Genomic DNA, 115,343 nt, shown 5'->3' with positions numbered 1-115,343 from the left:
TATATTAAAAAAAAAATGTTATCTGACGGTTCATTAAAAATGAAAGACCTGACAGGTCTAAAAAAAGAAATAATAAATATAATTTTAAGAAATTGGATTGCTTTACAAAATTTTAAAATACCTACTTATAAAGGACTAAATGAAATTTACAAAAATATTATAAAAAGCGAAAAAGATGCATCACCTAAAATAGGTTTTAAAGAATACGAAATTAGAAAATATAAAAAAAAAATTTACTTAATAAAACCAATTTCTCCTTCCATAAAAAATATGATTATTTCCTGGCATACACCATCAATACCGTTAGTCCTACCTAATCAATTAGGTGTTATTACGAAAAATAACATAGGAATAAAAATACCCAGTCCTGGAAAAAAAGAACTAATTAATATTCGTTTTCAAGTAAATGGTTATTTTTATATTCAAGGCTATCCTCATAAAAAAAAAATAAAAAAAATATGGCAAAATTTAAATATTCCAATATGGAATAGAAATAATATTCCTCTTTTATTTTATAACAATCGTTTTATTAGTGCCCTTGGAGTCTTTATAATAGTAGAGAAAAATTTTATAGTTAAAAACTATTGGCATTTATCTTGGCATAATAATATTATTAAAAATAATTAATACTATTATAGAAAATATATATTTTAAACATATAGCAGTTGTATTAAAAATTAATCAGCTTATTTTTACAGTTATAATTTTATTTTATTAATATCAATTCTTTTATATAAAATCGTGAAGTTATTAATTTTATGTTGCAATAAAGGATTTTTGATCCCATCCCATGTCAATATTGTTTTTAAAAAAAATTCTGATCTTTCTGCCAAAGATGGTACGACTGGCTTTAACCAAGTCATAATCACTCTAAATAAATTGATACCCATGGATGAAATCATATGTAATTGATCATATTTTTCTTTACCTAATATCCATGGTTTTTGATCATTAATGTATTTATTAGCTATATCAGAAAATTTCATTATTTTTTTTATAGCTAAAGAAAATTGACGATTAATAAAATATTTCTCTATATCTTTAGATGCCGAAACAAATTCCATATAAAACTTCATATCAATCAGTTTTCCAGCTAGTTTTCCGTAAAATATTTTATTAATAAAACTAGCACTACGTGAAGCTAAATTAACAACTTTATTTACAATATCTGTATTAACTTTCTTAACTAATTTCTGAATATCAAATTCAATATCCTGAATTTTATCTGATAACTTACATGCATAATAATATCGCAAACTATCTGAATCAAAATTTTTCAACCAATCTGATGCTAACATAAAGCTATTTTTAGATTTTGATAATTTATTACCATGCATAGTAACATATCCATGTACAAAAATTTTTGTAGGTTTTCGAAATCCAATTGCTTCTAATATTGCTGGCCAAAATAAGGTATGAAAATAAATAATATCTTTTCCTATAAAATGATATAATTCACAAGTTGAATCTTTATTCCAAAATTCATGAAAATCTAAATCTATTCTTTTTTTACAAAGATTTTTAAATGTACTAATATAACCCATAGGAGCATCCAACCAAACATAAAAATATTTATTCAAATAATTTGGAATCTGAAATCCAAAATAAGGTTTATCTCTAGATATATCCCATTTTTTTAAACCAACTCGAAACCATTCTTTTGTTTTATTTAAAACAGAATCTTGTAAAATTCCAGAAAATATCCATTTTTTTAGCATATTACTAAAAAAAGGTAAGTCAAAAAACAAATGAATAGAAGTTCGTAAAATAGGTATAGACTTAGATAAAACTGATATAGGTTTAATTAAATCCTTGGCAGCATAAATAGCTCCACATGTCTCGCAATGATCACCGTATTGATCACCAGATTTACAAATGGGACAAAACCCTTTTACAAAACGATCGGGTAAAAAAATATTTTCTTCAGTATCATATAATTGATGAATAACATCTTCCTTAATATGATTCTTTCTACTTAATATAGAAAATATTTTCTTTACTAAATCATAATTTTCTTTGCTATGAGTAGAATAATAATTATCATAAGATATATTAAAATTTAAAAAATCATATTTATGTTTTTGATAAATATTAGAAATTAATTCTTCAGGAGAAATATTTTGTTTTTTTGATTTTAACATTACCGCTGTTCCATGTGCATCATCGGCACAAATAAAGTATACCTGATGACCTCTCATCCTATTATAACGTACCCAAATATCAGCTTGAATATGTTCAAGTAAATGACCAAGATGAATAGATCCATTAGCATAAGGAAATGCACATGTTACTAATATTTTTTTTGATAAAATACTCATTTTTCAAAAATCTCTCAGTAAAAATATTAAAATAAAGAAAATTACATATACATATAATTTTTATTATTAACCTAATCTTAATGTATTGCACTAAACTCTGTTCCTGACTAATTTAAATATTTAACTTTTTTAAAATAGTGATACAGATGTCATATCAGATCTGTAAGAAATTGAAAATTAAGTAAAACTATAAATATACCTAAATTTAATTTTCTAAAATTTAAAAATTATAAAAAATTCACCTATCACTCCGAGCTTTATAGAAGAAAAATTATATAAATTATAATCCAAAAAAATAAGCTAAAAAATCGGTATCCCAACTAACTAATGTAATCTTTCAGAATCCAAATTACTTCTAAAATAATTCTCAATATTAAATTACAGATTTAAGAAAAAGATCTGTAAATACACACATCTCATTACTTATAGATTTCCTCACAATAACACTAACTTCTATTTTAGATTAACTGAAATCTATATATCTTTTCTAATTTTTAAAAAAAGATGAAATGTTAACCTAAAGAAACATCAATAGTTTTTTGTTAATAGAATTACTATTAGGATAAATAGTAATAATTAAATCCTTATTATTTAATTTATTTGAATAAACTATTACATAATCAAACTAACATTATCTCCTATAAAAATATAAATAATTATATATAAAAATATTATTGTTAATTAAATATTGTCAATACCAATGTATTAAATACACATAATTTTATTTATAAATAAATGAAAACAATATTTCAATTAAATATAAAATATGTGGTACTGACAGTAATATAATATATAGAAATAAAGCAAGATCATTAAGTGATTTATCGTTAAAAAATAATTTAATCTATATAAAAATTTTTAGTACCAGAGACTTGTACCCTCAGGTACTAAAAATAAAAATATTAATTTTTTATTATATACCATAACTACAGCATCTAAAATATAATTAAATATTTTCATTATAATAATTTTATTTTAACCAATTAGTATGAAAAATACCATCTTTATCAGTACGTCTGTATTTATGTGCTCCGAAATAATCTCTTTGCGCTTGGAGTAGATTAGCCGGCAAAAAAGCAGAACGATAACTATCGTAGTAAGCAATAGCAGAAGAGAATGTTGGAATAGGGATTCCATAATTTATAGCATAAGCAACAATACTACGAAGTGCACTTTGATACTCGTTAGCTATATCTTTAAAATATGGAGTTAATAATAAATTTATTATATTAGGATTTTCTGTGTATACATTGATAATTTTTTGCAAGAATTTAGCTCGAATAATACATCCTGCTCGAAAAATTTTAGCTATATTTTTATACTTTAAATTCCATTTATATTTTTCAGAAGCTGATTTAAGTTGAGCAAAACCTTGCGCATATGATATAATTTTTCCTAAATATAATGCTTTTCTTATCTTTTCAATAAAATCTCTTTTATTAAACGATATTGTTTTTATTTCAGGTCCATATAACACTGTAGCAGCATATACACGTTGTTCCTTCAGAGCTGATAAATAACGAAAAAAAACCGATTCTGTAATTAAAGAAAGTGGTTCTTCTAAATCTAAAGCATTTTTACTGGTCCACTTACCCGTACCTTTATTATCTGCACAATCTAAAATTAAATCTATTAAATATTTACCTAAACTGTTCTTTTTTTTAAAAATTTCCTTGGTAATATTGATTAAATAACTATTTAACTCACCTTTATTCCAATCATCAAACGTATTTGCTAACTCTTCATTGTTCATTAATACTATTTTTTTTAATAAAAAATATGCCTCAGATATTAACTGCATATCACTATATTCTATTCCATTATGAACCATTTTTACATAATGACCCGATCCATTGACACCAATGTAATCAATACAAGATTCTTGTGTATCAGTTTTTGCTGCTATTTTTTTAAAGATAGGAGATACGATATTATAAGCATTTCTTTGACCACCAATCATAATAGAAGGACCATTTAAAGCTCCATCTTCTCCACCGGAAATTCCTGCTCCAATAAAATTCAAACCAATTTTAGATAATTCATCATAACGACGCATAGTATCTCGATAAAATGAATTTCCTCCATCTATAAGAATATCACCTTCTTTAAGGTAAGGAATAATAGATGTTATCGTATCATCTGTTGGTTTTCCTGATTTTACCATGAGTAAAATACAACGGGGTTCTTTTAAAGAAAAAACAAATTCTTTTATAGAAAAGAACGGAAATATATTTTTTCCTAAGCTTTTTTTAAATAATAAATTAGTTTTTTCAGAAGAACGATTAAATACAGAAACTGTATAATTATTTCTTGCTATATTTAATGCTAGATTGCTTCCCATTACAGCTAGACCTACAACACCAATATTATTTTTTAACATATTTACTCCTATAACCTAATATACATATATAAATAACATTATTATATAATGTTCAAATCAGATAAGAAATACAAATTAACAACTAAATATAATATAGATTATAATCTCAAAAAATAAAAATATTGATATATAAAAATAATGAAAATTTACGATAATAAAATTTAATCACCATATTGAATATGGTAAATAACATTACTACTACGTAAAATATAATACACTCATTTTTGATATAAATATTACTATAAAAATAAAATTTATTTATTTCTTTTACGAAGGTTAGAAAGAACTAAATTAAAATCTAATGATTGGTTTTGTAATAATACTAATAAATGAAAAATTAAATCCGAAGCTTCATCTATCAATTCTTTTTTATTTTTTGTTACAGCAGCAATAGCTGTTTCTATACCTTCTTCAGCAACTTTCTGTGCTATTCTTTTAGTTCCTGAAAGATATAAATCGGTTGTATAAGAACTACCAGAATTAGATATCTTTTTTCCTTTCAAAAGATTTTCTAAATAATACAAAAAAGAATAATCTGAAATGGAATTTGATTCAAAACAACTAATACGATTTAAATGACATGTTTTACCTTTTGGTAACACTAACATTAAAATAGAATCATAATCACAATCTATACTAATATTAACCACTTTTAAGTAATTACCAGAAGTTTCTCCTTTAGTCCATAAACGTTTTTTAGTACGTGAATATAAAGTAACTATTTCCTCTTTCTCTGTTTTCTCTAAAGCCTCTTTATTCATATATCCGTGCATTAACACTTCACCAGATATATTATGTTGAATAATTACAGGCAACATACCTTGTACTTTATCCCAATTTAATTTTAAATATTCTTTTTTATTTAACATTCTCGAATTTCAATACCTTTATTTAATAAAAATTTTTTTAATGCTCTTATTTTAATACTTTTATTATGAAAAACAGACGCTGCTAAAGCACCATCAACATCCGTATGATTAAACACATCATAAAAATGTTCTAACTTTCCAGCTCCTCCCGACGCAATTAAAGGTACTTTACATATTTTTCGTGCTTTTTTTAATAAAAATAAATCATAACCACAAAGCATTCCATCTTGATTCATCATATTTAAAACAATTTCTCCAGCTCCTAATGTTTGAACTCTTTTTATCCAATTGATAGTTTCTAAATTAGTACTTATTGTTTTATGGCTATCTCCTGTATACTGATATACCTGATAATTATTTTTAACGCTATCAAACCAAGAATCAATACCTATTACCACACATTGTACTCCAAAACGATCTGCTATTCTCGTTATTAAACTAGGATCTTTTATTGCAGGTGAATTAATGGATACTTTATCTGCTCCAAACTTAAGAATATCCACCGCGTCACTTACACTATTAATTCCCCCTGCTACACAAAAGGGAATATCTATTACCTCAGCAATTTTTTCTATCCACCGTTTATCCACTAATCTATTTTTAGGTGAAGCTGTAATATCATAAAAAACAAGTTCATCAGCACCTTCTTTTACATAATATTTAGCTAATGAAATTATATTACCTATCGTTTTATGATTTCGAAATTGTATACCTTTAACTACTAAACCATCTTTAACATCTAAGCAAGGAATTATGCGTTTTGCCAGCATTGAACCGCCTCCAATATAGAGAATTTTTTCTCTAATAAACTTCTTCCAATAATTACATCATGTATACCGCAAGATTTAAGACGAGAAATATCATTTAATGAACCTACTCCACCCGAAGACTGAAATTTAATATGCGGAAATAATTTCGATATTTCTTTATATAAGATAAAATTAGGACCTAATAAAGTACCATCTTTAGATATATCAGTACACAATACATGTTTTAATCCCACCTCGGAAAACTCATTAATAATATATTCTAAAATAAATTTGGAATGATCTTTCCATCCATTAATTAAAATCTCTTTTTCTTTTTTTTTGTTAATTAAAACATCTAATGCGAGAACTATCGCATTACCACCATAAATATTAAACCATCTTTTTACTTCTTTTTGATTAATAATTGCAGATGAACTGATTACAACTCTTTTAGTACCTGCTTGAAACAATGTTTCTATATCTTTTTCTTTCCTAATTCCACCACCAATTTGTAACGGTATATCAACTTTAGATAATATTTCTTTAAATAACTGGATTTGCCTATTATTAGGATTTTTTGCTCCATCAAGATCGACTATATGAATCATTTTTACTGCATGAATATTATAATTACATAACCTAGTATAAATATCATCATTATAATATTTTTTTTTAGAGTAATCACCTTGGTATAAGCGGACTACTTTACCATCCATTAAATCTATAGCTGGAATTATCATAATATTATATCTCTAAGAAATTTTTCAATAATTGCGCACCAGATATACCAGATTTTTCTGGATGAAATTGCACTCCAAAAAAATTATTTTTTTTAATAACAGCACTAAAATGTACTCCATAGTATGATGTTGCTAATGTGTACTTATTTATTTCTACCGCATAACTATGTACAAAATAAAATTTAGATCTATTGCTTATATTATTAAATAACGGTTGGTTATCATTATCTATGATAATGTTGTTCCATCCAGTGTGCGGTATAGACAGATGATTTACTTTAAATTTAGACACCAAAGAATGAATAATATCTAACATTTTAATATTCCGACATTCTTGACTATAAGAACATAACAATTGCATACCGAGACATATTCCTAATATTGGATTTTTAAAAGATTTAATAATTTTAATTAAATTTGATAAATATAATTGCTCCATAGCTGTTTTAGGTGTTCCAACTCCAGGAAGAAATAGTTTATCTGCATTCAATATCAGATTAATTTCTCTAGTGATGATAGGCTGATAACCCAATCTTTGTACTGCATATTTTAAAGAATATAAATTTGCACAACCAGTATCTATAATTACTATATTCATTATAGTATTCCTTTAGAACTAAGCAATTGATCACCATCTATGCGTATTGCTTCCTTTAATACTCTACCAAAAACTTTAAATATACTTTCAATTTGATGATGATCATTTTTTCCTAATGAAATTATATGAATTGTACTTTTCATTGCATAAGACAAAGAATAAAAAAAATGCTCAACCATTTCTGTATTCATATCCCCTACTAATTTATTTTTAAATTGAGCTTTAAATTTTAAATAAGGACGTCCTGAAATATCTAACAAACATGTAGCTGAACTTTCATCCATAGGTAAAGAAAACCCATATCTATTAATTCCAATTTTATTACCCAATGCTTCTAGTAAAGATCGACCTAAACATATTCCTGTATCTTCTATAGTATGATGGTCATCTATAGAAATATCTCCTTTTGCAGTTATATTCATAGTAATACCACTGTGAATAGCGATTTGTTCCAACATATGATTAAAAAACATTAATCCAGTGTTAATAACACTGATCTTTTTTTTATCTAACCATACTTCAACATTAATTTCAGTTTCTTTAGTTTTACGAGAAACTTTAGCAAATCTGTTATTTTCAATTATTTTTTTTACTATTTTAGACCAATTTAAATATTTCCTATTATATAAAATTCCATTAATTCCCATATTATTAGCTAATTCTATATCTGTTTTTCTATCACCTATGACATAACTCATCTCTTTATTTAAAGAATTATTATTTATCCAAGGTTGAACCATTTTTATTTTTGGTTTTCTACAACTACAATTATCTTTTAAATTGTGAGGACATATTAAAACACTATCAAATATAATACCTTGAGATTTTAAAACTTTTAACATAAAAGTATGAGGAGTTTTAAAAGAATTATATGGAAAACTACTGGTACCTAAACCATCTTGATTAGTAATCATAATTAATCTATAACCATATTTACTTAATTTAATTAAGGAATATATTACTTGTGGTTCAAATTCAATTTTTTCTATACTATCTATTTGATAATTAGTTTTCGGTTCAGCAATTAAAGTTCCATCTCGATCAATAAATAAAAACTTTTCTAGCATAAAGTTATCCTTAATGATTTTAAGTAAATAATTTTAATATATTAATTAATTCAACACATTCGTTAAAAGCGCCTATGGATATACGTATACATTCATTTAAATATATTTTATGATTTTGATTCCTTACAATAATTCCCTTCTTCCATAGTAAACGAAAAACTTTTTCAGAGTTGAGAAAACGAACTAAAATATAATTGCTATCACTTTTAAATACTTTTAAAACACATTTTAATGCTTTTAATTTATTGATTAACCAAATTTTATTAGAATTTAATTCTAAAACTCTATTTTCCATTATATTAATATTTTTTTTAGATAATGCTTGATAAGCAATGTCTGATACTGGCGTAGGTAGTGGATAAGGAGCAATAACAGTAGATAAAATACGAATAATCTCTGCATCAGCAAGTAAAAAACCACATCTTAATCCTGCCAAAGCAAATGCTTTTGATAATGTTCTTAAAATTACCAAATTAGGATAACTTTGCAACCATGAAACAAGACTATTATTTATACAAAATTCAATATAAGCTTCATCTACCACTACTAATGAGGAATTAGAAAAAATATTTAATATAAGATGAATGTCTTTATTATTAATAATATTTCCAGTAGGATTATTAGGACTACAAATATATATTAATTTTACCCCTAAAGATTTTTTTTTAATAGATTGAACATCTAATTGCCAATTCTTTAACATTGGAATATTGCAAACATTAATACCCAATATATTTGCATTAACAGCGTACATATCATAAGTAGGTGGACAATAAATAATTGAATCTACTCTTGGTTCACAAAAAGCACGCATTAACAATTCAATACCTTCATCGGCTCCACGCGTTACCAATATTCTATCTGGTGATATTTTGACATGATTAGCATATCTCAAAATTAAAGATTTTGGTTGACATTCAGGATAACGATGAAAATAATTTTCTTGTAATATAAATTGATTTGAAATAGGAGACTCATTGGCGTTTAACCAGATATTTCCTTGCCCACCAATTTTACGAGCTGACTGATACGGAACTAATTCTTTTACATTTTTACGTGCCAAATTTGTAATATTAAACTTCATATTATTCCTTTTATAAAATTAAGTCGCAATTTTATCGAATTATTATGAGCTTCCATTTTTTCTATTTTAGATAATGTTAAAACAGTTGGAGCAAGATTAACGAATCCTTCTTTAGTTAAAGTTTGTACATTAATTCTTTTTTGAAAATCTATCAAATTTAAACCTGAATATACGGTAGCACATCCGTAAGTAGGTAAAACATGATTAAGTCCTGAAGCATAATCTCCTATTGTTTCTGGAGACCATTGACCTAAAAATATGGAACCAGCATTAATGATATTATGCAATAAATCTTGTGAATTAATAGTATGCATTATTAAATGTTCTGGTGCATATAAATTGGAAATATTTATACATTCCAATAAATTATTCGCAATAATAATATAACTCTTGGAAAATGATTGTTTGATCGTTTCCAATCTAGGTAATTTAATTATCTGTTTTTTTAATTCCTTTAGTACCTGATTAACTAATTTAACACTGGGAGTTAATAAAATAACTTGAGAATTAGGTCCATGTTCTGCTTGAGCCAACAAGTCTGAAGCAATAAATGTTGCGTCAGCTTCAAAATCAGCAATAATTAAAACTTCAGAAGGACCTGCCAACATATCAATGGCTAAATTATCTAATAATTGACTCACTTGTCTTTTAGCTTCAGTAACATATTCATTACCAGGTCCAAATATTTTATTTACTTTAGGAATCGAATGCGTACCAAAAGCTAAAGCAGCAATGGCCTGCGCTCCACCAATTTCAAATATTCGATTGACGCCACATATTTCTGCTGCATATAAAATTTCATCAGTAATCGGAGGTGGAGAGCAAAGAATAATATTAGGACATCCAGCAATATTAGCAGGTATTGCTAACATTAATACTGTTGACACTAAAGGAGCAGAACCACCAGGAACATATAGTCCTACCGATTCTATGGGCTTAATTAATTGTTGACAATGAACACCGGGTAGTACGTTAATGGCTATTTCTTTTACCTGTTGTGCTGAATGAAAACGTTTAATATTTTTTATTGCAACTAAAATAGCATTTTTTGTTTTTTCATTTATATTAAGTTGAGATTTGCATATTCTATCTCGACTAATTTCAAAATCATCTATCCTAATATGATCAAATGTTTGCGAATATTTTTTTAATGCTTTTTCTCCAGATTTTCTGACATCTGCTATTATTGTTTTTACTGATTCTATAATTTCATCTGATCGTAAGGCTGCTGGTCTAATCAATATTCTATTCTGTTCAATAAAACTTAATTTATCCCAATTAATCACTTTTAAAATATTATTCACTAATTTTACTCCATCATTTTTTCAATAGGCAATACTAGTATTGAACTAGCTCCTAAAGCTTTCAGCTTCTCCATAGTTTCCCAAAAAAGTGTTTCACTGCTTACCATATGCATTGCAACTTTAGTTTTATCGCCTGCTAATTTCAATACTGTAGGTTTTTCTGCTCCATGTAATAAAGAAACTACTTCTTCCAATTGGTCAGTTGGAGCATGTAACATAATATATTTAGACCCTCTAGCTTTTATCACTCCTTGAATACGAGTCATAAGTTTATTAATAATCTCTTTTTTAAATTTTGGCATTATTCCTGGACGGCATACCAAACATGCATTAGATTTGTATACTACTTCCACTTCTTTTAATCCATTGGCTTCTAATGTAGCCCCTGTAGAAACTAAATCACACACAACGTCGGCTAAACCTGCTCGGGGGGCAACTTCTACGGAACCATTTAACATACAAACTTTAAAAATAATATTTTTTTTATCAAGATATTTTTTTAATAAATGAGGATATGAAGTTGCTATTCTCATCATGTTTAAATTATTAATACTCATATATCTTTCGTTTACTGGTATAGCTAAAGAAAGTCTACAAACACCGAAATCAAGACGTTTTAAAATAGTATAAAACCCATTGACTGATTGGGCCTGCCGACTTAATAACTCTTCTTCTAAAACATTTTCTCCTACAATCCCTAAATCTACTACTTCATCCATAATTAAACCAGGTATATCATCATCACGAACTCTCATTACATCAATAGGCATATTTTCAGCAAAAGCAATTAAACGTTGTTGATTTAAATTTATCTTTAAACCACATCTAGTTAACAACTTTCTAGAATCATCACTTAGTCTACCACTTTTTTGCATAGCTATTCGCAAACGATTATTACTTAACATTAATTAATCCTAATTTTATAAATTATTGATAAATAAGAGCATTTAGTTCAAAGAAAACCCCCAAATTTTTGGGGGTTTTCTTTGAACTAAATGCTCTTATTTATCAATAATTTATAAGAAATAATACTATCTCTTTTATATTTTAAATATTATTAATAAATAATTATTATATAAAAATAAATAATATTTTATTAAAAATAAATAATATTTTATTAAAAATAAATAATATTTTATTAAAAAAAATTAATTAAATATTAAAAATATTATATCTATAAAATATATAAAAAATTATCCCTTGCAGGAATTGAACCTGCAACTAACTCTTAGGAGGAGTTTATTATATCCATTTAACTAAAGGGATATAATCCTATTCACTATTAAAATATTTTTATATAAAAGTAATATTAAAATTATTTTAAAAAATATTTTTTTACAAAAATATTTTAAAAAACTATTATGCACAAAATATTAGAAATTTAATCTTATTATTTTCCGTTAACATTTCATTAAATGAATGACTTTAAAATTTAAATATGTATATAAAATAAAATAATAATCAATAAAATCTACCATTATTTTTATAAAAACAAAATCAAAAATTCTAAAAATATAATATATTATCATACATAATATTAATTATGTAATAATTAATATTATGTATTCCATATTTCAAACCATTTATTATAATCATAATATATTACATTCAAAAATTTTATATATAATATATCATTATATATAAACTTATTTAAACTAAAAACAATCAAATATATCATTTAAATATAAAATATAAATCCATAAAAAATAAATATTTTAATATTTACATAACTAATTATTAATAAAAATTATTGTATTCAATACCATAAGCATATTTTAAATACATTTAATCCTTTTAAGAAATTTTAAATATATATTTAAAAAAATAAACCAATATCTTCTACTACAAATAAATATAAATTTAATTATTATCTAATTCAATTAAAAATATAATGGCAGTATTATTTCCAAACACTTTTGATGACCGGTAAAACGCTATTATATCAGGATGATTAGATAACCATAAAGGAGTTTGTTGTTTTAAAATATGTTTACCATGTCCATGGATAATTCCAGCACAAAAAAAATGCTTTTCTCTACACATAAACATTAGTTTTCCAAGTTCTTTTTTTGCTTCATATTGCGTTAACCCATGTAAATCTAGCATAATATCTGGCTTGTATTTTCCTTTCCTTAGATTATATAATTCTTTTTTATTAGTATAATTACGCACATAAAATACTTCATTATCACCTATGCTAGTCTCTAATTTATCTGATGAAAAATAATGAGCATGTGCTTCTTCTTCGTAACGTTTTCTTCTTAAAAAGTTACAATTACCTCTTTTATTTTTACGAGAATGATAAATAGTATCCTGTACTATTTTTTTTGTTCCATTTAAAAACTGATTAAAAATTAAATAATCTGAAGAAATAATAGGACTGCTTTTACTCATAATCTTAAATTGCTAAAATAATAATTACTATGAAATCTATATTCTTATTAAAGAAAACGAACTATAATTTTAGCAATACCTCCTTATTTAAAAAATTAAGATTTCTAAGATAGTTTGTAATAAGTCAAAAAGTCAATATAATATTTAAAGAATATATTTTATATCTTTTAGAACTAAAATTTATAGAAAAATAATTTCCTAAAAAATATAATATTATATTGATAATATAAAATTTTTTTAAAAACTGCTATGTTCTAATTATAATAATATTTATAATATTAACGCCTTCAATAGAATTATCATTCTATTTATATTTTAAAATAGCGATACTGATCACAAAATAAGCATATAAGGAACATTCATGGCCGGAAATAAAATTGGAAAAATTTTTAGTGTTACTACATTTGGAGAATCTCACGGTATGGCATTAGGTTGCATAATAGATGGAATACCTCCTGGTTTTCCACTATCTATTAACGATTTACAAAAAGAACTAAACCGTAGAAAACCAGGAAATTCTAAATATACAACACAACGTCGTGAATTAGATCAAGTTTCTATTTTATCAGGTTTATTTAATGGCATCACCACTGGAACCAGTATGGGGTTAATTATTCATAATACTGATCAACGTTCACAAGATTATGAAAAAATTAAAAATATATTTAGGCCTGGACATGCAGATTATACCTATGAAAAAAAATACGGACTAAGAGATTACCGTGGAGGTGGAAGATCTTCCGCTCGAGAAACAACCATGAGAGTGGCAGCAGGAGCAATAGCAAAAAAATATCTTAATATAAAACATAATATTAAAATAAAAGGATACTTATCTCAATTAGGTAATATTTCATGTGAATTTAAATCTTGGAATGAAGTCAAAAAAAATGATTTTTCCTGTCCGAATACACATCAAGTACCTATAATTAAAGATTATATGAAAACATTAAAAAAGGAACACGATTCTATTGGAGCTAAAATAATCATCATAGCTAAAAATATTCCTGTTGGATTAGGAGAACCAGTATTCGATAAACTAGATGCTGACCTTGCTCATGCCCTTATGAGTATAAATGCAGTCAAAGGTGTAGAAATTGGTGATGGATTCTCAGTAATTAATCAAAAAGGTAGTCAAAATCGGGATGAAATAAATAAAGAAGGGTTTAAAACCAATCATGCAGGTGGAATTTTAGGCGGAATTAGCAACGGAGAAAATATTATAGCCGCCATAGCATTAAAACCAACATCTAGCATAGGAATTCCTGGACAAACTATTAATAATATGTCTGAAGAAAAAACTATTGTGGTAAAAGGACGCCATGATCCTTGTGTAGGATTAAGAGCTGTGCCGATAGCAGAAGCAATGATGGCCATAGTAATAATGGATCATTTACTAAGATATCGCGGTCAATGTAGCGATAATGTTAACTTATTTAGTAAAAAAAATACTTAATTTTTATAAAAATATGCTACTAAATTAAAATTTTTAGTAGCATTCAATCGAAATATTGACATTCTCACTGAATATAATTCAATAAAATTGAATGATGAAAATCCACTTTAAAATGATTAAAAATTCTTTCTATCTTACCTAATTCATTAATTAAAAATGTAGTACGATGTATTCCATAATATTTTTTCCCCATAAATTTTTTTTCCCCCCATACACCAAAACTATTACTAACTATATGATCTTTATCCGATAATAAAGTAAAATTTAACATTTCTTTTTCTGAAAAACGTAATAATTTATCAGTTGTATCAATGCTAATCCCTAAAATTTCAATATTAGCTTTTTTAAAGCTATCCATATGATCTCTCAAATTACAAGCTTGTATTGTGCAACTAGGAGTCATGGCTTTAGGATAAAAATACATTAGCACTTTTTTTCCAAGATAATCTATTAAATTTACTAATTGATTATCTTGATCAGGTAAAATACATTTGGGAGCAATATCTCCAGGTTTTAATCTCGTCATTAAAAAATCCTATTTTTTTACTTTCATTAAAATTATTTAATAATATAGACATTAGAATATATATCATTTTTACATTACACATATTTATCAGAAAATACTAATATATTTTAAAAAATATTTATATATTATATAAAGTTTAATACAACATATTTATATCTAAAGTATAATTATTCAATTATTATTAAAAATAAGAAATGATCTTATGTTATATTGTAAAGTACATATTATTCTTATAAAAAATAATATCAATATAAATGTTTATACTCTATAAAATACAGTATAAATATAAATTATTTATGTTATTTTAATAAAAATACTCTATAAAAATTAAATAAAAATAAAATATATTAATTAATCCCATAATGTTATAACTTAACCTGTTTATACTCATTAACTATTATAATTTTTAAGAGAGAAAATAAAAATGTTTAAAGGCAGTATCGTTGCACTGATTACACCAATGGATGAAAAAGGGAAAATTTGTCGACAAAGCCTAAAAAAATTAATCAATTATCATATTAAACATGGCACTTCAGCTATTGTTACAGTAGGAACCACTGGAGAATCTGCTACACTAAATCAAGAAGAACACAATGATGTAGTCATGTTAACAGTAGATTTAGCTGATGGGAACATTCCTATTATTGCCGGTACTGGAGCCAATGCAACCTCAGAAGGAATTTTACTAACTAAAAAATTTGAAAAATCTGGTATTATTGCTTGTTTGACAGTAACTCCTTACTATAATAGACCAACTCAAAAAGGTCTTTATCAACATTTTAAAGCAATTTCTGAAAGTAGTCATTTACCTCAAATTCTTTATAATGTTCCTGCACGTACAGGATGTGACTTACTACCTGAAACAATAATTAAATTAGCAAAACTAAAAAATATTATAGGAATTAAAGACGCTACTGGTGATTTATCAAGAATTCATTTAATTAAACAATTTGTCAAAAATGATTTCATAATTTTTAGTGGAGATGATGAAACAGCTTTAGATTTTATGCAATTAGGTGGAAATGGAGTGATATCTGTAACTGCTAATATTGCAGCAAAAGAAATGCAAGAAATATGTTCATTAGCATTAAAAAAAGATTTTCATACTGCTCGCCTCATTAATAAACGTTTAATGCCCATACATAAAATACTGTTTAATGAACCCAATCCAATTCCAGTTAAATGGGCAGCAAAAAAATTAGGATTAATAAAAACTGATACTCTTCGTTTACCTATGACACAAATTTCACATGATACAAAAATAATTTTAAATCAAGCACTTAAACATGCAGGATTAAATACATAAAAAGTAATAAATGCATTCTCATAAATTATTTTTGAAATTTAAAATTATTTATTTTTTTATGTATAAAAAAATAAAAAAATTAAATCTAATGTAAAGATAAATAGTTAAAATAACTATTATCTAAATATTTCCAAAAGATCTAAATAAAGAATATATTAATTTAAAAATTATTTATTTTTTATTAAATAACAGAGTATCATTTTGATACTCTGACATATTTTATATATAAAATAGTATATTTAAATAAAAATATTTAAAAAATTAAATCTTTTATAATATGTTCATACATTGTAGTTAATAACTGCAAATCTCTAACTTTTATATGTTCATTAACTTGATGAATAGTTTTATTTATAAGACCTAATTCTACTACTTCCGACCCCATGATAGAAAAAAAACGACCATCAGAAGTCCCACCTGTCGTTAATATCTTTGGAATAATATTACCGATATGTTCCACTACCTTTATAACTGTATTCAATAATTTTCCTGATTTAGTTAGAAAAGGAAAAGCGGAAATATTCCAGTTAATGGAATATTCAAGTAAATGATCAGATAACAATTTATGAACAACATCTTTAATATTATCAGTAGTAATATCATCTCCAAATCGAAAATTAAATTGTATAAAAATTTCTCCTGGAATAACATTATTACTACCATACCCAGATTTAATATTAGTCAACTGCATACTAGTAGGTGGAAAATACATATTACCAGAACTCCACTTAATAGATATTAATGATGAAAGAAAAGGTACAATTAAAAAAATTGGATTCTTAGCTAAATTAGGATATGCAACATGTCCTTGTTTTCCATAAATAATAAGATCTGCTGTCATTGATCCTCGGCGACCATTTTTGACAACATCCCCCAATATATTGGAACTAGATGGTTCACCTACTAAACAATAATCAATTCTTTCATTTCTTAATTTTAATTTTTCTAATACTTTTTTCGTACCATTAATTGCACTTGATTCCTCATCAGAAGTAATTAAAAAAGATAATCTACCATTATGTTTCGGAAAAGATTTTACGCATCTCCCTACAGCTATCACCATGGCTGCTAAAGCACCTTTCATATCGGCAGATCCTCTTCCAAATAATATACCTTTTTTTACAACAGATTCAAATGGCAAAGTATTCCAATTACGCGTTTCACCTGGATCCACAACATCAGTATGTCCTAGTAACGTTAATGTTTTTCCTGTACCTCTAGTGGCCCATAAATTACAAGTATCTTTAAAATTCATTATCTCTACTACAAAACCAATATCAGATAAATGTTTGGCAATAATATTTTGACAACCTAAATCAAAAGGGCTAATAGATGGGATATTAATAAGTTCCTTTGCTAAATTAACAACTGGACATAACATGTGATATCCTTTAAAATTAAATTAAAATATATAAAATATATTAATTTTTAATAAAAATTATTTATTTACTTTAAACATCATATATAAAATATTAATACAATTAATTTTAAAATAAAAAATAATTATATTAAATATAAACTAATTAATTTCATCAAAAATAATATTTAGTTCAATGTATTTGGATAATTATTATCCAAATACATTGAAAATATTATTAAAATAATAATATAGATAATATTTAAAAAAATAATTTTATTTTTTGCACTATTTTTGATATACTAAAACCAAATTTATCAAATAACTTTTCAGACGGAGCTGATTCTCCAAACGTTTTCATACCAATAATTAATCCATTTAAGCCAACATATTTATACCAAAAATCTCGCATGCTAGCTTCAATAGCAACACGTTGAAGTATGGTAGAAGGTAGAACAAATTCTCGATAAGATGAATCTTGTTGATCAAATACATCTGTTGAAGGCATGGAAACAACTCTAATAGCATAACCAATAGAACGAAGTACTAAAGCAACATCTAACGCAATTTTTAATTCAGAACCAGTGGATATAATAATTATGTTAGGAACACTAGAATCTTCATACAATATATAACCACCTCGTTCTATATTTTTTATTTGTTCTTTTGTTCTAAAAAATTGAGATAAATTTTGACGTGATAAAATTAATGCTGTTGGTCCATTTTTCCTTTCTACAGCATATTTCCATGCAATAGCTGTTTCCACTTGATCACTAGGTCTCCAAACACTCATGTTGGGTGTTAAACGTAAGCTCGATAACTGCTCTATAGGCTGATGTGTCGGCCCATCCTCTCCTAGACCTATGGAATCATGCGTATATACAAGGATTTGTTGTGTTTTCATTAACGCTGCCATACGAACCGCATTCCGTGCATACTCAACAAATACTAAAAAAGTAGCACTATATGGTATAAACCCTCCATGGTGTGAAATCCCGTTAGAAATAGCTGTCATTCCAAATTCTCTTACACCATAATGAATATAATTACCAAATAAAGTACTTTTAATTGATTTAGAACCCGACCACATTGTTAAATTACTCGGAGCAAGATCAGCTGAACCACCTATTAACTCAGGTAATAAACTTCCCAATACTTCTAATGTATTTTGAGAAGCTTTTCTAGTAGCTATCGTTTCAGGAAATTTATTTAATTTTTCTATAAATTTATAAATTTTTTCTTCCCAATTCTTTGGTAAATCTCCTTTCATTCGACGTATGTATTCTTTTGACAATTCCGGATATCTTGTCTTATATTCATCAAATTTTATATTCCAGATCTCTTCTTTAAGTTTACCAATCTTTCTGGCATCCCATTCTTTATAAATTTCTTCAGGAATATAAAAAGGTTTATGAAACCACTGTAACGCTTTTTTTGTTAAAATAATTTCCTTATCTCCCAATGGGGAACCATGTGATTCTTCTGTCCCTGCTTTATTAGGAGAACCAAAACCAATTACTGTATTACAAATAATAATAGACGGACGATCTATAATACTTTTAGATTCTATAATAGCATTTCTAACTGCTTCTGAATCATGTCCATCTATATTATTAACCACATGCCAGTGATACGATTGAAAACGTAGAGCTGTGTCGTCATTAAACCAATCGTTGGTATTTCCATCTATAGATATTCCATTTTTATCATAAAAAACAATTAATTTTCCTAATCCTAATGTTCCTGCTAAAGAACACACTTCATGCGAGATACCTTCCATTACGCATCCGTCTCCCATAAATACCCATGTATAATGATCAACAATATTATAGCAAGAACGATTAAAATAAGATCCTAAAGTACGTTCAGCTATTGCCATACCTACTGCAGTGGCTAAACCTTGTCCCAATGGACCCGTAGTAATTTCTACTCCAGGAGTAGAACCTATTTCAGGATGTCCAGGTGTTTTAGAACTAAGTTGTCTGAAATTTTTTAAATCTTCCATAGATACATCATAACCTGTAAGATGCAAAAGACTATACAACAACATAGAACCATGACCATTAGAAAGAACAAAACGATCTCGATCGTACCATAAAGGATTTCCAGGATTATGTTTTAAAAAATTTCTCCATAATACTTCAGCAATATCAGCCATACCCATCGGAGTTCCAGGGTGGCCTGAATTTGCTTTCTGAATTGCATCTATACTTAAAACCCTAATTGCATTCGCTAACTTTTTTTTTAGAAACATAAAATATCCTTATGATGATATCAATAAATAATAATATTTTTTATAAAATAGTTATTTATTTAATTAAATTAATATTTATACATATTAACTAAAATCTATCTTCTACCACTTGTTCTAATTTTATCTGATCATCTCCAAACTTACGAATTCCATCAGATAATTTTTCAACCCCCATAACATCTTGATTATGAATCCAACGAAAATCTGATTCTGTTATCTTTCTACTTAAATGAATAACATTTTTAGCACCAAATAATTTACGTTCTATAACGTCAGTACTAGATTGCAATTCTGCTAATAAAGAAGGTGATATAGTCAATCTATCACATCCAGCTAAACCTAAAATTTGCTCTTTTTTTCGAAAACTTGCTCCCATGATAATAGTAGAATAACCATGACTCTTGTAATAATTATATATTTTATGAACAGACATAACACCTGGATCTCTTTTATATTGATAAGGTATTATTGGAGTACGCTCATGATACCAATCATAAATTCTACCTACAAAAGGAGAAATGAGATAAACCCCAGCTTCTGCGCACGCTTGTGCTTGAATAAAAGAGAATAAAAGAGTTAAATTACAATTAATATTATTTTTTTTTAATTCCTCTGCAGCCTTAATGCCTTCCCAAGTAGCCGCTAATTTGATTAAAATTCTAGAACGATCGATACCTTCTTCTTCAAACATATTAATTAATTTATTAGCTTTTTTAATACATAATTCTTGATTAAATGACAAACGAGCATCTACTTCAATGGATACTTTTCCTGATATAAGATTTAAAACTTTTATACCGAGAGAAACTGCAATCTTATCGGTAGCGTGAACTATTTTAGTTTTATAATCACCTTTTCTTTTTTTCGCATAATTAATCGATTCATCAATCAAATCCTGATAATAACTTAATGACATTGCCTGAAGTATTAAAGTGGGATTAGTAGTAGCATCTTGGGGAGTATATCTAGTAATAGATCCTATATCACCACTATCTACAACAACTATTGTCATTTTTTTTAATGCTTCTAACTGATTCATATATACTCCAGATAAATAATTTTTTTAATCTTGATTAAAAATATTTAATTTAATTTTTATATGCTATATCTATTAAGTATAATATAAGTTGATATTAATCATTAAATATATATTTAATATATAGAAATAAAATGATTTTGTTAAAAAACATTGTCTTTTATATAAATAAGAGAAATTTATATATCTTATTTATATAAATATTTATATATATAACATATTACTAATCTTCATAAATATCACATTACATAAATCTTATTAGATAAAAATAGTAACTATATCCCTAATAAAAATTAAAAATTCATTTTTTTCATGATTAATGAAACATTAGTCCCACCAAATCCAAAATTGTTAGACATTACTGTAGTCATTTCTTTTAAAATAGTATCAGTTACGATAGGCATACTCTTTATAACAGGATCCAAATCAAATATATTAATACTGGGTGCTATAAAATTATATTTTAACATTAATAAACTATAAATAACTTCTTGTACCCCCGAAGCCCCCAATGAATGTCCCGTCATAGATTTAGTAGCGGAAATATAAGGAGTATTTTGAGCACCAAATACTGTGCAAATCGCTTTTAATTCATTGATATCACCCACTTTTGTAGAAGTCGCATGAACATTGATGTAATCGATTGGTAAAGCAACTTCTTTTAACGCAAGCTTCATACAACGCACAGCCCCTTCCCCAGAGGGGGCAACTATATTATGACCATCGGATGAAGCCCCATACCCTATTACTTCTCCATATATATTAGCTTTTCTTGATAGTGCATGATGCAATTCTTCAATAACCAATATTCCAGCCCCTCCTGAAATCACAAAACCATCTCTATTTATATCAAAAACACGAGATGCCGTCATAGGATGAGAATTGTATTTCGTTGATAATACACCCATAGCATCAAACTGAAATGCTAATTCCCAAGTTAATTCTTCTGCTCCTCCTGCAAAAATAATATCTTGCTTACCTAATTGAATCAATTCAACAGCATTACCAATACAATTAGACGAAGAAGAACATGCTGAATTAATCGCATAACTAATTCCATAAATTTTGAATATTGTAGATAAACAAGCTGCAATACTCGACGTCATAGTTTTAATAATAATGTATGGACTAACCGATCTTAATCCACGCATACTACGTAAAGAATCTATTCCAAACACTTGATTTTTAGGAGAACCTCCAGCTGATCCTACAACTAAACCAATTCTCATATTTTTTTCATAGATCTTAGGACTAAGATTAGCATCTCGTAACGCTTCTTTCATAGCTAAATAAGCATAAATTGAAGCATCATTCATAAAACGAAAAATTCTGTGATAAATTAAATATTTTTTATCTAGTTTAATACTACCCCATACGTTACTACGCATGCCAACACGTTGCATTTCTTTAGAAAAAACAATACCTGATTTACCTGTTTTTAAAGAAAAAAGTACTTCTTTTTTATTATTCCCGATACTAGAAATAATACCTATACCAGTAACTACTGCTCTTTTCAATTTTTATCACCATATTAATCAAATTAATTTTTATTAATTATCTACTATAAAGATATTTATAAATAAACATAAAATACCACAACTAATTTTTTATTTTTTATTCAATTATTCATTAAAAATTTTGTTTATTTATAATAAAAATTATATCATTAATATTTTATTATATCTGATAAATAAAATATTTAAAAAATGTAATATTTTATTGTTTTATAACCAATACATATAAAATACCACTTCAGGATTAAAAGAAAAAATCAGATATTTAAAATATATAAACCACATATGATATTAATTTATTTAAAAAAATATTTTTTAGGAAAAAATATGCCATCAATTAATCATATTTCCACCAATATAGTACATGGAGTCCTATATATTGTTCCTACTCCAATAGGTAATTTTTCCGACATCACTCAACGAGCATTGATAATACTGAAAGATGTAGATCTTATTGCAGTCGAAAATATTTATCATACACATATATTATTAAAAAATTTTAATATTAATAATCACTTGATATTAATAAATCAAAAAAACGAAAACAAACAAACCGACAAAATAATCAAAAAACTAAAATTAGGAAAAAAAATAGCATTAGTTTCTAATGCAGGAACTCCGGTAATCAACGATCCAGGTTTTATCTTAATAAAAAGTTGTCATAAAAACAAAATCAGAGTTATTCCTTTACCAGGAGCATGCGCTGCAATTACGGCATTAAGTGCATCTGGTATATCATCTAATCGTTTTTGTTATGAAGGGTTCTTACCTACTAAAAAAATAGCACGTTGTAATTTATTGAGATCATTAAGAAAAGAAATCAGGACAATAATATTCTATGAAACTCCTCATCGTATATTAAAAAGTGTCACTGACATAATAAAGGAAATTGGAACAGAACGTAATCTAGTTTTAGTAAAAGAAATTAGTAAATACTGGGAATATATCTTTAGTGGAACATCCTATGAATTATTATCCTGGCTGCAACAAGATATAAATCATTGTAAAGGGGAAATGGTATTAATCATAGAAGGATTTCAAAATTTATCAAATAATGTATTAACTCAAGAAGTTTATGATACTCTATATTTAATACAAAAAGAAATTTCATTAAAAAAAGCCGTAACATTAACATCTAAAATATATAAAATTAAAAAAAATATATTATATAACTATGCTATAAATCATTTTAAATAATGACGTTATGATTAAAATCATGTAATATAAGCTAAAGAAGCTGACCAGACAATCGCTGCTGATATCTTATAAATATATAGGAGAGGAAAGTCCGGGCTCCATTGGGCAAAGATGCCAGATAACATCTGGGAAGCGAAATCTTACGACCAGTGCAACAGAAAATAACCGCCAAAATAAAAGGTAAGGGTGAAAAGGTGCGGTAAGAGCGCACCGCAAAACTGGTAACAGTTTTCGGCTATGTAAACTCCATCTGGAGCAAAGCCAAATATAGGTTTCTATAGTACAGCCCATACTAAAACCTGGGTAGGCTGCTTGAGCAAATAAGTGATTATTAGCCTAGATGAATGATTGTCTAATACAGAACCCGGCTTATAGGTCAGCTTCATATAATATATTTATAAAATTAGCATAAAAAATAATGTTCTAAATATTTATTTATAATTATAAACCAGAAATTTGCATTTCAGATACCAATACTGAACCGCACTGTATAATACTATTTTTATTAATATCATTTCCAATTTTAATAATATTTCTAAAAATTTCTTTTAAATTTCCAGAAATAGTAATTTCACTAACCGGATATTTTATCATTCCGTTTTCAATCCAAAAACCAAATACGCCACGAGAATAATTTCCAGTAATGATATTTACACCTGATCCCATTAATTCGGTTACTAATAATCCTTTTCCCATATATTTTAATAAATTTACTAAATCAAGTTCACCACTACCTTCAATCAATAAATTATGCACCCCACCAGCATGACCTGTACTATCAAATCCTAACTTGCATGATGCATAGGAATCTAGCAACCAACTAATAAGCCTACCTTTATCAACAATAAGATTATCTTTAGTACGAACACCTTCATTATCAAAAGGTTTAGATCCCAAACCCTGAGATATATGAGGATAATCTTTAATATTTAAAAAATTTGGAAAAATATTTTTTCCAAGTTTATTTAATAAAAAAGTAGATTTTTTATAAACATTATCTCCATTAATCGCACTAATAAAATTATAAAATAAACTAGGAGCCACTTCTGAAGAAAAAATAATTGGCGATTTTGTTGTTTTAATTTTTCTTGGAAATAAACGATCTATGCTACGACGAGCACTTTCCTTTCCTATATGTTCAGAAGAATCCAAATGAGTAATTTTTCTAGAAATAGAAAATGCATAGTCTCTCTGCATACATGTCTTTTCTTTCGCTACACTACAACATGATAAGGAATGCAAACTAGAACTGTATCCGTTTAATAATCCAATACTATTTCCACATACGATACTAGAGAAATGACTGTCAAAGGCTACACCTTCGGTGTTTATAATACGTTTGTCAAAATTATACGCTGCTATTTCAGCAGAAATTGCCAAATCAGCAGCTATATTTATATCAAATATAATAGGATGTAATAAATCTAAATTCAGCGTACTATCTATAGCTAAAGTGTCATAATTAGGTAATCCAGAATAACGATCCGAAGAGGTAAAATGAGTAATCATAATTGCTGATTGTAAAGTTCTTCTTATTGAAGATATACTAAAATTTGTCGATACAGCACAGCCTTTACGATTATTATTATAAACCGTAATGAACAATTTTCCATCATTATTAAATTCTATATATTCTGATACACCTTTTCTAACGGAAACGCTAATTCCTCTTGTCTTTTTAACCACAACTTCGATAGCATCTACACTTTTTTTTGCTAATTCTAAACATTCACTTACTATATCTTTTAATACCACCTCTTGTGAAACAATATCTTGTAATTCATGCATTATGAATCCTTATTAAAATATTAAAAATTATATTTAAGAAAAATGATCAAAGAGAATTTAATGATATCATCATACAATATAATAAATATTTTTGAAAAAATAAATAAACTTATCTAAATATAATTATGTATCCTCCAATAAAAATATTATTACTGTACTAGAAAAAATATATAGTTTATTATTTTCAATAATAGTAGTACATACTTTACTAAAATATTATTTAACATTATAATCCATAAAAATAAAAATTAAGGATGGTTAAAAACCCATAAAAAATACATCAATATCAATGATAACATTAAAATATAAAGTTAAAAATAATAAACTATTGGAAATAATTATATGTCTTTAAATGAGATCAAATCAGGAAAAAAACCACCATATGATATTAACGTAATAATAGAGATTTCATCTCATGCTCATCCGGTCAAATATGAAATAGAAAAAAAATTAGGCGTATTATTCGTTGATCGGTTCATATTAACTCCAATGTTCTATCCATGTAATTATGGTTATATTAATAATACATTATCCAATGATGGAGATCCTTTAGATGTATTGGTATACACACCATATCCATTACAACCTGGTTCAGTAATACGATCTAGACCACTTGGTTTATTAAAAATGAATGACGAATCTGGAGAAGATGCAAAAATTATAGCTGTACCTCATTCTAAAATTTACCCAGAATATGATTGTTTCAAAGATATTATTGATTTACCACAATTACTACGTAATCAAATTGTTCATTTCTTTAAAAATTATAAAAAAATAGAAAAAGTAAAATGGGTGAAGGTCATTGGTTGGCAAGATATTGAATCTGCTGCAAAAGAAATTATTATTAGTATAGAGAAATATAAAACATCTTCAGTTTAAAAAATATTTTTTAAAATAAAAATTAAAATGTAATATCATAACTTATTTATTAGAAATAACTTTCTATCTAATATAAAAATATACTTTTAAAGTATAAATATATATTTTTTATTAAAAAACTAAATTCTCATCACTGATGCCATATCCTGGTATCTATTAATTTTATTTAAAAATAAAAATTTTGGAGATTTATATGTCACGTATTTGTCAAGTTACAGGAAAAAAAACAATGGTAGGTAATAATAGATCACATGCAATGAATGCTACCAAAAGAAAATTTCTACCTAATCTCCATGTTCATCGATTTTGGATACCAGAAGAAAATAGATTTATAATCTTACGCGTATCTGCAAAAGGAATGCGCTTAATTGATAAAAAAGGTATTCACACAATTTTAAAAAAAATGTACAAAAAAAAAATATAGAGTAAATATATGGCTAAAAAAACTAGAGAAAAAATAAAATTAGTATCTTCTTCAGGATCAGGTCATTTTTATACAACTACAAAAAATAAAAGAACCAACAAAGAAAAATTAAAACTAAAAAAATATGATCCTAAAATAAGAAAAAGAGTACTATATACAGAACATAAAATTAAATAATTCATGATAGTATTGATAAAATATTTAATCTATAAAAAAAGAACTAGACTCTAATTATATTTTTAATTAAGGTCTGTTCTTTAGTTAAAAACTATGTTAAAAGTAGAAAAATTAAAAATATATATTTTCAATAAACCTTAAATTTTATGAAGAAGAAAATTCTTTCAAAAATACAATAAAAGATAACATTAAAAATTGAGATATATCTTTAATATGAGGAGATATAATAAATATCAATAAGTTTAAAATAAATAATCCAGTTAACAAAGTTACAGGAAAACCTACCGAAAAAATAGATAATTGAGATAATATACGATTCAGTACACCCATAATAATATTTAATGTTAGTATAAAAATTATTATAGGAATACTCAGCATCATACCATTCATAAAAACAATACCATAAAATTTTACTATATCTAAAAAAACTCCAGAAGTTAAAACTATTTTTTCAATTGGGATTGTATAAAAAGTGTTTACTAAAATTAATATTATCCAAATATGACTATTCCAAGATATCAACAATAATATAATTAATACATAAAAAAAACGAGATATTATAGATCTATTAATATGACTACTGGAATCAAAAATAGTAGAAAAAGATAATCCTATTTGCAAACCAATAATGTCTCCTGTAATAGATCCTATAGTTAGTATAAATTGCACCATCATTCCTAATACCATACCGATTAATATCTGTTCTGATAAAATCAATAAATTTATAAAAGATAATGATACAATCTCTAATTTTGGTAAAAATGGAATTAATAGAATAGTAATTATCACTGATAATAAAATTTTTATTCTATAACTAATAAAATTATTATCAAAGATAGGCAACATAGATATTAATGCTAAAACACGAACAAATGGAAAAAGAAAATTAATAAAAAACAAAAAAATGTTAGTATTATTTAAAATAATCATTAGCGAATAATCAAAGGTAAATTATTAAATATAGATTTAATATAATCTAACATAATACCCAACATCCATGGTCCCAATATTATCATCGTAATTAAAATAGAAATTACTTTTGGAATAAAAGATAATGTTTGCTCATTTACCTGAGTGGCTGCTTGCAATACACTAATAATTAATCCTGTAAGTAAAACTGACAATAATAAAGGAGCAGAAATCATTAAACCTATTTTCGTTGCTTCATAGAATAATGTCATTACATATTCAATAGTCATAAAATCGCCATTATTAATATCAATAATATTATTAATCAATTAAAAATCAAATTTTAAACTATACTTTAATTAATAAAAAAACTCTGTGCTAAAGAACCAATTAGTAATGGCCAACCGTCTACTAAAACAAATAACATCAATTTAAAAGGTAAAGCAATTGTGGAAGGAGGTACCATCATCATACCTAGTGACATTAAAACACTAGCAACAACTAAATCAATAATTAAAAATGGAATAAAAATAGTAAAACCAATCTGAAATGCTGTTTTTAATTCACTGGTAATAAATGATGGCAATACAACACACATTGGTATTTCATCTTTATTAATAAAACTTGAAATATTAGCTAATTTTGCAAATAATTTAAGATCCGTTTCACGAGTTTGATTAATCATAAATTCTTTTAAAGGTGGTATACCTTTTTCAATAGCTACTTCCATAGTAATCTTATTTTGACTAAATGGTAAATAAGCTTCATAATATATTTTATTATATACAGGAGACATAATAAAAAATGTTAAAAATAATGCTAATCCTATTAAAATTTGATTAGAAGGAGCATAAGGTGTACCTAATGCATTTCTTAATAACCCAAATACAATAATAATCCTAGTAAAACTAGTCATCATTAAAAGTATGGCAGGAATGAATGTTAATGAAGTAAGTAATACTAATACTTGTATTGCAAAAGACCAATTTCCACCTTCATTATACAAGTTATCATTAATGATATCTGATATATTTGCATAAGCCATAGGAGAGAAAAAAATTAAAAATAAAGTAAAAACTATACGATAAACATATAAATTTTTAAATAATAATGTGAAAAAATTCTTTGAGTTTAAAGGAAATAACATATATTTCGATTTTTTTTTTTCTATAATTTTTGGCTTTAAAGAAGTTAAATCATGTAAATAAGTGATATTATTTCTAGTTAAACCTAATACTAATCTAACATCTTGAACATCTATGACTAATATACTTTCATTCGATCCAATAGACATCTTAGATATTATTCTAATAAGTGAATTGTTTTCATAAGATTTTATTAAAAACATTTTTTTAAAAACCCAACTTAATAGTATAATCAGTGCTATTATTTGTAATAATGTAAAACTAACTTGAGATAGAGTTTTTTCAATTATCAAATTAGGTAAAATCGGAGATACTTGCTGCATAATATTATTTTTCATTAATTATTAACTCTAAATATTTACATTTTTTGAAGAATCTATGATACTAGTAATACGTATTCCATACTTGTCTTCTACCACTACAATCTCTCCTCGCGCTATTAAAGATTCATTTACAAATATATCCAAAGGTTCACCTATTTTCTTATCTAAAATGAGTACTGATCCCATTGATATGTTAAGTAAATCTTCTATTTTTATTTTAGCTCGACCTAATTTTACTGTAATATTAACTGATACGTTAATAATATGCTGTATATCTTTCAATAATATTGAATCATCTTTATGATTTAATACTTGTAATTCATCTTTTTCCTCCTTCTTATCATTTAAATTAGCATTCTTAACATCTTTACCATCTGTATTATCTCTATTGTGATTATTAAGAATTTCATTCTCTGATGATTGATTTATCTTATCCATTAAATTATACCTTATTATAATTATTATTTAAAATCTGATTTAATTAAATTTTTAATACATAAGGCATGTTTTTTATTTACAATCTTATATTGACCTAATAAAATAGGGAACGTGTCTACATATACTATGCCATCTTCCGGTTTTTGAATAGGTATTATATCTCCTATTTTCAATTTTAAAATATTTGGTAAAGAAATTACATTTGCTCTTAATTGAACTGTTAACGTTAAATTTAAGTTATTAACATGATGTAATATTTTCTCTTTTATTCCATTGTTATTTTTTTTTAATTTTTCTGTATTTTCTGTATGCAAAAAATATTTTTCTATTATTACTAAAGGAATCATTATGCTAAAAATACTTTTTAAAGTACCAATATATAAATGAAAAGTAGTAATTGCAAAAATACTATTTTTTAAAAAAAAAGCAGATTTATCATCAGAAAAAAATTTAGATTTAATATGATTGACTTTAATTGAAAAAAAAATTTTCATGGATTTTTCGTATGCTTGTATCACTATTTTTGTAATACGCTTAATTATTTTACTTTCAGCTGTTGTTATTTTTTTATTATAATTATTTTTGTTTACTCCTAATATATTCCCCCCAAACAAATTTTCTATTATCATTGATAGAAAATCAAAAGAAAAAACTAAAAAAAAACAATCCTTAGATGCTTCAATTTGAATTGTATTTAAAATTATTGGTTTTTTAATATTTTTCCAATCATAACGATTAATTGCAATTTTAATTTCTTTTAATTTTACATCTATTTTATCTATATTTAAATAATCCGATATATTTATGGACAAAAAATTAATAAAATTAATGTTTACTTCTTTTAGTATATCAATATTTTTTTGTATTATATGATAATTATGTTTTATATTATACAAATATACATTTTTATTATCTGATATAATATAATTATTTTTATTGTTTTGTTGATTACAATTACTATTAATTGTTTTTTTTACATCATTTATAGCATTAATATTTTTTCCCATCAATTACTCACTAAGCAAAAAAACTTTTAAAAATAAAATGTTATTATTTATAACTCATAAACGTAATTAAGAAAAATTTTAAAAATATATTTTATGCATAAATATCAATTTTATTGGTAGAAAAAAAAATGCTTTTTAGACTAGTTATCTTAGAAAATGAAACAAGATTTAAATCTTTTTTCTCTCTTATAGGAACGGAAAACTTATCTAAATTATAAAAATTCTGTTTTTTATATTTATAATATTTATACGCAGAATAATATTTATTATTAATAGTAATTTCTGATAAATTAATACTATTTTTTTTAAAAATATCTTTTAAAAAATGAATCGATTCTTTTAAAATGGTAGATATTTTATTTTTTTTAGTAAAAATATAAAATTTAGCAATCTTATCTTTAAAATTCATTTTCAAGCGAAAAAAAATCATACCACAATACTCTTGATGTAATTTAAAATCTACCAAATATTCTATATTATTAATTTTTTTCAATATTGTATTATTTATTGCTTGTATAAAAAAATTATTTTTATAAAAAAAATCTAATTTTAAATACGGCGAAACATTTAAAATAGATTTTTTATTAATTGACAAAAAATTGCACTGTCTACTGACATTGATAAGATAATTTTTACTTAAAATACTGAAAAAATTTTTTTTATCTGCTTTGTTCTTAAAAAAAGATACTTCTTTTATCATAGAAAAATCAATTTTTTTATATTTTTCATCTAATAAAAAAATACTATTTTTTATATATTTTTTAAAATTTTTTAAAAAAATATTTTTTGATAAAATTAATTCTATTGAATTTTTAAAAATAGAATCAATAAAAAATAATAATTTTTGATATACTCCGAATCCTTTACTAAAATATTGAATTTTAACTTTCTTTAATAAAATTTTATTTGAAATAATTTTCTTCTTAATATTAAAACAAATTAAAATATTATTTTTTTTTGTCAATAGATTAATATCTAATTTTTTTTTATTTTTTTCTTCCAATTTCATAACATGATTATTTAACAAATAAAAAAGATTTATTTTATATTTTTTTTTATCTAGATTGTTATCTTTTTTTTTTATTTTTAAAAAAATATTATTTTCTGATAAAACAGAAGATGAATTAAAAAAATTTTTCTTATCTGCTTGAAAAGTTAATAAAAAATTATATAAAAATATATTTTTATCATGTTTTCTTTTTATTTTATGTGTATGTACATCTTTTATTAATAATTTTTTTTTTATAATATGGAATAGAATTAGATATTCTACACCACCCTGAAGACTTATCATTAATCCGATACGCCATATTTCTAAAAAAATTTAGTACATGTAACATTTATAGTTTTACACCCCTATTTTTAAAAAATTTTAATTTAGAAAACTCATCTATGTTTATCTCTTCCAATTCTGTTTTTCTCTTTAAGTCCCGTAGCAACATTTTATATTCTAAACATTCCCATCCCTTAAAATTACTATTTGCACGACGCCAATCAGAAAAAAAATTTTTTAATCTATTATCATATTCTATAATTAATTTGTTTTGTTGTTCTACAGCTGAATCTAATATTCTAATAAATTCAATATAATGTTTCCATTTTACTCCAGTCATTCCATATTTAACATAATAACTTAATTTATCATTATAATCACATTGATATTTTTTTAAAACGTTAAATTGTTTTATAATTTTTTTTTTTAAGAATGATTTTTTTTAACATAATAGATATATTTTCAATTTTTTTCTTTTCTAATATTTTTAAAGTAGCAATAAATGATCGTTTTTTTATCATATTTTATCCTAAAAGATACAATATTAAAATTAATATCACTGAAAAATTTCTTTTAACGTCTCACAAGAATTGATATAATCATGTGATTCTTTAATATCTTGTTTTAAAAATTTTTCTAATTCAGACCAAATCTTAATTGCTTGATCAAGTATAAGATTACTACCTGAAACATAGGCTCCAACACTAATTAACTCTTGATTACGTTGATAAACAGAGACTAATTTTTTAAAATGACACACTTGTAAATAATACCTGGAATCCACTAAATTAGGCATTAAACGACTAATGGAGCTTTCAATATCAATTGCTGGATAATGACCTGATTCAGCGTAAAATCTTGATAAAATAATATGTCCATCTAGAAACGACCTTACTGATTCTGCTACGGGATCATTGTCTGCATTAATTTCAGTCAATACGGTATAAAAAGCTGTAATAGAACCTAAACCATATTTACCATTTCCTGCTCTTTCCACTAAAGTCGATAATTTTGAAAAAACAGAAGGAGGATATCCCTTAGTCGCTGGTAATTCTCCCATTGACAATGCTATTTCTCGATGAGCCATCGCATAACGTGTTAACGAATCCATAATTAATAAAACATGATACTTATTATTTCTAAAATATTCTGCAATCCGAGTGGCATACACTGCTCCTTTTATTTGTAATAATGGAGAATGGTCAGCAGGAACAGCAATAACTATAGAACGGGATAAACCTTCCACACCAAGAATATTATTTATAAAATCTTTTACCTCTCGACTTCTTTCACCTATCATTGCTATGATAATAATATCAACTTGAGTATATCTAGCTATCATGCCAAGTAATACGCTTTTCCCTAATCCTGAACTAGAAAAAAGACCCATTCTTTGTCCTCTACCAATAGTTAATAGAGCATTAATAGATCGTACTCCTGTATCTAACACATCAGTAATAGGAAAACGCTGTAAAGGATTTATTTTATCAAATTCTAAAGATAAAAAATCTTTAACATTCAATCTTGACAATTCATCTAACGGACGACCCAGACCATCTAATACTCTACCCAACAATTCAAGACCAACAGGTAAAAATATCATTTTACTTGCAATTTTATTATTCATTAATTTCAAGAAAACACGAGAATTTGGTTGAATTCCAACAGCTTCTTCAATAGGTATTAATAACAATTTTTTTTCTTTAAAACCAATAACTTCACATTCTATTTCAGTAATATTTTCACCATGTATACTTTCAATGAAACATATTGATCCAATAGGTAAATTTAAACCAGTTACTTCTAATACAATACCATTTATACCTGTTAAATATCCGTAATTAAAACCGATAGGGAGACCATCTATTTGGTCTTCAAAAATAGTTATATTTTTTAACCATTTACTCAATCGTACGTTCATTAATAATTCTCATTACATAAAGAAAGCCTACAAAGTTCACGCCAAAGAGTAGAAATGGTGGCATCTAAATTTCTATCTTTTGATTCTATTTTACAACCACCTAGATGCATCCTATGATCACAGGATATACTCCAACCATACATATCAAATATCTTCCCAAAATGTTTTTTAATTACATCGTAATCATCTGGATGAATAATCAATTTTGGTTTATCAAAATGAATAGATTCCAATCTAATTATTTCTTTAATTTTATTTAAAATAAAAGAAGTCTTTATTAAAGGAGTATCACCTATAATTTTTGCGATAATCTTCAAAACTAAATGAACTAAATGAGTTGAAATAGTATTATCTAAAATAGATAATTCTACTTCAAAATCTGAAAGAAACGTATCAATTTTCTTTTGTGCAATCTGTTGCTGTTTTTCAAATTCTAATAAACCCCTTTTGACTCCAATTTCATATCCTATTTTTTCTCCTTCAGCAGAACTTTCTTCATTATTTTTTTTATATATTTCAGATTCTTTTTTAGAATACAATTCTTTTTTTACATTGTTAATTACTAATGAAGTCGAATTTTTTTTACATAATTGATCTTTATGCGTAATATAAGTGTTTTGTTTAAAAAACTGTGATGACGCTAATTCTTCAGGATACCATTTTTTCCATATTTTTTTTGATATTATGTCTGACATTATTTTACCTTACTTACTACAGTAATAATTTCCTCTTTTCTTAAAAAGGATCTCACAGTTTTCAAAATTATCGTCTGTGCATTGGTAATATCAGAAATTAATACGGTATTTTTTTCAGCAAGTTTATTCTGTAAATAATTTGCATCTTCTATTGACATATTTTTTATAAATTTATCCTTTAATAAATCGTTGGTATAACACAATGCAAGACATATTAAATCTAATTCTATGTTATTAACTAAATAACAAATATGTTCATCTTTAAAATTAACTAAATCCTTAAACGTAAACATTTCATTTAAAATATTTTTTGTTAAATTTATATTACAATCAAATAAATTATCAATGACTAATTTTTTATGATCATCATCCATCAAACTTAAAATATTAGATGTTTTTTTTATAGCCATACGATTATTTATAATATGTTCATAACGATTCAATATATCATCAACCACTTTTACTAATTCTATTCTTCCACATTTTTTCAGACCAGAAAATGTAGCCATACGAAAAATTATTTCAGAACGTTTTTTTTCAGTAAAAAAAATAAGAGTTTGAGCTGCTTGATCCTCTTTTATATATGTTAATATAGCAGTAATAATTTGAATGTGTTCGTTTTGGATTAATTGAAATAACTGATTAGCATTTACAGAATTTAGTTTTTTACAACGTTCTTCTATGTCTTCCATGCCAATACTTTCTTCTAAAAAAATCTTTGCTTCATTTTCACCTAATACTTTACTGAAAATTAAAAATAGATAATCACCATGAATATAACTAAAATAATTAATAGGATGAACAAAATCTATACATTCTTCAAGAACTTTATTGACTTCTAAAGAAGATATTTTATTAATATTAACCATGCATTTTAAAAATTTTCGTACTTCAAAATCAGTAAAACTTTTTAATACCTTTACAGCTAAATCAACACCTATCGACATTAATAAAATTGCACTTTTCTCAATACCATTTAAACTCATAATTTTTTATCACTCGTCCATTCTCTTACAATCTTTTCTATAATATCTACATTATTCTTAGATAAATTATCAGAAGTATTTCTAATACCATTATTATTTATATTTATATTTTCTTCAAAATAACTCTTATCGCTGTTATTAATTTTAACTTTTTTTTCATTATCTTTTTTATTCATATATTGTATATATAAAGTCTTATATTGATTATTTTTTTTCCTAAGAAAAATAAATTGAAATAATACTAAAAAAAATAAAAATAAAATAGTAAATGGATAAAATTTTAATAATAAATCAGACTTTATCAATTTTTCCCATATAAAATATAGTGTAGTTATCCCTTCTGTATTATTTGAATTATTTATATTTTTTTCATCTATTTTTTTTACTAAATGAACACTATTTGCGTGAAACATATTTTTATTAGATGTTTTGGAAAAATTAGAATCATTTACAAATAAAGAATTAACTATATGTAAAGTATCTCCTCGTACTTTAGAATATCCTACAACCTGACGAGTCAAGTTTTCAATTTTCTTCATTAGATTAATTGATAAAGGGACAGATTTTCCTTGATTATCTTTAACAAAATTGACTACTACAGCTGTTGATAATCTTTTAATCTCTCCAATACTAACTTTAGTACGAAGAATAGTGTGATCTAATTCATAATTAATAACATCGTCATGAGAATTTTTAAAATTCTTAAAATCATAAGAATTTTTATTTGTATTCCCATTATTCTTAAGATTTATATCTGCTATTTTACTATTATCTGATTCTTTTATATTTTTAATATTATTAATATTCTTTTCAGAAATATTAGACAATTTTTTTGAGGAATCAGAAGCAATTAATATATTGGAACCCTTTCCATCCAAATCTGTATTATAAGTACTTTGATGAGATCGAATAGCCTGCTGAGAATCATCGAAATTAGGTTTATATTTTTCTTCTGTCCTTTCTTGATTATTAAAATCTATTTGTGCTGTTACTTGTGCACGAATATTTTCTAATCCCATGATAGGACTTAAAATATCTTCAATCCTCTTTTTATAACGTTTTTCTAATTCTTCAGTATATCTTATTTTAATATCATTAATTTCATGATCGATAAAATCCAAATTGTTTAGTAAATTACCAGATTGATCAACAATAGTGATATGATTCGGTGTTAATCCAGATACACTACTAGAAATAAAATGTAAAATAGCATTAATTTGATTTCTATCTAAATATTGTCCAGGTTGCAAATCCAAAATAATAGATGCTGTTGGTGCTTTTTTTTCACGTATGAATAAAGAAGATTTAGGTAATGCAATATGTATTCTAGCAGATTTTATTAAATTCAACCGCTCAATTGTTCTAGCTAATTCTCCTTCTAAAGCCCTCTGATAATTCACTTGTTCATTAAATTGACTGATGCCAAATTTTTCTTTATCCAATAACTCAAATCCAATACCTGATCCTTTAGGTAAACCATGTTTAGCTAAATTAAATCGAATTTCTTGTATTCTATCATCGGGTACTAATAATACACCTGAAGTTTCATTAAATCTATAAGGAATATTCATTTTAACCAATTGAGAAATAATATTTCCTCCATCTTTATTAGATAATTGATTATATAATATACTATATTTTTTAGATTTAATACATATAGGTATTAAAAAAATAAACGTAATTATTAACGTTATCAGTATTATTAATATTTTAGATCCCATTCCAAACTTATTGAAAAAATTATTTAATGTTTTTTTTTCTTTTAATTTTTTATTTATGCTAATATTTTCTTTAAAATTCATAAAATTTCCTTTCTGATAGTATTCTATTCTATCAGTAGTAAAATATTAAAAATATTCAATATGATTATGTAAAAGAATTTTATTTTCTCTAAATTCTTAATATTATAATACCTGATAAACATGTAATATAAAAAAATGTGTAATTTTAATATAGTTAAATACTTATAAATAAAATATGTTAACATATTATTATTAAAAAATACTTTATAAACTTAGAGGCACCATGTCTATTAACAGAATTAACAATTCTAGAAATACAATAAACCTTAATCTATTAACTAACGTAGAAAAAAAAAATAAATTATTATCTAATAATTTTGCTGATTATATTAAAAAAACATTAAATAAAATAAACATAACTCAAAAAAATGCAAAAAAAAACTCCCAAGATTTTATATTAGAGAAACCTGGAGTTTCTTTGAGTAATGTTATGATAGATTTACAAAAAGCAAGCATTACTATGCATCTAGCTGTTCAACTAAGAAATAAAATAGTGTCTAGTTATCAAGAAATTATGAATATGCAAGTTTAAAAAATTTATATGGTGCTGGAAAATTCTCCAGCACATATTTATTTATTTAATAAATATATTAAGATTAAAAAAATAATTATAACTAAAAATTATAAATATAGAAAATTAATATATACTGATGGAGTCAAGCGGAATTGAACCGCCACCCTCTTGCATGCCATGCAAGCGCTCTCCCAATTGAGCTATGACCCCATATAATACAAGTGTAATTACAACATTACCAATGATATTATAACACTAAAATTCTTGCAATAATATTCATTAATAAATTTATTATTTTTTACTTATCTCATTAATTAATTTTCTCTATGTAATTAATGGCTTTTTTAATACGAAAAAGTACACGATTCTTACCTAAAAAATACATTGTAGTATCAATACTTGGAGAAATTAAAGAACCAGTAATTGCAAAACGAATTGTCATAAAGATACGGGATAAACAGATATCTAATTTAATAGATAATAATTTTACTAATTTTGATAAATTATCAACATTCCAAATAGAAACATTTTTAATAATGTTGATTATTTCTTTTAAAATAATTATATTTTTTATATTTAAATGTGTTCTTGTTACTTCATTATTTACGAAATCAAATTCTTGATAAAAAAAACGGGATAAATGAACGATTTCTTTTAAAGTATTACATCTATTGCAGATAATTTTAATTATTTCAGTTAAAACAGGACCTTCTGAAATATCTATTTTTTCTATTTGAAAGTGATACTTAAGACATTTTGCTATGTACTCCACCGGTAACTTGTTAATATAATAATGGTTTAACCACAATAATTTTTTTATATTAAAACAACTTGATGATTTACTTAAACCTTTTAAAGTAAACAATTTTTTCATTTCATCTACACTGAAAATTTCTTTATTTCCATAAGACCAACCTAATCTTAGTATACAATTCAAAATTGCTTCAGGTAAATATCCCTCTCTGTAATATTCCATTATATCAATAACATTATTTCTTTTGGACAATTTTTTCCCATTATTTTCTTTTATCATTGATACATGAGCATAAATAGGAATATCCGCACCCAATGATTTCAAAATATTAATTTGACGAGGAGTATTATTAATATGATCTTCTCCTCTAATGACATGAGTAATCTTCATATCTCTATCATCTATTACTACACAAAAATTATACGTAGGAATACCATTACTACGTAAAATAATTAAATCATCTAACTCTTTATTTGAAAAAATAATTTCTCCTCTTACGCTATCATGAAAAATTACTTTTCCTTTTTTAGGATTACGAAATCTTACTACGTAAGATATGTCATTACAATAATCGATTGTATTATCACGACATTTACCATCATATCGTGGTTTTTCACCTTTTAAAATTTGACTTTTTCTTAATTTTCCTAATCTTATACTAGAACAATAACACTTATATGCCTGTCCCGATTGAATCATAGAATCAATAATATCTATATAATACTGTAATCTTTTACTTTGAAAATAAGGTCCTTCATTCCATTTTAATCCCAACCATCGTAATCCGTTCAAAATACCTTCTACAGAAGATTCTGAAGAACGTTCAAAATCAGTATCTTCAAAACGTAATACAAACACACCTTTATTACGTTCAGCAAACAACCATGAATAAAGAGCTGTACGTACACTACCTATATGTAATTTCCCAGTAGGACTTGGGGCAAAACGCGTCTTAACCATTTTTATTATCCCCATTTTATTGTTAATCTTAATTATCTGATATTCCACCTATTATATTTAATACAGATCGAGTAATTAAATATAATATTAAATTTTTCAACAATTTTAGATTAAAAATAAATCATTATGATTAAAAATAAAACAAATGATAATTTTATTAAAAAAAAAGATTGACTGAATGCGCTTGATCTCTACAATAGGAATTGTAGATTTTAAAAAAATAATGTTAGGGTGATTAACTCAGCTGGTAGAGTTCCTCCTTTACACGGAGGTGGTCGGCGGTTCGAGTCCGTCATCACCCACCAATCATGGGTCGTTAGCTCAGTTGGTAGAGCAGTTGACTTTTAATCAATTGGTCGCAGGTTCAAATCCTGCACGACCCAAAATATTAATTAATTAATAAAAAATATAACTTTTAATTCATTTAGTTTAATAAAAATTTGATATTATGAATCGATTCTATTCCTAGATTTTTAGCTTGAATCAATTTTACACCTGGATTTTTGCCAAAAATAATTAAATTTACTTTTTTAGAAATAGAATTAACTACGATACCTCCTAAAGATTCTATTTTTTTTATCAATTCTATTCTATTAAGCTCATGGAAAACCCCCGTAATAACAATTTTTTTGTTAAAAAACAACATATTCTTGCTTACTGAACCCATACCATAATTTTTATCAGTATGAATATTTAATTCTTGTAACAAACTATAAAATAACTTACGATTTGATTGATCATGAAAAAAATTAAAAATATTTTTAGCCACAACAGGACCTAACCCATCTATTTTTAAAAAATCTGAAACATTAGCATCTATTATCTTATGTAAATATTTAAAATACTTAGAAAGTAACATCGCCGTTACTAATCCAACTTCATGAATACCAAAACCATAAATAACTTTGCTTAATGAAACAGATCGTGCTTTATTTATAAATTTTAAAATTTTTTCAGCGGATTTAATACTTATATTATTTAATAATATTAATTCATTAATTTTTAATTTAAAAACATCTGCAGGATTTTTAATATAATTGTTATCCACTAAACAATTAATTAATTTAGGACCCAAACCTTTTACATTTAATGCTTTTTTTGAAAAAAAATGATGTAGTGATTTTTTACGCTGTGCAATACAATTAAATCCTCCACTACAATAAAAATGACCATCTTTTTTTTTCTGTATTATTTCATACATACATATTGGACAAACTTTAGGAAAACTAATTCTATTATTTGTTTTATCAATATTCTTAGTAACAATATTAATAATCTTAGGTATAACATCTCCGGAACGACATATCGTTACGTAATCACCCACAGATAATCCTATCCTACTAATTTCTTTTTTACTATACAAAGAAACATTAGATATCTGTACTCCAGATATTTCTACTGGTTCTAAACGAGCGACAGGAGTTATCATTCCCGTTCTACCTACTTGAAAATCTACATATAAAACTTTTGTAACCTTTTTAATAGATTGAAATTTAAAAGCAATAGCCCAACGCGGTGATCTACTGGTGTTACCTAATATTTTTTGAAAATGAATAGAGTTTATTTTTACAACAATTCCATCTATATTAAAATCTAATAATAAACGTTTTTTTTCTATCTTATGATAGTATGACAATACTTCTTTTACACCATTACATAATACTGTATGACTATCGATAGATAATCCCCATCGTTTTAAATTTTGTAATTTGTCATAGTGATTGCTAATGCAATCTTTACCTTGAATCACATTGTACCCATATGCATAAAAAATTAATTTTCTTTTTATTACAATTTCGGAATTATTATGACGTAAAGATCCAGAAGCAACATTCCTTGCATTAGAAAAAATTTTTTCTTTTTTAATAACGGATTCATTATTTAATTTTATAAAATCACTATTTTTAATAAATACTTCACCTCGAATTTCCATCAAATCTGGAATATTAGACCCGTTTAAATTTAATGGAATGGTCTTAATTTTTATAGCATTACTGGTTACATCTTCCCCTTTTTCTCCATCTCCACGAGTAACTGCTTTTATTAATTTTCCTTTTTTATATATCAAATTTAACGCTAAACCGTCTATTTTAAATTCACAACATAATTCTATCTTATCGACCAAATTTAAAAAATTTTTAACCTTATTTTCAAATTTTAGATAATCATCCATATTAAAAACATTATCTAAAGATAGCATAGGTGTTAAATGAAAAAATATATTATCACTATTCCGAATATTAAATCCAACTCTTTGCGTAGGGGAATTAATATTAAACATTAAATTAATTTTTTTCTCTAATATCTGTAAATTTTTCATTAAAAAATCGTACTTTTCATCAGAAATAACCGGAGAATCTAACTTATAATATAAATAATTATGATATAAAATTTTTTTTCTTAATTTAATAATTTTATTTTTAACAGATCCCATAAAACACCATTTTGATATGGATATATATATTATTATTCTTATAATAATAAAAAAATTATTATGTATGTATTATATTTAAAAAGTCTATAAAATCTTAGTTATTATTTTAAAAAAAATAATCTTTATATTTTTAATACATTTTAAATTTAATAAAAATTAATTTTATTAATTATTTCTTATATTATTTATTAAAATTTTTACATTTATTCTTTAAAAAAATATTATTTAAACACTAATAATTTATAACCCAGTATAGTAATACTACTGTAAATATAATTATATTATAAATATTATTTATTTAACATTCAACTATACTTAAATTATAAAATAGTTTATATTTTTATTATCAATGTAAATAATAAAAAATACTTTTTTAATTTATAATTTATATGAAATATTAAAAAATATTTAAATCCTTCATTTCAGAAATATTTTATTATTTATTAATTAGAATAATAATTCTAAAAATAGATTATTTATAACTTCTTTTTCACTTATTAAATAAAATTATCTTTTAATAAAAATTATTTTTTATAAAATCTCTAAAAATATTTTTAAATTAATCATTTATTATATAATTCATATAATAAATTATATATTTTTTAAAATAATAATTTAATGTAATTATTTTAATGTTTAAAATTTTTACCAATTATTCAATATATATTCTCTATATACAATTTGAATTAATTATTAACTAAAAAAAATTATTTTTATATCATAGAAAATTTCTATGATATAAAAATATCATCTTCTATAACGTCATAAAATAATATTAAATAATATAAATTGGAATATCTATGAGAAAAATATATTCAAATCAATCTTGTACAATTGGAAATACTCCCTTGATTCGATTAAATACAATAGGTAACGGTTTTATTATAGTAAAAGTTGAATCCCAAAATCCAGGTTGTAGTGTTAAATGCCGAATAGGCGCTAATATGATATTTGATGCAGAAGAGAAAGGAATCCTTAATAAAGATAAAGAATTATTGGAAGCAACAAGTGGTAATACAGGAATATCTTTAGCTTATATTGCTGCTGCTCGTAATTATAAAATTACTTTAATTATGCCGGAAACAATGTCTTTAGAACGTAAAAAATTATTGAAAGCTCTAGGAGCTCAATTAATTTTAACCAATGGTAAAGAAGGCATGAAAGGCGCGATTTTAAAAGCAAAAGAAATTAGTATCTTAAATCCTAAAAAATATGTTCTTTTACAACAATTTGATAATCCAGCTAATCCAGCAATACACGAAAAAACAACCGGTCCTGAAATTTGGAATGATACTGAAGGTAAAATAGACGTATTGGTTTCAGGAGTTGGTACCGGTGGTACAATTACAGGAATTAGTAAATATATAAAAAAAACTAAAAAAAGAAAAAATCTGATTACTGTAGCAGTTGAACCTGATCAATCACCAGTAATTACACAATTTCTTTCTGGAAAAAAAATAAAACCTAATATACATAAAATACAAGGAATTGGAGCTGGATTTATTCCTAAAAATTTAGATATAAAGTTAATAGATAGAATCGTCACCGTATCATATCAAGAATCAATAATAGCAGCACGCATGCTAATCAAACAAGAAGGTATTATTGCCGGTATTTCTTCCGGAGCAGCTATTGCTGCAGCTATAAAAATACAAAAAGAAGATAAATTTAAAAACAAGAACATAATTGTTATTCTTCCATCTTCTGGAGAAAGATACTTAAGTACTGATTTATTTTCTGAGATATAAAATATTATACTAATTTTAAAAAACCTATATATATTATATTTTTAAAAATTAGTTTTTTAACGTTTTATCGATTCTAATATTTTAATTAAAAAATAAAAAAATATTTAAAAAAATCAATTTAATAAAATTAATAAATATTTTTTAATAACTTCATTGATAATAAAAATAAATTAAGGAAAATATATGTTTCAGAAAAATATTACAATAACAGCAAAAAATGGATTACATACTCGTCCAGCTGCCCAATTTGTTAAAGAAGCAAAAAAATTTATATCTGATATTACTGTCACTTGTAAAGGTAAAAATGCTAGTGCTAAAAGTTTATTCAAACTACAAACTTTAGGATTAATAAAAGGTAGTATTATTACTTTATCTGCAATAGGTGAAGATGAAAAAAAAGCAATTATCCATTTAGAAAAAATAATATCGGAATTATAATAATCAACAAATTAAAAAATATTAATTTAGAATTAAATAAAATTTTTACCGGAAGTAATACTATTATGCTTCCGGAAATTTTATATTTGAATTACATGCTGCCTGATAAAAAATAATGTTTTTAAATTTTATCAACTATTTTACATCTAAAGGTAATATTATGATTTCAGGTATTTTAGCATCACCAGGTATTGCATTTGGAAAAGCTGTACTACTAAAAGAAGAAGATATCGTTCTAAATCAAAAAAAAATTTCTTATAAATCGATTTCTCAAGAAATAGAACGATTCCTTGAGGGTAGAAAAAAAACATTAATACAACTAAAAAAAATAAAAATGGAAGCAATCTTATCTTTTAAAAAAGATAAAGAAGAAATTTTTGAAGGATATATTATGCTTCTTGAAGATGCAGAATTAGAACACGAGATTATTTCTCTAATTCAAAAAAAATTTATTTCTGCAGATTACGCAACAAATATTATCATTCAAAAACATGTGGACGCATTAGAGAAACTGGAAGATGAATATTTAAAAAATAGAGCAATAGATGTTAAAGATATTGGAAAAAGATTATTGAAAAATATTCTTAACTTAAACATAATTGATCTAAATAATATAAAAAATAAAGTAATATTAGTAGCTAAAGATTTAACACCTTCGGAAATAGCTCAGATTAATTCCGAAAAAATATTGGGATTTACTACTGATTTAGGTAGTCGTATATCTCACACCTCTATTATAGCAAGATCACTAGAAATTCCTGCTATAGTAGGAACTGGTAATATCACAAAAAAAATTAAAAATGGTGATTTTCTTATCCTAGATGCTGTAAATAACATAATTTATATTAATCCAAACATAGCAAAAATCAATCAAATAAAAATTTTACAACACGAATATATATCCAAAAAAAAACAATTAATACTATTAAAAAAATTACCTGCTGTAACCACAGATGGACATCAAATAGAAATAGGAGCCAATATTGGAAGCATTAAAGATATTCCCAATGTGCAAAAAAATGGCGCAAAATCCATAGGATTATATCGTACTGAATTTTTATTTATGGAACGAAATAACTTACCATCTGAAGAAGAACAATTCCAAACATATAAGGAAATAGCTGAAAAAATGAATGAAGGTTCTGTCACTATTAGAACAATGGATATTGGAGGAGATAAAAATCTTCCATATATGAATTTTCAAAAAGAAGAAAATCCTTTTTTAGGGTGGAGAGCTATCCGTATTTCTATAGATAGAAAAGATATTCTTCATGATCAACTCAACGCTATTCTCCGAGCTTCAGCTTTTGGAAATCTCAAAATTATGTTCCCAATGATTATTTCAGTAGAAGAAGTAATGTTTTTAAAATCTGAACTAAAAACGTTAAAATTACGATTATCTAGAAAAAAAATAGAATTCAATAAAAAAATAGATATTGGCATCATGATAGAAACTCCAGCTGCCGCAATCATAGCCCACCACTTAATAAAAGAAGTTGATTTTTTTAGTATTGGTACCAATGACTTAACTCAATATACATTAGCTGTTGATCGTGGTAATGAAACTATTTCAAAACTCTATAATCCTATGAGTCCTTCTGTACTAAATTTAATGCAAACAGTAATTAATGCTTCTCATATTGAAGGAAAATGGACAGGTATATGTGGTGAATTAGCAGGAGATGAACGCGCTACACTTTTACTATTAGGAATGGAAATTGATAAACTAAGCATAAGTGCACCAAATATTCCTATTATAAAAAAAATAATAAGAAAAATAAATTTTAAAGAAGCAAAACAAATAGCAAGGGAAGCATTAAATCAACCCACAGCAAAAAAATTAACTAACGTAATTAAAGAATTTATGAAAAAATAAAATTTTTTTTAAAAAAACTATTTTATCTAATAAACGAGAATTAGGAGAAATGAATGGGATTATTTTCAAATTTTTTTGAGAAAAAAAAAGATAATATTAATCAAATTATAGATATAATATCACCGATATCAGGTAAAATTATTGATATCGAAAATGTACCTGATGCAGTTTTTTCTCAAAAAATTGTTGGAGATGGAATAGCAATTAAACCTATAGGTAATGAAATAGTTTCTCCAATTAATGGCACTATTGGGAAAATATTTAAAACTATGCATGCTTTTTCTATTCAATCTAATGAAGGTATTGAATTATTTGTTCATTTTGGTATAGATACTATTAATCTCCGAGGAAAGGGATTTACAAAAGTTATTCAAGAATCTAAAAATGTCAACATAGGAGATAAAATAATTTTATTAGATTTACCATTTTTAAAATTAAACTCTAAATCTATAATAACTCCTGTTGTAATCTCCAATATGGAAAAAATTAAATCAATAAAAAAATATTCTGGTGAGACCATTGCAGGGAAAACGATTATTATGAGAATAACTCTATAATATATATTAGTTAAAACGGTAAAATAGATACCGTTTTAACTATATCAGTAATTGATTATTTTATAATACTAATAAAAATCTATTAAATAATTTTTAAAAACAATAGAAATGTTAATACTAATTAATTATTGATTTATTAGTCATTCTAGATGTAATTGTAAAAAAATTATTGTAATTTTATCTATTTTATTTACCAGTTATAAAATTGCTATTCATCATATTTTAAATATATAGAAAATTATAAAATAAATAAAATAAAATTACTCTTCTCATAAAATAATAAATTTTTATTAATAAAAATCATGTAAAAAACAATATATTTTTATTACTTTTCAAAATTTATTGTTTTATCTCAGCATATCTATATAAAAAATAAAAATATTCTCCGCATTATAATTGGAGAAAATATACAATAATAGATTGATTCTGAGTAAAATAACAAAAATTTCGGTTATAACTGAAATATATAACTATATAATCATATTATAGTTTTAACTATAAAGACATTCTTATTATTATTTCCTAGTTCTACTATGTAATTAATTATTTCTTATTTTTTCTATAACTGGAGAATAAAATTCTTTATTTTACTCATTTGTTTTATTAAGTAAATATATAAAATAATTCAACATTAATTATATATCAAACTATATTAAAATATATAGCACCATTAATAATACCTACAAATTATTTTCTAATACATGTATATTTTTATCTTTTAAAAAAAACAAACGCCATTTATTAATTAAAAGAATCCTTAAACGCATTAATTCAATTTTAATTCCAATCCCAGTAAATCCAGATTGTAAAATAGACCGAATAGAAACACTTTGTGCTATAGAAAATATATTTTTTAAATATTCACCAGGTGATGAAATCGGTTTTACTAAACTTAGATAATCAGAATAAATATTAATCAAAATCGCTAATTTATTTATTCTTTCCGGTTTTCTCCAAGCATCTATACGATCAAAAAAAATAACAATAGATTGTGTAGTTTGAAAAATAATGCTATATAAAAAATCATTAAAACCAGAAATTAGTACAGCTAAATCTTGAATGTTAGACGGAACATGTAAACGTTTACATAATCTTTTTACTAAAGAGACAGATAAAGAATTACAGAATTCATATTTTTTTTTATAATTCAAAAAAGAAAAACCAATACTTAAAAATTGACATAAACAAGCAAATCTTATATCAATAGCTTTACTAATTTGCGATACTTTTGCTAAAGCTGTAAATAAAAATTTACTCATACTAATGATAGAATTACCTTTACATACTGTAAATTTCATAGAGTATAACTTATCTATTTCAGGAAATAAAATTGATAAGGCAAAACAAGAACGCAATACTTGAAAATAAACATGTGGATGAGACGTCATTAAAGCTTTTTCTGTTTCTTTCCAAATTCTCTCTTTTTTCAAATGTGATAATTCTTTATTTTTAACAATATCTGACATAAATAACATTGTTTTTTTTGCTATTCTAAATCCTAAATAGCTAAAAGTAGCTGCAAATCGTGCTACTCTTAATACCCGTAATGGATCCTCTTTAAACGAACTAGAAATATGACGCAATATACCTAATTTAAGATCATATTTTCCATTACATGGATCGATATAATTTCCATATCGATCTTTAGCAATAGCATTTATTGTTAAATCTCTTCTAATTAAATCCTCTTCTAACGTTATTTTAGAAGAATAATTTATTATAAAACCATGATAACCTGACCCTGATTTACTTTCTGTACGTGCTAAAGCATATTCTTCATGAGTTTTTGGATGAATGAAAACAGGAAATCCTTTTCCTACTTGTTTATAACCTTGCTGAAGTAATATTTCAGGTATACATCCTACAACAACCCAATCTTTATCTTTAATTGGCAAATTCAGTAATTCATCACGTACAGCTCCACCTACTAAATATATATCCATCAAATATCCTATTAATTTTAATTAAATACATTAAAAAAAATTGTATTATTTATCTTGGATAAATTTTCAAATAATATAGAAATATTCTTATCAAGAATATTATTAATACTAATTAATAGTATGATTTTTATCATAAAAATATGGTATATATAAAAATATAACCATATATTAAGAATATAAAGCTTTATTTAATAAAAAATATATATAAAAATAAAATATATGTACAATAATATCAATATTATATATATTCTGAAATATTATATAATATATAATCAAAAATTATGTACTAATTAAATAAAATTAAATTAATTTATTAAATTTTAATATTCATTAATATATAATTTTTAAAAAAATATTATATACATATATAATGTATTTATATATATAAAAAAATATATTTTTGTGATAAATTATTATATTACTAATATTTTTACATTTCTTTAAAATAATTTATAATATTAATATTTCTTTCTAGTCTATTAAGAAAATACTTTATATATTAATAAAAAATTAATAATTTAATTATTCATTTTAAATTAATAAGGAGCTATTTTCTAAAAATTATTATCCATTATACATTTTAAATAATATTAACGTTTTTATTAATTAATATATTAATATAGGTTTTTTAATTATGAATCAATCCTTACTCTGTAAATTTGGTAATACAAAAGAACGCGTTGAAAACGCTATCTATGCACTACAAAGGGGACAAGGTATCCTATTACTTGACGACATAGGTAGAGAAAATGAAGGAGATCTAATTTTTGGATGTGAACTATTAACAGTGGAACAAGTAGCTCTCAGTATCAGATATGGAAGCGGAATTGTTTGTTTGTGTATCACAGAATCAACAAGAAAAAAACTAGAATTACCCATGATGGTTAAAAAAAATACTAGTAAATTCGGCACTAATTTTACAGTAACAATTGAAGCAGCTAAAGGTGTCTCTACAGGTGTATCAGCCCAGGATAGATTAACTACAATTAATACAGCCATATCTGAAAAAGCCAAACCTAGCGATTTAAATTATCCTGGTCATGTTTTTCCATTAAGAGCAGATCAAAACGGTCTATTAAAGAGAAAGGGACACACAGAAGCTACTATTGAACTAATGAATCTATCTGGTCTAAAACCACATGGAATATTATGTGAACTCACTAATTCTGATGGATCCATGGCAAAAACACCCGAAATTGTTCAGTTTGCAAAATCAAAAAAAATGACCGTACTAACTATTGAAGATTTAATAAACTATATTTATTAAAATAAACATGATGCATAATTCAAAACACCTATATTTTTATATAAATCATTTATATATATAAAAAATATATATATCTATTTTTTATTTTATTTTATTTTTTAATTCACTTAATAACCAATTAGGACTTACAAAAATGTTTAATTCAGAATGTTTTCTCTCTTTAAAACGTAACATACCAACATAAGCTATCATTGCTCCATTATCAGTACATAATTCAGGTTTTACATAAAAAACTTTACTTTGGTGATATGTAGCCATTTTTTTTATTTTTTTTCTTAAAGTATTATTTGCACTGACTCCGCCAGCAACTACTATACGACGTAAACCAGTTTGTTTTAGTGCTCGTTTACATTTAATTACTAATGTATCAACTACTGCAGATTCGAATTCATAGGCAATATCCGCTCGTGTTTGAAAATCTTTTTCTTGCTTATTGATACAATTAGCGGTATAAGTCTTTAAACCTGAGAAGCTAAAATTTAAATCAGAAGAATAAACCATAGGTCTAGGAAATTTAAAACGACCAGGAGTACCATATTGTGCTAAATTAGATAACACAGAACCTCCTGGATATTTTAAACCTAATAATTTAGCGATTTTATCAAATGCTTCACCAACAGAATCATCAAGAGATTCCCCCAATAATTTATAATAACCTATTTTAAATGCTTGAATTAATTGAGTATGTCCTCCAGAAACTAAAAGAGCAATGAATGGAAACTTTATTTTTTTTTCATCAAGCATAGGTGACAATAAATGACCTTCCATATGATTTATTGGTATAATTGGAACCTTCCAAGCAAAAGATAAAGCATGACCAACAGAGGCGCCTATTAATAATGATCCCATCAATCCGGGTCCTGCCGTATAAGCAATAGCACTAATAGAACTGATGCTGCATCCAGATTTTTTTAAAGCTGTTTTAATCAAAGGTACTGTCTTATTCATATGACTACGTGCAGCTAGTTCAGGAACTATGCCACCATATTGATCATGTATATTATCTTGACTATGTAATAAATTTATTATTAAACCTAACCTATTATCATAAATTGCAATACCAGTATCATCACAAGACGTTTCAATTCCTAGTATTCGCATTTTTTTCCTTAATACAATTACATGTATGCATTATATATATTTTATAAAAGACATTTAGTATACACCAAAAATATTAATATAATAAATTAGTTAATTAAATAGTAGTTTTTCCGATAGAAAGAAAATATTATTAAAATAATCTATTAGATATTTCTTAAGAGAGTTTATAATATAAAAGATATTAATATTTTGTCTCCAACTATGTAAAGTAAAAATCCTGTTATGACATTATTAAAAAATGAGGTAAGTTAAATATGCCAGTCATCAAAGTACGCGAAAATGAACCTTTTGATATAGCCCTTCGTAGATTTAAAAGATCTTGTGAAAAAGCTGGAGTTTTATCTGAAATTAGACGTCGAGAATTTTATGAAAAACCAACCACTGAAAGAAAAAGAGCTAAAGCATCTGCAATAAAACGTCTTGCAAAAAAATTATCTAGAGAAAATTCTAAACGTATTCGTATGTACTAACTTTAAATATAATAAAATAAAACACTGTCAAAAAAACATACTTACAGTGTTTTATAACATATAATAAATAAAATATATGATAGGAAAAATACCAAAAGTTTTTATAGATGAATTACTTATCAAAACCAATATTATTGATCTTATTAATGCTCGCATTCCATTAAAAAAACAAGGTCAGAATTATCATGCTCGATGTCCGTTTCATAATGAAAAAACTCCATCTTTTACAGTTAATGATAAAAAACAATTTTATTATTGTTTTGGATGTAATTCTCATGGAAATGCTATTGATTTTTTAATAAATTATGAACGTTTAACTTTTATAGAAAGCATTGAAACTCTTGCTATCTTAAATAGACTAACCATACCAAATAATATTGGTTATAAAAAAAATAAAAATGAATATGATATAAGAAATCAATTATATTGTTTAATGCAAAAAGTCACTGATCTATATAAAAAAAATATTACTAATACCGATAAAAATATGGCGTATCTTTATTTAAAAAAAAGAGGGATTAGTAAAAAAATGATAAATTATTTTTCTATTGGTTTTGCACCAAAAGAATGGAATAATATATCAAATAATATTGTTATAAATAAAACCAATCAACAAGCACTCATTAATGCTGGAATACTCATTCTAAATAAAAAAGGAAATTTATATGATCGTTTTAGAGGAAGAATAATCTTTCCTATTAAAGATAATCACGGAAGAATAAGTGGATTCGGTGCTAGAAATTTAGACAACGAAAAACCAAAATATATCAATTCCCCAGAAACCAATATTTTTCATAAAAGCAGACAACTATATGGACTCTATGAAATAACTAAAAATGACGTGAAACCAGACAAATTATTAATTGTTGAAGGTTATATTGATGTTATTATGCTTACTCAATTTAATATTAATTATGTAGTAGGATCATTAGGAACATCTATAACTGCCGAACATATACAATTACTATTTCGTAATACTAATAATATAATATATTGTTATGATGGCGACAAATCAGGAAAAGAAGCTGCATGGCGCACCTTAAAAATAAGTCTACCTTATATTCATGATGGACGAAGTATTAAATTTATATTTCTTCCTCAAGACGAAGATCCAGATACAATTATTAGAAAAGAAGGAAAAATAGCATTTGAAAATAGAATTCATCAAGCCACTGATTTATCAATATTCCTTTTCCATAAATTGTTAAAAAATATTAATTTAAGTTCTATAGAAGGACGTAGCCACTTAAGCGCAATAGCTGTTCCATTAATTCAATTAGTACCAGGAGAAACTATGCGTATTTATTTAAAACAAATATTAGGACATAAACTGGGAATTCCAGATTTTAATCAATTAGAACGATTGTTTTCTAGAAACAAAAAAAAAATTGCAACTTATAGCATGAAACCAATTAAACAAACCAGTATGCGAATACTTATTTCTTTATTACTACAAAATCCATATTTAGCAGAAATTATACCTTCCGTTAAAAAACTGACTTATTTAAAGATAAAAGGATTATCTCTATTTTTAGAACTAGTACAAATTTGTATAAAGAATCCAAAATTAAAAACAGGACAAATATTAGAATTTTATAGAGACACTGATAGTGTCTATATTCTATATAAACTCGCTAAATGGGATCATATGATAATTGAAAAAGAAATAAAAAACGTATTTTTAGATTTATTATCTGGACTATATAATAAAATATTAGAGATCAGACAAGAATTATTAATAGATCAAGAAAGGAAAAAAGGACTCAATAATGCTGAAAAAAATGAATTATGGTCTATAAATAAAAAATTAGCAGGAATATAATATTATTACTTTTCAATAAATAAGATAAAAATATATTTTTACATTATAAAAATTACGAATAGTATATAAAAATATTAAATATACCTTATAAATTCCTGAAATTTCTAATGATTGACTAATATATGAATCAATCAATTTTACTAATTAAAATAACAGAAGAAATATGGATACTGTCTCATGGAGCAAAACCCGCAATCACAGCTCAAGCTACTTGTTACCCATGGAAAAGAGCAAGGATATTTGACCTATGCTGAGGTTAATGACCATCTGCCGGAGGATATTATCGATTCTGATCAAATCGAAGATATCATCCAAATGATTAATGATATGGGAATACAGGTAGTGGAAGCAGCACCAGATGCCGATGATCTTATGTTGAATGAAAGTGGCACAGATACCGATGAAGATACGGCTGAAGCAGCCGCTCAGGTATTATCTAATGTAGAAACTGAACTTGGTCATACCACCGATCCTGTCCGCATGTACATGCGTGAAATGGGAACTGTAGAATTATTAACACGAGAAGGTGAAATCGATATAGCAAAACGTATAGAAGACGGAATCAATCAAGTACAATCTTCAGTAGCTGAATATCCAGAAGCTATCAGTTATCTTTTGGAACAATATCATCGAGTAGAATCAGGTGAAATAAGATTATCTGAATTAATTACAGGATTTGTGGATCCAAACGCAGAAGAATTTTTTTCTCCTATGTCTAAACATATTGGATCCGAGCTACCAGAAGAAGAACATAACAATGAAGACCATGAGGATGATACAGAAAATGATAATGAAGATGAAAACAGTGTTGATCCCGAATTAGCCAAAAACAAATTCTTTGAATTATACCACCAATATAAAATTACTAATATTGCAATAAGAAAAAATGATAGATATCATAAAGATTCACTGAATGCGATACATCATTTATCAGAAATATTCAAACAATTTAGATTAGTTCCTAAACAATTTGATTATTTAGTAAATAATATGCGTAATATGATGGAAAGAGTTAGAAAACAAGAACGCTTGGTTATGAAGTTATGTGTAGAAAAATGTAAAATGCCAAAAAAAAATTTTATTCACTTTTTTAAAAAAAGAAAATCCAATATCAACTGGTTACAATTAATACTTAATGCACAAACACCATGGTCTGAAAAATTATACGCAATCAAAGAAGACGTGAATCTTATTTTAAAAAAATTAAATCAAGTAGAAAAAGAAACAGGATTAACCATTGAACAAGTTAAAGATATAAACAAAAGAATGGCTATAGGAGAAGCTAAAGCCAGAAGAGCTAAAAAAGAAATGGTTGAAGCCAATCTCAGATTGGTAATATCAATAGCAAAAAAATATACTAATCGTGGTCTGCAATTTTTAGATCTAATTCAAGAAGGGAATATAGGTTTAATGAAAGCTGTCGATAAATTTGAATACAGAAGAGGATATAAATTTTCAACATATGCCACCTGGTGGATTAGACAAGCTATTACTCGTTCAATAGCTGATCAAGCTAGGACTATCCGTATTCCTGTACATATGATTGAAACGATTAACAAACTCAATCGTGTTTCTAGGCAAATGCTACAAGAAATGGGGCGAGAGCCAACACCCGAAGAATTATCTGAAAGAATGTTAATACCGGAAGATAAAATAAGAAAAGTACTAAAAATAGCAAAAGAACCTATCTCAATGGAAACACCTATTGGTGATGATGACGATTCTCATTTAGGTGATTTTATAGAAGATACATCACTAGAATTACCTTTAGAATCAGCTACTTCTGAAAGTTTGCGTTCTGCTACTCGTAATATTTTATCTGGATTAACTCCTCGAGAAGCCAAAGTTCTACGTATGCGCTTCGGTATTGATATGAATACTGATCATACTTTAGAAGAAGTAGGAAAACAATTTGATGTCACAAGAGAACGTATCAGACAAATAGAAGCTAAAGCGTTAAGAAAATTAAGACATCCTAGCCGATCTGAAGTACTCCGTAGTTTCTTAGACGACTAATATACAACAACAAAGCTTATTTTTATCTACGAAGCTTTGTTGTTGCTTCTGATATAAAAATATCATGTTTTTTATAAAAAAACATATTTTATATTACAAGTATATAAAATACATTAAAAGATAGAATCTCTGAATTTTATTAAAAACCTATTATCGATAACATCATTATCTCTAAAATAATATTTATTATATAAATAAACTTTATCAAATTAATCATAATTTCACACTATGAATTTATTTCTATTGATTTTGAAATAATCCTAGCTGGAACACCTGCCGCTGTGCTATATGAAGGAACTGAACTCAAAACCACAGCACCAGCACCTATTTTAGAATTCAAACCAATTTCTATATTACCTAATATTTTTGCTCCAGCTCCTATGACTACTCCTTCTCTAATGGTAGGATGTCGTTTACCGATAGTTTTACCGGTACTACCTAAAGTGACTGATTGTAAAATAGAAACGTTATTTTCTACTAAAGCGGTTTCTCCTATAACGATACCAGTGGCATGATCGAACATAATTCCATATCCAATATCAGCAGCTGGATGAATATCTACCGATAATAAAACTGATACTGTATTTTGTAAAAATAATGCTAACGATTTACGCCCCATCTTCCATAATTGATGGCTCATGCGATATATTTGCAAAGCATGAAAACCTTTTAAATATAGTAATATACTAGAATAATGATTTATTACAGGATCTTGATTGTATACAGCATACATATCTTTAACAACAGATTTAATAAGTGATATATCAGAAAAATATAATTTTTCAAAAGTATCCTGTAAAAAAGAATTTGTAATCATTTTATTTCCCAATATATTAGATAATATGAAACTCAATGATGGTATAAAAGATTGATGTCGTAGTATCATAGAATAATAAAATTGAGATAATATAGGTTCGTTATCTGATAAAATTTTTACCTCTGATCGTATTTTTTTCCATATTAAATTAATTTCTTCAGACAAAATTTATTCTCCAAAAAATAGAAAATATTATATAAAGATTACAAATTTTTTTTAAAATCAAGATCACTGATGAAAAATTTTTATAATAAAATAGTTAAGTGTAAATATTTCAATTAATTATTGTATTATTTAAAATATAATATGAAATATATTCAGTATAATTATTTCATACCAAATCATCATAAAAAATAAAAATGATATTTTTTATATTATTAAAAAAATATATATCATAGTAATATTAGAAAAATCTATAACACAGTAAACCATGAAAAATCAACTTTTAGGTAAAAACATAAATGAAAATTTCATTTAATATACAAATTAATATTATTAGTTTTTCATGAAAATATTTTCTTGACATAAAAATATTCAAAAAAACGCTCCTAACAAGAAACATTAAATAATATTTAACGTTACATGATCCATCGAAATTGAAAAATTTATTAAGAATAAAGTTCTAATTCATATAGAAAAATCATATCAAAAAAATTGTTTATTAAAAATCTATATTATTATATATAATATAATAAAATTAAATATTTATTTAAAATAATATATAAAATATATCTCGATTAAAAATCGTTATGTTTAATTAAGATTATTTATTTTTTTTAGTTCAGAGATAGTATTAAATACTTGTTCTTTTGACACTCCACCTTTTGATTTTTTTTTATTTATCGTGGATTTCAAATCTAATACATCGTATACATCAGAGGAAATAATAGAACTGTACTTCTTAAAAGTTAATATATTTATCTGACTTAATGATATTTTTTTTTCTATTGCTTCTAACACAATTTTCCCAACAATATGATGAGCATCACGAAAAGGCATACCTTTCTTTACTAAATAATCAGCTAATTCGGTTGCATTAGAATAACCTTTCTCTGCAGCTTCTTGACAAACAACATGATTTATTTTAATATTTTTTAAAACTAAAAAAGCCATATATAAACAATTATTCAAAGTATCTAATCCATTAAATAATCCCTCTTTATCTTCTTGCATATCTTTATTGTATGCCAAAGGTAAACCCTTTAATAACACTAAAATACCTATTAAGGCACCAAACACTCGACCAGATTTACCACGAATTAATTCTAAAGAATCTGGATTTTTTTTTTGTGGCATTAGCGATGAACCTGACGTGACATCATCAGACAATGAAATAAAATTTACTTCTTCCGTATTAAAAAAAATTAAATCTTCAGAAAAACGAGATAAATGCAGCATACTAATTGAAGCAACTGAAAGTAATTCAATTACATAATCTCTATCAGAGACACTATCTAAACTATTATTTGTTGCTGAAGAAAAACCTAAATTATGAGCTAACTTTTCTCGATCAATATTCCAACTTGTACCAGATAAAGCCCCACTACCCAATGGACTAATATCAATTCTTTTAAAAGCATCTTTTAATCTACCAACATCTCTTTCAAACATTTCTATATATGCTAAACACCAATATGCAAAAGTAATTGGTTGAGCTCTCTGTAAATGTGTATATCCTGGCATAATTACGTTTTGTGTTGATTCTGCAAGTAATAGTAATTCTATTTTTAGCCTATGAAAATTTTTCAATAAAAGACTTACTTGAGATTTACACCACAACTTCAAATCTGTAGAAATTTGATCATTTCTACTCCGACCAGTATGTAATTTTTTTCCTAGTAAACCAATTTTACGTACCAGTTCTGATTCCACCCAACTATGAATATCTTCTGCATCACTACTTAACATTTTCTTAGGATTATCTTTTATTTCTGTTAATAATGTCATTAAAGCATTTTCTAATATTTTTTGTTCTTTTAATGTTATCACATTAACCATCATAAGAGATTTAGACCATGCTATTGATCCTAATATATCTTCTTTAACTAAACGATAATCAACATATAAAGAATCATTAAATCTTTTAAAATGCTGATTAGGTAATTGGGTAAATCGACCACCCCATAGTGCCATAATCATAACCACCTATTTATAAAAATAAACTATTGAATTAATATATTATCGAAAAATGAAAAAAATTATTTTTTTATTGCACGAATACGAGCAGATAAAGAAAATAACCTAATAAATCCTTTCGCATCAGAATGATGATATACTTCATCTTCACCAAATGTTGCATATTCTTCGGAATATAAAGAATTAGGGGATTGTTTCTGAACAGCTACTGCTTTTCCTTTATATAATTCCAATCCCACTTCACCAGTGATTTCACTGGATAAAACATTAGCTGCAGCTTGTAAAGATCGACGCAAAGGAACGAACCAACGACCGTCATAAACCACAGAAGACATTTCTAATCCTATTTGTTCTCGCCATTTAAAGCTTTCACGATCTAAAACCAATTGTTCTATTGCTCGTAATGCTATCGACATTATGGTTCCTCCTGGTGTTTCGTAACAACCTCTAGATTTAATACCCACTAGTCTATTTTCTACAATATCAATTCGACCAATTCCATGTCTAGCTCCAATTTTATTTAATTGCTCTAAACATTTTAAAGGACTTAAACGATTATTATTGACTGCCACAACACATCCTTGTTCTACTGTAATTAATACATATTCAGGTTCGTTGGGAGCTAATACAGGGTCTGTTGTCCATACCCAGCAATCTTTATTAGTAATATTCCATGTATTTTCCAGCATGCCACCTTCTGTAGAAATATGCCAAGCATTTTCATCTCTGCTATATATTTTTTCTAAAGTAGCCGTAGTGGAAATATTTTTTTCTTGTAAATACTGCAATAAAGATTCCCGTGAACGTAAATTCCATTCTCTCCATGGTGCAATAACTTTTAGTTGAGGAGCCAAAGCTGCATAGGTAGTTTCAAACCGTACTTGATCATTCCCTTTTCCTGTAGCACCGTGGCAAAGAAATTTAGCGCCTAATTTTAATGCAAGATTAACTTGTTCCTTAGCAATTATAGGTCTTGCCATCGCAGTTCCTAATAAGTAACTACCTTCGTATAATGCTCCTGTTTTCAATACTGGATATACATAATCTCGTATAAATTCTTCTCGAAGATCCAATACATAACATTGATCTGCACCTGATTTAAATGATTTTTCCTCAATTCCTTCTAGTTCTCTTCTATTTTGACCCACATCTGCAACAAAAGCCACTACTTTAACATTATAGTTTTCTTTTAACCATGGAATAATAGCAGATGTATCTAAACCTCCTGAATAAGCTAGTACAACTGTTCTATCCTGATATTTGTTCATAAATAAAATGATTTCCTTAATGTTCTATACATATTATTAATAAAAAACACGGGTTCCAATTGATATACCATTAAATAAAGATATTAACCTTTCTGAATCTTGCCAACTAGCAATATCTACCGAATGACCTAGTAAACGAGCAGCTTCTATAGCAGCGTTCACTTTTACAACCATTCCATCAGTAATAATATCTTTTTTAATTAATACATTTGCTATAGAAGGTGTTATTACCTTAATACGTTTACCCTTACCATCCAAAATAGAACTAATGTCTGATAAAAAAATTAAATCAGCTTTCAACATAACTGCTAATGCTGTAGCAGCTAAGTCAGCATTAACGTTCATTAATTTTCCTTTTTCAGTAATTCCTATGGAACTAATAATGGGTAAGATGTTATCAGATAATAATTTTTTGAGAAAAATGGCAGAACCTGGCATGGGAACACCTATACATTCTAAATCCATTTGGTTTACTGGTTTAACTTCAATACTATTGCCATCAGCTAAACATAAACCCACAGCATGAATATTGAATTTTTTACTCCAAGCAAGCAAAATTTTATTTGCTGTTCCAGCTGAGGCTCCAACAATAAGATCTATTGTTTCAGATGACGTTATTTGAACACCATTCTTTTTTTTAATAGTTAAAGATAACTGATTCATCAACCGATCAATTAAACTACCCGCTCCATGAATGATAACCAAATGACGATGGTTATCAATACTACGATAATCAACCAATGCTTTAAATAACCGTATCATAGAATTTCTGTTATCTAATAACACTCCACCTAACTTTATAACTAAAATATTTCTCATAATAAAAATTAGCTCATTAGTTAAATTAGTGATTTTATTTTAGATAAAAATATTAAAAAATTTATTATCTAAACTACAAACGGTTTTTAAGTAAAGTATCTTCTACAAACTCTGACTAAATTTTTGGTCTTATAATAAAAAAATTAAAATAATCAATTCATTACTAATTTAATAGATACAAATGATTACATACATTTTATGTTATAATTTATAATTATACAAAAATAAAACATACAAAAAAATCTACTATAATATTTATTTTATATTGCAAAATATATAATAATTTTAGAGAAACCTTATTATTTCAATAATCTCATCATAGAAATAAAGATTACTATAATTTTTAAAATGTAATTATATTAAGATAATAAAAACAATTAAGTTCCATAAGGATATCTTCTTAATTTAATCAATTATTATCAAAATGATAAATTTACTATCTACTGATACTCCTAACCAATTTAACTATTTACTATAGTTAAAAAATAATATCTTTATTTATACTTAAATATAAAATTAAATATGAATAAAAAAAATAAAAAAATGAATTAAGAAAATTTAATTTTACTCCATTCTATTTAATAACTCTATATTTTATTTTTTAATATTTTTCATAAATAAAAAATTATTTATTGTAAAAATACTAAAAATATTAAATATTATAAAATATAAATAAAAAAATAGATTTTAATAAAAATTAACATAATAAATGATGGCTAAGATAAAGTGAAAATTACTTTAATCGACAATATTAAATTATTTAATAATGATAAATTTAAACGAATAAAATTATTGCATAATGTATAAATATTAATAAATTATCTTTTCATATCTAACTTTAATCTACAAAATACCGAGAAAGATAGTAAAATAATACACTAATTAATACTAATACTAAATTATATAAAAATATAAAAAAATATAAAAATTCTATTTTTTTAAAAAATAAAAAAATTACTGATAAACTTATTAATACTAATCTAAAAAAAATAAAAAAATATTCTATTTTAATTTAAATTCATATAATATTAATTAATATATTCTTATCAATAAGATTGATATCAGATCGCAATTTAAAAATAAAAAACTATTTATTAACTTTCCAATTATTTTTTATACTTGAAATATATTAAAATCATAGTAAAACGTATCAAAAAAGATAAAAAGAAGTCTACTATATTAGTAATATATCTACACTTTTTTAAAAAAGTATTTTAAGATATTTATCTTTTTATTATATAATAAAAAATAATGTAATAAAAAATTAAAATATAAAAAATTTTTTGTTACATTCTATTTTTTAATAGCTTTTAAAAAAATATTTTATGAAGACTATCTAGCACTAATAAAAATATTAATTAATCAAATTTTATTTTTTATAAAATACTGCTTTAAAACCCTATTTTAAAAAAATTAAAAATTCTATATTAATTTCTACTATTCATAATCAACTATACAAAATATATCTCTAATTTTATTCATATCTGTAAAAATATGAATACTCTAGGAATCTTAAAAAAGAGTTGGTGATATCAAAATTATCCATAATTTTATTTATAATATACTAAAATAACTTAACATTTTTTAAAAAAATATTATTTATCAATTTGGCATATCTTAAAAAACGGTACATATGAATCTAGTAAATACAGAAATAGTATCAATAAAATTTTTAATTTTTATAAACTATATTTTCTGCTAATCTCCTAGTCATCATAAAAAATGGTTTTTTTAATTAAAAAGAACTTTAATGAAATAATTAATTATATTTATACTGCCAAAATAAAAAACAAATATTTCTATTCTTAGTTATGTTGTTTTCTATTATACTGATGTAATATATACATCAAGAAATTATAAAAATATAAGACAATACACTTCCACATAAAACATTATTATTTTCTATCAATTTTATTAAATATTCATATATTCCCAATTCATTAATCCAACTAATAAATCTAATTAATATATTGATTGCTGATGAATTAGCTAAACTAAAAATAATTAAACACTTTTATTAATAACATTTCCGCTTCAAAAAAATTCTCTCAAATGATTTATAATCAATAATCAATAATTAAAAAAAATAAAAATAAAATAAATACATTTAATATTTCAGTGTAATAAATCTAACTTAGATTGATTTTATATTATCCTTTTATCCTAAAAAGATATTTCACCTATTTTACTTAATATCTTTTGCAATGGATTTTTTAATTTTAAAGTATCTGTTTTCTTAATGTATGACAAATAGGATAAATAATATCTGATTTATTTAAAGTATAAAAATGAAAATCTTTAACCCCCTCTCGACATAATGTTTTAATCATATTCATCGATATATTTGCCCCAATTATTTTACTCGTTTCTAAATCATTATCCAATCCTTCAAATATATAATGTAAAGATATAGGAATATTTACGTTAGTCATTCTAGAAAAATTTTTTAATTGTTTAAAATTAAAAATTGGGAAAATACCAGGAATAATTTTAATATTAATACCGTTTTTAATACAACGATCTCGAAAACGTAAATAATGTTCTACGTCAAAAAAAAATTGAGTAATAGCTCTGTTAGCTCCGGCATCAACTTTGTTTTTCAGATACATTAAATCAGATTGTGCATCTTTTGCTTCTGGATGAATTTCAGGATAAGCAGCAACTGAGATATCAAAATCAGCAACATCTTGCAATAATTTTACTAAATCTACAGCATGTATTTTTAATTTTTTTGATGTTTTTAAGCAATCCCCACGTAATGCTACTATATGCGTAATACCATTTTCCCAATAATTTTTAGCTATAATTCTTAATTCTGATTCGGTAGCATCTATGCATGTCAAATGTGGGGCAACTGAGATCCCTGTCCGTTTTCTTATTTCTTGCACTACACCATAAGTTCGATCACGTTCTCCACTATTAGCTCCGTATGTTACTGAAAAAAAAGTAGGTTTTAAAATACTTAATTTATTTACAGAAGACCATAAAACTTCTTCTAAAATATTAGTCTTTGGAGGAAAAAATTCAAATGAAATATTTATTTCATCGCGGAAATCTGATAAATTCTGATTTAAAATTTCTTTTTGATCTATACAAATATCACTCATAGTTTTAATCTCATGAATTATTTTTAAAAAAAATAATATAATTCAATACAAGCTTAATTATTACTGACTATCCACATAAATTATACTAGATAAAAATTATTTATATATATTTTAAAATAAACAAAAATAAAAATGTATATTCAATCAATATTATTAATTGTTATTAATAAGTATTAATATGATCAATGCTATCATACGCACAAATAAAATAGTATAAATAAACTTTATTTTTTTTACATAAAATATACACTTGATCATCTAACTAAATTCAGTTATATACTTTAAGAGTATCTTAATTACATCAGATTCTAGAATAAGATATAAAAAATACCACTTAGATAAAAATACCAATATTATGTACTGAATACTCTTATAAAAAATTTTTAAAATAGATAAAATTATTATCAATAATATTGATATACTGATTATTTTAATAATAAATATTAATTATTTATAATAAATTTTATAAATATTAGGTAAAAAAGTAAAATTTCATTTTAAAAAATAATTGGAATACTATTCCAATAAAAATAAATAATATTTTTTAAAATGAAAAATAAATATTTACATGTAACATTAGTAATCATCGGTATTATATTATTAACAATAAAAATTAAAAAAATTTTTTGTTAGTTATAGAAATAATAATTTGAAATATAAATACCAATTATAATAATATTATTATTATATAATTCTCCTAAAAAATTAATATCTATTACTATATACAAACATTTTAAAAAATAAATTTGATACTTAATACTCTATTTCAATATCTAAATATTTTAAAATCAATTAGATAATATTACTCTTAACTATAAAAATAGGCAATTTAAAAACATTTAAAAATCTAATTTTAATAAAAAATTAAATTTTTTTTAATATTTAAAATATGATATATTTTTAATTAATTTTATATTCTTGACTATTATAAAGAAATATTTTATCTTAAACATCTAAAAACATTGATTTTTAATACATTAAAAACGTATTATTATTAATAATTTCCATTAATATATGTGATATGTATAAAATTTTTATTGCATAAAAACTAATCTATCTGTAATATATATATTTTAAAAACCTACGTTTAGTAAGCCGGCTTAGCTCAGCAGGCAGAGCAACTGACTTGTAATCAGTAGGTCACCAGTTCGATTCCGGTAGCCGGCATCATTAATTATTCAGGTGGGATTCCCGAGTGGTTAAAGGGAGCAGACTGTAAATCTGCCGTCATAGACTTCGAAGGTTCGAATCCTTCTCCCACCAATTATTTTAATAATATAACATTATATTCATTAATTTTAATTAATAAAGCGGGCATCATATAAGGGTTATTATCTCAGCCTTCCAAGCTGATAATGCGGGTTCGATTCCCGCTGCCCGCTAAGAAATTAAAGCTGATATGGCTCAGTAGGTAGAGCGCACCCATGGTAAGGGTGAGGTCCCCAGTTCAAATCTGGGTATCAGCATAAAAATATTTCAGTAAAAAATTAATAAATATGTTTTATAGAAATCAATACATAAAAATAAAAATATGTTACAATACTTCTTAAATTTTTTTATTTTTTATAATAGGAACTAGTTATTTTAAAACTAAAAATCCCTCATTTTTAATTTATTATATATAATCCCACTCTAACGATATTTAATTATTATTTAAAATAAAATTATATACCTATATAATAGATATAATTTTTTGTATAATATCTTAATTTTTCATTTTTATACTATTAAATTATGAAAAATATATAATTACATTAATTCACTATAATTTATATTATTAAAATTTATAAAATCATTAAGATATAAAATCTTCAATTTATAGATTTTAGGATTATTTATGCATTCTAATAGCTGTTTCAAAAAAAAAACTAAAACAATAAAAATAATAAAATTGTCTTATATATTTATAATACTTCTGACATCTATTATTTATAACATTTACTGTACCAATACAATACTCATATTACGTATACTATGTAGTGTCAGTTTGATTGGTTTAACACTATTTATTTTTTTATATGTAGAAGAAGGAAAAAAAATACTATCTTTCGCCAATAAATCAAAAAAAGAAATAAAAAAAATAATTTGGCCTAGTAATACAGAAACACTATATACTACATTAATTGTTTCAATTATTGCTATTACTATGTCATTAGTAATATGGGGACTAGATAATATTCTATTCCAATTGGTATCATTTATCACTAACCTGAGATTATGAGATGTATGATACTCAAAAAAAACGCTGGTATGTACTGCAAGCATTTTCTGGTTTTGAAAATAGAATAGCAGAATCAATACGAGAACATGTTAAATTAAATAATATGGAAAAATTTTTTGGAGATATTATGGTGCCCAGTGAAGAAGTAATAGAAATCCGAGGTGGACAACGTAAAAAAAGCGAACATAAATTTTTCCCAGGATATGTATTGATACAAATGACTATGAATGAAATGAGTTGGCATTTAGTTCGCAGCGTTCCGCGAGTAATGGGTTTTGTTGGAGGTACATCCGATCGTCCTGCTCCAATTAGTGATAAAGAAGTAGATACTATCATTACTAGATTAAGACAAATTGGTGATAAACCTAGACCAAAAACATTATTTGAACCAGGTGAAATGATAAGGGTAAATAACGGTCCATTTTCAGATTTTAATGGTGTAGTAGAAGAAGTTGATTATGAAAAAAACAGATTAAAAGTCTCTGTATCTATATTTGGAAGAGCTACTCCTGTCGAATTAGATTTTGCACAAGTAGAAAAAAATTAATTTTTTTCTTTTAAAATTATCAGAAAAATTATTTTAATAGAAATTAATTATTTTAACAAATAGTAAAAATGGTTACTAAAATATAAAATTATTATAATATTAATATATGGTACATAAATTTTATGGCTAAAAAAATACAAAGCTACGTTAAATTACAAGTTTCAGCAGGTATGGCTAATCCCAGTCCTCCCGTAGGTCCTGCATTAGGACAAAAAGGAGTGAACATTATGGAATTTTGTAAAGCTTTTAATTTAAAAACAGAAAACATAGAAAAAGGATTACCAATACCGGTGATTGTTACAGTATACACTGATCGTTCTTTTTCTTTTATTACAAAAACCCCACCAGCTTCTATTTTACTAAAAAAAATAGCAGGTATCAAATCTGGTTCAGGTAAACCTAATCAAGAAAAAATTGGAAAAATAACAAAAAAACAAATTTTAGAAATAGCCTTAATGAAAAAAATAGATATGACTGGTTCTAATCTTGAAAAAATGGCTAAATCAATAGAAGGAACAGCTTATTCTATGGGTTTAATAGTAGAGGAATAAATATGAAAAAATTAACAAAAAAAATGATTCTTATAAAGAATAAGACCGATTCTAAAAAAAATTATCACATTGACGAAAGCCTGCTACTATTAAAAAAATTTTCAACAAAAAAATTTAACGAAAGTATTGATGTATCAATTCACTTAGGTATTGATTCTAAAAAATCAGAACAAAATATTCGTGGTTATACTTTATTACCCCACGGAATTGGACGTATAATCAAAGTTGCTGTTTTTGCTAAAAGTGAAAAACATGTAAAAGAAGCTGTTTCTGCGGGTGCAGATTTTATTGGACTGGAAGATTTAGTAGAAAAAATAAAAAATAAAGTAATTAATTTTGATATTGTGATTGCTACTCCAGAAACTATGAAAATAGTGGGTAAATTAGGTACAATATTAGGACCTCGGGGACTAATGCCTAATCCAAAATTAGGAACAGTAACAGAAAATATTTTTAAAACAGTAAAAAATGCTAAAATAGGACAAATTCGTTATCGTAACGATAAAAATGGAATTATTCATGCTAGTATTGGAAAAATTAATTTTTTAGAAAAAAGTATAAAAGAAAATTTATATGCACTTTTAATTTCTTTAAATAAAGCTAAACCTTCACAATCTAAAGGAATTTATATTAAAAAAATAGTTTTATCTACAACCATGGGAGCTGGATTAAAAATTGATCAATCTACTTTACATTAAATAAATAAACATTATTTATACTTTACGTTGTAAGAAATATTATTTATAATAATTTCCCTTTAATTAATGAATATCTAAAATGAATTAAGTTTAGAGAATAAACTTTTATACATAGTTTTGTCTGGATAACTGTGTATAAATCACCAATTTATTATATATTATCAATAACTATAAATACAATTATTAAATAAAATGACTGCTTTTAGCATTTTTATATATAACACATCAAAAGTTATATTATAAATGATACAGATAAAATCTAGGAGCAAAATAAAAATGCCATTAAGTCTGCATAATAAAAAAGAAATTGTTTCTAAAATTCATCATATAGCCAATATTGCTTTGTCTATTGTAATAGCAGATTCTCGGGGTGTAACAACAAATAATATCACTGAACTTAGAAAATTAAGCCGAAATATTGGAGTAACAATCAGTATTGTACGAAACACCTTATTAAACTTAGCTATTCAAGGAACATCCTTCGAATGTCTTAAAAACAAATTTAAAGGTCCTACTTTGGTTGCATATTCTCTTAAACATCCAGGTAGTGGCGCTAGATTATTTAAAGATTTTTCAAAAAAAAATAAAAACTTCAAAATTACTGGTGGTGTTTTTGAAGAAAAAATATTATCTACATTACAAGTGCACCACCTTGCAGATATGCCAACTTATAATGAGGCTATAATTATTTTTATATCCTTAATAAAAGAAGCTGCTGTAGGAAAACTTATTCGTACCGTATTTGCTATATCTAATAAAAAAGAAAAAACATTAAGCTAATAATTACCTTTTGATATACCAGATACTACGTACACCACTTCTGATTTTTGTTGGGAATACTTTTATGTCTATCAATAAAGAACAAATTCTAGAAGCTATAGCAGAAATGTCAGTAAAAAATGTTATTGAACTGGTATCCGCTATGGAAGAAAAATTTGGTGTTGCAGCTGCTTCGATAAATTCCAATACCATAACAAAACAAGATGTTGAATCTGCTGAAGAAAAAACAGAATTTAACGTGTTTTTAAAAAATATAGGTAAAAATAAAGTTTCAGTTATTAAAGCTGTACGTAGTACCACCGGATTAGGACTAAAAGAAGCTAAAGATTTAGTTGAATCTGCACCAACTCTTGTAAAAGAAAATATTAATAAAGATGAAGCGACATCCTTGAAAAAAATATTAGAAGATGCTGGTGCTGAAGTGGAAATTAAATAGTGAATTATTATTAAATAAGTCAATTCTATTTATAAATACTGGTGGCTAATAATTATAAGCCACCAGCCTTTCTTCATTAAAATATAAAATAACTTTAATTACCAAATATTACATTATTATTATATTTAGTTGAAAAATCTAATTATAGGTCTTAATCAATATTAATTGATTAATAAAAATTATGAATAATTTTCTGCACTTAAAAATTAGATATATCAACCATCCTTTATAAAAGAATAAACAAGGTAGTTTAACTGATTATCTAGCTAAGGAACCTTATGGTTTACTCTTATACCGAAAAAAAAAGAATTCGCAAAGATTTTGGGAAACAACCACAAATTTTAGATATACCATATCTGCTTTCTATCCAACTTGACTCATTTAAAAAATTCATTAAACGAGATTCAACAGGTCAATATGGATTGGAAGCTGCTTTTTGTTCTATATTTCCTATCCGTAGCTATAGCGGTAATGCTGAACTGCAATACATTAGTTATCAATTAGGTCAATCTATTTTTAATGTAAAAGAATGTCAAATTCGAGGAGCCACCTATTCTGCTCCATTACGAGTAAAACTACGTTTGATTATTTATGAAAGAGAATCTTTAGAAGCTACTGTAAAGGATATTAAAGAACAAGAAGTATATATGGGTGAAATTCCTCTTATGACTGATAATGGTACATTTATTATTAATGGTACTGAAAGAGTAATTGTTTCACAATTACATCGCAGTCCAGGTGTATTTTTTGATAGTGATAAAGGGAAAACTCATTCTTCAGGAAAAGTTTTATATAACGCTCGAGTTATACCTTACCGAGGATCTTGGTTAGATTTTGAATTTGATCCAAAAGATAATTTATTCGTTCGCATTGATCGTAGAAGAAAATTACCTGTTACCATTCTTTTACGTGCTCTAGATTATTCGACAGAAGATATTATTAATTTATTTTTTAAAAAAAATATTTATAAATTTATTGAAAAAAAAATAGAAATGATACTTGTACCTGAAAGACTACGCGGTGAAACAGCTTCCTTTGACATAAAATTATGTAACACTATTTATGTAAAAAAAGGACGACGTATTACTGCTCACCATATACGACAACTAAAAAAAAATAATATCAATAAAATTGAAGTCCCTATCGAATATATCATTAACAAAATTATTGCTAGAAATTATTTAGATCAAAAAACCAATCAACCAATTGCTTTATGTAATACAGTAATTTCTCTTGAAATTTTAGAAAAAATAATAAAAAACGGATATAATAAAATAGAAACTATTTTTACCAATGATTTAGACCATGGTCCCTATATTTCAGAAACGTTAAGAATCGATCCAACTCATGATAAATTAAGTGCATTAGTAGAAATTTATAGAATGATGCGACCAGGTGAACCACCTACGAGAGAAGCAGCAGAAAATCTCTTTGAAAATTTATTTTTTTCTGAAGATAGATATGATCTTTCATCTGTAGGAAGAATGAAATTTAATCGTTCTCTATTACGTAAAGAAATAATAGGACCTGGTACACTAAGTAAGTCGGATATCGTAGATGTTATTAAAAAATTAATAGATATACGAAACGGAAAAGGAACAATAGATGATATAGATCATTTAGGAAATCGTCGCATTAGATCTGTTGGAGAAATGGCAGAAAATCAATTTCGCATAGGTTTAGTTCGTGTAGAAAGAGCAGTAAAAGAAAGATTATCATTAGGTGATCTCGATACGATTATGCCACAAGATATGATAAATGCTAAACCGATTTCTTCTGCTGTAAAAGAATTTTTTGGATCAAGTCAATTATCTCAATTTATGGATCAAAATAACCCTCTATCTGAAATTACACACAAACGTAGGATATCTGCACTAGGTGTAGGCGGTCTAACTAGAGAACGCGCTGGATTTGAGGTAAGAGATGTGCATCCAACTCATTATGGCCGAGTGTGTCCCATTGAGACACCAGAAGGTCCTAATATAGGATTGATTAATTCATTATCTGTTTACGCACGTACTAATAAATACGGTTTTTTAGAAACCCCTTATAGAAAAGTAAAAAACAGCTTAGTAACTAATGAAATACAATATTTATCTGCCATTGAAGAAGGTAATTATATTATTGCACAAGCTAATACTAATCTTGATTCTGCAAGTATTTTTATTAATGATTTAGTTACTTGTCGTTATAAAGGGGAATCTAGTTTATTCCATCCTAAACAAGTAGATTATATGGATGTATCCACCCAACAAATTGTTTCTGTTGGTGCTTCTTTAATTCCTTTTTTAGAACACGACGATGCTAATCGTGCTTTAATGGGTGCCAACATGCAACGACAAGCGGTGCCAACCTTACGATCAGAAAAACCTTTAGTAGGAACCGGAATGGAAAGGGCTGTTGCTGTAGATTCTGGAGTTACAGTGGTAGCCAAAAGAAGCGGAACAGTACAATATGTAGATGCATCCCGAATCGTCATAAAAGTTCATGAAAAAGCAATGAATATAGGTGAATCTGGTATTGATATATATAATTTAAATAAATATACACGTTCTAATCAAAACACCTGCATCAATCAAATTCCTTGTATCCATTTAAGAGAAAAAGTGGAATCAGGAGATGTTTTAGCAGATGGCCCATCCACTGATTTAGGTGAACTAGCTTTAGGCCAGAACATGCGTGTAGCTTTTATGCCTTGGAATGGTTATAACTTTGAAGATTCCATACTTATTTCAGAAAAAGTTGTACAAAAAGATCAATTTACAACAATTCATATTCAAGAATTAGCATGTATTTCCCGTGATACTAAATTAGGAATTGAAGAAATTACATCAGACATACCTAATGTAGGAGAAGCGGCTTTATCTAAATTAGATGAATCAGGAATTGTATATATTGGAGCTGAAGTCACAGGAGGAGATATACTTGTAGGAAAGGTGACACCAAAGGGAGAAACTCAATTAACACCAGAAGAAAAACTATTACGTGCTATTTTTGGAGAAAAAGCTTCCGATGTTAAAGATTCTTCTTTACGTGTACCTAATGGTGTGTCGGGTACAGTAATTGATTTACAGATTTTTACACGAGATGGGGTAGAAAAAGATAAACGCACTTTAGAAATTGAAGATATGCAATTAAAAAAAATTAAAAAAGATTTAACAGAAGAATTTAAAATATTTGAATCCGGTCTTTTTATTCGCATTCAAAATAATTTCACTGATTCTGGTATTCCTATATCGGAACTCTCTAAAATACCTAAAGAAGAATGGTTAACAATAAAATTACATACTAATAAAAATAAAAAAGTATTAGAAAAGCTAATTGAACAATATAATACATTAAAAAAGGAATTTGAAAAAAAATTAGAAGAAAATCGAAAAAAAATTACTCAAGGCGATGACTTAGCTCCAGGTGTTTTAAAGATAGTAAAAGTATATTTAGCTGTAAAAAGACATATTCAACCTGGTGATAAAATGGCGGGACGTCATGGAAATAAAGGAGTTATTTCTAAAATTAATCCAATAGAAGATATGCCCTATGACCAACATGGAATACCAGTAGATATTGTTCTTAATCCATTAGGTGTACCATCTAGAATGAATATTGGACAAATTCTAGAAACTCATCTAGGTCTAGCTTCAAAAGGATTAGGTGATAAAATTAATGCTATGCTGAATAAAAAAGAAAAGATTGAAAATTTACGAAAATTTATACAAAAAGCATTCAATATAGGTGAAAATATTCGTCAAAAAATAGATTTTAATACATTCTCTGATAAAGAAATATTAATTTTAGCAAAAAACTTTAGGAAAGGCATTCCTATTGCTACCCCTGTATTTGATGGAGCTAAAGAAAACGAAATTAAAACACTATTAGAATTAGCAAATCTTCCTTCTTCTGGTCAAATTACACTTTTTGATGGACGCACTGGAGAAAAATTTGAACGACCAGTAACTGTTGGATATATGTACATGTTAAAACTAAATCATTTAGTAGATGATAAAATGCATGCTAGATCAACAGGATCTTATAGTCTAGTCACACAACAACCATTAGGTGGTAAAGCCCAATTTGGTGGACAACGTTTTGGAGAAATGGAAGTTTGGGCATTGGAAGCATATGGAGCTTCCTATACTTTACAAGAAATGCTTACTGTAAAATCTGATGATGTTACCGGAAGAACAAAAATGTATAAAAATATTGTAGATGGAAATCATAAAATGGAACCTGGAATGCCAGAATCATTTAATGTCTTGTTAAAAGAAATTAGATCATTAGGTATTAATATTGAACTCGAAAATGAATAAAACATTCAAATATATACCCGACTACCACACATCTAATTTTTATTCTTCTTCTCTTGCACTGTTCACTCAGACGGGAGCTAATCCGTGAAAGACTTGCTTAATTTTCTAAAGAAACAAACTAAAGCTGAAGAATTCGATGCAATTAAAATATCATTATCTTCACCAGATACCATCCGTTCATGGTCTTTTGGGGAAGTTAAAAAACCAGAAACAATTAATTATCGTACATTTAAACCTGAACGTGATGGTTTATTTTGTGCACGAATTTTTGGTCCAGTAAAAGATTATGAATGTTTATGTGGTAAATATAAACGTTTAAAACACCGCGGTGTCATTTGTGAAAAATGTGGAGTCGAAGTAACTCAAAGTAAAGTACGTCGTGAAAGAATGGGACATATTGAACTAGCCTCTCCTATAGCACATATTTGGTTTTTAAAATCCTTGCCATCACGCATTGGTTTATTATTAGACATGCCTCTTAGAGATATAGAAAGAGTTCTCTACTTTGAATCTTATGTGATTGTTGATGAAGGTATGACAAATTTAGAAAAAAAACAAATTTTAACAGAAGAACAATATTTGGATGCATTAGAAGAATTTGGAGATGATTTTGATGCAAAAATGGGAGCTGAAGCTATCCAAACACTTTTAAAAAACATAAATTTAAAAGAAGAATGCGAAATCCTAAGAAATGAGCTACAAAATAGTCATTCTGAAACCAAAAGAAAGAAATTAACTAAACGTATTAAATTAATAGAATCATTTATACAATCAAATAATAAACCAGAATGGATGATTCTCAATGTTCTACCAATCTTACCACCTGATTTAAGACCTCTAGTCCCTTTAGATGGAGGAAGATTTGCAACATCTGATTTAAATGATTTATATCGACGAGTAATCAACAGAAATAATCGATTAAAAAGATTATTAGACCTATCTGCTCCAGATATTATAGTAAGAAATGAAAAACGTATGTTACAAGAAGCTATAGATGCTCTATTAGATAATGGTCGTCGAGGTCGCGCTATCATAGGATCTAATAAACGTCCCCTTAAATCATTAGCAGATATGATTAAAGGTAAACAAGGTCGATTTCGTCAAAACTTACTGGGTAAAAGGGTTGATTATTCCGGACGTTCAGTAATTACCGTTGGTCCTTATCTAAGATTACACCAATGTGGATTACCAAAAAAAATGGCATTAGAATTATTTAAACCATTTATATATGGAAAATTAGAAGTAAATGGTTTAGCAACAACAATTAAAGCTGCAAAAAAAATGGTAGAAAAAGAGGAATCTATAGTTTGGGATATATTGGATGAGGTTATTCGTGAGCATCCTGTTTTACTAAATCGTGCACCTACACTACATAGATTGGGTATACAAGCATTTGAACCAATTTTAATTGAAGGAAAGGCCATACAATTACATCCTTTAGTTTGTGCAGCCTACAATGCAGATTTTGATGGTGATCAAATGGCAGTTCATGTTCCTCTAACTCTTGAAGCTCAATTGGAAGCACGTGCTTTAATGATGTCTACCAATAACATTTTATCTCCAGCGAATGGAGAACCAATTATTGTTCCTTCACAAGATGTTGTTTTAGGCTTATATTACATGACTCGTTCCAAAATCAATGGGAAGGGTGAAGGAATGATTTTAAGCGGTCCAAAAGAAGCAGAACGTCTCTATCGTTCAGATATTGCTGAATTGCACACAATGGTTAAAATTAGAATTGCTGAATATGAAAAAAAAGAAGAAAAAATTATTTTAAAAAAAAATGAAATTATTGATACCACAATAGGTAGAGCGATTTTATGGATGATTGTTCCAAAAGGTTTACCTTTCTCTATGGTTAATCGAACTTTAGGAAAAAAAAGAATATCTACAATGATTAATACTTGTTATCGTATTCTGGGATTAAAGCCTACCGTTAATTTTGCTGATCAAATCATGTATACGGGATTTGCTTACGCTGCCCGTTCCGGAGCCTCTGTCGGCATAGATGATATGGTTATACCCTGTGAAAAAGCAGATATTATTACAGAAGCTGAAACTGAAGTTTCAGAAATTCAAGAACAATTTCAATCTGGATTAGTGACAGCAGGTGAAAGATATAACAAAGTTATTGATATTTGGGCAGCTGCTAACGAACGTGTTGCAAAAGCTATGATGGCCAATCTTTCCATGGATTCTATTATTAATAAAAATGGAAAAATTGAAAAACAAATATCTTTTAATAGTATTTTTATGATGGCAGACTCAGGAGCACGTGGTTCTGCTGCTCAAATCAGACAATTAGCTGGAATGAGAGGTTTAATGGCAAAACCAGATGGTTCTATCATTGAAACTCCTATTACAGCTAACTTTCGTGAAGGCTTAAACGTACTGCAATATTTTATTTCTACCCATGGTGCGAGAAAAGGATTAGCAGATACTGCTTTAAAAACTGCTAATTCTGGATATTTAACTCGTCGTTTAGTAGATGTAGCTCAAGATTTAGTAGTTACTGAAGATGACTGTTTGACTCATGAAGGAATTATAATGACACCAGTAATTGAAGGTGGGGAAGTTAAAGAACCTTTAAGAGAAAGAGTATTAGGACGACTTACAGCTGAAAATATTTTACAATCATATTCAGCAGATATTTTAGTTCCTCGTAATACATTACTAAATGAAAAATGGTGCGATATATTAGAAATAAATTCCATAGATAGCATCAAAGTTAGATCAGTAGTAAATTGTGATACTGATTTTGGAATTTGTGCCTACTGTTATGGTCGTGATTTAGCACGTGGTCATTTGGTTAATAAAGGAGAAGCTATTGGTGTTATTGCTGCGCAATCAATAGGAGAACCAGGAACTCAATTAACAATGCGAACTTTTCATATTGGAGGAGCCGCATCAAGAGCAGCTGCTACATCTAGTATCCAAGTTAAAAATAAAGGGAAAATTAATCTTAATAATTCTAAATCAGTAATTAATTCAGAAGGTAAAATTATTATTACTTCACGTAATGTTGAATTGAAAATGATAGATGCATTAGGAAGAACACAAGAAAGTTATAAAATTCCATACGGTGCTATTATGATTAAAGGACATGGAGAAACTGTTAATTCAGGTGAAACTATAGCTAAATGGGATCCGCACACTATACCTGTGATAACCGAAGTAAATGGTTATGTTAAATTTATTGATATGATAGATGGACAAAGCATCACTCGACAAACAGATGAATTAACAGGATTAACTTCTATAGTAATATTAGATACAGCTGAACGCACTTCTATAGCAAAAGATCTTCGTCCTGCATTAAAAATAATCGATTCATTTAACCAAGATGTACTCCTACCAGGTACTGATATGCCGGCACAATATTTTCTTCCTGGTAGGAGTATTATTCAATTAGATAATGGCATTAAAATTAGTTCAGGAGATACATTAGCTAGAATTCCACAGGAATCAGTCGTCACCAAAGATATTACTGGTGGATTACCTAGAGTAGCTGATTTATTTGAAGCTCGACGACCTAAAGAATTGGCTATACTAGCAGAAATTAGCGGTTTTATATCTTTTGGGAAAGAAACGAAAGGAAAAAGACGTTTAATCATTACTCCCATTGATGGTAGTGAAATATATGAAGAAATGATTCCTAAATGGAGGCAGCTAAATGTTTTTGAAGGAGAACGTGTAGAACGAGGAGATGTTATATCTGATGGTCCGGAATCTCCACATGATATTCTTAGGTTAAGAGGAATACAAGCTGTAACAAGATATATTGTTAATGAAGTACAAGAAGTTTATCGGCTTCAAGGGGTAAAAATAAATGATAAACATATTGAGGTTATTATTCGCCAAATGTTACGTAAAGCCACAATTATCAAATCAGGACAATCAGAATTTTTAGATGGAGAGCAAGTAGAATTTTATCGCATAAAAATATCAAATCGTAATTTAGAGAAAAAAAATAAAATTCCAGCAACTTTTTCCAGAGATTTATTGGGAATTACAAAAGCATCTCTTGCTACAGAATCATTCATATCCGCTGCATCCTTTCAAGAAACTACTCGAGTTCTAACAGAGTCAGCAGTTGCAGGAAAAAAAGATGAATTAAGAGGTTTAAAAGAAAACGTCATTGTTGGTAGACTCATACCTGCTGGTACAGGATATGCATACCATAAAAATCGATTGAATCATCGTCATCATCGATTATCCTCATCAATAACTAAAAAATCCGATACCACTTTATCTGGAATCAGTCCCGAAGAGGCTGCTGCAAGTTTATCTGAATTGCTAAATTCAACTCTCATGAAAAACAAAAATAAATAAAAACAAATAGTTTAATATAAACTGCTTTTTAATAGCGGTTTATATTAAAAATAAAATACATAATATCTTACATATATATTATTAATATATTTATATATATATTATAAATATAAAATTTTATCAATTGAATATTATATACTAATTTATCTTTCATTTATTTATATATATGATATGATTTTATATCATTATGATGAGTAAAAAAATATTCAATATAAGAATATATTTTATTTATTTTTTAATATATATACAATAAAAAATAAAATATTAATATTTTTAAATTAATTTGAATAAATAGAGAAAAATATTAAATTTAATATTATATCATATAATTATTAAAATTTAACTTTCATTAAATATAAAATATATTTTATATAAAATAAATATTTATAAAACAATATTTTTCTTTTCTTAAAATTGTATAATGTATGTATTTCAAATAAAACAATAAGAATATAAATATAATAGATTTATAATCTTTTTTATATCATTTTTTTATTTTTATAAATTATTTTTATAATCAATGAATCTAATAATGATGAAAATAATGCTCACCATAAAATAAATTTATTTTTTATATAATATTTTTCATACATAAAAATATCCACTTTAGTATATATTAATATCAATAATCTTAATATCTGATTAAATCATATTACTCTTAATGTAAGAAATAATTAATATTATTCAGGAAAGCAATATGAATAAAGCACAACTCATTAATGTAGTCTCTGAAATTACTAAATTATCTAAAAAACAAATTAAAAAAACTTTAGAAACGGCTTTATCTTCTATTGTAAAATCTTTAAAAAATGGAAATTCTGTTCAATTGGTGGGCTTTGGAACTTTTAAAGTAAATAATAGAGCTGCTCGCATTGGACGTAATCCACAGACAGGAAAAGAAATTCAAATTCCTGCTACAAAAGTACCAACTTTTGTATCTGGTAAATCTTTAAAAGAAGCAGTTAAATAATATTAAGTATTATATTAATATTGATTCAATAGGGGCCACGTTGCCCCTGATTTATATGAACATTTTCTGTTCATGAATCAAATATAAAAAAGATTTTTATATTAAATATTAGGTATTATATGAGAAAAGAAAACAAAATAAAGAACGCACTACTTAGTGTTTCAAATAAATCAGATATTTGCACATTAGCACGTAATCTTACTATGAGAAATGTAAATATTTTCTCTACTGGAGGTACATCAAAAATACTAAAACAATCAGGTATTACGGTCACAGAAATATCAAATTATACTAAATTTCCAGAAATCATGAATGGAAGAGTAAAAACGCTACATCCTAAAATATATGCAGGTATTCTAGCAAGACAAAATATCGATAATAATGTCATGAAGCATTATGGAATTATTAAAATGGATATGGTTGTAGTAAATTTTTATCCATTTTGGAATATAGTTAACAATAAAAAATTAACTATAGAAAATATTATAGAATATATTGATATAGGTGGACCAACTATGGTTCGTTCTTCAGCTAAAAATTACAAACATACAGCTATTATAGTTAATATATCTGATTATCAATCTATAATATCAGAAATGGACAAAAATAATAATGAAATTACTTTAAAAACAAAATTTAAATTAGCGGTATCCGCATTTGATTACGTTACAAAATATGATACCATCATCTCAAATTATTTTTTTAATAAAAATAAGAAAATAAAAAAAAATAATTTACATAAAACGTTATTACCAAAAAAACTAGAATTAAGTTTTATAAAAAAACAAGATCTTCGTTACGGTGAGAATCAACACCAAAAATCAGCATTTTATGTTGAAAATAAAATATTAAAAAATTCTACTGAAAAAATAAAACAAATTCAAGGTCTATTATTATCCTATAATAATATATTAGATGCTAATATTGCGATAGAATGTGTAAAAGAATTTAATCAACCCACATGTGTTATAGTAAAACATGGTAATCCCTGCAGCGTAGCGACTAAAAATACTATTCTAGAAGCCTATGTAGAAGCTTATAATAAAGATCCAATTTCTTCATTTGGAGGAGTTATTGCATTTAATTACACTTTAGATCCAGAAACAGTAAAAACTATTATTACTCAACAATTTGTTGAAGTAATTATTGCACCTGATATTAATGAAAATATTTTAAAAATAACAGAAAAAAAACCAAAAATTAGAATATTAATATTTGATATAAACGATTCTAATAAAAATCAATTAGAGTATAGATCAGTACAAGGAGGTTTATTAGTACAGGAATCAAACTCTAATATTGATAATATTAATAATTGGAATATTGTTACTACAAGAAAACCTAACAAACAAGAATTTAACGACTCTGTATTTGCATGGAAAATAGTAAAATATATTAAATCTAATGCCATCGTTTATACAAAAAATATGGCTACAGTAAGTATTGGAGCTGGACAAATGAGTCGAATTTATTCTGCTAAAATTGCTAATATTAAAGCAAAAGACTTACAATTAAATATAAAAGGAGCCGTTATGGCATCTGATGCATTTTTTCCATTTCGAGATGGAATTGATATTGCTGCTTCAGTAGGTATAACATGTATTATACAACCAGGTGGTTCTATACGTGACAAAGAAATTATAGAAGCTGCTAATCAAAACAATATTGCTATGTTTTTTACCAATGTTCGTTATTTTAAACATTAATAAAAATTCAATAACTTTATTAACTTCACAATAATTTTAATAATACATGTAAAAATAAATTTATTTTATAGGTATTTTATGATACGCAGTATGACAGGTTATGCAAGAATAGAACTTAAAAAAAATTGGGGTAAAGCTATTTGGGAAATACGTAGTGTAAATCAACGTTATTTAGAAATTCATATTCGTATGTCAGAAGAATTTCGAGAATTAGAATTCGCTGTTCGTCAATATATACGAAGCAACCTTGATCGAGGAAAAATAGAATGCTATTTAAAATTTGAAGGTAGTTATAAAAAAGAAGAAAAAATAATTTTAAACAAAAATTTAATAAAAAAAATATTAAATACAATTAAATGGATAAAATTACATATCAATGAGGGAAATATTAATTTTCTTGATATTTTGAAATGGCCTGGTGTAATTGAAATTAAACGCGATAATTTTGATGATATAAAAACTGAAATATTTACTTCATTAAAAGTTAGCATTAAAAAACTAATAGAAGTACGTATGCATGAAGGTATTTTTTTAAAAAAAATAATAGAAGAACGCTTAAAATTAATAAATAATGAAATAAAAAAAATAAAAATACAATTACCAAAAGTGTTAATGTTATATAAAGAGAAATTATTTTTAAAACTAAAAGAATCACAGATAATTATAGATAAAACAAGATTTGAACAAGAAGTATTGTTACTAATACAAAAAATAGATATTAGTGAAGAATTAGATAGAATTAAAATACATATTACAGATACTAATTCTATTATTAATAATATAAAATATGAACCAATGGGACGTAGATTAGATTTTATTATGCAAGAACTAAATCGAGAAACTAATACCTTAGCATCAAAATCTATTAATTCTCATATTACAGCAGCTACAATTGAAATAAAAGTTTTAATCGAACAAATGAGAGAACAAATTCAAAATATAGAATAAATGAAATTTTAAAAAACTACACATATTAAATTAAATTTAAATCAATATATTTTATTTTTTATTTATAATACATGTTTTCCAAAATGTAGGAGAGAGAATTACTAAAAGAGTGAAAATCTCAAGACGACCAAAAATCATCATTAAAATTAGAATCCATTTTGCAGTATTATTTATATATTTAAAATTATCTACTACGACACCTAAACCTAATCCTAAATTATTTAAACTAGAAATAATAGCTGCACATGAAGAAAAGGCATCAATTCCAGTAAAAATAAGAGATAAAATGCCTAAAAAAAACAATAAAAAATATGCAAAAAAAAAAGCCCATACAGTATCCAATGCTTTAGTTGAAAATATTATATTTCCTACATTAACATTATATAATGCATTAGGATGAATGATTCTTTTAATTTCTCTGGAAAATTGTTTATATAATAATATAAATCTTATCACTTTTATTCCCCCACCCATAGATCCAGAACATCCACCAATACATGCAGACAATAATAGTAACATAGAACAATAGGAAGGATATGTAGAAAGATTTACTATAGAAAATCCAGCTGTTGATTCAGTAAAAAAAATCTGAAATAAAACCTTATTAGTAAATTTTAATAAAAAATCATTATTTTGATTCAAATATAGAACTAAGAAAAATATGATAAATACCATAAAATTTATATAAAAAAAGATTTTAAATTCTATATCGTTCCAATATGTAAATATATTTCTTTTTTTAAAAAAAATAAAATGTAAAGTATAATTACAACTGGATAATATAAGAAAGAGTGATGTTATTATATTAATACTTTGATTATTAAAATACCCAATATTACTGTCATGTGTTGAAAAACCTCCTATTGATATAGTAGATAAACTATGAGAAATCGCATCAAAAAAAGACATACCAAAAATCCAAAATAATAATGTACATAATATGGTTAAAAAACAATATATATATAGCAAAGATTTAGCTATATCATGAATGCGGGGCATTATTTTGCTATTTTTGAATAAACTTGCAATTTCTACTTTATATAATCCCATACCATTAATCCCTAAAAAAGGAGATATAACTAAAAAAAGTATCACGATACCTATACCTCCTAACCACTGTAACATTTGACGATAAAATAAAATAGATTTAGGAAATAGATCCAAATAAATTAAAGTGGTAGATCCGGTAGTAGTCAAACCAGAAAAAGATTCAAAAAAAGCATCGGTAATAGATATATTTAATTTTTCATAAAAAATAAAAGGTAACGATCCTATACTCCCTAATACAATCCAAAACAATACGACTATCATGAATCCTTCTCTGGTATGTATGTTACTTTTTATTTTACGAGTAGGTAACCATAAGAGTAATCCGATAAAAAAAGAAATAAAAAAAGTCATACTAAATATTTTTTCTATATGATCCGAATAAATTAAAGATAATATATAAGGAATCCATATGGTAAAAGAAAAAAGAATAATAAGTAAACCTATTATTTTAAAAATTAAAAAAAAGCGCATATATTGCCCTGTTTTAATAAAAATTGTTTTTATTATTTTTGACCGAAACAATAGAATATTCATATTCAATGAATTCATTATAATATGAATTATAATATTAAAAACTTAGAAAAATATCATAAATTTTAATCTTTTTAAACCAATGTAATATTTGTTCATTACTAAATTATTTTTCAAAATATATTGTTTTCTATATATTACTATTAAATGATTAATAAAAAAATATTTTTATTAATCAATATTAATACAATAAAAGTAACTATTCCATTAATATTCATTTTTTATAATTTGAAATTTAAGAAAAGAAATTAATAAAATCTAATTTTACATATAAAAATGGCGCTAATAAGCGCCATTTTTATATGTAAAATTAGATTTTATTAATTTCTTTTCTTAAATTTTTTGTCGCCTGTATCATATTTTTTAAAGATAATTCAGTTTCTTCCCAAGTTCTAGTTTTTAACCCACAATCTGGATTAACCCATACCTGTTCCACTTGTAAACATGAAATAATCTTTCTTAATAATATTTCAATACTTTTGACTGTAGGTATAGTTGGAGAATGTATATCATATACTCCTGGTCCTATTGCATTCGGATACTTAAATTCTTTAAAAAAATCTAATAATTCCATATCAGAACGAGAAGTTTCAATTGTAATTACATCAGCATCTAAATCAATAATAGAATTCATGATATCATTAAATTCACAATAGCACATATGCGTATGTATTTGCGTTTCATCTTTCACTATAGAAGAAGTTAAACGAAATGAATTTACTGCCCATGTTAAATATGATTGCCAATGACTTTTACGTAAGGGTAAACCTTCTCTTAAAGCTGGTTCATCTATCTGAATTATTTTTATACCAATGTTTTCTAAATCCTTTACTTCATCTCTCAACGCCAATGCTATCTGTCGGGCTATCGTTTCTTTAGAAATATCTTCTCTTGCAAAAGACCACAATAAAATGGTTACAGGACCTGTTAACATACCTTTCACTGGTTTATTTGTTAAAGATTGAGCATATTTAGCCCATTCGATACTAATAGGTTTCGAACGACTTACATCACCTATAATAATAGGAGGTTTAACGCAACGCGAACCATAACTTTGTATCCATGCATTATTAGTAAAAATAAAACCATCTAAATTTTCACCAAAATATTCTACCATATCGTTTCTTTCAAATTCACCATGAACCAGAACATCTAAACCTAAAACATCCTGACGATAAATTACATCTTTTATATGACGAGATATTTCAATCTTATAATTTTTATAACTGATATCACCTTTTTTAAAATCAAGACGTAATTTCCTAATATTATCTGTTTGAGGAAATGATCCAATTGTTGTTGTTGGTAATATTGGTAAATGAAATTCTTCTCCTTGTTTCTTAGAACGAATGATATATGGATTCTTTCTATAGTATTGATTAAATTGTATCAATTTTTCTCTTTTTTGTACTGCTAAATTGTTAACTATATCAGATGTACTTCTATTTTTTATAAAATCACTCCATTTCTTTAAAGCAGTATTATTATTAGAATTCAAACATTTTGTTAATAATGCTAATTCTTGACATTTTTGTATAGCAAAAGAAAACCAATTTATTATCTCCTGATCTATATTTTTTTCTAAAGTTACATCAAGAGGAGAATGTAATAAAGAACATGAAGAACCTATCCATAAATTCTTTCTTTTCTTTAAATATAACTGAATGATACCAAAATAATACTCAAGATCAGCTCGCCAAACATTACGACCATTAATAATACCTAATGATAAGATCCAATCTTCTGGTAATCGATCATTTAAACTGTATAAATCATATTTTCCATATACCAAATCAATATGTAATCCTTGTATAGGAAACTGACAAATAACATCAATATTATGGTTTACACTATCAAAATAAGTAGTTAGTAATAATTTTATATTACATTTTAATTCTTGATATACACTATTGAATAATTTTAACCAATTATCAGGAAGTTCTAACGCTAAAATAGGTTCATCTATCTGTACCCAATCTATTCCTCTTCTTTCTAACTCTGAAAAAATATATTGATAAATTGGAATTATATTTGGTAATAAATCTAGTCGATTAAACGCATCTCCTTTAACTTTTCCCAACCATAAATACGTCATGGGACCTAAAATCACCGGTTTAATTTTATGACCTAAAGTTAATGCTTCATCTACTTCATCTAACAACTGAGTCCATCCATAAAAAAATTTATAATTTTTAGTAAACTCAGGAACGATATAATGATAATTAGTATTAAACCATTTTGTCATATCTGAAGCTAAAGCAGATTGTCCAGTAGGAGCTATCCCTCTCGCAATACGAAATAAAGTATCTAAGTCAATAGATCCATCTTCATTCCTATGACGTTGTGGAATATTACCTAATAACATACTAGTACTTAATACATGATCGTACCAAGCAAAATCACCCACTGGCAATAAATTGATACCTGCTTTTTTTTGTTGAAACCAGTGTTCTTTTCTTAATTCTTTTCCCACGACTAATAAATTATCTTGTGAAATTTTTCCAGACCAATATTTTTCTTGTGCTCTTTTTAATTCACGATGTAACCCAATTCTTGGAAATCCAAGAATATGATTTATTATAGCCATATATCATCCATTGTTAATAAACATAATTAATAAGAAAAATTATGATAAGAGTCTATTTATATAAAAAATTAAATTATTTTATCATAAATTCTATCTATAAATATTTAATAGAAAAAATTATATTTTTTAACAAAATTTATTTCTTAGTAAAATATCGTTAATATTACTACCATAATATTTTATTAATTTAAATATTAATTAAAAATAAATAATTTATTGTTATAATGTCCACCTAAAATAATTTTATTTTTTTAAAAATGAATCTAAATAACATGCCACACCATTGTTGTCATTAGATCCTATTACTTCAACATATGGTAATTTATTTTTCAATGCTAAATCAGAGTTTTGCACAATACATGCTTTACCTGAAATCTTTAACATTTCTATATCATTCATAGCATTACCAAATGTAATACAATTTTTCAATGAAAAGTTTAAATATTTCATTAAAAAAATTAATGCATTTCCTTTTGATACTTTTTTTGACATTATTTCAAGACATGTATTAGAAGAAAAACTGATATTTAAATCTTCTTTAAAAAGATGCATAATTTCTTTTTTTAATAAAGATAATTTATTTCTATTATTTGAAGTAAAAAAAATCTTACTAACATTATCCATTTTAAAACAATCAAAATCTACCACTTGATGCTTAAAATATGATCCCTGATAAAAAAAATATTTTTTTATATTTTTTCTATCAATATACCACTGATTCTTACAATACATTTGCATGACCACATCAGTATCTAAATTAATATTCTGTAAAAAATTTGAAATAACATTGCTTTTAATATCACAAGCAAATATTAAATGTTTGTCTAAATTATAAATTTGCGCTCCATTTGAAGTAATCATAAATGCAGTAATTTCACAATAATTACAAATTTCTAAAACATCAAAATAATGACGACCAGTAGCAAAAACAAAAAAAAACCTTGCTGATATAAAATTTGAATAATTTTTTTCGTATAATCTGTTATTTTATATTCAGAAGATAATAAAGTACCATCTAAATCAGAAACAATAATATTATAGATACACATAATTTCCGTTAAATTTAATCAATATGAATAAAATTATTAAAAAATAAAAAATTATTATTTTTGATAAATATCAATAAAAAATTTAAATAAATATTTTTATTAAAAAAATTATTTTTCAAATTATTTAATAAATATTAAAAATAATACTATTAATCCAGTTACTAAAATCAATGTAAAACTTTACTAATATCTATATATAAATATATATAACTAAATTAGTAAATAATTACAATAATTAAAAAATTTTAAAATTTAATTAAAATTAATTATTTCAATTCAAATAAACTAATAATTAAAATAAATTCTATTTAATAAAAAATGTACCAGATAAATCATTCATATCATAAAACATTTATGATGCATTAATTTTTCTTAATTTAAATTAAGAAAATAAACACTATATATACTAATATAAATAAAAATATAAAGTTAAATGAAAATTAATAAAAAAAATTACAATATATACAAGTATATAATTACTAATTATAAATATATAAGAAAATATAATAAAAAATAAATTTTATATATATATTTATGAAAGATAAATACCTTTATAAAAAATAATCATGAAATATAATTAACATTATTTAGAAAAATAACATTGTTATAAATATATTTTTCAGTAAAAGATCATTGCTGATGGTAATAAAAGATAAAAATTAACTTTAAAATCATTAAATACAAACTTGTAATTAATATAAATTAAAATTTACTATACTATATCTTACTTTTTATAAAAACAAAAAATAGAAAATATTTTTATTGAATTCACTTAATTATATTATATATATAATTATATTATTGATATTTTTATAAAAAAATATAAAATATATATAATTTACATTAGTTTTAAAAATATAAAAAATATTATTTTAAAAAATATTTAAATTACATTAAAGAATTAAATGTTACTGTATGTGTAACATATATAATGATTATTATAACTACTTATTTATTAAAGTTATTGAATAAACAAATATTAATTGATATATGAAATAAAAATTTTTAATAAACAAAATACATATTATTCGTATAATATAAGATTTCATAAAAAAACACTGAAATTAAATTTCAAAATAAGCAATGAGGTATATTAATACTACTTATTACTAAAAAATAAAACTTTTAATATAAAAATATTATAAAATTAATATTTCTAGGATAAAAAATAATATTTTATTAATATTTAAAATTAACTAAAAAAGTTAATAACTTTAAGAAAACATTATTTTTCACCAATAATCAATATATTTTCAACAAAAAAAAATTAATTATTAATGAAAATTAAATTAACTCTAAATATGAAAATATACATATTATCTATGATCTATCATACCTTATGAATTTAAAAAATAGTTCATCATATATAATGAATTAATTAAAAATTAATAATCTTTTTGTAAATTAAATTTTAAAAAATTAAAAATATTTTTTTAATATATTAAAAAAATAAAAATTATGCTTCTATCGCTATTCTCAATTTTTTCATTGCATTTTTTTCTAATTGACGCACTCGCTCTGCTGAAATACCGTACCCATTAGCAATTTCTTGCAAAGTGATTTTATTATTCTCATCTAACCATCTTGCACGTATAATATGACGACTACGTTCATCTAATATACGTAATGCATTAATTAGTTTATTAGTTGTATGAGTTTCCCAATTATCTTCTTCAACTCCATTTGCAAAATCAGAAGAATGATCTCTTAAATGAGACATCACAGTGGTTAATTTCCTCTCATGACTCTCATCATCTGGAAATGGATTAAATGATATATCTTGAGCTGACATACGACATTCCATTTCCCGTACATCTTCGCTACAAACCCCCAATTCTTTAGCTACTATTGCTAATTCATCTTCATTTAACCATCCTAAACGTCGTTTAGCTTTTCTTAAATTAAAAAATAATTTTCTCTGTGATTTTGTTGTTGCTACTTTTACAATACGCCAATTTCGTAATACATATTCATGTATTTCTGATTTAATCCAGTGAACTGCAAAAGACACTAACCTAACACCTACTTCAGGATTAAAACGACGAACAGCTTTCATTAAACCTATATTTCCTTCTTGAATGAGATCAGCTTGAGGTAATCCATATCCTGAATAATTGCGAGAAATATGAACTACAAAGCGTAAATGAGATAAAATTAAAGTTTTAGCTGCATCTAAATCACTATTATAATAAAGACGTTCTGCCAGTAATTTTTCTTCTTCGCATGATAACATAGGCCAAGAATTAGCTGATCTAATGTAAGCATCTAAATTACCCAAAGCAGTAAGAGATAAAATATTCATTTTATTAATCATTTTAATCCCTAAATTACGTCATTAAACTAATAAATTTTCATTAAGTCATTTCATAATACGTTAATTATGATAATAAATCAAAGGCTATCGTTTTATTTATTACATCCACATATTAAAAAAAAAGCACCGATATCTGAAAATTATATTCTAATATAAAAATATTAGAATATAGATTCTATAAACGTTCGGCTATTAAAAACTTTTAAATCAGTTATGTTTTCACCTGTACCAATGTAATAAATAGGTATATAAAATTGATTAGCGACGGAAAAAATTACACCACCTTTTGCTGTACCGTCTAATTTAGTTATTACTATTCCGGTTAAATCTAATGATTCATGAAATAATTTTGTTTGTTGTACTATATTTTGTCCACTACATGCATCAACAACTAAAATTATTTCATGAGGAGCTAAAATATTTACCTTATTTACTACCCTTTTTATTTTTTTTAATTCATTCATTAAATAAACTTTATTATGTAACCTACCTGCTGTATCAATAATCAAAATATCTATTTTTTTTGCCTGAGCAGATTTTATTGCATCAAAGACAACAGCGGCTGGATCAGCATTCATACGTTGAGCTATCACTGATATATTATTTTTAAATCCCCATTCTTTTAACTGTTCTATGGCTGCAGCTCTAAAAGTATCTCCTGCGGCTAACATTACTGATTTACCTAATTTTTTATATTTTGCTGCCAGTTTACCAACAGTAGTTGTTTTGCCTACACCATTCACACCTACCATTAAAATTACAAATGGAAAATCTGATTGAACTACATCTATATTTTTTTCAACTTTAGATAAAATATTTAACATTTGACCTTTTAATAAATCATATACTTCTTTAGTATTACTTAATTTATTACGTATAGTTTCTTTTTTTAAATTGTTAATAATTAAATTAGTTGTTGCAAAACCGATATCAGAAAGCAATAATTGTTCTTCTAACTTATTGAATAAATTTACATCAACATTTTTATTAGAAAAAATATTTTTTATTCCTAATCCTAAATAATTTCTTGTTTTTTTTAATTTCTCTTTCAGATTTTTTATAAAATTATTTCTATTTATAAAAGAATTATTCTTTAACTCTAATAAATTTTTTCCTGTACTTATTTTCTTAGCATCTTGATTAGATTGTATATCCACCTTATTTAAATTATATTTGTCACAATCACGACTTGATTTTTGAGAAACATCCATTAAACTATTAGTGAATGATCTTTTAGAAATAATATTTGATGAATCAAATATATTTTTATCTACATTACTAACTGATATATGATGAATTTTTTTATTTTTTTTAAGAATATTATTTTTATTTTCCACAACTTTTTTTCTTTTCTTTTTTGAAAAAGAAAAGAAATTTAAAAAAAAATTTTTTTTCATTTCTTCACCTTAAAATAAAAATATCGCAAGATTTATTTCTTTAAAAAACTAATCTATAATTCAATTATATATAAATATCATGCATGAATACTACGATTTTATAAAAAATAAATATATAACATAAAATGAAAATAAACAAAAAAAATACTAATCTGCGCATTATTTCTGGACATTTTAAAAATCGACGCATACCTGTAATCAACCAGAAATCATTAAGACCTACTACTAATAAGATGAGGGAAACACTATTTAATTGGTTGAATACAAAAATTCAAAATTCCCAATGTCTCGATTGTTTCTCTGGAAGTGGAGCATTAGCAATAGAAGCTATATCACGTGACGCCAAGAATGTTACCTTACTAGAAATAAATATAAATATAATAAAAAAAATTATACATACCATAAAAAAATTAAATATATCAGAAATAGAAGTGATTCACACTGATACCTTAAAATGGCTAAAAAAAAAAAACCTACGATATTGTTTTTCTTGACCCTCCTTTTTATAATATTTTTTTAGAAAAAACAATTTTTCTTCTAGAAAACAATATGTGGTTAAAAAATAATTCATGGATATATATAGAAAAAGAAAAAACAAGAAAAAATATATATATTCCAAATAACTGGATTCTAAAAAAAGAAAAATCAACAAGAAAAATCAATTATCGTCTTTATATACGTAAAATGCATTATTTTATAGAATTTAAAAAATAAAGTAATTAATAAAAAAATACATAATATATAAAATTTTTACACAAAATAATATTAAAAAATTTTAAAATGCATTACTTTTTATAACAATATACTTTAATAACATAATTATTTTTATTTAAAAACATAATATATTTACTTTAAACGAAATAAATAAACATGATAGTATATAAAATACTCATTTTACATATTTTATGCTCCTAAATTATTATTTTCTATTTATAAGTAGAAAATAATTCACTTAATATATAACTTAAACTTCAAATAAGATTTCAATTTATGTCTATAAAAATATTAGTACCAACAACTACTAATTTAGCTAATTTTAAAAAAGATCCTATCGCAGCTCTATCTTCAGCGAAAGAAGGTGCTTTAGCTGTATTCCAAAATAACATTCCTATTATGTATGCAGTCACTCCTTGTTTACTAAATAAATTATTTTCTATTAATAACTTATTTCAAGAACAAAAAAAAAATAATATTAAAAATATTATATGTTTTAAAAAAATACCAATAGGTAAATTTACCATGTATAAAGAATGGAAACCTGATGTAGATTTTTTAAAACAAGCTGCTATTTGGGGAATAAAATTAAAAAAACCTGTTTCTCATTCTGAATTAGCTTTATTTATATCTTACTGGCAAGCTGAAGGAAGATTCTTTCATCATATACAATGGCAACAAAAATTAGCAAGAAGTATACAACAAAGCAGAATACTAAACATAATATATAAAAAAAGAGACATTAATGATTTACCTAAACCTGATCAAAATATCCCTGAAGGTTTCCGAGGACAATAATGACAGACTACTCTTTGTTTTTTAAACGCCTACAACGTATCATGCCTAATCATATCAAACCTAAATTCAATAATGACGGTGATCTTTTAGCATGGAATCAAGAAGAAGGACGGATATCATCAAAATCAATTATAAGAAAGAACCGCGCAATGAAAATGCAACGTATTCTTGGTCGTTCTGGTATTCGTGAATTATATATAAACTGCTCTTTTGATAATTATCGTATTCAACATGAAGGACATCAAAAAGTAGTCACTGCAGCAAGAAGATACGCAGAAGAATTTAACGGAAATATTGCGAGTTTTATCTTTTCAGGACGTCCAGGTACAGGGAAAAATCACTTGGCATCAGCAATTGGAAATCACCTTATTGTAAATGGTAAAAATGTACTAATTGTTACAGTAGCAGATCTTATGTCCAATATGAAAGGAACCTTTAGCGGAAATAGTAATATTACAGAAGAAAATCTGTTGCATAATTTAAGTAGTGTTGATCTACTAATGATAGATGAAATAGGAATGCAAACAGAATCACGTTATGAAAAAGTCATTATTAATCAAATTGTAGATAGAAGATCATCTTCTAAACGTTCTACCGGTATGTTATCTAACCTAGATCACAGAGGTATGAAAACTCTACTAGGAGAAAGAGTAATTGACAGAATGAGAATCGGAAATAGCTTGTGGCTAACTTTTGAATGGGATAGCTATCGTAAATATATCAAAGGAAATGAATATTAAATGAATAATTGTATTCCAATTTTTATTTTTATGTTTATGCATATATATTTATCTTTTTCTCGATACATACTCTCCTGAACGAGTATCAACTTTAATAACATCATTTACTTCAACAAAAAGTGGAACTTTTACTATCGCACCAGTGCTTAATTCAGCGTATTTACCAATACGACTAATACTATCACCTTTTATTTCTGGATTTACATTTATTACTTTTAACTCAACAAAATTATTCAATTCCACTGTAATTGGTTGATTGTTCCATAAAGTGATAAGATAACTATTTTGTTCCAATAACCATTGAGACTTATTACCTAATATTCTTTTATCCACTAATATTTGCTCAAAAGTTTTATCATTCATAAAAATAAAAGTATCAATATCATGATATAAATATAATAAAAAAACATCCACAACATCAGCTACTTCTAAAAAATCTGTAGATTTAAATTTTTTTTCAATAAATTTACAAGTTAATAAATTTTTTAATTTTACACGAGAAAACGCTTTCCCTTTTCCCGGTTTCACTAATTCATTTTCATACACAATATAAGGTTCTTTTTGAAAAATAATTTTTAACCCTGTACGTAAATTACTACTGGAATATGTAATCATAAATCCTTATTAAATATAATATCTATTAAAAAAATATTTTTTTACCACTTCATCCCCCTCCTAATACTTTTGATAGTATTTAGGAGAGAAATTATAATTTTTTTTAAAAACTACATCATACCGCCCATGCCACCCATTCCACCAGCAGGAGCTGAACTTAAATCAGATTTTTCTTCTTTTGGTAAATCTGTTACCATACACTCTGTTGTAATCATTAAACCAGCAACAGAAGAGGCATACTGTAATGCTGATCTTGTTACCTTAGTAGGATCTAAGATACCAAATCCGATCATATCACCGTATTTATCAGTAGCTGCATTATAACCATAATTACCTTTTCCATCTTTAACATTATTAGTAACTACAGATGGTTCTGCACCTGAATTAGACACTATCTGACGTAAAGGCGTTTCCATAGCTCTCAGAGCAACACGAATTCCTACATTTTGATCCTCATTTTGACCTGATATGTTAGAAATTTTTTGTGCTACACGGACTAAAGCAACTCCACCACCAGGTACCACACCTTCTTCTACTGCTGCACGAGTAGCATGTAATGCATCTTCTACACGAGCTTTCTTCTCTTTCATTTCTACTTCTGTGGCAGCGCCTACTTTTAATACTGCTACACCACCTGACAACTTAGCCAAACGTTCGTTTAATTTTTCTTTATCATAATCGGAAGTGGCTTCTTGAATTTCCTGACGAATTTGAGAAATTCTATTTTTTATAGAATACTTTTCACCTGATCCACCAATAATTGTAGTAGTATCTTTACTAATCACAACTCTTTTAGCTTGTCCTAAATCTTCTAAAGTAGATTTTTCTAATTCCATCGCTAATTCTTCAGAGATCACATTACCAGCTGTCAATATAGCAATATCTTGTAACATGGCTTTACGTCGATCACCAAAACCAGGTGCTTTTACTGCTGCTACTTTAACTATACCTCTCATAGAATTTACTACTAAAGTAGCTAAAGCCTCACCTTCTAAATCTTCTGAAATAATTAATAAAGGTTTACCTGATTTAGCAACTGCTTCTAATACTGGAAGTAATTCTCGAATATTAGATATTTTTTTATCTGCCATTAAAATATAAGGATTCTCTAATTCTACTATACCTGTTTCTGGTTTATTAATAAAATATGGAGATAAATAACCTCTATCAAATTGCATACCTTTTACAACTTCTAACTCATTTTCTAAACCAGTTCCTTCTTCAACAGTGATCACTCCATCATTTCCTACTTTTTCCATAGCATCGGCAATTAATACACCGACTTTTTCATCAGCATTAGCAGAAATCGTTCCTACTTGAGTAATAGCCTTAGAATCAGAACATGGTACAGATAATTTTTTTAATTCTTTTACAGCACAAATAACAGCCTTATCTATTCCTCTTTTCAAATCCATAGGATTCATACCAGCTGCTACAGCTTTTAACCCTTCATTAACAATTGCTTGAGCTAATAAAGTAGCTGTAGTTGTACCGTCACCAGCCGCATCATTCGCTTTGGATGCGACTTCTTTTACCATTTGAGCACCCATATTCTCAAATTTATCTTCTAATTCTATTTCACGAGCAACTGAAACTCCATCTTTAGTAATACTAGGAGCTCCAAATGATTTATCCAGAACTACATTTCGACCCTTTGGACCTAAAGTAACTTTTACTGCGTCTGCTAAAACATTTACACCACGAAGCATTTTCACACGCGCTTCATTACCAAACTTCACATCTTTAGCTGCCATTTTGTTTTCCTTAAATAATTTAAATTAAATTTTAGTAAAAAATAAAATCTAATCTTCAACAACTGCTAAAATATCACTTTCAGTTAGAATTAAAAATTCTTCATTATCAATTTTTTCTACTTTTGCACCGTATCCTTCACTAAAAATAACAGTATCACCGATTTTAACATCTAGTGCTTTTAATTCACCATTATCTAAAATTCGACCATTACCGACTGCTGTCACTATTCCTCGAGTTGACTTTCCTGCTGCCGAACCTGTTAATACAATACCTCCTGCCGACTTAGATTCTACTTCTTGTCGTTTAATAATAACTCTATCATGCAACGGACGAATTTTCATGTAAAATTTCCTTTTTAAAGTTGATTTTATACAATCAACATGATTAAAAACAAAATATAGAATATGTATCTTGGTATGTATATTATATATGGATACAAATTAAAACTTTCAAGGGGTATTATTTTTTTATTTTATTATATATATAATTTTTACTCTTGCGTACATATTGTGGATAACATCAATATCCATAAAATATTTAATCTTAAAATAGTTATTCAACATATAAAACATGTAGATAAAATGATTTATCATTAATTTTAATTTTAAATATGAATAATTGATTACTATGTCAATTAGTAAATATTAATAACAGTATATCCTGAATTGATTATAAAAGCATGAAAATTAATATAAAAATGATTAATAATAAAAATATTAAATTAAAAACATTAAAATCTATTAAACATAAAACATATTATTTTATATTCCACAATAATAAAATTATTGACATAACTTTTACTTTAATGTATTAATAAATTAACGCCCGAATAGCTCAGTTGGTAGAGCAGGGGACTGAAAATCCCCGTGTCGGCGGTTCAATTCCGCCTTCGGGCATATTTTAAAAATCTTTAAAGTTAAAAAAGTTATATTATTGAAAAAGTAAATTTTTTTCTTAAATAAAAAAATCGTGGTACAGTAGAAATAATTCCACCATTTTTTCCTATGGCACGTGTTAAATAAGAATGATTTTTTGATTTTTTTAAAACCTGCAATACTTCGCCATACTGTCCTGTGATATCTTCAATCCCACCTAACACAATTAGATCCATAAATTCTTCCCAATCACGTCTTATTAAATTCTCTTGTACATCATTAGGAGTCCATAGAAAAGGTTTTCCAATTAATCTATCTGATACTGGGACAGTTTTATTTCCTTTAATCGGAATCCACAGTATTCGGCTTATTTTTTTATAAAAATAAGACTTTCTCCATATTAATCCTATATTTTTTATTAATGGTACAGTACAAATAAAAGTAGATTCTAAAGGAATACCATTTTTGTCAATAGGAATTGTTTTTAATTCAATCCCAATATCTGAAAAATCTTGTTGCGCTTTATTCCCAGATCTCGCTCCTAATATATCCTCCAAAAGACGTCCTATAAATCCTTTATCTTTTTTTAATGTATTAGGAACTATTTTTAACATCATATTAGACAATTCTCCTAAAGAGAATCCAGATAATTCATTTGCAAATCTAATTAATACTGTTTCATTGATAGGCGAAGCAGAAAAATAACTCATATTTATACTCTAAAAAATATAATATATTTATTCAAAAATTTAAATATGAATACTATTTATTCAATTTTTATTTTCCAATACAGAATTCAGAAAAAATATCTTTTAATAAATCATCAGTGATTACGACACCTAATATTTGACCCAAATAATCTTGAGATATCCGTAAATCTTCAGCTAATAATTCAAAATTTCTCAATTTAGACCAATTTCTCTTACCTTTAGAAATAATTTTTAAAGCAGCATGTAAAGCGTTAAGATGACGACGTCTGGACAGAAAAACACACTCTGTATTTTCATATGATCTTAAACTTTTATTTTTTAAATGTTGACGTAATAATTCTATTCCATCACCAGTATGCGCTGATACCGAAATAACAGTTACTCCATTCACATTTTTCATACTTGTTTTCTGACCAGAAAGATCAGATTTATTTAAAATAATAGTAATATGAAATTTATGTGAAACACTTTTACAAAAATCAGAATAGATACTATCTTGAATCAACTTGTCTAAAGTCCCATCCAACACAAATAAAATATGTTCAGCTAATTTAATCTCTTTATAAGCACGTTCAATTCCAATAATCTCTATCTCATTATCTGTTTTATGTAATCCAGCTGTATCAACTAATTCAAATTGAATACCATCAATATGAATATATTCTCGTAATATATCACGAGTAGTACCTTTTTTATTATTTACAATAGCAGAATTCGTACAAGATAAAATATTAAATAAACTTGATTTACCTGCATTTGCAGGTCCTGCAATAACAACTTTGACTCCTTCTCGTAATATTTTTCCTTGATGAGATACAGTTATAATCTTATTAATAAATAAGATAATTTCTTTTAATTTTTTATCAATATCTTTTTCAAAAAAAATAGGAATTTCTTCTTCTGGAAAATTAATTTGAGCCTCTAAATGTACTCTAATTTGAGTAATATCCTTCATTAATTGATGAATATAAGAAGAAAAAACTCCTTGTAATGATTGTAAAGAAGATCTCACCATTTTTTCAGATGTAGAATTAATTAAATCTACTATAGATTCAGCTTGAGCTAAATCTATTTTTCCATTTAAAAAAGCACGTTCAGAAAATTCACCAGGTTTAGCAAGTCTTACTCCTGTTATCGAAGTAATATTTTTAAGAAGTAAATCTAATACAACTGGACTACCATGTCCTTGCAATTCTAATACATTTTCTCCTGTATAAGAATTAGGTTTACTAAACCATAAAGCTATCCCTTTATCTAAAGGAAAACCGTTTCCATCTAAAAAAGATACATAATTCACATATCTATTTTTTGGAATTTTACCCAATATTTTTAAAGCGACTTCTTTTGTCCGTTCTCCTGAAATACGTAGAATACCTACACCACCTCTTCCTTGAGGGGTAATTCGCGCTGCGATGGTATCATTTTTTTTATGTATCATATTATAAATATAACCTTATTTATCTGACAGATTATTTATAAAATAGAATAAATACATGATATATAAAATTATTTTTTTTCTAAACGATAATAAATTATTTTTTGTTGTAAAATAGTAATAACATTACTAACAATATAATATAAAACCAAACCAGAAGGAAACCATAAAAAAAATATAGAAAATAAAATGGGTACAAAATTTAAAATCTTTTGTTGTACCGGATCAGATACAGTATTCGGTGAAATTTTTTGAATATAAAACATTGTTAATCCCATTATTATAGGTAGTATATAATAAGGATCTTGATTAGATAAATCATGAATCCATAAACAAAAAGGCGCATGACGTAATTCTATAGAACCCATTAACATATAATATAATGCTAAAAAAATAGGCATTTGTATCAACAAAGGTAGACAACCGCCAAAAGGATTAACTTTTTCTCTTTTGTACAGTTTTATCATTTCTTGACTAAGAATATTTTTATCTTTTGAAAATTTATTTTTTATATCATCTATTTTAGGTTGCAAAGCTCTCATTTTCGCCATTGAAGTGTATTGCACTTTAGTTAAAGGATACAGAATTCCCCTCATAATTAAAGTTATTAAAATAATAGCTACGCCCCAATTCCCTACAAAATTATACAATAATTTTAAAAATTTAAATAAAGGTTGAGATAAAAACCATAAAAATCCATAATCTACAGTTAAATCAAGATGAGGAGATAATACCATCATTTTTTCTTGAATTTCTGGACCAATCCATAACTTTGCATTAATTTTATAACTTTTATTAGGCATCACATAAATCACATCAGATTTATATCCAATCGCAGCAGTATCATGACCTAAATGAGCTGTATATATTGTATTAATTCCTTTCGATTTTGGAATCCAAGCTGAAACAAAATATTGTTGCAACATAGCTATCCAACCATTTTTCGTTTTAATATATAAATTTCTATTATCAATAATATTATTAAATTTATACTTATTAAATTTACTATGTTCAGTTGAATAAGCTGCTCCTCGAAAACTTTGCAATGCAAAATGTTTACTATAAATATCTCTATTTTTTGGTAAATTAATAGATTGTTTTAATTGTCCGAACATAGAATATTCTAAAATATTATCAGTATTATTTTTTATATCATATTGAACTTTTATATCATATGAACCTGATGTAAATAAAAACGTCTTTGTATAAAAAACTCCATTTTTACCAATCCATATCATGGGTACACGTAATTCTCTTTGATTTTTATATAACTGAAAATAACTTTTAGCACTAATATAAACTGGTCGCATACCATAACGTGGATTATCTGGACCATCCTTTCCAGTTAATCCACTTTGTGCTTGATAAAAAAAATCAGGTTTTGTATCAAGTAATCTAAAAGACTGCAAAGAATGTAATCTATCCTTATATGCAAATAAACTTGCTTGTTCTATATCACCACCATTTCGATTAATACGTAAAAACATAGTATCGGTTTTAATGAAAATATTTTTTTTATCTTTTATTATTGATATAGATAATTTATCCTTATTTTTTTTTACCTGTGTCACCGGCAATGTTGAATTAAATTCTATTTTCCATGTTTGCCACAACAAAAAAGAACATAATAAAAAAGAAAATATCAAAATATTACGTTGTAGATCCATTATTTATATTCTCTTTTATCTTTTATTTTTTTAAATACAATATCATTTTTATAAAAACAAAAAGGATGACATTGTAATACTCTTTTTAATATTAAATATATACTTTTTATTAAACTAAATTTCTTCAATATATCCAATGCGTATTGCGAACAACTAGGATAAAAACGACAACAAGGTTGTAAGAAAACACTGATGCAACGTTGATAGATAATTATTATAAATATTAAAAAATTTGAAATTATTGATAATAATTTAACCATAATTTCTCCAGTTTTTCTCTTAACAAAGCTCTATTTAACCGCATGATATTTTTTTTTGCTATAATAATAAAATCCATTCTGATTATTTTATGTTGTGATAATCGAAAACTTTCTCGTATTAATCTTTTTAATCGATTCCTATCATGAGCATATCTAATATTTTTTTTAGTTATACTAAGACCAAGACGTGAATATGTTAATGAATTCAACCGTCCTAATATAATCATTTCCGATATTTCTAATTTTATCGATTTTTCAAATACAAAATTAAAATTCATTGTAGTTAATAAACGAAACTTTTTTTTAAAGTAAAAATGAAGCATTGCGATCACGTTTATCTAGAAGAAACAGTTAAAAAAATACGTAATTTAGCACGTCTACGAGCTAAAATATGACGACCATTTTTAGTGGCCATACGAGAACGAAATCCATGTAAACGATTTCTTTTTAAAATAGAAGGTTGAAAAGTACGTTTCATAATTATTGATTACCTAATTTTATTAAATCTCTCAATGCATAAAAAAATAAAAATATTTATTTTTTATAATAATAGTAAGGATAATAATTCTTCTTTATTCAGTCAATAAACTTTATCTGAATTTTTCAGTATCAAAATTGATCGATACGATTGGTTATAAATTATATATCGCATAAAAAATTTTAAAATGTTCAAAATTTTTCTTCTGATATAATATTTCATTAGAAAAAATTATTGAATTTAAGATATATAAAAATAAATTTTTATAAAAATATTGCTACATAAAAATAATATCACAGTAGATATAAAAGAAAAATTTTACTAAATATTCATTTATTAAATATTAATATTGCATAATGTAACTATAGTAAAAAATAATAAATATAAAAAAATTTAAAAATCGTTTATATATAAATATATGAATGAATGTATTCATTATTTTAAATAATTTTATTTCTTATTGATTTTGTTTATTTGGAGTCAATCCGTGTCGCTTTCACTTTGGCAACAATGTCTTGCCTGCTTACAAACTATTCTTCCACCAACAGAATTTAGTATGTGGATACGCCCACTTCAAGACAAATTAAACGAAAATATGTTAGAATTATCTGCACCTAATCGATTTGTTTTAGACTGGGTAAAAGACAAATATCTTAAAGATATTAATGAATTACTATATAATTTCTGTGGTCAAAATGCACCTTTGCTAATATTTAGAGTAAAAGGAACCTACAATGGAAAACACATTAGAAAATTAATAAAATTCCACCATCAATACAAAAAACAATCTCTTATGTGGGACAATATATCCATATCAAAAGAAATATCTTATTGTTCTAATATTAATAAAAAAAATAAATTTTCCAATTTTATATTAGGAAAATCAAATCAACTTGCACGTACTGCTACATATCAAGTGGCTGCTAAACCTGGAATTTCATATAACCCACTATTTTTATATGGAGCAACAGGATTAGGAAAAACACATTTATTACATGCTGCAGGAAATAACATAATAAAAAATCAATATAACGCAAAAGTTGTTTATATGCGTTCTGAACGTTTTGTACAAGACATGGTAAGATCCTTAAAAAACAATACAATAGATGATTTTAAAATATATTACCGTTCAGTGGACGCATTGCTAATTGATGATATTCAATTTTTTGCAAATAAAGAACGTTCTCAAGAAGAATTTTTTCATACCTTTAATTCCCTTTTAGAAGGTAATCAACAAATAATATTAACCTCTGACCGTTATCCTAAAGAAATTAATGGAGTTGAAGATCGCTTAAAATCGAGATTTGGATGGGGTTTAACTATTGCTATTCATCCTCCTGAATTAGAAACTAGAATTGACATTCTTATTAATAAAGCACAAGAAAATAACATTCAGTTACCGGATGAGGTTGCTTTTTTTATTGCAAAAAGATTAAGATCAAATGTACGCGAATTAGAAGGTGCTTTAAATCGTATAATGGCAAATGCAAATTTTACTAGTCGAATAATTACAGTAGATTTTGTACGTGAAACTCTAAAAGATTTATTTAAACTACAAGAAAAATTAATAACCGTAGAAAAAATTCAAAAAAAAGTTGCAGAATATTATAAAATAAAAGTATCTGATTTATTATCTAGACGTCGTTCTCGCTCAGTTGCTCGACCGCGACAAATAGCCATGGCGGTATCAAAAAAACTAACTAATCATAGTTTACCTGAAATTGGTGATGCTTTTGGAGGAAGAGATCACACAACAGTACTCCATGCCTGTCGAAAAATAGAAAAACTTCGCGAAGAAAATCATGATATTAAAGAAGATTTTTCTAATTTAATTCAAATATTATCTTCATAATCTGATGAAATTTACTATAGAAAAAAAAGATTTATTAAAAGGTCTACAACAGGTTGGATCCTTATTAGTCAAAAACCAATCCTTTCCCATGCTTGAAAATGTATTAATGGAAATAAAAAAAAATATACTATCTTTAACTGCTACTAATTTAGAAACAGAAATTATTACTAAAATACCGATAAATAATGTTTATCAAACAGGAAAAACTGTTATTTCAGGAAAAAAATTATTAAATATTTGCCGTAGTTTACCATGTAATACAATTATACAAATAGAGGAAAATATTAATAAAATTAATATTATTTCACAAAATAGTTTTTTTTCATTATTATCAATACCACCAAAAAATTTTCCTAATGTATATCATTTTACACACGAAAAAGAATTCTATATCTCCCAAAATACTTTTAAAAAAATGATTTACACTACTCAATTCTCAATGGCTAATCAAGATATACGCTATTATCTTAATGGTATGTTGTTGGAAATTAAAGAAAATAATCTTCGTGTTGTGGCGACAGACGGCTACCGTATGGCTATATGCAATGCATCTATTAATTTCTCAATGTCTTCTTATTCAATTATATTACCTAGAAAAAGTGTTTTAGAGTTGACACGTTTACTAAATAACGATCAATCTTTATTACATATTGTGATAGGAAAAAATAATATTAAAATAAATATAGAAAATCTTATATTTACATCTAAATTAATAGCTGGAATTTTCCCAAATTATAATTCTATTTTATTACATAACCCAATTAAGATTATTACAGTAAAAATTAGTATATTAAAAGAATCATTATCAAGAGTAGCTATTCTATCTAACCCAAATATTCATGGGGTCCATCTACATTTAAATTACGGAAAGTTAGAAATCAGTACTAGAAATCAAGAAGAAGAAGAAGCTAAAGAAATTATTGATCTTGTTTACTCTGCAAATATAAACTTTAGAATAAATATTAATGTAAATTATATTTTAGATGTACTAAACGTATTTACCGGTCAAAATGTTCATTTTTTAATGCAAAAAAATGCTTCTAAAATTCAAATCGAAGAAGATAAAAAATCTTCTGTCTCCTATATTATAATGCCTTTATATCTTTAAAATAAAAGAATATATCTCTATTTTATTTTAAAAAATATTGTTTTTAAGGAAAAATTAGTGCGAATTATATAGTAATATAATTACTAAAATTCTTCTATCTTAAGATTAATAAATATTATTTAATCATCAATTTTATTAAAAAACAAATATATTTCATTATTTGAAATAAAATTAATATTTTTAATATTAATAAAAATATTAATATCACATAATGAATCAACTAAAAGAGGTTTTATGTCTCATTCTTATAACTCATCGAGCATTAGAATACTAAAAGGTCTGGATGCAGTAAAAAAACGTCCTGGTATGTATATTGGAGATACCGATGATGGCACCGGATTACATCATATGGTTTTTGAAGTAGTAGATAATGCTATTGATGAAGCATTAGCTGGATATTGCACAGAAATAATCGTAACTATAAATTATGATGACTCAATTTCAGTAAAAGATAATGGAAGAGGAATTCCTATTGATATTCATCCTGAAGCAGGCATATCTGCTGCTGAAGTTATTATGACAGTACTTCACGCAGGAGGTAAATTTGACAACGAATCTTATAAAGTATCAGGGGGATTACACGGAGTAGGTATATCTGTAGTCAATGCATTATCTGAAAAGTTAGAATTAAATATTTACAGAAATAGTAAAATATACCAACAATTCTATTCTCATGGAACTCCTAAAAATAGTTTATGCATTATAGGAAAAACTAAAATGACAGGTACAGAAGTAAGATTCTGGCCCAATCGTCAAATATTTTCTAATATTACTACATTCAAATATGAAATTTTATCAAAAAGATTACATGAATTATCTTTTCTTAACCCCGGCATAGAAATTCACCTAATAGATATAAAAAAAAACATAAACGATAACTACCAGCATCAAGGTGGAGTAAAATCTTTTATTAAATTTTTAAGTAAAAATAAAACTCCTATCCATATAAATATATTTTATTTTACTGATAAAAAAGAGAATATTTCAGTAGAGATCGCAATGCAATGGAATAACTCTTTTCAAGAAAATATATATTGTTTTACTAATAATATCCCACAAGAAGACGGAGGCTCCCATTTAGCAGGTTTTAGAACAGCAATCACTCGTACATTAAATACTTATATGGAAAAAGAAGGATATAATAAAAAAACAAAAATTACGGTTACAGGAGATGATACTCGTGAAGGACTCACTGCTATTATTTCAGTAAAAATTACTGATCCTAAATTTTCCTCTCAAACAAAAGAAAAATTAGTATCATCTGAAGTCAAATCAATTGTAGAATCTCTAATGAATGAGCACCTCTTGGGATACCTTTTAGAAAATCCACAAGATGCTAAAAATATTACAAATAAAATCATAGACGCAGCTCGATCTAGAGATGCTGCAAGACGAGCAAGAGAAATAACTAGAAAACAAGGATCTTTGGATATAAATGGATTACCTGGAAAACTTGCTGACTGTCAGGAAAAAAATCCTGTATTATCTGAAATCTATTTAGTAGAAGGAGATTCCGCCGGAGGTTCTGCAAAACAAGGAAGAAACAGAAAGAACCAAGCAATTTTACCTCTTAAAGGAAAAATATTAAATGTAGAAAAATCTAGTTTTGAAAAAATGCTTTCTTCTCAAGAAATTGCCACCCTTATTACAGCATTAGGATGTGGTATAGGAAAAAATGAATACAATTTAACTAAACTAAGATACCACAGTATTATTATTATGACAGATGCTGATATCGACGGTTCTCATATTCGAACTCTATTACTAACGTTCTTTTATCGACAAATTCCAGAAATCATTGAAAAAGGATATCTTTACATTGCTCAACCACCTCTTTATAAAATAAAAAAAGGAAAAAAAGAACGCTATATAAAAGATGATGAATCTATGAAAAAATATCAAATAAAAATAGCGTTAGAAGACGCTACTTTACAAATTAAAAATAATAATAAAGAGTATATTCATACTAATACATTAAAAAAACTAATTACAGAGTATAATAACGTACAACAAACAATTCTCTCTATTAGAGAGCAATATCCATTGGTTATACTAAAAGAACTAATTTATCAACCTGCTTTATTTTCTTTAAAGAAAAAAGAAATAGTACAACTTTGGGTAAATAAATTGATTTATGACCTAAATAAAAAAGAAAAAAATAATTATATTTACACTGCTGAAGTTAAACCTAACAAAAATAATGAATTATTCATACCAATAATAAAAATTGAAAACAATACATCAATAAAAACATGTAAACTAGAAAATATTTTTTTTCAAAGTGTAGAATATAGAAAAATTTATAAGATACATGAAATAATATCTCAATTAATAAAACAACAAGCGTATATAAAAAAAGGAGACACCCAATATCCTATTGATAACTTAGAAAAAATATTAGAAAAATTAATAAAACAGGCTCAAAAAAATATTTCTATTCAACGTTATAAAGGATTAGGAGAGATGAATCCAGAACAATTATGGAATACCACCATGAATCCAGATACCAGAAGAATGCTTCAAGTAAATATTAAAGATGCACAATCTGCAAATAAATTGTTTTCTACACTAATGGGAGATACAGTAGAACCAAGAAGACATTTTATAGAAAAATATGCCTTACAAGTAGAAAACATCGATATTTAAGAAATACTGAATATAAAGTTTTTTCTACTAAAATAGGTATTTTAGACTATATAAAATATATGATGTATATCAATGATATACTAAAAAAACTATTTTTTAAAAATATTAAAATACACTAAGATGCGACAGGAACAAATCAAAAACCTGCCGCTAAAAAGCTGTACTATTTAATTCTTTTCATCATTTGAATAATACGCAGTTTTGCTAACGCTTCAGTCAATTCTTTTATCATTTTTTTATTATAAAAATCAGATTTATCTTTTTTTATATTTTTTTCAGCTTGCTGTTTTTCTTCTATAATAAGATTATAATCTAAATCTAATGCTCGAACAGCAATATCAGCTAAAACAGTAATTATAGAAGGTTGAACTTCTAAAATACCACTAGAAATATAAACATATTCTTCTTTATCTAAATGATTTAAAAAATAAATATATCCCGGTTTAATAAACGTTAACAAAGGTGCATGTCCTGGATATATACCCAGTTCTCCCTCGCTGCCAGATATTTGAATTTTTTTCACTAAACCAGAAAAAATACTTTTTTCAACACTAACTATATTCAATTGACAAGTCATTATAATTTTCCCAAAAACACCAGATAATTTCTTTATAAAGAGATTTTTTTTGCTTTTTCTATCGCATCTTCAATAGTACCAACCATATAAAATGCTTGTTCAGGTAAATAATCACAATTTCCTGCTATTATTTCTTTAAAACCAAAAATAGTATTTTTTAAAGATACGTATTTTCCTGGAAAACCAGTAAATACTTCTGCTACAAAAAAAGGTTGTGATAAAAAACGTTGTATTTTCCGTGCTCGTGATACCAATAATTTATCTTCTTCCGATAACTCGTCCATACCTAATATCGCTATGATATCTTTCAATTCTTGATATCTTTGTAGAATTGCTTGTACAGATCTTGCTGTTTCATAATGATCAATACTTATAACATTAGGATCTAAATGACGACTAGTAGAATTCAAAGGATCAACAGCAGGGTATATTCCTAAAGTGGCTATCTGTCTACTTAGAGTTATTGTTGAATCTAAATGTGCAAACGTTGTAGCAGGAGAAGGATCAGTTAAATCGTCAGCAGGAACGTATACAGCCTGAATAGAAGTAATAGAGCCTTTCTTTGTCGATGTAATACGTTCTTGTAGAATACCCATTTCTTCAGCTAATGTCGGTTGATATCCAACAGCAGAGGGCATACGCCCTAACAAAGCTGATACTTCCGTTCCAGCTAATGTATAACGATATATATTATCAATAAACAATAAAACATCCCTTCCTTCATCACGAAATTTTTCTGCTAAAGTTAAACCAGTAAACGCTACTCGTAATCGATTTCCAGGAGGTTCATTCATTTGACCATAAACCAATGATACTTTATCTAAAACATTCGATGCTTTCATTTCATGATAAAAATCACTACCTTCACGTGTTCTCTCTCCAACTCCTGTAAATACTGAATAACCAGAATGTTCAATAGCAATGTTTCTAATTAACTCCATCATATTAACTGTTTTACCAACACCTGCTCCTCCAAATAAACCTACTTTACCACCTTTTGAAAACGGACATATTAAATCAATAACTTTAATACCTGTTTCTAAAATATTTTGGGAACTAAGCAGTTCTTCATAACTGGGAGCTGGTCTATGAATTTCCCAATACTCCGTTTCTCTCTTATCTTTTTCTACTATTTCTCCTTTCATATCTATAGGATTTCCTAAAACATCTATGATACGACCTAAAGTTGCCGTTCCAACTGGAACCTTAATGGCATGTTTTAGATCAATTACCGATAATCCTCGTTTCAAACCATCAGATGAACCCATAGCTATTGTTCTAACAATACCTGAACCCAACTGCTGTTGTACCTCTAATATTAAGTGCGTGTCTTTATTTTTAACTTCTAAAGCATTATATATATGGGGAATTGATTCTTGAGAAAACTCTACATCAACTACAGCACCTATAATCTGAATAATTTTTCCTACAGACATTCTTAAAACCTCAAAAATTATTAATTTAACTGAACTGCAGAAGCTCCTGAGATAATTTCAGTTAGTTCTCTTGTGATACTGGCCTGACGTGTTTTATTGTAAATTGATTGTAATTCCTGGATAAGATTTCCACTATTATCAGTTGCCATTTTCATAGCTATCGTACGTGCTGCTTGTTCGCTAGCTATATTTTCTAATATAGCTTGATATATTTGAGACTCAATATAGCGATTTAATAAAATATCTAAAAGTAATTTAGAATCAGATTCATATAAATAATCCCATACCGGATATAAATCTTTTTTCTCGGCACACACATTAGATAAAGGTAATAACTGCGTAATAATTGGACTATGTGTTATAGTATTTTTAAATTGATTGTTTGCTAAAAATAATTTATCGATAGCATTATGTTTATAAGATTCTAAAATGATTCTAATCGAATTAATAAAGTTAGATAATCTAGGTTTATCTCCCATATTAGCAACTGTAGCAACGATATTACTCTTTAACGCACTAAAAAACATTATCCCCTTCAAACCAAAAATAATAAGATCACACATAATATTTTTATTTGCGTATTTTTGTATCTGAACTAATATTTTCTTAAAAAGATATGTATTCAAACTTCCACACAATCCTCGATCTGTTGATATAATTACCAAACCAATACGCTTAGTCACTCTGTTTTCTAAATATGAATGTTCATATTCTAAGTTACCTTGAATAAGATGATTTATAACTTTTTTTATCATTTTAGCATACGGACGTCCTGCACGCATTCTTGCCACTGTTTTTCTCATCTTAACAATAGAAATCATTTCCATGGCTTTAGTAATTTTTTTTGTATTTTGTATACTGTTAATTTTATTATGAATTTCTCTTTCTACTGCCATATTAAATCCTTAAAAAATACTATATATTTTTTAAAAAAAATTACCAAATTTGAGAAGACTTAAATTTTTCTATTAATGTTTTTAACATCTCTTCTATATGATGATCTAATATTCCATCATGATTAATTTTTTCCATCAAATTAGAGTATTGTTGATTAGAATAATTTAATAATTGTTCTTCAAAAAATGTAATTTTTTCTAATTGGATATTATCAAGAAATCCTCGATCTGCAGCAAAAAAAAGTACTGCTTGTTCCGCGATTGAATATGGATCATATTGCTTTTGTTTCAATAATTCAGTTAATTTTTTACCATACATTAATTGTTTTCGCGTTATTTCGTCTAAATCAGAAGCAAATTGAGAAAAAGATGCTAATTCTCTATATTGAGCAAGAGCAGTACGAATTCCACTAGATAATTTTTTAATTATATTACTTTGCGCTGCACTGCCGACACGAGATACAGAAATACCTGGATTTACCGCTGGACGAATACCCGAATTAAATAAGTTAGATTCTAAAAAAATTTGACCATCAGTAATAGAAATTACGTTTGTAGGAACAAAAGCAGATACATCACCACCTTGAGTTTCAATGATAGGTAAAGCTGTTAAAGAACCTTTTTTACCTTTTATTTTCCCTTGAGTAAAATTTTCAACAAATTTTTTATTAACACAAGCTGATCTTTCTAACAATCGAGAATGCAAATAAAAAATATCTCCAGGAAATGCTTCTCTACCTGGTGGACGTCTCAATAACAAAGAAATTTGTCGATAAGCAATGGCATGCTTAGATAAATCATCATAAACTATTAAAGCATTTTCACCTAAATTTCGAAAATATTCTCCCATAGTACAACCAGAATAGGGAGCTAAATATTGTAATGCAGCAGCCTCAGAGGCAGAAGCTACAATCACAATTGTATTCGATAAAGCGTCATAATCTTCTAATTTTTTCACAATATTAGCTACAGTTGAATTTTTTTGTCCTATCGATACATAAATACATTGAATCCCTGATTTATTCTGATTAATAATGGTATCTATAGCTAAAGCTGTTTTTCCTGTTTGACGATCACCAATAATTAATTCACGTTGTCCAAGTCCGATAGGTACCATTGCATCTATAGCTTTATAACCTGTTTGAATAGGTTGAGTAACTGCTATTCTATCAATGACACCTGGTGCATTCGCTTCAATAGGAGAAAAACCATCATTTTTAATAACACCTTTCCCATCAATAGGTTCACCCAGAGTATTAATTACTCTACCTAAGAAATTTCTTCCTACTGGTACTTCTAAAACACGACCAGTACATTTTACTCGAGTATTTTCTTTAATATGAGTATAAGGGCCCATAACAATGGCACCTACGGAATCTTTCTCTAAATTCAAAGCAATGGCATACTGATTTCCAGGTAATAAAATCATTTCTCCTTGCATCACATCAGATAAACCATATATTTTTATGATTCCATCACCTACTGAAATTACTGTGCCTTCATGATAAACTTCATTCAATATCTTAAATTGAGCTATACGTTGCTTAATTAATTCACTAATCTCACTAGAATTTAAATGCATACTTTTATAATTCTCTCAATAATTTAAAAAAACATCCAATTGTTTCAAACGACCACTTAAAGACATATCAATTACGATATCATTTACTTTAATAATAAAACCACCAATAATAGAACTATTAATACTGTTTTTTAAATTAATATTGCTATTAAATTTTTTTTTTAAAAAAACAGAAATGCGATTAAGTTGGCATTCATTTAACGCATACGATGATATAACATCCGCTTCCATAAACTTATTATATGTATTTTTTAAAAAAATGAATTCTGACAAAACATCTTTTAATAAATGTAATCTTTTATTTTGAGCCATTATTTTAATTAAGTTTCGAAATTTTGGATTTAGTTGATCACCACATAGCGTTATAAATACATGTGCTACAAATCTAGCTGATAAAACACCTGAAAGAAGACTATTCATTTTCTCATCATTAGCAATTTGAACAGAAAAGAATAACATTTTTTGCCAATTATAAAATGCTTTTTCCTCTATAGCTAATTCAAATATAGATTTTGCATAAAGACGAGCGATACTATTACATCGATACATCAACAATTCAATATTCCTTATAAGTGAGCAATTAATTCATTGATAATATCATTATTTTCATTTTTTTTTATAGATCTTTGTAATATTTTTTCGGCCATTAAAAAAGCTATTCCCCCTACCTGTCGACTTAATTCTTCACGCAATTTTACACGTTCTAATAAAATATCTGAATGCGCTTTTAGCATCAATATATTTCTTTCTTTCTCTGCGTTTATTCTAGCTTCTTCTAAAATAATATTACGTTGTTTTTTTGCTTCATTAATCATTTTTAATGCTTCTTTTTTTTGATCTTCTATTTCTTTTTTTATTTTATCTTGATCTAGTTTTAAACTTTCTCTTTCTTTTTTAACAAAATTTAAATTGTCTGAAATATATTTCTGTCTTTTTTCTATAGTCATTAAAATAGGAGGCCAAATATATCTCATGCAAAACCAGACAAATAAAAAAAATGAAATAGCTTGCCCTATAATGGTGGAATTAAGATTCACAATGTTATACCTTAATTTGTTTAAAAATAATTTTTAAATCTTTGCATTATTTTAATAATGCAAAGACTCTTTGTTAATTTTTATTTAACTGTAACCTGCTTATTAAAGCAATAATACTCAAACTAAGCAATAGCAAACAATATATATAAAGCAAGACCAACTGCTATCATTGGAATAGCATCTACTAAACCCATAACAATAAAAAACTGAGTACGTAATAACGGAATTAGATCTGGTTGTCGAGCTGAACCTTCTATAAATTTACTACCTAAAATTCCAATACCAACAGCCGCTCCTATCGCAGCTAATCCGATCATGATAGCAACTGCTATATAAATCATATCTGGACTTAAATTTTCCATGATAACCTCCAAATTATACTTAATATATTACTTTTAATCAGTGCTTTTTTGAAGCCATTGATAAATATACAATAGTTAATACCATAAAAATAAATGCTTGCAGTGAAATAATCAAAATATGGAAAATTGCCCAAGGTACAGTCAGAATCCATTGTGCCCACCATGGAAGTAAACCGGAAATCAAGATAAAAATCATTTCTCCTGCATACATATTACCAAATAATCGTAGTCCTAAAGACAGTGGTTTTGATAATAAATTAACAATTTCTAATATAAAATTTAAAAAGAAAAAAAATGGATAATTAAATGGTTGCATCGTTAATTCTTTTAAAAAAGAAACTATACCTTTTATTTTAAAACTATAAAATAAAATTAGTATAAAAATACTAACAGACATAGAAATAGTAATATTAATATCTGAAGATGGGACCGTACGTAAAGATAAAAAATGAAAGCAATATTTGCCAATTAAAGGGAATAAATCTACAGGAAATAAATCCATAAAATTCATGAGAAAAACCCATACAAATACCGTTAATGATAAAGGTGCAATTAAATTATTTTTATTCCTATATATATCTTTTACATTACCATTAATAAAATCGAAAATTAGTTCAACTATTGATTGTAACTTATTGGGTACACTAGTAGTCATATTTTTAGCTATTTTATAAAAAAAAATAAGAAACAAACAACCCAATAAAATAGAAAAAAAAATGGAATCAAGATTTAATATCCAAAAACTATTTGCAGAAATTTCTGCTGAAGGAACTATTTTAAAAGTACATAAGTCTATCTGTAAGTGATCTAAATGATGACTGATATATTGTTGAGAATTTAATATTTCTCCTAAATCCATTTTGACTCCCATATTTTATTAATTAATAAATAATACCTATTAATTTAAAATAAATAAAAATATTTACATACCTAAATTTTAAAATTAATAATCTAGATATATAGTATTTTTTATTATTATATAAAATTATTTAATGAAAAATTAATGTTCATTAATAAAATTAATTTTTTATATAAAACTCATATTAAATGTCAATTTAACCATTAATAGTTTATTTATATTAAATACCATATGAGTTATATAATATATAAAATATTCAGAAAATTTTTAAATAAAATAAATATAATTTTAAATAACATAATAATTAAAATTTATGACAAATATCATCATCCATTTAAATAAAAAATAATTATAATATTTATTATATAAAATAAATTATGAAAAATACTATAATAATATTATTTAAAGATATTAAATACTAATTAATATATATTTATAATACTTTAAATATAATAAATATAAAATTTTTCATATCAATTAAAATATATGCATCATCAAAATATAATTTTTTTAATAAAGTATTTTTTTATAATAATTTTTTTTAATATAAATTAGTAAAATAGAAATTGCTGCTGGAGTAATACCTGAAATGCGTGATGCTTGACCAATAGAAAAAGGCTTATAACGATTTAATTTTGCAATTACTTCATTCGATAAACCTATTACATCTCGGTAATCTAATATGTCTGCTAAAATTGTATTTTCATGACTTAAATGTCTACTAATTTCTTCTTTTTGACGAATAATATAACCTTCATATTTTATTTGAATCTCAACTTGTTCTGCAGATTCATAATCTGATAATCCTGGACCAAAAAAAGGTAATTTCATTAGATTGTGATAAGTTACTTCAGGTCTCTTTAATAGATCTTTAGCATTAGAACATTTTATTAATTCTTTTTCTAAAAAATTATTTATTTTCTTTATTGCAGAAGAATTAGGAGAAACTTTTAAATTCATTAATCGATCAATTTCTGTATTAATTAGAATAAATTTTTCATTATAACGCTTCCATCTCTTATCATCTATTAAATTTAATTTTCGACCTATTTCTGTTAAACGTAAATCAGCATTATCTTCTCTTAATGTTAATCTATACTCTGCTCTTGCAGTAAACATTCTATAAGGTTCTTTTGTTCCTCTAGTGCAAAGATCATCTACCAAAACACCTAGATAAGCTTGACTCCTTAAAGGAAACCAAGATCCCGAATCAGATGCATGTAAAGCAGCGTTTAAACCAGCTAATAAACCTTGGGCAGCAGCTTCTTCATAACCGGTTGTCCCATTTATTTGTCCAGCAAAGAACAAACCTTGAATTAATTTACTTTCTAAAGTAGGCTTTAAATCTCTAGGATCAAAAAAATCATATTCAATTGCATATCCCGGTTGTGTTATTTTTGCATTTTCTAAACCCTTAATTGATTGCACAAATTGATATTGAATATCCAATGGAAGACTAGTGGATATCCCATTGGGATAAATTTCATGTCCGGTCAAACCTTCTGGTTCTAAAAAAATTTGATGCGCAGAACGATGAGAAAAACGAATCACTTTATCTTCAATTGAAGGACAATAACGAGGACCAATCCCTACTATTTCTCCTGAATAAATTGGACTTTGATGTAAATTTTTTCTAATAATATCATGTGTCACTTCATTAGTATGAGTAATATAACAAGGTACTTGACGAGGGTGATCCAATCTATTCCCTAAAAATGAAAATACAGGTAAAGGTAAATCTCCTTTCTGAACCAAAAGATTTTTAAAATCTATAGTATTTTTATCAATACGTGGAGGAGTACCCGTCTTTAACCGATTAACTCGAAAAGGTAAATTACGTAAACGTTGTGCTAAAATAACGGAAGACGAATGACCCATACGACCACCACTGTGCTTCTTATTAAGACCAATATGAATTTGACCCCCTAAAAATGTTCCTGTCGTTAAGACAACAGATCTCGCATAAAATTTCATTTCTGTCTTTGTAATCACACCTTGAATACAATGATTTTTAATAATTAGATCATCCACTTCTTGTTGTAAGACTAACAAATTATTTTGATTTTTTAAAGCATTCTTTATCATATAAGAGTATAATTTTCTATCAGCTTGTGCACGAGTCGCTCTTACAGCAGGACCTTTTTTAGAATTAAGAATTCTAAATTGAATACCAGAATGATCAATTGCTGTTGCCATAATCCCTCCTAGTGCATCAATTTCTTTAACTAAATGACTTTTACCGATACCACCTATAGCTGGATTGCAAGATAAAACACCTAAGCTCTCCATATTTTGAGTTAATAGAATAGTTTTATATCCCATTCTTGCAGAAGCCATCGATGCCTCTGTACCGGCATGTCCTCCTCCAATTATAATCACATCAAAATGATTAGACATTCAGTAAACCTTACTTAAGGTATAAAAATATTAAATTTATTTCTCATAATACAGAAAATAACATCAATATGAAAGAGATATATTTAGTTTAAGAGTAATTAAAAAAGATATAAATATCTTTAACTTCTTTTTTCTTTCTTTTATATCTTTAAAAGATAAA

General features: G+C 25.8%; 92 protein-coding genes, 9 tRNA genes, 1 other RNA gene and 3 pseudogenes (1 of these 105 running past the window's edge). 42 read left to right on the top strand and 63 right to left on the bottom strand.

Going from position 1 to position 115,343, the window contains the following annotated elements; translation table 11 throughout:
- Together tilS (AB4W65_RS00525) and tilS (AB4W65_RS00520) are read left to right on the top strand one after the other, a co-directional pair.
- A protein-coding gene (tilS, locus tag AB4W65_RS00525; RefSeq protein ID WP_367673685.1) for a tRNA lysidine(34) synthetase TilS crosses the window boundary here: on the top strand, nt 1–37 show its 3' end. Its footprint begins 683 nt before the window's first position; the window shows 37 of its 720 coding nt (coding positions 684–720); its start codon lies off the left edge, out of view; the stop codon is at nt 35–37.
- A 2-nt stretch (nt 38–39) separates the two neighbouring features.
- On the top strand, nt 40–627 hold the full coding sequence (gene tilS / locus AB4W65_RS00520; protein WP_367673684.1) for a tRNA lysidine(34) synthetase TilS: 588 nt from the start codon (nt 40–42) through the stop codon (nt 625–627).
- Nucleotides 628–698: 71 nt separating this feature from the next.
- Here the strand turns inward: tilS (AB4W65_RS00520) and metG are convergent, their stop codons facing one another.
- The 12 genes from metG to smrB all read right to left on the bottom strand — a co-directional run bounded on the left by metG (nt 699) and on the right by smrB (nt 13,503).
- The gene (gene metG, locus AB4W65_RS00515) at nt 699–2,318 is read right to left on the bottom strand and encodes a methionine--tRNA ligase (protein ID WP_367673683.1); all 1,620 of its coding nucleotides are present in this window, start codon (nt 2,316–2,318) and stop codon (nt 699–701) included.
- 970 nt (nt 2,319–3,288) lie between these two features.
- Nucleotides 3,289–4,698, bottom strand: a complete 1,410-nt coding sequence (gene gnd / locus AB4W65_RS00510; protein ID WP_367673682.1) for a decarboxylating NADP(+)-dependent phosphogluconate dehydrogenase — start codon at nt 4,696–4,698, stop codon at nt 3,289–3,291.
- Between the two features lie 254 nt (nt 4,699–4,952).
- Entirely contained in the window at nt 4,953–5,567 is a 615-nt protein-coding gene (hisIE, locus tag AB4W65_RS00505; RefSeq protein WP_367673681.1) for a bifunctional phosphoribosyl-AMP cyclohydrolase/phosphoribosyl-ATP diphosphatase HisIE, read from the bottom strand.
- Nucleotides 5,561–6,337, bottom strand: a complete 777-nt coding sequence (gene hisF, locus AB4W65_RS00500) for an imidazole glycerol phosphate synthase subunit HisF (RefSeq protein ID WP_367673680.1) — start codon at nt 6,335–6,337, stop codon at nt 5,561–5,563. Before hisF ends, hisIE begins: the two co-directional genes overlap by 7 nt.
- A complete protein-coding gene (gene hisA / locus AB4W65_RS00495) occupies nt 6,319–7,056 on the bottom strand; it encodes a 1-(5-phosphoribosyl)-5-[(5-phosphoribosylamino)methylideneamino]imidazole-4-carboxamide isomerase (protein WP_367673679.1) in 738 nt (245 codons plus the stop codon). The genes hisF and hisA overlap by 19 nt, the downstream gene beginning before the upstream one ends.
- Nucleotides 7,057–7,060: 4 nt before the next feature.
- Nucleotides 7,061–7,654 carry an imidazole glycerol phosphate synthase subunit HisH gene (hisH, locus tag AB4W65_RS00490; protein ID WP_367673678.1) on the bottom strand — a complete coding sequence of 198 codons (594 nt, stop codon included), beginning with the start codon at nt 7,652–7,654 and terminating at the stop codon, nt 7,061–7,063.
- Nucleotides 7,654–8,721 carry a bifunctional histidinol-phosphatase/imidazoleglycerol-phosphate dehydratase HisB gene (hisB, locus tag AB4W65_RS00485; protein WP_367673677.1) on the bottom strand — a complete coding sequence of 356 codons (1,068 nt, stop codon included), beginning with the start codon at nt 8,719–8,721 and terminating at the stop codon, nt 7,654–7,656. Before hisB ends, hisH begins: the two co-directional genes overlap by 1 nt.
- Nucleotides 8,722–8,740: 19 nt before the next feature.
- Nucleotides 8,741–9,805, bottom strand: a complete 1,065-nt coding sequence (gene hisC / locus AB4W65_RS00480; RefSeq protein ID WP_367673676.1) for a histidinol-phosphate transaminase — start codon at nt 9,803–9,805, stop codon at nt 8,741–8,743.
- Nucleotides 9,802–11,109, bottom strand: coding sequence for a histidinol dehydrogenase (hisD, locus tag AB4W65_RS00475; protein WP_367673675.1), 1,308 nt, complete (start codon nt 11,107–11,109; stop codon nt 9,802–9,804). The genes hisC and hisD overlap by 4 nt, the downstream gene beginning before the upstream one ends.
- 5 nt (nt 11,110–11,114) lie before the next feature.
- Complete coding sequence (gene hisG, locus AB4W65_RS00470) at nt 11,115–12,014, bottom strand: ATP phosphoribosyltransferase (protein WP_367673674.1); 900 nt, start codon at nt 12,012–12,014, stop codon at nt 11,115–11,117.
- Between the two features lie 289 nt (nt 12,015–12,303).
- Nucleotides 12,304–12,375, bottom strand: a tRNA-Arg gene (locus AB4W65_RS00465).
- Between the two features lie 594 nt (nt 12,376–12,969).
- The gene (gene smrB, locus AB4W65_RS00460; RefSeq protein ID WP_367673673.1) at nt 12,970–13,503 is read right to left on the bottom strand and encodes an endonuclease SmrB; all 534 of its coding nucleotides are present in this window, start codon (nt 13,501–13,503) and stop codon (nt 12,970–12,972) included.
- 361 nt (nt 13,504–13,864) lie between these two features.
- On the opposite strand from smrB, the gene aroC reads away from it, so the two are divergent.
- Nucleotides 13,865–14,956: a chorismate synthase gene (gene aroC / locus AB4W65_RS00455; protein ID WP_367673672.1), complete on the top strand. Its 1,092-nt coding sequence runs from the start codon at nt 13,865–13,867 to the stop codon at nt 14,954–14,956.
- Between the two features lie 64 nt (nt 14,957–15,020).
- Here aroC and bcp read toward each other — a convergent pair whose 3' ends face one another.
- Entirely contained in the window at nt 15,021–15,482 is a 462-nt protein-coding gene (gene bcp, locus AB4W65_RS00450) for a thioredoxin-dependent thiol peroxidase (RefSeq protein ID WP_367673671.1), read from the bottom strand.
- Between the two features lie 424 nt (nt 15,483–15,906).
- Here bcp and dapA point away from each other — a divergent pair, with 424 nt between their 5' ends.
- Complete coding sequence (gene dapA / locus AB4W65_RS00445) at nt 15,907–16,788, top strand: 4-hydroxy-tetrahydrodipicolinate synthase (RefSeq protein WP_367673670.1); 882 nt, start codon at nt 15,907–15,909, stop codon at nt 16,786–16,788.
- 253 nt (nt 16,789–17,041) lie between these two features.
- On the opposite strand, the gene dapE is transcribed toward dapA, so the two are convergent.
- The 4 genes from dapE to AB4W65_RS00425 all read right to left on the bottom strand — a co-directional run bounded on the left by dapE (nt 17,042) and on the right by AB4W65_RS00425 (nt 22,952).
- Nucleotides 17,042–18,169: a succinyl-diaminopimelate desuccinylase gene (dapE, locus tag AB4W65_RS00440; protein WP_367673669.1), complete on the bottom strand. Its 1,128-nt coding sequence runs from the start codon at nt 18,167–18,169 to the stop codon at nt 17,042–17,044.
- 238 nt (nt 18,170–18,407) lie between these two features.
- Nucleotides 18,408–20,399, bottom strand: coding sequence for a transketolase (gene tkt, locus AB4W65_RS00435; protein ID WP_367673668.1), 1,992 nt, complete (start codon nt 20,397–20,399; stop codon nt 18,408–18,410).
- Nucleotides 20,400–20,487: 88 nt separating this feature from the next.
- Nucleotides 20,488–21,438: a transaldolase gene (gene tal, locus AB4W65_RS00430; RefSeq protein ID WP_367673667.1), complete on the bottom strand. Its 951-nt coding sequence runs from the start codon at nt 21,436–21,438 to the stop codon at nt 20,488–20,490.
- A 290-nt stretch (nt 21,439–21,728) separates the two neighbouring features.
- The gene (locus tag AB4W65_RS00425) at nt 21,729–22,952 is read right to left on the bottom strand and encodes a beta-ketoacyl synthase N-terminal-like domain-containing protein (RefSeq protein WP_367673666.1); all 1,224 of its coding nucleotides are present in this window, start codon (nt 22,950–22,952) and stop codon (nt 21,729–21,731) included.
- Nucleotides 22,953–23,276: 324 nt separating this feature from the next.
- Here AB4W65_RS00425 and rsmI point away from each other — a divergent pair, with 324 nt between their 5' ends.
- Entirely contained in the window at nt 23,277–24,146 is an 870-nt protein-coding gene (gene rsmI / locus AB4W65_RS00420; RefSeq protein ID WP_367673665.1) for a 16S rRNA (cytidine(1402)-2'-O)-methyltransferase, read from the top strand.
- Between the two features lie 36 nt (nt 24,147–24,182).
- Nucleotides 24,183–24,534: RNase P RNA component class A (gene rnpB, locus AB4W65_RS00415), an RNA gene on the top strand.
- A gap of 53 nt (nt 24,535–24,587) precedes the next feature.
- Here rnpB and pmbA read toward each other — a convergent pair.
- Complete coding sequence (gene pmbA, locus AB4W65_RS00410) at nt 24,588–25,934, bottom strand: metalloprotease PmbA (protein ID WP_367673664.1); 1,347 nt, start codon at nt 25,932–25,934, stop codon at nt 24,588–24,590.
- Between the two features lie 342 nt (nt 25,935–26,276).
- Between pmbA and ppa the strand changes: the two genes are divergently transcribed.
- From ppa to rpmG, 3 genes are all read left to right on the top strand, one after another.
- A complete protein-coding gene (gene ppa, locus AB4W65_RS00405; RefSeq protein WP_367673663.1) occupies nt 26,277–26,813 on the top strand; it encodes an inorganic diphosphatase in 537 nt (178 codons plus the stop codon).
- A gap of 193 nt (nt 26,814–27,006) precedes the next feature.
- Nucleotides 27,007–27,237 (top strand): 50S ribosomal protein L28, encoded by a 231-nt coding sequence (gene rpmB, locus AB4W65_RS00400; protein ID WP_367673662.1) that lies wholly within the window; start codon nt 27,007–27,009, stop codon nt 27,235–27,237.
- A gap of 9 nt (nt 27,238–27,246) precedes the next feature.
- The gene (gene rpmG, locus AB4W65_RS00395) at nt 27,247–27,414 is read left to right on the top strand and encodes a 50S ribosomal protein L33 (RefSeq protein WP_367673661.1); all 168 of its coding nucleotides are present in this window, start codon (nt 27,247–27,249) and stop codon (nt 27,412–27,414) included.
- A gap of 144 nt (nt 27,415–27,558) precedes the next feature.
- On the opposite strand, the gene fliR is transcribed toward rpmG, so the two are convergent.
- The 12 genes and pseudogenes from fliR to fliF all read right to left on the bottom strand — a co-directional run bounded on the left by fliR (nt 27,559) and on the right by fliF (nt 37,913).
- Nucleotides 27,559–28,344 carry a flagellar biosynthetic protein FliR gene (fliR, locus tag AB4W65_RS00390; RefSeq protein WP_367673660.1) on the bottom strand — a complete coding sequence of 262 codons (786 nt, stop codon included), beginning with the start codon at nt 28,342–28,344 and terminating at the stop codon, nt 27,559–27,561.
- Nucleotides 28,344–28,613: a flagellar biosynthesis protein FliQ gene (gene fliQ / locus AB4W65_RS00385; RefSeq protein ID WP_367673659.1), complete on the bottom strand. Its 270-nt coding sequence runs from the start codon at nt 28,611–28,613 to the stop codon at nt 28,344–28,346. The genes fliR and fliQ overlap by 1 nt, the downstream gene beginning before the upstream one ends.
- A gap of 65 nt (nt 28,614–28,678) precedes the next feature.
- On the bottom strand, nt 28,679–29,368 hold the full coding sequence (gene fliP / locus AB4W65_RS00380) for a flagellar type III secretion system pore protein FliP (protein WP_367673845.1): 690 nt from the start codon (nt 29,366–29,368) through the stop codon (nt 28,679–28,681).
- A 144-nt stretch (nt 29,369–29,512) separates the two neighbouring features.
- A pseudogene (fliO, locus tag AB4W65_RS00375) lies at nt 29,513–29,791 on the bottom strand (flagellar biosynthetic protein FliO); the annotation flags it as partial.
- Nucleotides 29,792–29,818: 27 nt separating this feature from the next.
- Nucleotides 29,819–30,229 (bottom strand): flagellar motor switch protein FliN, encoded by a 411-nt coding sequence (gene fliN / locus AB4W65_RS00370; protein WP_367673658.1) that lies wholly within the window; start codon nt 30,227–30,229, stop codon nt 29,819–29,821.
- Nucleotides 30,230–30,252: 23 nt separating this feature from the next.
- Entirely contained in the window at nt 30,253–31,236 is a 984-nt protein-coding gene (locus tag AB4W65_RS00365) for a FliM/FliN family flagellar motor switch protein (RefSeq protein WP_367673657.1), read from the bottom strand.
- A gap of 91 nt (nt 31,237–31,327) precedes the next feature.
- Entirely contained in the window at nt 31,328–32,530 is a 1,203-nt protein-coding gene (locus AB4W65_RS00360; protein ID WP_367673656.1) for a hypothetical protein, read from the bottom strand.
- A gap of 46 nt (nt 32,531–32,576) precedes the next feature.
- On the bottom strand, nt 32,577–32,924 hold the full coding sequence (locus tag AB4W65_RS00355) for a flagellar FliJ family protein (protein WP_367673844.1): 348 nt from the start codon (nt 32,922–32,924) through the stop codon (nt 32,577–32,579).
- A 141-nt stretch (nt 32,925–33,065) separates the two neighbouring features.
- Complete coding sequence (locus tag AB4W65_RS00350) at nt 33,066–34,430, bottom strand: FliI/YscN family ATPase (protein ID WP_367673655.1); 1,365 nt, start codon at nt 34,428–34,430, stop codon at nt 33,066–33,068.
- On the bottom strand, nt 34,430–35,125 hold the full coding sequence (locus AB4W65_RS00345; protein ID WP_367673654.1) for a flagellar assembly protein FliH: 696 nt from the start codon (nt 35,123–35,125) through the stop codon (nt 34,430–34,432). Before AB4W65_RS00345 ends, AB4W65_RS00350 begins: the two co-directional genes overlap by 1 nt.
- Nucleotides 35,125–36,111: a FliG C-terminal domain-containing protein gene (locus tag AB4W65_RS00340; RefSeq protein ID WP_367673653.1), complete on the bottom strand. Its 987-nt coding sequence runs from the start codon at nt 36,109–36,111 to the stop codon at nt 35,125–35,127. The genes AB4W65_RS00345 and AB4W65_RS00340 overlap by 1 nt, the downstream gene beginning before the upstream one ends.
- Nucleotides 36,108–37,913: a flagellar basal-body MS-ring/collar protein FliF gene (gene fliF / locus AB4W65_RS00335; RefSeq protein ID WP_367673652.1), complete on the bottom strand. Its 1,806-nt coding sequence runs from the start codon at nt 37,911–37,913 to the stop codon at nt 36,108–36,110. Before fliF ends, AB4W65_RS00340 begins: the two co-directional genes overlap by 4 nt.
- Before the next feature lie 223 nt (nt 37,914–38,136).
- Here fliF and fliE point away from each other — a divergent pair, with 223 nt between their 5' ends.
- Complete coding sequence (fliE, locus tag AB4W65_RS00330; protein WP_367673651.1) at nt 38,137–38,445, top strand: flagellar hook-basal body complex protein FliE; 309 nt, start codon at nt 38,137–38,139, stop codon at nt 38,443–38,445.
- A gap of 119 nt (nt 38,446–38,564) precedes the next feature.
- Here fliE and AB4W65_RS00325 read toward each other — a convergent pair.
- Both AB4W65_RS00325 and gltX read right to left on the bottom strand, forming a co-directional pair.
- Nucleotides 38,565–38,637, bottom strand: a tRNA-Ala gene (locus tag AB4W65_RS00325).
- 100 nt (nt 38,638–38,737) lie between these two features.
- The gene (gltX, locus tag AB4W65_RS00320) at nt 38,738–40,141 is read right to left on the bottom strand and encodes a glutamate--tRNA ligase (protein WP_367673650.1); all 1,404 of its coding nucleotides are present in this window, start codon (nt 40,139–40,141) and stop codon (nt 38,738–38,740) included.
- A gap of 229 nt (nt 40,142–40,370) precedes the next feature.
- On the opposite strand from gltX, the gene AB4W65_RS00315 reads away from it, so the two are divergent.
- Nucleotides 40,371–40,446 (top strand) — tRNA-Val (locus AB4W65_RS00315).
- 5 nt (nt 40,447–40,451) lie between these two features.
- Nucleotides 40,452–40,524: transfer RNA gene (locus AB4W65_RS00310), tRNA-Lys, on the top strand.
- A gap of 41 nt (nt 40,525–40,565) precedes the next feature.
- Here the strand turns inward: AB4W65_RS00310 and ligA are convergent.
- The gene (gene ligA, locus AB4W65_RS00305; protein ID WP_367673649.1) at nt 40,566–42,575 is read right to left on the bottom strand and encodes an NAD-dependent DNA ligase LigA; all 2,010 of its coding nucleotides are present in this window, start codon (nt 42,573–42,575) and stop codon (nt 40,566–40,568) included.
- A gap of 800 nt (nt 42,576–43,375) precedes the next feature.
- Here ligA and cysK point away from each other — a divergent pair.
- The 4 genes from cysK (at nt 43,376) to crr (ending at nt 47,194) form a co-directional block, all read left to right on the top strand.
- Nucleotides 43,376–44,323, top strand: a complete 948-nt coding sequence (gene cysK / locus AB4W65_RS00300) for a cysteine synthase A (RefSeq protein ID WP_367673648.1) — start codon at nt 43,376–43,378, stop codon at nt 44,321–44,323.
- A 183-nt stretch (nt 44,324–44,506) separates the two neighbouring features.
- Entirely contained in the window at nt 44,507–44,761 is a 255-nt protein-coding gene (locus tag AB4W65_RS00295; protein WP_367673647.1) for an HPr family phosphocarrier protein, read from the top strand.
- 160 nt (nt 44,762–44,921) lie between these two features.
- Nucleotides 44,922–46,637 (top strand): phosphoenolpyruvate-protein phosphotransferase PtsI, encoded by a 1,716-nt coding sequence (gene ptsI, locus AB4W65_RS00290; RefSeq protein WP_367673646.1) that lies wholly within the window; start codon nt 44,922–44,924, stop codon nt 46,635–46,637.
- Between the two features lie 53 nt (nt 46,638–46,690).
- On the top strand, nt 46,691–47,194 hold the full coding sequence (gene crr / locus AB4W65_RS00285; protein ID WP_367673645.1) for a PTS glucose transporter subunit IIA: 504 nt from the start codon (nt 46,691–46,693) through the stop codon (nt 47,192–47,194).
- A gap of 680 nt (nt 47,195–47,874) precedes the next feature.
- On the opposite strand, the gene AB4W65_RS00280 is transcribed toward crr, so the two are convergent.
- On the bottom strand, nt 47,875–49,137 hold the full coding sequence (locus AB4W65_RS00280) for a tRNA CCA-pyrophosphorylase (protein WP_367673644.1): 1,263 nt from the start codon (nt 49,135–49,137) through the stop codon (nt 47,875–47,877).
- 634 nt (nt 49,138–49,771) lie between these two features.
- Here AB4W65_RS00280 and ribB point away from each other — a divergent pair.
- Nucleotides 49,772–50,404, top strand: a complete 633-nt coding sequence (gene ribB / locus AB4W65_RS00275; protein ID WP_367673643.1) for a 3,4-dihydroxy-2-butanone-4-phosphate synthase — start codon at nt 49,772–49,774, stop codon at nt 50,402–50,404.
- A gap of 81 nt (nt 50,405–50,485) precedes the next feature.
- Here the strand turns inward: ribB and tsaD are convergent, their stop codons facing one another.
- A complete protein-coding gene (gene tsaD / locus AB4W65_RS00270; RefSeq protein ID WP_367673642.1) occupies nt 50,486–51,505 on the bottom strand; it encodes a tRNA (adenosine(37)-N6)-threonylcarbamoyltransferase complex transferase subunit TsaD in 1,020 nt (339 codons plus the stop codon).
- A gap of 254 nt (nt 51,506–51,759) precedes the next feature.
- On the opposite strand from tsaD, the gene rpsU reads away from it, so the two are divergent.
- The 3 genes from rpsU to rpoD all read left to right on the top strand — a co-directional run bounded on the left by rpsU (nt 51,760) and on the right by rpoD (nt 55,813).
- Nucleotides 51,760–51,975 carry a 30S ribosomal protein S21 gene (gene rpsU, locus AB4W65_RS00265; RefSeq protein ID WP_367673641.1) on the top strand — a complete coding sequence of 72 codons (216 nt, stop codon included), beginning with the start codon at nt 51,760–51,762 and terminating at the stop codon, nt 51,973–51,975.
- Nucleotides 51,976–52,051: 76 nt separating this feature from the next.
- Complete coding sequence (dnaG, locus tag AB4W65_RS00260) at nt 52,052–53,797, top strand: DNA primase (protein WP_367673640.1); 1,746 nt, start codon at nt 52,052–52,054, stop codon at nt 53,795–53,797.
- A gap of 177 nt (nt 53,798–53,974) precedes the next feature.
- Nucleotides 53,975–55,813: an RNA polymerase sigma factor RpoD gene (gene rpoD, locus AB4W65_RS00255; protein WP_367673639.1), complete on the top strand. Its 1,839-nt coding sequence runs from the start codon at nt 53,975–53,977 to the stop codon at nt 55,811–55,813.
- Between the two features lie 226 nt (nt 55,814–56,039).
- On the opposite strand, the gene cysE is transcribed toward rpoD, so the two are convergent.
- From cysE to metF, 5 genes are all read right to left on the bottom strand, one after another.
- Nucleotides 56,040–56,795 (bottom strand): serine O-acetyltransferase, encoded by a 756-nt coding sequence (gene cysE / locus AB4W65_RS00250; RefSeq protein WP_367673638.1) that lies wholly within the window; start codon nt 56,793–56,795, stop codon nt 56,040–56,042.
- Between the two features lie 588 nt (nt 56,796–57,383).
- Nucleotides 57,384–58,763, bottom strand: coding sequence for an argininosuccinate lyase (argH, locus tag AB4W65_RS00245; RefSeq protein WP_367673843.1), 1,380 nt, complete (start codon nt 58,761–58,763; stop codon nt 57,384–57,386).
- Between the two features lie 65 nt (nt 58,764–58,828).
- On the bottom strand, nt 58,829–60,034 hold the full coding sequence (locus tag AB4W65_RS00240; protein WP_367673637.1) for an argininosuccinate synthase: 1,206 nt from the start codon (nt 60,032–60,034) through the stop codon (nt 58,829–58,831).
- Nucleotides 60,035–60,070: 36 nt separating this feature from the next.
- A complete protein-coding gene (gene argB, locus AB4W65_RS00235; RefSeq protein ID WP_367673636.1) occupies nt 60,071–60,853 on the bottom strand; it encodes an acetylglutamate kinase in 783 nt (260 codons plus the stop codon).
- A 2,219-nt stretch (nt 60,854–63,072) separates the two neighbouring features.
- Nucleotides 63,073–63,960 (bottom strand): methylenetetrahydrofolate reductase, encoded by an 888-nt coding sequence (metF, locus tag AB4W65_RS00230; RefSeq protein WP_367673635.1) that lies wholly within the window; start codon nt 63,958–63,960, stop codon nt 63,073–63,075.
- 1,094 nt (nt 63,961–65,054) lie between these two features.
- Between metF and AB4W65_RS00225 the strand changes: the two genes are divergently transcribed.
- The 15 genes from AB4W65_RS00225 to AB4W65_RS00155 all read left to right on the top strand — a co-directional run bounded on the left by AB4W65_RS00225 (nt 65,055) and on the right by AB4W65_RS00155 (nt 81,456).
- Nucleotides 65,055–65,127: transfer RNA gene (locus AB4W65_RS00225), tRNA-Thr, on the top strand.
- Between the two features lie 14 nt (nt 65,128–65,141).
- Nucleotides 65,142–65,223 (top strand) — tRNA-Tyr (locus AB4W65_RS00220).
- Between the two features lie 47 nt (nt 65,224–65,270).
- Nucleotides 65,271–65,342 (top strand) — tRNA-Gly (locus tag AB4W65_RS00215).
- 11 nt (nt 65,343–65,353) lie between these two features.
- A tRNA-Thr gene (locus tag AB4W65_RS00210) sits at nt 65,354–65,426 on the top strand.
- A 371-nt stretch (nt 65,427–65,797) separates the two neighbouring features.
- Nucleotides 65,798–66,181, top strand: a complete 384-nt coding sequence (secE, locus tag AB4W65_RS00205) for a preprotein translocase subunit SecE (protein WP_367673634.1) — start codon at nt 65,798–65,800, stop codon at nt 66,179–66,181.
- A gap of 1 nt (nt 66,182) precedes the next feature.
- The gene (nusG, locus tag AB4W65_RS00200) at nt 66,183–66,728 is read left to right on the top strand and encodes a transcription termination/antitermination protein NusG (RefSeq protein WP_367673633.1); all 546 of its coding nucleotides are present in this window, start codon (nt 66,183–66,185) and stop codon (nt 66,726–66,728) included.
- A gap of 122 nt (nt 66,729–66,850) precedes the next feature.
- The gene (gene rplK / locus AB4W65_RS00195; RefSeq protein WP_367673632.1) at nt 66,851–67,279 is read left to right on the top strand and encodes a 50S ribosomal protein L11; all 429 of its coding nucleotides are present in this window, start codon (nt 66,851–66,853) and stop codon (nt 67,277–67,279) included.
- Nucleotides 67,280–67,281: 2 nt separating this feature from the next.
- Nucleotides 67,282–67,977 (top strand): 50S ribosomal protein L1, encoded by a 696-nt coding sequence (gene rplA, locus AB4W65_RS00190; protein WP_367673631.1) that lies wholly within the window; start codon nt 67,282–67,284, stop codon nt 67,975–67,977.
- A 276-nt stretch (nt 67,978–68,253) separates the two neighbouring features.
- Nucleotides 68,254–68,757: a 50S ribosomal protein L10 gene (rplJ, locus tag AB4W65_RS00185; RefSeq protein WP_367673630.1), complete on the top strand. Its 504-nt coding sequence runs from the start codon at nt 68,254–68,256 to the stop codon at nt 68,755–68,757.
- A 64-nt stretch (nt 68,758–68,821) separates the two neighbouring features.
- Nucleotides 68,822–69,193, top strand: coding sequence for a 50S ribosomal protein L7/L12 (gene rplL, locus AB4W65_RS00180; protein WP_367673629.1), 372 nt, complete (start codon nt 68,822–68,824; stop codon nt 69,191–69,193).
- A 278-nt stretch (nt 69,194–69,471) separates the two neighbouring features.
- Complete coding sequence (rpoB, locus tag AB4W65_RS00175) at nt 69,472–73,500, top strand: DNA-directed RNA polymerase subunit beta (protein ID WP_367673628.1); 4,029 nt, start codon at nt 69,472–69,474, stop codon at nt 73,498–73,500.
- A gap of 84 nt (nt 73,501–73,584) precedes the next feature.
- Nucleotides 73,585–77,832 (top strand): DNA-directed RNA polymerase subunit beta', encoded by a 4,248-nt coding sequence (gene rpoC / locus AB4W65_RS00170; RefSeq protein ID WP_367673627.1) that lies wholly within the window; start codon nt 73,585–73,587, stop codon nt 77,830–77,832.
- Nucleotides 77,833–78,514: 682 nt separating this feature from the next.
- On the top strand, nt 78,515–78,802 hold the full coding sequence (locus tag AB4W65_RS00165) for an HU family DNA-binding protein (protein WP_367673842.1): 288 nt from the start codon (nt 78,515–78,517) through the stop codon (nt 78,800–78,802).
- 119 nt (nt 78,803–78,921) lie between these two features.
- The gene (gene purH, locus AB4W65_RS00160; protein ID WP_367673626.1) at nt 78,922–80,508 is read left to right on the top strand and encodes a bifunctional phosphoribosylaminoimidazolecarboxamide formyltransferase/IMP cyclohydrolase; all 1,587 of its coding nucleotides are present in this window, start codon (nt 78,922–78,924) and stop codon (nt 80,506–80,508) included.
- A 78-nt stretch (nt 80,509–80,586) separates the two neighbouring features.
- Nucleotides 80,587–81,456 carry a YicC/YloC family endoribonuclease gene (locus tag AB4W65_RS00155; protein ID WP_367673625.1) on the top strand — a complete coding sequence of 290 codons (870 nt, stop codon included), beginning with the start codon at nt 80,587–80,589 and terminating at the stop codon, nt 81,454–81,456.
- 51 nt (nt 81,457–81,507) lie between these two features.
- Here the strand turns inward: AB4W65_RS00155 and AB4W65_RS00150 are convergent, their stop codons facing one another.
- From AB4W65_RS00150 to ftsY, 5 genes and pseudogenes are all read right to left on the bottom strand, one after another.
- Nucleotides 81,508–82,977, bottom strand: coding sequence for a potassium transporter TrkG (locus AB4W65_RS00150; RefSeq protein ID WP_367673624.1), 1,470 nt, complete (start codon nt 82,975–82,977; stop codon nt 81,508–81,510).
- A gap of 370 nt (nt 82,978–83,347) precedes the next feature.
- A complete protein-coding gene (gene metE, locus AB4W65_RS00145; protein ID WP_367673623.1) occupies nt 83,348–85,624 on the bottom strand; it encodes a 5-methyltetrahydropteroyltriglutamate--homocysteine S-methyltransferase in 2,277 nt (758 codons plus the stop codon).
- Between the two features lie 243 nt (nt 85,625–85,867).
- A pseudogene (locus AB4W65_RS00140) lies at nt 85,868–86,673 on the bottom strand (Cof-type HAD-IIB family hydrolase).
- A gap of 1,456 nt (nt 86,674–88,129) precedes the next feature.
- Nucleotides 88,130–88,987, bottom strand: a complete 858-nt coding sequence (gene rpoH, locus AB4W65_RS00135) for an RNA polymerase sigma factor RpoH (protein ID WP_367673622.1) — start codon at nt 88,985–88,987, stop codon at nt 88,130–88,132.
- Between the two features lie 161 nt (nt 88,988–89,148).
- On the bottom strand, nt 89,149–90,384 hold the full coding sequence (ftsY, locus tag AB4W65_RS00130; RefSeq protein ID WP_367673621.1) for a signal recognition particle-docking protein FtsY: 1,236 nt from the start codon (nt 90,382–90,384) through the stop codon (nt 89,149–89,151).
- Between the two features lie 125 nt (nt 90,385–90,509).
- On the opposite strand from ftsY, the pseudogene rsmD reads away from it, so the two are divergent.
- The 3 genes and pseudogenes from rsmD (at nt 90,510) to dnaC (ending at nt 92,636) form a co-directional block, all read left to right on the top strand.
- Nucleotides 90,510–91,098, top strand: a pseudogene (gene rsmD / locus AB4W65_RS00125) (16S rRNA (guanine(966)-N(2))-methyltransferase RsmD).
- A gap of 276 nt (nt 91,099–91,374) precedes the next feature.
- The gene (dnaT, locus tag AB4W65_RS00120) at nt 91,375–91,896 is read left to right on the top strand and encodes a primosomal protein DnaT (protein WP_367673620.1); all 522 of its coding nucleotides are present in this window, start codon (nt 91,375–91,377) and stop codon (nt 91,894–91,896) included.
- Nucleotides 91,896–92,636: a DNA replication protein DnaC gene (gene dnaC / locus AB4W65_RS00115; protein WP_367673619.1), complete on the top strand. Its 741-nt coding sequence runs from the start codon at nt 91,896–91,898 to the stop codon at nt 92,634–92,636. Before dnaT ends, dnaC begins: the two co-directional genes overlap by 1 nt.
- Nucleotides 92,637–92,684: 48 nt before the next feature.
- Here dnaC and efp read toward each other — a convergent pair whose 3' ends face one another.
- The 3 genes from efp to AB4W65_RS00100 all read right to left on the bottom strand — a co-directional run bounded on the left by efp (nt 92,685) and on the right by AB4W65_RS00100 (nt 95,347).
- Entirely contained in the window at nt 92,685–93,251 is a 567-nt protein-coding gene (gene efp / locus AB4W65_RS00110; protein WP_367673618.1) for an elongation factor P, read from the bottom strand.
- Nucleotides 93,252–93,361: 110 nt separating this feature from the next.
- Entirely contained in the window at nt 93,362–95,005 is a 1,644-nt protein-coding gene (groL, locus tag AB4W65_RS00105) for a chaperonin GroEL (RefSeq protein ID WP_367673617.1), read from the bottom strand.
- Between the two features lie 48 nt (nt 95,006–95,053).
- Entirely contained in the window at nt 95,054–95,347 is a 294-nt protein-coding gene (locus AB4W65_RS00100) for a co-chaperone GroES (protein WP_367673616.1), read from the bottom strand.
- 482 nt (nt 95,348–95,829) lie between these two features.
- Between AB4W65_RS00100 and AB4W65_RS00095 the strand changes: the two genes are divergently transcribed.
- Nucleotides 95,830–95,902, top strand: a tRNA-Phe gene (locus AB4W65_RS00095).
- A 29-nt stretch (nt 95,903–95,931) separates the two neighbouring features.
- Here AB4W65_RS00095 and mutH read toward each other — a convergent pair.
- From mutH to rpmH, 6 genes are all read right to left on the bottom strand, one after another.
- Nucleotides 95,932–96,591, bottom strand: coding sequence for a DNA mismatch repair endonuclease MutH (gene mutH / locus AB4W65_RS00090; RefSeq protein WP_367673615.1), 660 nt, complete (start codon nt 96,589–96,591; stop codon nt 95,932–95,934).
- 67 nt (nt 96,592–96,658) lie between these two features.
- Nucleotides 96,659–98,029, bottom strand: coding sequence for a tRNA uridine-5-carboxymethylaminomethyl(34) synthesis GTPase MnmE (gene mnmE, locus AB4W65_RS00085; RefSeq protein ID WP_367673614.1), 1,371 nt, complete (start codon nt 98,027–98,029; stop codon nt 96,659–96,661).
- Nucleotides 98,030–98,097: 68 nt separating this feature from the next.
- Nucleotides 98,098–99,693, bottom strand: coding sequence for a membrane protein insertase YidC (yidC, locus tag AB4W65_RS00080; RefSeq protein ID WP_367673613.1), 1,596 nt, complete (start codon nt 99,691–99,693; stop codon nt 98,098–98,100).
- Complete coding sequence (yidD, locus tag AB4W65_RS00075; protein ID WP_367673612.1) at nt 99,693–99,953, bottom strand: membrane protein insertion efficiency factor YidD; 261 nt, start codon at nt 99,951–99,953, stop codon at nt 99,693–99,695. Before yidD ends, yidC begins: the two co-directional genes overlap by 1 nt.
- A complete protein-coding gene (rnpA, locus tag AB4W65_RS00070; RefSeq protein WP_367673611.1) occupies nt 99,932–100,276 on the bottom strand; it encodes a ribonuclease P protein component in 345 nt (114 codons plus the stop codon). The genes yidD and rnpA overlap by 22 nt, the downstream gene beginning before the upstream one ends.
- An 11-nt stretch (nt 100,277–100,287) precedes the next feature.
- Entirely contained in the window at nt 100,288–100,431 is a 144-nt protein-coding gene (gene rpmH, locus AB4W65_RS00065) for a 50S ribosomal protein L34 (RefSeq protein WP_367673610.1), read from the bottom strand.
- Between the two features lie 487 nt (nt 100,432–100,918).
- On the opposite strand from rpmH, the gene dnaA reads away from it, so the two are divergent.
- The 3 genes from dnaA (at nt 100,919) to gyrB (ending at nt 106,037) form a co-directional block, all read left to right on the top strand.
- Nucleotides 100,919–102,283: a chromosomal replication initiator protein DnaA gene (dnaA, locus tag AB4W65_RS00060; protein WP_367673609.1), complete on the top strand. Its 1,365-nt coding sequence runs from the start codon at nt 100,919–100,921 to the stop codon at nt 102,281–102,283.
- Between the two features lie 4 nt (nt 102,284–102,287).
- Complete coding sequence (dnaN, locus tag AB4W65_RS00055; RefSeq protein WP_367673608.1) at nt 102,288–103,391, top strand: DNA polymerase III subunit beta; 1,104 nt, start codon at nt 102,288–102,290, stop codon at nt 103,389–103,391.
- Between the two features lie 234 nt (nt 103,392–103,625).
- Nucleotides 103,626–106,037, top strand: coding sequence for a DNA topoisomerase (ATP-hydrolyzing) subunit B (gene gyrB / locus AB4W65_RS00050; RefSeq protein ID WP_367673607.1), 2,412 nt, complete (start codon nt 103,626–103,628; stop codon nt 106,035–106,037).
- Nucleotides 106,038–106,200: 163 nt separating this feature from the next.
- Here gyrB and AB4W65_RS00045 read toward each other — a convergent pair whose 3' ends face one another.
- From AB4W65_RS00045 to mnmG, 9 genes are all read right to left on the bottom strand, one after another.
- Nucleotides 106,201–106,620 carry a F0F1 ATP synthase subunit epsilon gene (locus AB4W65_RS00045; RefSeq protein ID WP_367673841.1) on the bottom strand — a complete coding sequence of 140 codons (420 nt, stop codon included), beginning with the start codon at nt 106,618–106,620 and terminating at the stop codon, nt 106,201–106,203.
- A 26-nt stretch (nt 106,621–106,646) separates the two neighbouring features.
- Nucleotides 106,647–108,050 (bottom strand): F0F1 ATP synthase subunit beta, encoded by a 1,404-nt coding sequence (gene atpD / locus AB4W65_RS00040; protein ID WP_367673606.1) that lies wholly within the window; start codon nt 108,048–108,050, stop codon nt 106,647–106,649.
- Nucleotides 108,051–108,070: 20 nt separating this feature from the next.
- Nucleotides 108,071–108,946: a F0F1 ATP synthase subunit gamma gene (atpG, locus tag AB4W65_RS00035; protein WP_367673605.1), complete on the bottom strand. Its 876-nt coding sequence runs from the start codon at nt 108,944–108,946 to the stop codon at nt 108,071–108,073.
- A gap of 40 nt (nt 108,947–108,986) precedes the next feature.
- The gene (atpA, locus tag AB4W65_RS00030; protein WP_367673604.1) at nt 108,987–110,528 is read right to left on the bottom strand and encodes a F0F1 ATP synthase subunit alpha; all 1,542 of its coding nucleotides are present in this window, start codon (nt 110,526–110,528) and stop codon (nt 108,987–108,989) included.
- Between the two features lie 15 nt (nt 110,529–110,543).
- Entirely contained in the window at nt 110,544–111,077 is a 534-nt protein-coding gene (locus AB4W65_RS00025; protein WP_367673603.1) for a F0F1 ATP synthase subunit delta, read from the bottom strand.
- Nucleotides 111,078–111,094: 17 nt separating this feature from the next.
- Nucleotides 111,095–111,565, bottom strand: coding sequence for a F0F1 ATP synthase subunit B (locus AB4W65_RS00020; RefSeq protein ID WP_367673602.1), 471 nt, complete (start codon nt 111,563–111,565; stop codon nt 111,095–111,097).
- Nucleotides 111,566–111,687: 122 nt separating this feature from the next.
- Nucleotides 111,688–111,927, bottom strand: coding sequence for a F0F1 ATP synthase subunit C (gene atpE / locus AB4W65_RS00015; protein ID WP_367673601.1), 240 nt, complete (start codon nt 111,925–111,927; stop codon nt 111,688–111,690).
- A 37-nt stretch (nt 111,928–111,964) separates the two neighbouring features.
- The gene (atpB, locus tag AB4W65_RS00010; protein WP_367673600.1) at nt 111,965–112,786 is read right to left on the bottom strand and encodes a F0F1 ATP synthase subunit A; all 822 of its coding nucleotides are present in this window, start codon (nt 112,784–112,786) and stop codon (nt 111,965–111,967) included.
- A 510-nt stretch (nt 112,787–113,296) separates the two neighbouring features.
- Nucleotides 113,297–115,183 (bottom strand): tRNA uridine-5-carboxymethylaminomethyl(34) synthesis enzyme MnmG, encoded by a 1,887-nt coding sequence (mnmG, locus tag AB4W65_RS00005; protein ID WP_367673599.1) that lies wholly within the window; start codon nt 115,181–115,183, stop codon nt 113,297–113,299.
- Nucleotides 115,184–115,343 lie beyond the last annotated feature (160 nt).

The sequence above is a fragment of the Buchnera aphidicola (Pemphigus populi) genome (assembly GCF_964058935.1).
Classification (GTDB): Bacteria; Pseudomonadota; Gammaproteobacteria; order Enterobacterales; family Enterobacteriaceae; genus Buchnera_C; species Buchnera_C aphidicola_D.
This window is presented reverse-complemented; position numbering and strand designations above follow the sequence as displayed.

Coding starts and splice junctions, on each gene's coding strand:
- mnmE (WP_367673614.1), bottom strand. CDS start 98,029: ATGATACATAAAAAAAATGATACCATCGCAGCGCGAATTACCCCTCAA.
- hisH (WP_367673678.1), bottom strand. CDS start 7,654: ATGAATATAGTAATTATAGATACTGGTTGTGCAAATTTATATTCTTTA.
- dnaT (WP_367673620.1), top strand. CDS start 91,375: ATGTCTATAAAAATATTAGTACCAACAACTACTAATTTAGCTAATTTT.
- rpmG (WP_367673661.1), top strand. CDS start 27,247: ATGGCTAAAAAAACTAGAGAAAAAATAAAATTAGTATCTTCTTCAGGA.
- gnd (WP_367673682.1), bottom strand. CDS start 4,698: ATGTTAAAAAATAATATTGGTGTTGTAGGTCTAGCTGTAATGGGAAGC.
- fliF (WP_367673652.1), bottom strand. CDS start 37,913: ATGAATTTTAAAGAAAATATTAGCATAAATAAAAAATTAAAAGAAAAA.
- fliP (WP_367673845.1), bottom strand. CDS start 29,368: ATGGCTTATGCAAATATATCAGATATCATTAATGATAACTTGTATAAT.
- rpoD (WP_367673639.1), top strand. CDS start 53,975: ATGGAGCAAAACCCGCAATCACAGCTCAAGCTACTTGTTACCCATGGA.
- dnaG (WP_367673640.1), top strand. CDS start 52,052: ATGATAGGAAAAATACCAAAAGTTTTTATAGATGAATTACTTATCAAA.
- cysK (WP_367673648.1), top strand. CDS start 43,376: ATGAGAAAAATATATTCAAATCAATCTTGTACAATTGGAAATACTCCC.
- AB4W65_RS00155 (WP_367673625.1), top strand. CDS start 80,587: ATGATACGCAGTATGACAGGTTATGCAAGAATAGAACTTAAAAAAAAT.
- atpG (WP_367673605.1), bottom strand. CDS start 108,946: ATGGCAGTAGAAAGAGAAATTCATAATAAAATTAACAGTATACAAAAT.
- ptsI (WP_367673646.1), top strand. CDS start 44,922: ATGATTTCAGGTATTTTAGCATCACCAGGTATTGCATTTGGAAAAGCT.
- ribB (WP_367673643.1), top strand. CDS start 49,772: ATGAATCAATCCTTACTCTGTAAATTTGGTAATACAAAAGAACGCGTT.
- atpB (WP_367673600.1), bottom strand. CDS start 112,786: ATGGATTTAGGAGAAATATTAAATTCTCAACAATATATCAGTCATCAT.
- crr (WP_367673645.1), top strand. CDS start 46,691: ATGGGATTATTTTCAAATTTTTTTGAGAAAAAAAAAGATAATATTAAT.
- hisB (WP_367673677.1), bottom strand. CDS start 8,721: ATGCTAGAAAAGTTTTTATTTATTGATCGAGATGGAACTTTAATTGCT.
- metE (WP_367673623.1), bottom strand. CDS start 85,624: ATGGCTATAATAAATCATATTCTTGGATTTCCAAGAATTGGGTTACAT.
- fliR (WP_367673660.1), bottom strand. CDS start 28,344: ATGATTATTTTAAATAATACTAACATTTTTTTGTTTTTTATTAATTTT.
- AB4W65_RS00025 (WP_367673603.1), bottom strand. CDS start 111,077: ATGTATCGATGTAATAGTATCGCTCGTCTTTATGCAAAATCTATATTT.
- fliQ (WP_367673659.1), bottom strand. CDS start 28,613: ATGACTATTGAATATGTAATGACATTATTCTATGAAGCAACGAAAATA.
- ppa (WP_367673663.1), top strand. CDS start 26,277: ATGTCTTTAAATGAGATCAAATCAGGAAAAAAACCACCATATGATATT.
- mnmG (WP_367673599.1), bottom strand. CDS start 115,183: ATGTCTAATCATTTTGATGTGATTATAATTGGAGGAGGACATGCCGGT.
- rpsU (WP_367673641.1), top strand. CDS start 51,760: ATGCCAGTCATCAAAGTACGCGAAAATGAACCTTTTGATATAGCCCTT.
- rpoH (WP_367673622.1), bottom strand. CDS start 88,987: ATGATTAATAAAATGAATATTTTATCTCTTACTGCTTTGGGTAATTTA.
- AB4W65_RS00295 (WP_367673647.1), top strand. CDS start 44,507: ATGTTTCAGAAAAATATTACAATAACAGCAAAAAATGGATTACATACT.
- argB (WP_367673636.1), bottom strand. CDS start 60,853: ATGAGAAATATTTTAGTTATAAAGTTAGGTGGAGTGTTATTAGATAAC.
- dapA (WP_367673670.1), top strand. CDS start 15,907: ATGTTTAAAGGCAGTATCGTTGCACTGATTACACCAATGGATGAAAAA.
- hisC (WP_367673676.1), bottom strand. CDS start 9,805: ATGAAGTTTAATATTACAAATTTGGCACGTAAAAATGTAAAAGAATTA.
- AB4W65_RS00345 (WP_367673654.1), bottom strand. CDS start 35,125: ATGTCAGACATAATATCAAAAAAAATATGGAAAAAATGGTATCCTGAA.
- yidC (WP_367673613.1), bottom strand. CDS start 99,693: ATGGATCTACAACGTAATATTTTGATATTTTCTTTTTTATTATGTTCT.
- rnpA (WP_367673611.1), bottom strand. CDS start 100,276: ATGCTTCATTTTTACTTTAAAAAAAAGTTTCGTTTATTAACTACAATG.
- hisIE (WP_367673681.1), bottom strand. CDS start 5,567: ATGTTAAATAAAAAAGAATATTTAAAATTAAATTGGGATAAAGTACAA.
- atpA (WP_367673604.1), bottom strand. CDS start 110,528: ATGCATTTAAATTCTAGTGAGATTAGTGAATTAATTAAGCAACGTATA.
- AB4W65_RS00240 (WP_367673637.1), bottom strand. CDS start 60,034: ATGAACAAATATCAGGATAGAACAGTTGTACTAGCTTATTCAGGAGGT.
- gyrB (WP_367673607.1), top strand. CDS start 103,626: ATGTCTCATTCTTATAACTCATCGAGCATTAGAATACTAAAAGGTCTG.
- rpmH (WP_367673610.1), bottom strand. CDS start 100,431: ATGAAACGTACTTTTCAACCTTCTATTTTAAAAAGAAATCGTTTACAT.
- dapE (WP_367673669.1), bottom strand. CDS start 18,169: ATGTTATGTCCAGTTGTTAATTTAGCAAAGGAACTTATTAATATCCCA.
- dnaN (WP_367673608.1), top strand. CDS start 102,288: ATGAAATTTACTATAGAAAAAAAAGATTTATTAAAAGGTCTACAACAG.
- yidD (WP_367673612.1), bottom strand. CDS start 99,953: ATGGTTAAATTATTATCAATAATTTCAAATTTTTTAATATTTATAATA.
- groL (WP_367673617.1), bottom strand. CDS start 95,005: ATGGCAGCTAAAGATGTGAAGTTTGGTAATGAAGCGCGTGTGAAAATG.
- tkt (WP_367673668.1), bottom strand. CDS start 20,399: ATGTTTCTAAAAAAAAAGTTAGCGAATGCAATTAGGGTTTTAAGTATA.
- AB4W65_RS00280 (WP_367673644.1), bottom strand. CDS start 49,137: ATGGATATATATTTAGTAGGTGGAGCTGTACGTGATGAATTACTGAAT.
- AB4W65_RS00340 (WP_367673653.1), bottom strand. CDS start 36,111: ATGAGTTTAAATGGTATTGAGAAAAGTGCAATTTTATTAATGTCGATA.
- fliN (WP_367673658.1), bottom strand. CDS start 30,229: ATGGATAAGATAAATCAATCATCAGAGAATGAAATTCTTAATAATCAC.
- nusG (WP_367673633.1), top strand. CDS start 66,183: ATGTATGATACTCAAAAAAAACGCTGGTATGTACTGCAAGCATTTTCT.
- AB4W65_RS00360 (WP_367673656.1), bottom strand. CDS start 32,530: ATGATAAGTCTTCAGGGTGGTGTAGAATATCTAATTCTATTCCATATT.
- bcp (WP_367673671.1), bottom strand. CDS start 15,482: ATGACGAGATTAAAACCTGGAGATATTGCTCCCAAATGTATTTTACCT.
- purH (WP_367673626.1), top strand. CDS start 78,922: ATGAGAAAAGAAAACAAAATAAAGAACGCACTACTTAGTGTTTCAAAT.
- tsaD (WP_367673642.1), bottom strand. CDS start 51,505: ATGCGAATACTAGGAATTGAAACGTCTTGTGATGATACTGGTATTGCA.
- rpmB (WP_367673662.1), top strand. CDS start 27,007: ATGTCACGTATTTGTCAAGTTACAGGAAAAAAAACAATGGTAGGTAAT.
- hisA (WP_367673679.1), bottom strand. CDS start 7,056: ATGATAATTCCAGCTATAGATTTAATGGATGGTAAAGTAGTCCGCTTA.
- gltX (WP_367673650.1), bottom strand. CDS start 40,141: ATGGTTAAGACGCGTTTTGCCCCAAGTCCTACTGGGAAATTACATATA.
- pmbA (WP_367673664.1), bottom strand. CDS start 25,934: ATGCATGAATTACAAGATATTGTTTCACAAGAGGTGGTATTAAAAGAT.
- ftsY (WP_367673621.1), bottom strand. CDS start 90,384: ATGAAAAAAAATTTTTTTTTAAATTTCTTTTCTTTTTCAAAAAAGAAA.
- efp (WP_367673618.1), bottom strand. CDS start 93,251: ATGATTACATATTCCAGTAGTAATTTACGTACAGGGTTAAAAATTATT.
- AB4W65_RS00100 (WP_367673616.1), bottom strand. CDS start 95,347: ATGAAAATTCGTCCGTTGCATGATAGAGTTATTATTAAACGACAAGAA.
- tal (WP_367673667.1), bottom strand. CDS start 21,438: ATGAATCAGTTAGAAGCATTAAAAAAAATGACAATAGTTGTTGTAGAT.
- hisG (WP_367673674.1), bottom strand. CDS start 12,014: ATGTTAAGTAATAATCGTTTGCGAATAGCTATGCAAAAAAGTGGTAGA.
- AB4W65_RS00365 (WP_367673657.1), bottom strand. CDS start 31,236: ATGGGAAAAAATATTAATGCTATAAATGATGTAAAAAAAACAATTAAT.
- rplL (WP_367673629.1), top strand. CDS start 68,822: ATGTCTATCAATAAAGAACAAATTCTAGAAGCTATAGCAGAAATGTCA.
- AB4W65_RS00150 (WP_367673624.1), bottom strand. CDS start 82,977: ATGCGCTTTTTTTTAATTTTTAAAATAATAGGTTTACTTATTATTCTT.
- secE (WP_367673634.1), top strand. CDS start 65,798: ATGCATTCTAATAGCTGTTTCAAAAAAAAAACTAAAACAATAAAAATA.
- aroC (WP_367673672.1), top strand. CDS start 13,865: ATGGCCGGAAATAAAATTGGAAAAATTTTTAGTGTTACTACATTTGGA.
- rplJ (WP_367673630.1), top strand. CDS start 68,254: ATGCCATTAAGTCTGCATAATAAAAAAGAAATTGTTTCTAAAATTCAT.
- metG (WP_367673683.1), bottom strand. CDS start 2,318: ATGAGTATTTTATCAAAAAAAATATTAGTAACATGTGCATTTCCTTAT.
- fliE (WP_367673651.1), top strand. CDS start 38,137: ATGTCTATTAACAGAATTAACAATTCTAGAAATACAATAAACCTTAAT.
- metF (WP_367673635.1), bottom strand. CDS start 63,960: ATGAGTGATATTTGTATAGATCAAAAAGAAATTTTAAATCAGAATTTA.
- rpoB (WP_367673628.1), top strand. CDS start 69,472: ATGGTTTACTCTTATACCGAAAAAAAAAGAATTCGCAAAGATTTTGGG.
- atpE (WP_367673601.1), bottom strand. CDS start 111,927: ATGGAAAATTTAAGTCCAGATATGATTTATATAGCAGTTGCTATCATG.
- rsmI (WP_367673665.1), top strand. CDS start 23,277: ATGCCATCAATTAATCATATTTCCACCAATATAGTACATGGAGTCCTA.
- argH (WP_367673843.1), bottom strand. CDS start 58,763: ATGGCACTATGGGGTGGTCGATTTACCCAATTACCTAATCAGCATTTT.
- smrB (WP_367673673.1), bottom strand. CDS start 13,503: ATGAGTAAAAGCAGTCCTATTATTTCTTCAGATTATTTAATTTTTAAT.
- rplA (WP_367673631.1), top strand. CDS start 67,282: ATGAAAAAATTAACAAAAAAAATGATTCTTATAAAGAATAAGACCGAT.
- rplK (WP_367673632.1), top strand. CDS start 66,851: ATGGCTAAAAAAATACAAAGCTACGTTAAATTACAAGTTTCAGCAGGT.
- dnaC (WP_367673619.1), top strand. CDS start 91,896: ATGACAGACTACTCTTTGTTTTTTAAACGCCTACAACGTATCATGCCT.
- atpD (WP_367673606.1), bottom strand. CDS start 108,050: ATGTCTGTAGGAAAAATTATTCAGATTATAGGTGCTGTAGTTGATGTA.
- AB4W65_RS00350 (WP_367673655.1), bottom strand. CDS start 34,430: ATGAACGTACGATTGAGTAAATGGTTAAAAAATATAACTATTTTTGAA.
- tilS (WP_367673684.1), top strand. CDS start 40: ATGAAAGACCTGACAGGTCTAAAAAAAGAAATAATAAATATAATTTTA.
- hisF (WP_367673680.1), bottom strand. CDS start 6,337: ATGCTGGCAAAACGCATAATTCCTTGCTTAGATGTTAAAGATGGTTTA.
- ligA (WP_367673649.1), bottom strand. CDS start 42,575: ATGGGATCTGTTAAAAATAAAATTATTAAATTAAGAAAAAAAATTTTA.
- mutH (WP_367673615.1), bottom strand. CDS start 96,591: ATGAGTTATTTTTCTGCTTCGCCTATCAATGAAACAGTATTAATTAGA.